Genomic DNA, 115343 nt, shown 5'->3' on the forward strand with positions numbered 1-115343 from the left:
ATCCAACGTTAAATTTGGGCCACATCCACGGCGGTGACGCCGCCAACCGAATCTGCGCCTGCTGCGAATTGCATATGGATATTCGCCCGCTACCGGGTATGACGCTAAACGATCTCAATGGGTTACTTAACGAAGCGCTGGCCCCTGTCAGCGAACGTTGGCCGGGTCGCCTGACCGTATCGGAACTGCATCCGCCGATTCCCGGCTATGAGTGCCCACCTGACCATCAACTGGTAGAGGTGGTTGAGAAACTGCTGGGCGCACAGACTGAAGTGGTGAACTATTGCACCGAAGCGCCGTTTATCCAGACGCTTTGCCCAACGCTGGTATTGGGTCCAGGCTCCATTAATCAGGCGCATCAGCCGGATGAGTATCTGGAAACGCGCTTTATTAAGCCAACCCGCGAATTAATCACCCAGGTTGTGCACCATTTCTGCTGGCATTAACTGCTTGTCACCCCGCTAATCCTTTAGTGTTAAGCGGGGCGATTTTTTAACATTTCCATAAGCAACGCTTATTTGATTGGATGTGAATTAAATAACGTAAATTCACGGCATTTATTCGTTTGCTGAACCGATTTCGCAGCAATTGACGTCACGTGTTTTACGTGGCTTTATAAAAGACGGCTAAAAAGTTAAGTCCGCAAGATTTTGCGTGATAGTCAGGCGCGAAAGATACAGGACATATTCAAAATAGATGGGGTGTCTGGGTTAATATGAACGAACAATATTCCGCGTTGCGTAGTAATGTCAGTATGCTCGGCAAAGTGCTGGGAGAGACCATCAAGGATGCGTTGGGAGAGAACATTCTTGATCGCGTAGAAACAATTCGAAAGCTGTCCAAATCATCTCGCGCTGGCAATGAAATTAATCGCCAGGAATTGCTCACCACACTGCAAAATCTGTCTAACGACGAGCTGCTGCCGGTTGCCCGCGCATTTAGCCAGTTCCTGAACCTGGCCAACACCGCCGAGCAGCACCACAGCATTTCGCCAAAAGGCGAAGCAGCCAGCAACCCGGAAGTGATTGCTCGCACTCTGCGTAAACTGAAAGAGCAGCCCAACCTCAATGACGCCACCATCAAGAAAGCCGTAGAATCACTCTCTCTGGAGCTGGTACTCACCGCCCACCCGACCGAGATCACTCGTCGTACGCTGATCCATAAAATGGGTGAAGTGAACGCCTGCCTCAAGCAGCTTGATAACAAAGACCTCGTCGATTATGAACGCAACCAACTGATGCGCCGTCTGCGTCAGCTCATTGCTCAGTCCTGGCATACGGATGAAATCCGCAAACTGCGCCCAAGCCCGGTTGATGAAGCCAAATGGGGATTCGCGGTTGTTGAAAACAGCCTGTGGGAAGGTGTGCCGAACTACCTGCGCGAGCTGAATGAACAACTGGAAGAGCATCTTGGATATAAGCTGCCGGTTGATTTTGTCCCGGTTCGATTTACCTCCTGGATGGGCGGCGACCGTGACGGCAACCCGAACGTAACGGCGGATATCACCCGTCACGTGCTATTGCTCAGCCGCTGGAAAGCGACAGACCTGTTCCTGAAAGACATCCAGTTTCTGATTTCTGAGCTGTCGATGGTGGATGCTACACCGGAGCTGATGGCGCTGGTAGGTGAAGAAGGCGCAGCTGAACCATACCGCTATCTGATGAAAACCCTGCGTTCACGTCTGATGGCGACCCAGGCCTGGCTTGAAGCTCGTCTGAAAGGCGAGAAATTGCCGAAACCTGCGGGACTTCTCACCCAAAACGAACAGCTCTGGGACCCGCTTTACGCGTGCTACCAGTCTCTACAGGCCTGTGGTATGGGCATCATCGCCAATGGCGAATTGCTCGACACCCTGCGCCGCGTGAAGTGTTTCGGCGTACCGCTGGTGCGTATTGATATTCGTCAGGAAAGCACCCGTCATACTGAAGCCTTGGGCGAACTGACTCGTTATCTGGGCATTGGCGACTACGAAAACTGGTCGGAAGCAGATAAACAGGCTTTCCTGATCCGCGAACTGAATTCCAAGCGTCCGCTCCTGCCGCGTAACTGGGAGCCGAGCAATGACACCCGTGAAGTGCTCGACACCTGTCAGGTCATTGCCGAAGCCCCGTATGGCTCCATTGCCGCCTATGTTATCTCGATGGCGAAAACGCCGTCGGATGTGCTGGCCGTGCATCTGCTGCTGAAAGAAGCCGGAATTGGTTTTGCTATGCCGGTCGCTCCGCTATTTGAAACGCTGGACGACCTCAACAATGCCGATGACGTCATGTCCCAGCTTCTGAATATCGACTGGTACCGCGGCTTTATTCAGGGCAAACAGATGGTCATGATTGGCTACTCTGATTCCGCAAAAGACGCGGGCGTGATGGCAGCGTCCTGGGCGCAATACCAGGCTCAGGACGCGCTGATCAAAACCTGCGAAAAAGCCGGTATCGAACTGACGCTGTTCCACGGTCGCGGCGGATCCATTGGTCGCGGCGGCGCGCCTGCGCATGCGGCGCTGCTCTCTCAACCACCAGGCAGCCTGAAAGGCGGTCTGCGCGTGACAGAACAAGGGGAGATGATCCGCTTTAAGTACGGCCTGCCGGAAGTGACCATCAGCAGCCTGTCGCTGTATACCGGAGCAATTCTGGAGGCCAACCTGTTACCACCGCCAGAACCGAAGGATAACTGGCGTCATATCATGGATGAGCTTTCCGATATTTCCTGCGAGCTATACCGTGGATATGTTCGTGAAAACAAAGACTTCGTCCCTTATTTCCGCTCAGCTACACCGGAGCAGGAACTGGGTAAATTGCCGCTCGGTTCACGTCCGGCAAAACGCCGTCCGACCGGCGGCGTTGAGTCTCTGCGTGCTATACCGTGGATCTTTGCCTGGACGCAGAACCGTCTGATGCTCCCGGCCTGGCTTGGTGCTGGTACCGCGCTGCAAAAAGTGGTTGAAGATGGTAAGCAAAGCGAACTCGAAGCGATGTGCCGCGACTGGCCATTCTTCTCCACACGCCTTGGCATGCTGGAAATGGTTTTCGCGAAAGCAGACCTGTGGCTGGCAGAGTATTACGATCAGCGCCTGGTCAAAAAAGAGCTGTGGCCGCTGGGTGAAGAGCTACGCCAACGCCTGGCAGCAGATATCGATGTCGTACTGGCGATTGCCAACGACTCACATTTGATGGCCGACCTGCCGTGGATTGCCGAGTCCATTCAGTTAAGGAATGTTTATACTGACCCGCTGAACGTCTTACAGGCAGAATTGTTACACCGCTCACGCCAGGCCGAAGAGCAAGGCCATGAACCGGATCCACGCGTTGAACAAGCGCTGATGGTGACTATCGCTGGTGTTGCAGCCGGTATGCGCAATACAGGCTAACGCCCCCTCCCGCTGTCGCCTTCGTGCTATTGTACGAAGGCGACAGTAAAAACAGCTGTTACAACCACTTCATTTTCAATATATTCCCGCCTGAACATATTCACTACGTGAATATTACAACAGCAAAACACGATCCTGAGATCGTGATGCTTCAGTTCCTCTTAATGTTTAGTCGCTACTCTTGGCGCTACGATTAAAGACAGGCTCACATTATGCAATCCTTACAACTCCAGTCTAAACCCGCCTTTAGCTGGAAAGCCCTGGGTTGGGCGCTCCTCTATTTTTGGTTTTTTTCCTCATTACTTCAGGCCGTTATCTATTTTAGCGGCTATAGCGGATCTACCGGCCTACGCGACTCCCTGCTGTTCAGCTCGCTGTGGTTGATCCCGGTATTCTTATTTCCAAACCGTATCCGCATTATTGCTGCCGTCATTGGCGTAATTCTATGGGCGGCCTCGCTGGCAGCTCTGAGCTATTACGTCATTTACGGGCAAGAGTTCTCGCAAAGCGTTCTGTACGTAATGTTTGAAACCAATGCGAACGAAGCCAGCGAGTACCTGAGTCAATACTTCAGCCTGAAGATCGTCTTAATTGCGCTGGCATATACAGCAATGGCAATTCTGCTATGGACACGTCTGCGTCCGGTACATATTCCATCACCCTGGCGCTATCTGGTGTCGTTTGCACTGTTATACGGATTGATTCTGCATCCGATGACAGTGAACACATTTATCAAACATAAGCCGTTTGAAAAAACGTTGGATGGGCTCGCTTCACGTATGGAGCCCGCCGCGCCGTGGCAATTCATCTCCGGGTATTATCAATATCGTCAGCAGTTGACCTCGCTCAATAGCCTGCTGAATGAGAACAATGCCCTGCCGCCGCTGGCTAACTTTAAAGACAGCTCAGGTGACGCACCGCGTACATTGGTGCTGGTGATTGGCGAATCAACGCAACGTGGCCGCATGAGCCTGTATGGCTACCCGCGTGAAACGACGCCAGAACTGGATGCGCTGCATAAATCCGATCCTAACTTCACCGTATTCAATAATGTCGTGACTTCCCGTCCGTACACCATTGAAATCCTGCAGCAGGCGCTGACCTTCGCTAACGAGAAGAACCCGGATCTGTATCTGACTCAGCCGTCCCTGATGAACATGATGAAACAGGCGGGTTATAAAACCTTCTGGATCACTAATCAGCAGACGATGACCGCCCGCAACACCATGCTGACGGTGTTCTCTAAGCAGACGGATAAACAGTTCTATATGAACCAGCAGCGTACGCAAAGTGCGCGCGAATATGACAGCAACGTGCTGGCGCCATTTAAAGAAGTACTGGCCGACCCGGCACCGAAAAAGTTCATCATCGTGCATCTGCTGGGTACGCATATTAAGTACAAATTCCGCTATCCGGATGGCCAGGGTAAGTTTGACAATAATATCGACCATGTTCCCGCAGGTCTGAGTAACGATGAGTTGGAAGCCTACAACGATTACGACAGCGCGAATGTTTACAACGATCATATTATTGCCAGCCTGATCAAAGACTATAAAGCGACCGATCCGAACGGCTTCCTGCTGTACTTCTCCGATCATGGCGAAGAGGTTTACGATACGCCACCGCACAAAACGCAGGGTCGTAATGAAGACAACCCAACGCGCCATATGTACACGGTGCCGTTCCTGTTGTGGACTTCGGAAAAATGGCAGGCCGCGCACCCGCGTGACTTCTCACAGGATGTGAATCGTAAATACAGCAGCTCAGAGCTTATCCACACATGGTCTGACTTAGCGGGCTTCACCTACGATGGCTTCGATCCAACTCGCGCCATTACCAATCCGCAGTTCAAAGAGACAACCCGCTGGATTGGCAATCCGTACAAGAAAAATGCCCTGATAGATTACGATTCCCTGCCTTACGGCGATCAAATCGGTAATCAATAACCGTCTGCCGGATGCGCTACGCTTATCCGGCCTACAGCTCGCAAAGACTTGTAGGCCGGATATGGCATTAGCCGCCATCCGGCAATAATCACTTGAGGGCGATTGTTTTCAACGTTACTGTTTCCCTGTCTGCTGCCTGCAAGGGATTAACATGTATCACGACGTCAGCCATCTTCTCTCCCGCCTGATTAACGGCCCCACGCCGCTGCGGCAGATTTATTTCGCCAGCACCAATAGCACAACGCCGGAACTGGCGTATCAGGTCGATTTTCCCCGGCTGGAAATTGTGCTGGAAGGTGAATTTGCGGATTCTGGCATCGATAAGGTGCTTAACCCCGGCGATGTCTTGTTTGTTCCGGCTGGCGGCTGGAATATTCCGCAGTGGGTCACACCGGTCACGACACTCAGCATTCTGTTCGGCAAACAACAACTGGGTTTCAGCGTCGTGCAGTGGGACGGCAAGCAATATCAAAACCTTACCCACCAGCACGTCGCTCGGCGTGGGCCGCGTATTGGCTCTTTTCTGCTGCAAACGCTCCATGAGATGCAAATGCAGCCGCAGGAGCAGCAAACGGCCAGGCTAATCGTTGCGAGCTTGCTGAGCCACTGTCGCGATCTGCTCGGCAGCCAGATCCAAACCGCATCACGTAGTCAGGCGCTTTTCGACGCCATTCGCGGCTATATTGACGAACGCTACGCTTCGCCACTCACCCGTGAATCCGTCGCACAGGCGTTTTACATTTCACCTAATTACCTCTCCCACCTGTTTCAAAAAACGGGCGCTATCGGTTTTAACGAATACCTGAACCACACGCGACTGGAACACGCAAAAACGCTGTTAAAGGGTTACGAGCTGAAGATCAAAGACGTGGCGCACACCTGTGGGTTTATTGACAGCAACTACTTCTGCCGCCTGTTTCGCAAGAATACTGAACGTTCGCCGTCAGAGTATCGTCGGCAGTATCACAGCCAGTTGACGGAGAAAAAAACTGACCAGTTATAATCGCATACTGGGACAGAAAACGGAGACAAAGGTAATATTTACTGGATTTTTGTATTATCAAAAAACATATACCATCACATATCACTTACATGTGAGGTATCTCTCACTTTTATAGACATATTACATTTATCCAGCTTTTGACAGATTTGTCAGATAGCACCGCGTGACGAAACACTCTTATCCTGTGCATAGCAAAGCAACCCGGCAACGGGCAGCTAACGGAAAACGTAGAGGGTGTTTTTGTATGGAACTTTATCTTGATACCGCCAACGTCGCGGAAGTCGAACGTCTGGCCCGCATCTTCCCTATCGCGGGCGTCACCACCAACCCAAGCATTGTGGCAGCAAGCAAAGAATCCATCTGGGATGTGCTGCCACGCCTGCAGAACGCCATTGGCAAAGAGGGCATTCTGTTTGCCCAGACCATGAGCCGGGATGCGCAGGGCATGGTGGAAGAAGCTAAACGCCTGAGCAATGCGGTGCCCGGTCTGGTAGTGAAAATCCCGGTGACATCCGAAGGTCTGGCCGCGATCAAGATGCTGAAAAAAGAGGGTATCACCACGCTGGGAACCGCCGTTTACAGTGCTTCTCAGGGGCTACTGGCTGCGCTGGCAGGAGCGAAATATATCGCGCCTTACGTTAACCGTATCGACGCGCAGGGCGGCGACGGGATTCGCACAGTACAGGAACTGCAAACATTGCTGGAACTGCATGCACCGAACAGCATGGTACTGGCGGCCAGCTTTAAAACTCCACGTCAGGCGCTGGATTGCTTGCTGGCAGGATGTGAAGCAATCACCCTGCCATTAGACGTAGCGCAACAAATGCTCAATACCCCTGCGGTAGAGTCAGCAATAGAGAAGTTTGAGCAGGACTGGAACAACGCATTTGGTCACATCAACCTGTGAGGGAAATAAAGTATGGATCGCATTATTCAATCACCTGGTAAGTACATCCAGGGTGCCGATGTTATTACCCGTCTTGGCAGCTACCTCAAACCACTGGCAGAGCGCTGGCTGGTCGTTGGAGACAAGTTTGTCTTAGGCTTTGCCCAGGGGGCACTGGAAAAAAGCTTCCAGGATGCCGGACTGGCGCTGGAAATTGCACCGTTTGGCGGCGAATGTTCACAAAACGAAATCGACCGTCTGCGCGTCGTAGCGGAAAAAGCGCAGTGTGCGGCAGTACTTGGTATTGGTGGCGGTAAAACGCTGGATACCGCCAAAGCGCTGGCGCACTTTATGGGCGTGCCTGTCGCCATTGCGCCAACCATCGCCTCTACCGATGCGCCGTGCAGCGCGCTGTCCGTCATTTACACCGATGCCGGTGAATTCGATCGCTATCTGCTGCTGCCTAATAACCCGGACAGGGTCATTGTTGATACCAAAATTGTCGCGGGCGCACCGGCGCGTCTGTTAGCTGCGGGTATTGGCGATGCGCTGGCGACCTGGTTCGAAGCGCGTGCCTGTTCACGCAGCGGCGCAACCACCATGGCGGGCGGTCAGTGTACTCAGGCGGCGCTGGCGCTGGCAGAGCTGTGCTTTAATACGCTGATCGAAGAAGGTGAAAAAGCGATGCTGGCTGCAGAGCAGCACGTGGTTACACCAGCACTGGAGCGCATTATTGAAGCCAACACCTATCTGAGTGGCGTCGGTTTTGAAAGCGGTGGTCTGGCAGCGGCTCACGCCATTCATAACGGTCTGACCGCAATCCCGGATGCACATCATTATTACCACGGCGAGAAAGTGGCTTTCGGTACGCTGACGCAGTTGGTGCTGGAAAACGCGCCGGTCGATGAAATTGAAACCGTTGCCGCGCTGTGCCATTCCGTTGGCTTGCCGATTACCCTGGCGCAACTGGATATCAAACAGGATATTCAGGCGAAAATGCGCATTGTGGCTGAGGCAGCCTGTGCCGAAGGCGAAACCATCCACAACATGCCTGGCGGCGCAACGCCGGACCAGGTGTATGCCGCCCTGCTTGTGGCTGACCAGTACGGTCAACGTTACCTGCAAGAGTGGGAATAAAAGCTGTTTGCCGGATGAGTAAGATGTTTTAGCGTTGCCATCCGGCAGTTTTGTTCCTGCCGCTATGTTCTTTTATGTTCTTTTCATCGCATGTTGCCAGCATGAGATGTGTGTTTTATAGTGCGCTTTTCCTTCAAACGAAGCGTGACTATGCAATCATCAGACAGAAGAATGAGCATTTACGCCATTCTGCAGCAGGACAAGAAAGTCGTCGTTAACGAACTCGCAGAAAAATTTGGCGTCACCAAGATGACCATTCGCCGCGACCTCTCCTTCTTTGAAAAACAAGGGATTGTCAAAACAACCTACGGCGGCGCTTACCTGACCAGCGGTGCCAGCGTAGAGCCCAGCTTCCAGCTAAAATCCGTGCAAATGGTCGATGATAAGCATCTGATAGGCCAGAAAGCCGCCGAACTGGTCGAAGACGGCGACACGATTATTATAGATTGCGGCACCACGCTGCTGGCCTTTGCACAATTCCTGTTTGATAAAAAAATCATGGTGATCACCAACTCTATTCCAGTGGTTAACCTGCTTAAAGGAAGGCGGGGGATAAAACTGATTGTTGCGCCTGGCGAATATGAAGATGATACGCAGGGGATGATTTCATCCTGCACGTCTAATTTTTTCAATAATATTCATGCCGATAAGGTCTTCCTCAGCACCCAGGGCATCAACGAAGCTGGCGAGCTCACCGTTCCCAAACTGCCGGATGCTCACGTCAAACAAGCTTTGCTACGCGCCGGACGACAAAAAATTCTGCTGGCAGATAAAAGCAAGTTTGGGCAGACATTTCTTGCCGGGCATGGTCGTATTGCTGATTTTAACTACATCATCAGTCAAAGCGGTGTACCCGATACCCTTACCGCACAACTTAACGGACATGTTCAGCTACTGTTAGCTGATACCCCTTCCTGAGTTCCCCCCCTCTTAAACGCACATCTTTCTGTGCGTTTCTGTCCTCTTTAAATGTTCTTTTTATATTTTTATGTGATCAAAGGAACAAAATAGATCATAAGCAGATTGACAATCGAACACCTCAGGCGTGGAATACGAAAACCCCTTCCCACATTGAGGTCTTTATGAACGGATTACTCAGTTTTAAACCCACCAACAACGATTGCGATTTTGCCAGGATTGCGAAAAAGCAGGATCAGATGTTCCACCGTACCGCGACGTTATGCCCGGAACGCGCAGAAATCATTACCGAATCGTTTAAACGTTCAGAAGGCAAACCGATCGTTATTCGCCGGGCGTTGGCGCTGGCCGACATTCTGGCAAACATGACCATTTACATTGAGCCGGATATGTTGATCGTCGGCAACCAGGCCAGCGCCAACTTCGCTGCGCCAGTATTTCCGGAGTTCTCTTTCAACTGGGTGATTGATGAACTCGACGAATTTGACAAGCGGTCCGGCGACAGCTTCCAGGTATGTGAAGAAACCAAAGCACGTCTGCGTGTATTGCAAGACTACTGGCAGGGTAAAACCCATCAGGATGAAGTATTAACCAACCTACCGCAAATTAACCGCCTGGCGGAAAAGCAGGGCGTATTGCACCGTGGTGGTATCAGCATGTCCGGTGATGGTCACATCATTCCAAACCATGATTTCGTACTCGAAGTCGGTTACGGCGGCATGCGCGATATCGCCAAACAACATCTGGCAGAAGATCAACACCTGACCGAAGAACAGACCGATTTCTACCAGGCCGTCATCATCACCATGGACGCCGCCCTGAACTACTGCAAACGCTTCTCTTTGCTGGCCAAAGAAGAGGCGGCAAAAACCAGCGATACTAAACGTCGCGACGAGTTGCTGGCAATGAGCGATATGTTCGCCCACTTGATGGAAGGCAAAGCGCAGAGCTTTTGGGAAGCGGTAGAAACAGTCTATCTAACCCATTTACTGATGATGATCGAAAGCAACGGCCACTCGTTCTCCTTTGGCCGTTTTGACCAGTACGTCTGGTCGTTCTACGAAGCGGATATTCACTCAGGAAAAATCAGTAAAGAGAAGGCGCTGGAGATCCTGACCCACTTCTTCATCATGACCAACAGCCTCAACAAAGTACGCCCGTGGGGCCACACTCAGTATAGCGGCGGTTACCCACTTTATTCCAACCTGATGGTCGGAGGCATGAAGCCGGACGGCACTGACGGCACCAACGATCTCTCTTATTTATCGCTGGAAGCGATGGCGTTAACCGGCCTGCCAGAACCAAACTTAAGCGTACGTTTCTCTAAAGATACCCCACATTCACTGATGCAGGATTCGGCAAAACTGATCCGCAAGGGCTTTGGCATGCCGTCCATTTTCTGTGATGAAGTGGTGATCCCTGCAATGATGACGCTTGGTCTGACGGAAGAGGTCGCCCGTGAATATGCCTCAATGGGCTGCGTGGAAACCGCTATTCCTGGCCGTTGGGGCCACCGCGCTACCGGTATGACCTACGTTAACTTCGGCAAAATTCTTGAACTGGTGATGAACAACGGCTGCTGCCCGGCGACCGGCGTGCAGCTGGTAAAAGTGAACGGCAAAGAAGGCCGCGAAATTAACTATGCGTCTTATGATGAAGTGTGGGCTGCGTGGAATCAGTTGCTGGAGTTCTACTCCGACCTGGCGGTGGACTGCGATCTGGTGTGCGATCGTGCACTGAAACATCACGATGCCGACGCTTTCGCTTCCGCGACCATTAACTGCTCTCTGGAGCGCGGTAAAACGCTGAAAAACGGCGGCGCAGAGTACGACTTTGTCAGTTCCTCCAATATCGGGCCTTCGGTAGTTGGTGACAGCCTCGCTGCGGTGAAGAAGTTGGTCTTTGATGACCAGGTGCTAACACTCAAGCAACTGCGTGATGCCATGGACAGCAACTTTGAAGGCATTGAAGGCGCACGCGTACGCAAGCTATGCCGCAACGCGCCGAAGTTTGGCAACGATATCGACTACGTTGATTACATTGTCGCCGACGTGTTCGAGTCCTATCTGAAGCTGCTGCCGAAGTACAAAACCGATCGCTACGGCAAAGGACCGAAAGGCTGCGGTTACACCATGTCCACGTCCAACATCACCTCCTACGTCCCGAACGGCTTTGACGTTGGCGCAACGCCAGATGGTCGCCTGGCGACTCTGCCATTAAACGAAGGTGCATCACCGTGCCTCGGCGCGGATAAAGAAGGGCCAACGGCGGTGATCAACTCCGTGGCGAAGCTGCCAAACCAGAAAATCGCCGGTGGCCAGTTGCTGAACATGAAATTCACGCCGAGCGCACTGGAAGGCGACGATAACCTGGAGAAATTTACCCATTTCATGGAAGCCAGCCGGATGAAGAATATCTTCCACAACCAGTTCAACATCATCGATTCAAATATTCTGCGAGCAGCGAAAGCGCACCCGGAAGATTATCCGAACCTAATGGTGCGCGTGGCGGGTTATTGCGCTTTGTTTTCGACGCTGATGCCGGAAGCGCAGGACGCGATTATCGCCCGTACAGAACTGGCATGGTGAGGAGAACGTTAATATGAGAACAGGCCTGATCTCCCGCATTCAGCATTATTCCACCAAGGATGGCCCTGGAATACGCAGCACCGTCTTTATGCAGCAGTGTAATTTACGCTGTCAGTGGTGTGCGAATCCGGAAACCATCAGGCCTGGTTTCAACGTTTTCTGGTTTAAAGAGCGCTGCCGCCAGTGCGGGACCTGCGTACAAGCGGCGGCAAACAGCGCGATTACCCTCGCACAACCCGGCAACGGGGTGAATATCGACCGGAAAAAGTGCACCAATCTGCTGGATATCGTCGACATGTGCCCCTATGACGGCTACGAGAAAGTCGGCCAAGAGATGACATCTCACCAACTGGCAGACCTGCTGCTGCGCGACAAAGCGTTTTACGATGAAAGCCACGGCGGCGTCACCTTTTCCGGCGGTGAGCCGGCGCTTCAGGCTGAGTTTGTCAGGGAAACCGCCCTGCTGTTGAAGGCGGAAGGGATACATGTCTGCCTGGATACCGCCGGTTATATTCGCTGGGAAAAACTCCGCCCTCTGGTTGAAGCCGTCGATCTTGTTTCCTACGATTTTAAAGTCTTTGATGCAGAAACCCATCTCAGTTGTACAGGTGTTGATAACCGGTTGATCCTGGAGAATGCCAAAGCGATCGCGGCAATGGGCAAGCCGATCCTGGCACGCATGGTGATCGTACCAACACGTAATGATGATCCAGCCGATATCCGTAAACGCCTCGATTTTATCCGCACACTCGGTAGCGCGGTGCAGCAGGTCGATATTCTCGAGTATCACATTTATGGCATCGGTAAATATCAAAAACTAGGCATTCCTTATTTATTAAAAGACATTCCCGCTTGCCAACACGAGATGACGGAACAAATTAAACAATATGCCGAAGAGATTGGCCTGAGGGCCACCATTGGCGGTTAAAGGACGAACATGCTTAATTTTATTATTACCGAAACCTATACAGAAATGAGCATGCTGGCGGCAAAACGCGTTGCCGCGGCATTGATAAATAAACCCGACCTGGTTATGGCTATTCCAACGGGTGGAACGCCAGTAGGCATGCTGGCAGAAATGAGTCGCATGGCGAAAAATGGTGACGCTGACTTTACAAAAACATTCGCCTTCAATATCGATGAATATATTCCGCTACGTAACACAGACCCACAAAGTTATTACTATTTCCTGCAACAACACCTTTATCAGTACGCAAATATCCCCGCCGAAAATACTTTTGTTCCCGATGTTCTGGCCGCCAATTTAACCGCAGAATGCGCCCGCTATGAGCAAACTATCGTTGATCACGGCGACTTTGATATGACCATCCTCGGCATCGGTCACGACGGCCATATCGGTTTTAACGAGCCGCATGCTACTCATAGCCCAGTATGTCATGTCATTAATCTCAACGTGGATACTATCGAAGCCAACGCCCGATTCTTTGCACGACAGGAGGACGTGCCGCAGCAGGCGATTACACTCGGCATGGGAACCATTCTGAGAAGCAAAGAGATAGTCCTGATTGCTAACGGCAAATCAAAATCCTCAGTGATTAAACAGCTTCACGACTGCACCCGCATTGACCCGCAATTTCCAGCGTCGTTTCTGTTAATGCACCCAAATGTGACGGTAATTTGCGATCGCGAGGCGGCATCACAGCTTCATATTTAATTTTCCGGAGGCGCGTATGATTATTCAGAGTGAACGGGTATGGCTTTACGGGAGTTTTTTTCCAGCGCACATTACCGTTGCGAACGGAAAAATTATTGATATTAACGTCGGACTAATCGCCGACGCCGATTATGATTTTGGTCTGCGTCGAATTGTTCCTGGCTTTATTGATATGCACGCACATGGCGGATGGAACTACGACACAAACGAAGATGACGCCGCTGGCCTGCGCCGCTGGCTCTCGCATTTACCGCAGGAAGGCGTCACAGCTTTTTGCCCAACAACGGTCACTGACGATCACCCAATTCTGCTTGCAGCACTACGCAATATTGCTCATGTTATGCACCACCCATCGGCTGGCGCGGAGATCCTCGGTATTCATCTTGAAGGGCCTTTCCTGAATCCTCTGTATCGTGGCGCACAGCCCGAAAAGGCCATTCGTCAGGCCAGCCTTACCGATTTCGCCGCTTACGAACAGGCAGCAGAGGGGCAAATTATCGCTGTCACTCTGGCACCGGAGATGGACCCGGGCCACACTCTAACCCGCTACTGCAAAGAGAAGAACATCATCGTCAGTATGGGGCATTCCGATGCTTCCTTTGAACAGGCACTGGAAGCCACGGGCAACGGCGCAAGCAGCGTCACCCACGTTTACAACGGGATGGCGAAATATGTTAACCGCGAGCCAGGTTTATTGGGGGCCGCCTGGCAACTGGATGGGCTGTATGGCGAATTGATTGCCGATGGTATTTTTGTCAGCCTGGTTTCAGCGGCACATTTATTCCATGCCAAAAATGATGACTATATCATTATGATCAGCGACTCAATGAAAGCCAAAGGTGAAGCACCTGGCCGCTACATGTTTGGCGGAGAGCCGATGATTCTTGGTGAAGACGGTGCCACACGGCGAGAAAACGGCGTACTGGTCGGGAGCACACTTCAATTGAATCGCGGCCTGTATAATATGGTCGAGAGGGCGATGGTTCCCTTTAGCTCTGCGTTAAAATCCTGCACAATTAATCCCGCTCGCCTTCTCGGAATAGACGATCGTAAAGGGAAATTACAGCGCGGATACGACGCCGATATTGTCGTACTGGAAGATAATTACCAGGTCAATACCACTTTCTGTAAAGGAGAAATCACCTGGTCAATTAATTAATTGGTATTATATTTACCTATTTCTATTCAGCGGTTGTTAAATAACGACCGCCAAATTTTATTTATATTTTATAAAGGAAGCTAATTTATTATTTTAATAAAATGAGATACAAACCACATTAATCGCATTTATATTCACTTAAAAATAACGCACAAAATAATAACTATACACCCGCCACATTTACCTCCCATCGCAAACATTATTAACCATTCAGAATATATATTTCTGATCTGATGATTTCTATCTGCTTATAGGGAATGCCATGAATATTTTGGGTTATTTGCAAAAAGTGGGCCGTGCATTAATGGTGCCAGTAGCAACGTTACCAGCGGCCGCTATTTTAATGGGTATCGGATACTGGATCGATCCAACGGGTTGGGGAAGTGCCAACGCGCTGGCCGCCTTATTTATTCAATCTGGCTCCGCTATCATCGACAATATGGGAGTGCTGTTTGCTGTCGGTGTGGCGTATGGAATGTCAAAAGATAAAGATGGTGCTGCGGCGCTGGCGGGGTTTGTCGGCTTTCTTGTATTAACGACCCTCTGTTCACCCGCCGCCGTGGCGATGATCCAGCAAATCCCACTGGAGCAGGTGCCAGCGGCCTTTGCTAAGATTAAAAACCAGTTTATTGGCATCATGGTTGGCGTCATCTCTGCTGAACTGTATAACCGCTTTGGCAGCGTCGAACTGCCAAAAGCTCTTTCGTTCTTCAGCGGACGCCGTCTCGTCCCCATCATCACCTCTTTCGTGATGATTATTGTCGCTTTTATCATGATGTTTATCTGGCCTGTCGTTTTCAGCGGCCTGGTGGGTTTTGGCGAACATATTCAAAAGCTCGGTTCAGTTGGTGCGGGGATCTACGCATTCTTTAATCGATTGCTGATTCCTGTGGGCTTGCACCATGCACTAAATTCTGTGTTTTGGTTTGATGTTGCCGGGATTAACGATATCCCCAATTTTCTCGGCGGCGCACAATCAATTGAAACGGGAAAAGGCATTGTCGGCATCACGGGGCGTTATCAGGCGGGTTTCTTTCCGATCATGATGTTTGGTCTGCCGGGCGCTGCGCTGGCGATTTATCAATGCGCACGTCCTGAGAACAAAGCAAAAGTCATGGGGATCATGATGGCTGGCGCGTTCGCCTCATTTTTCACAGGCATCACTGAGCCGCTGGAATTTTCCTTCATGTTTGTCGCGCCGATGCTGTACGTCATTCACGCGTTGCTATCAGGGATTGCCGTTTTTGTCGCGGCCAGCCTGCACTGGATTGCCGGTTTTGGCTTCAGCGCTGGCCTGGTAGACATGGTGCTTTCTTCACGTAATCCGCTCGCCGTGCAATGGTATTTTCTCATACCTTTGGGACTGGTATTTTTCGTTATCTACTATCTGATGTTTCGTTTCACCATCATCAAATTTGATCTGCTCACCCCTGGGCGCGAGCTGGCCGTTGCCGGGAGTTGTGCCGATGGTCAGGACACCAATATCAGTAGCCCTAAAGATCAAAATGTGAGTGAACTGGCGCGTCAGTACATCGCGGCTATTGGTGGCTCAGAAAACCTGACCGGCATTGACGCCTGTATCACTCGCCTACGGCTGAGTGTCAACGATTCCTCACTAGTCAATGACGCCCTGGCAAAACGATTGGGTGCTACGGGGGTTATCCGTCTGAACCAAACCAGCGTGCAAATCATCGTCGGATTCGTCGCAGAAAAAATCGCCAACGCGATGAAAACTATAGGCTATGTAGAAGCAGCCAGAGCCGTTGCCGCCGCTCCCACTTCGGTTAAACCACAGATGACAAAGCATACTGCCGTCATCACTGAACTGGTCGCTCCGGTAAGCGGTAAGGTCGTCATGCTGGAACACGTGCCGGATGAAGCCTTCGCCAGTAAAGCTGTTGGGGATGGTGTTGCTATACTCCCGACAGGCAGCACGGTTGTTTCACCCGCAGCAGGCACTATCGTAAAAATCTTTAACACTAACCATGCGTTCTGCCTGACAACGAACACGGGCGCGGAGATCATCGTCCATATGGGGCTAGATACTGTTGCGCTTAACGGGCAGGGATTCTGTCGTCTGGTAGAAGAAGGGAGTGATGTTGTCGCAGGCCAACCGATACTGGAAATGGATCTCGATTTCCTGAATGCCAGCGTCCGCTCAATGTTAAGCCCGGTGGTATGCAGCAATATTGAAGATTTTACGGAGATAGAATTCAGGATGCCAGACGGTAACGTCATTGCGGGACAGACCCCGCTCTACATCATCAAGGGATAAATGACAAAATCAGCGACTGCCTTTGGCAGTCGCTGATTTATTGACTTACAGCAGGTCGAAACGATCCAGGTTCATCACTTTCACCCATGCGGCCACGAAATCTCTCACGAACTTCTCGTGGGCATCGCTGCAGGCATAAACTTCAGCCACTGCGCGCAGTACAGAGTTAGAACCAAATACCAGATCGGCGCGGGTTGCGGTGTATTTTACTTCGCCGCTCAGACGGTCACGACCTTCAAACAGTTCTTGTGACTCATCAACCGCCTTCCACTCATGGCGCATATCCAGCAGATTGACGAAGAAGTCAGTGCTGAGTACGCCTGGACGATCGGTAAAGACACCGTGCTGGCTACCATCAAAGTTGGTGCCCAGTACGCGCATACCTCCCACCAGCACGGTCATTTCCGGTGCGGTTAGCGTCAGCTGCTGTGCTTTATCGATCAGCAGCGACTCGGTGGTCGATACGTCAGGACGGGCGCGGTAGTTACGGAAGCCATCGGCGATTGGCTCAAGCAGTTCAAACATCTCAATATCCGTTTGATCCTGGCGCGCATCCACGCGGCCCGGCGCAAAAGGTACCTTAATGCTGACGCCCGCAGCGCTAGCCGCCTGCTCGATACCAACAACCCCGGCCAGCACGATAATATCGGCCAACGAGGCGGTATGGGCAGACTTATAAATCCCTTCCAGCACAGGCAGAACGCGTGCTGCGGTGGCATTCACATCCCAGCCTCGCTGTGGATCCAGCGCCAGACGCGCACCGTTAGCGCCGCCACGTTTATCCCCACCGCGGAAAGTCGATGCCGACGCCCACGCTACCGATACCAGTTCGCCCACGGACAGCCCGGAAGCGGCAATGGTCGCTTTCAGCTTCAGGATATCTTCTTCGCTTGGGTTGAAGAACGCATGCGGCAGCGGGTCTTGCCAAATCAGATCTTCTTTTGGCACTTCCGGCCCGATGTAACGCGCTTTCGGCCCCATATCACGGTGCGTCAGTTTAAACCACGCACGGGCAAACGCTTCGTTGAACGCCTGTGGATCGTTCAGGAAACGGCGGGAGATTTTCTCGAACTCAGGATCGAAACGCAGCGTCAGGTCGGTAACCAGCATTGTTGGCTTGCGTTTTTTCGACGGATCAAACGGATCGGGGATAATCTCCGGTGCGTCAACCGCTTCAAACTGAATAGCGCCTGCCGGACTGCGGGTTTGTACCCACTCGTATTTGAACAGGTTCTCGAAGAAATAGTTGCTCCATTGGGTTGGCGTCTGCGTCCAGACCACTTCCAGACCGGATGTAATGGCATCCGCGCCCGCGCCGCTGCCGTAGCTGCTCGCCCAGCCCAGGCCCTGTGCTTCAATCGGTGCGGATTCAGGATCGGCGCCTACGTGCGAAGCCGGTGCAGCGCCGTGGGTTTTGCCCAACGTATGACCACCGCCAATCAGCGCCACGGTTTCTTCGTCGTTCATACCCATATTACCGAAGGTCGCGCGAATAGCTGCTGCCGCTGAAAGCGGTTCGCCGCTATGGTCCGGCCCTTCCGGGTTCACATAGATAAGGCCCATTTCGGTTGCGCCCAACGGCGCTTTGGCCAGTTCTTCCGGGTGACGGTGAGTCAGCCAGGCTTTTTCATCACCCCAGTTTACGTCGAGATCCGGTTCCCAGACATCTTCACGACCAGCACCAAAGCCGAAGGTGCGGAAGCCGGAGTTTTCCAGCGCCACGTTACCCGCGAGGATAAACAGGTCGGCCCAGGAAATTTTCTGGCCATATTTCTGCTTGATTGGCCACAGCAGACGACGCGCTTTATCCAGGCTGACGTTGTCCGGCCAGGAGTTCAGTGGTGCAAAACGCTGCTGTCCGCGACCCGCGCCACCGCGTCCATCGATGGAGCGATAGGTCCCTGCACCGTGCCATGCCATGCGGATAAACAATCCAGCATAGGTTCCCCAGTCAGCGGGCCACCACGGTTGAGATTCGGACAGAAGGGCTCTGAGATCCCCTTTCAGGGCAGAGTAGTCGAGTTTGCTAAACTCTTTGCGGTAGTCGAAGTCCTCACCCAGCGGGTTAGAACGGTTGGAATGTTGGTTTAAAAGATCAACGCGCAGTTGATTTGGCCACCAGTCGCGGTTGTTCGTTCCTGCTCCCGCGCTCTGGTCGTGACCGCCCTGATGAAAAGGACACTTACCGGCAGTTGATGCGTTTTGGCTATCGTCGGACATGCTCATCTATATGCTCCCTTTACAGTGTTCTGACTACGATATACACCACCAGAGATAAGATATAGTCGAAATAACCCACAGATTCGATAGCTAATTCCTTTTATATTTTACGTTACAGAGATGTAGATCAAAATGATCAACAAAAAGCCCTCCGTAGAGGGCTGGGGCATCTGTTTAGTTCGGTCTTACACCCAGTGTGTGACAAATAGCGTAGCTCATCTCGGCACGATTAAGGGTATAGAAGTGAAAATCTTTCACCCCTTCGCGGCTGAGAATCTTCACCATGTCCATAGCGATATTAGCGCCCACCAGCTTGCGGGTTTCCGCGTCATCATCCAGACCATCAAACATGGTCGACATCCACGCCGGAATGCGGACGTTGGTCATGTCGGCAAATTTTTTCGCCTGCTTAAAGTTGGAGACTGGCAGGATACCCGGAATAATTTCCACGTCGATTCCCGCAGACACACAGCGATCACGAAAGCGCAGATAGCTTTCTACATCGAAGAAGAACTGGGTAATAGCACGGTTCGCACCGGCATCAACCTTACGCTTCAGGTTCAGCAGATCGGCCTGAGCGCTCTTCGCTTCCGGGTGCACTTCCGGGTAAGCCGCAACGGAGATATCAAAGTCTGCAACGTCTTTCAGTAGCGTCACCAGGTCAGAAGCATACATATCCGGTTTACCGCTTCCCAGCGGCAGGTCACCGCGCAGGGCAACAATATGACGAATACCGTTGTTCCAGTAGTCCTGAGCAATAGTCCGCAGCTCATCGCGGGTTGCATCAATACAGGTCAGGTGCGGAGCCGCTTCAAGGCCAGTGCGATCCTTAATGCCTTTAATAATGCTGTGCGTACGGTCGCGCTCACCAGAGTTTGCACCGTAAGTGACTGAAACAAACTTCGGCTTCAGGCTGCTCAGGCGATCGATGGAGTTCCACAGGGTTTGCTCCATTTCACTGGTGCGCGGCGGGAAAAACTCAAATGAAACGTTAATCTGACCGGCAACTTCTGCCAGGCTCTGATTCAGGGCTTCCCGCTGGTTGGCGTGAAAAAAGCTCATACCTTACCTCATCAATCTTTTGTCGTTATATGTTGTGTTGTGAACTGCTATACGTTTAGACGTCTAGATGTAAAAATGACGGAAAAGCATGCTGGCGTCAACACAAAAATCATCGCTAAAGGTGAGGAATACTCAGTCAACGTGAAAAAAATTCACATCAGTCTGAATTGATGAGGGATTGCGCCATGACCGTCTGCAGCCACTCTAATTTCTTTACGTTTTCAGGCAGCATCAGCAGCCCCGTGCTAATACGCAATTCGGTATCGGTAAGCGGCAGGAATATCACCCCCCGACGTTGGATAGCGGAAAAGGAGGCCGGAAGTAGGCTCAGACCTTCACCCTGCGCAATCCGCGCCAACAACACATCATGTTCCAGCGGTTCTTCAATACAGGCAGGAGAGTAACCGGCATGACTAAAAATGTGTCGGGTGTAATCAAAAAAGGCGGGGTTACGTTCACGTTTGAACCAGAACAGTGGTCGGTGGCTCAGCGACATTAACGAGAGCGAAGGCAGCGCTGCCTCTGGCCAGAGCGCGGGTAAGGCGACGATCAACGATTCTTGCCAGCCGAGCGGCGTGACGCTAAGCCCCGAAGTCTCAAGCGGTAACGCCACCAGCGCGGCATCCAGCTTTCCACGACGCACCAGACGCGCGAGTTCAGGCGAACCATGACGGACAATATGTCGCTTCTGCACATGCGTAGTCAGCTGTGACTCAAGCGCCGCAAAAACGCCCTGTTCAAACGCCGTGCTTAACCCTAAGCGCAGAGATGGCTCCCTGATTTGCGTTAATTGACTCAACGCAGCGTAGGTTTTGTCCTGGAGATCAAGCAGCGGGCGCACCATTTCAAGTACGTGCTGGCCGTCCTCCGTCAGCGTTAATCCACGGGTATGACGGACAAACAGCGTGACCCCCAGGCGATCTTCAAGCTGGCGAATGTGGCGGCTCAACGGTGGCTGCGACATAAACAAGCGCTGCGCAGCCCGGCTCATATTGTTCTCTTCCGCTACTACGGAAAAGTAGCGCAGTAGACGAATATCCAGAGAGTGTAATGGCGATGTTGTCATACCGAAAAGGTATCACGGAAACGGTATTATCCAAATCATTCTACGCCCCCTATTCTCTCGCCATACGCCACACCTACGAGGGAAAAATCATGGAATCAGAACGTTTTATTACCGGCCAGAAAATGCTGCAACAGGTAGATGGTAAAGGGGGAGAGGCCGTCGTTGAGAGCCTGAAGGATATCGCGCCGGATTTTGCCCGCTACCTGCTGGAATTTCCGTTTGGCGACATCTATGCACGTCCAGGTCTGGACCTGCGCAGCCGAGAAATTGCCACTGTCGCCGCTTTAACGGCAATGGGCAATGCCGCCCCGCAGTTGAAAGTGCATATTGGCGCGGCATTACACGTTGGTTTAACGCAGGATGAGATCGTTGAAGTGATTATGCAGATGGCCGTATATGCCGGCTTCCCTGCCGCACTCAATGGTTTGTTCGCCGCGAAAGAGGTATTTGCCTCTCACAGAGGCTAAAACAACAGGCCAGCGGATTGTCTGCTGGCCTGAGCTCACTATGGTTTCACATCTGCCACACGCATGCCTTTAAGCTGCTCATCCGTCAGCGTATTTCCCGCCTTGAAATAGTCAACGACAGCATTAGAGACATAGTAACCGCCGGAGGTATTTCGCGCTTTTCCTTCGGTAAATGCCGTAAAACCATCACCGCCGTCTGCCAGGAAGCTATTGGTGGCAATGTGATAAACCGTGGCATCCTCAATCGGTTTACCGTTTAACGTTAGTACGGTGACGCGCTGACCGACTGGTTTACTGCTGTCATACTTCATCTCCAGTCCTTTGGACACCTGCAATACACCGTTGCTTAAACCCGCGCCGTGCTCCATCAGGCTACGCAACTGTTTACCGGTGAGATCCATTGTTGCCAGCTCGTTGGGGAACGGGAAGGTGCTAATGACTGCACCCATCGTGATAGCACCTGCTGGGATTTCATTACGGATACCGCCCGAATTAGTGAGCGCTAACTGAGTATCTTTACCTGCCGCCACCAGCAACGCATCCGCCGCCAGATTGCCCAACGAAGAAGATTCACCGTAAGCACGCGTCAGCTCAACCGGAGAGTTTGCAACCGTCTGTTGTACCACCTTATCAAGCTTTTTATTCCAGCCATCAATGACCTGTTTCGTCTGCGGGTCTGGCTGCCACTCATCAGCATAAATGGTCTTCAGCTCGAAGTTCTTCACGGTAAATTGATGCGGTTTCTGCTGATAATCCAGCACCAGTTTACCCACATCAATACCGCCGCTGTCGGTAGAAAGAATCAGAGTGTTACCGACTTTAATCGGCTCCGGCGTGCCCACATGCGCATGGCCGGTAATCAGGATATCCAGCCCCTTTACCTGACCTGCGGTCTGGATGTCTTTATCCAATGCACGGCGTACATCGGTGCCACCCAGACTGGACTGACGCGCTGGCGTGCCTTCATGGATTAGCGCCACGGTGAGATCCACTTTGCCTTTAAGCTCATCGATATAGCGTTGCAACCACTTCACTTCATCGCGCGCTTCAATACCGACACGTGTCGCAGCGGAAACCGTATCATCAAAAGCAAACACGCCGTGCAGGCCAATCACACCAATCTTCACGCCATCTTTTTCAATAATGGTGTAAGGCTTATCCCAGAACATTTTGCTGCTGTTCTGATAAAAGATATTGCCCTGCACGATGGGAAATTTCGCCTGACTCAGTTGCAGTAGCGTATTGTCCCAACCGTGATCGAATTCATGATTACCCATGGTGACAGCATCAAAATTCATGGTGTTCATGATATCGATAATCGCCTTACCCTTGGTCAGACTGCTGATATACGGCCCGGTAAAATAATCACCCGCATCAAAAAACCAGGTGGCGCTATTTTTCGCTTTCTCCTGCTTCACCATCGTCGTGATATTGGCCCAACCGCCAATGTCACGCGTGCCATTAGCAATCCATGGGACTTTATAAGGTTCAACGTGGGCGTGAAGATCGTTGGTATAGATAATCGTGACATCTTTGGCACTCGCCCAAAGCGGCAACGATACCAGAACACCAACAGCAAGCATTTTTAACTTCATAATCAATCCCTTTCAGTCATATAAAGAATCGCTACGTTACGTTCTGAAAGGTTTTTTTATGTGAGAAAACTCACATCCACTGGTGATAGTCGCGGGTCAAAATCAACGACCATTAAAAATCGTTGGTAATACGATGACGTCACTGTTCACCATCAATTGCTGTAAGTCCTTCGGCTGTAAAAATCTGGGACTGGCGAGCTCACCAGATTACAGCTGGCCCGAGTATCGGTTGGGTTATGCTGCGCTGCATTGCCGGGCATGCGGCAGCTATCCCCCGCTGTTTAATGAGGAACAGTTTGGTGGATGGTTGTCAGCATATTTAACGGATTTTGCCGCCCAAAGCGGTCATTTTTGCCCACGATGTTTTCAGCGGGAAACCATCCTCTATGGGCATAATCCTCAGGGCAGCCAACGCATTCAGTGCCGGAGCTGCAAACAAGTCTGGACACCAAAGCAGCAGCCACTCACCACCATTGTTCCACCAGAACAAATAGCGACGGTTCCCTTAATCGTCCCTTTTCAGGGAGCCTGCACCGACCAGAAACTTTATGTATTACTCAGTTTTGACGCTATTCGCGGCAATATTTTGCATATTTCCAGTAATTTCACGCCCCATCTCGTAGGGGATACATTACGATACCGCTGGCGTAACAACGTTGAACCTACGGTCATTCATGACGATATCGTTGAACGAGTAAGACAGAGGGAAACCCTGTTTTTACGCCGCAGCCAGTTTGATGAAATCCAGTACGGCAGTGCCATGCTCAAACGAAATGCCAACGGCGCAGTTTTACGCCCGGTCATTACCGCGCACGGACATTTCCGCATACTGAGCCATCTCTGGCCTGAGGTAAAAACGCACATTATTGCCCACGAATGTTTTCTGCGCGGCGCGGCGATTACCGCATGGGCGCAGCAATATCGCGATCATCACGCTTCGCTTTGGTTTATTGATGAAGAGATCAATAGCGATAAGTGCACACTGCCCTGGCGATTGCTGGGTAAAACCTGGCAGGGGTGGTGGCAAAACCAGTGGCAAATTTGGCAACAAGGCGACACACGCAAAATGGTGTGTCTGTTAACGGAGGGTCAGGTTGAAAAAGGGGCGTCAATCACACTGGCGGCAGGCCACCATTTTCTCGCCTGGTTACAGCAGCAGTCGGAGTTTCGGGATAGCGCCCGTTACTCGGCTCATTCGGTGTTTCAGACGATAAGGACGCTGGCGGAGCAATACAACACCCTGATCACCCAGCGCCACCCGGCAACGCAAACTACAGCAACTGCGCTAAACGGTTGATGTCAGACTGAATCGCCCCAGCGGTAACGTCACGGCCCGCGCCCGGTCCACGGATCACCAGCGGGTTATCGCGATACCAGCGGCTCTCTATGGCGAATACGTTATCGCACGGCAACAGCGCCGCCAGCGGGTGTTCAGGGCGAACCGCTTCAACACCAACGCGAGCTTTGCCGTTAGCATCAAAACGCGCCACATAGCGCAGCACCAGCCCCATTTCACGCGCCGCTTCCAGACGCTGCACCATCTGCTCGTTCAGCTCATCGCCATTCTCAAAGAAATGGTCAATAGAGCCTTCTTCACAATGCGCAGGCACCAGCGATTCCACGCGAACCTGGTCCGGTTCGATGTCGTAACCCGCTTCACGCGCCAGAATCACCAGCTTACGCATCACATCTTTGCCGGAAAGATCTACGCGCGGATCGGGTTCAGTCAGACCCTGTTGCCATGCCTGATCCACCAGATCGGTGAATGGGACCGTGCCATCAAATTGCAGGAACAACCACGACAACGTGCCGGAGAAGATCCCGCTGATCGACAAAATGGTATCGCCACTATCAATCAGATCGCGCACGGTATGGTTGATCGGCAAACCTGCACCCACGGTGGCGTTATATAACCAGTGGCGACCCGTTTTTTCGAAAGCGTCATGAATCTGGCGGTAATTATTACTGCTGCTCGCCCCGGCCAGTTTGTTGGCGCTGATGACGTGGAAACCATGGCTGGCAAAATCCAGATACTGATCCGCCAGTTGCTCGCTCGCGGTCACATCCAGCACCACTAAATCATCATACGGGTGAGCACGCATCCACAGGAATAGAGACTCTTCATCCTGCTCTACCGCCTCGTCATCAAAGAAAGCTAACGCGCGGCTGGCATCCAGCCCTTCGTAATTCAGCAGGCTACGACGGCTATCAACCACACCCGCCAGCACAAACTCTAATCCGGTACGCGCCGAGAGCGTGCTCTGCTCGCGAGCGAACAGCTCCAGCCAGCGCGACCCAATGTTGCCTTTGCCGAACAACACCAGACCAATGCGTTTTTCAGCACGGAAGATTGACTGATGCAGACCCTGAATCAGGCTCTCCGTTGGCCCAGTACGCAGTACCGCGACCAGGCTGATGCCCTCTTCCGACTGCCAGGTGAATTCAACCGGCTGACCTTTCAACTGTTGCCAGAAACGGTGGCAGTGCAGCGGATTACGGGTGACGCCCGCCCCGACCATCGCCACCAGCGCCAGCCCCTGGCGCAGACGCAGCTCGCCAGGCAGGCCAGCTTCATCCAGAATTTTCAGCGCGCTGTCAGCGACTTCGGAGGTGTAGCAAAATTGCAATAGCTGGCGGTCAGGATGCACGCCCACTGCCAGCGGACGCACCTGGCTACGTTTTAAAACCTGGTCAATCTCTTTATAAGCCAGCTTAAAATCCTGGCCAGTCGGAACCAGAAACTCGATCAGGCAGACGTCATCATGACTGGTCACAATACGCGCCCCGGTACCGGAGGCCAGTACTCGCTCAATACGCGTTGAACCCTGCTCTGGGGTATAGCTACAACGCAACTGGAGATCGATATCGCTACCGGAAACCGGCTGTAAGGTACGGGCATGGAGAACCGGTGCCGCCAGACGCGCCAGCTCGCTGGCTTCATCCAGACGCAGCAGCGGCAGCAAACAGGCGTCTTTTACTTTACGCGGATCCGCACTGTAAACCCCAGCGACATCGCTCCAGATAGTTACTCGGGAAACGCCCGCCAGCGCACCAACCTGCGTCGCCGAGTAGTCAGAACCGTTACGCCCCAGTAGCACTGTTTCACCGGCATTGCTGCGGCTAATAAAGCCGGTAACCACCAGGCGTTTACCCGGATGCTGCGCCAACAGTTGCTGCAGTAATGGGTAAGAAAGACCTTCATCTACCTGCGGCTGGGCACCGCGTTCAGCACGTAAAAAATCGCGCGCATCCAGCCAAGCCGACTCCAGCCCCTGTTGATTAAGGACGGCAGACATCAAACGCGCGGACCATACCTCGCCATGCCCAACAACCTCAGCATAGACGGCATCGTTCACGCCGCTGTCGAGTAACCCGGCCAGACGCTCCAGATCGTGAATAAACGCGCCAATCAGTCCATCCGCCACCTCGGGAGGTAACAAACCGCTGATAAGCTCACTTTGATAGCGACGTAACGCCTGTTGAACCTGATGCGCAGAAAGGCGATCGGTCTGGCTTAATTTCAGCCAGCTAATCAACTGGTTAGTGGTACTGCCTGCGGCTGAAACAACCATCATGTCATCAGGCTGCGAGTAATCCGCCATAATGCCTGCGACACGCAGATAACATTTCACGTCTGCCAGACTACTACCACCAAATTTGTGCAGTTGACGACCCTTCGCCCCTGCCTGCGCAATCACACTCATGTTTACCCCTTGTTTGCAGCCCGGAAGCCATTTTCCAGGTCGGCAATTAAATCTTCGCCATCTTCAATACCGGTGGAGATACGCAGCAGCGTTTCGGAAATTCCGGCAGCAGCACGCGCTTCTGGTGCCATGCCCGCGTGTGTCATGGTTGCGGCGTGGGAGATCAGACTTTCAACGCCCCCTAACGATTCCGCCAGCGTAAACAATGACAACCCGCCGAGGAAACGGCGCAGCGTTTGCTCATCGCCATCCAGTTCAAAACTTAACATCGCGCCAAAGCCTTTTTGCTGACGCGCAGCAATCTCATGGCCCTGATTATCCGGCAATGACGGGTGATACAATTTTTTCACCAGCGGCTGAGTTTGCAGATAATCGACTATCGCCTGAGCATTACGTTGCGCCACCTCCATACGAGGAGACAAAGTACGCAGGCCGCGCAACAGCAGATAACTATCAAACGCGCCGCCGGTCACACCAATATTATTCGCCCACCATGCCAGTTCAGTGACCGTTTCCGGATCTTTGGCTATAACCACACCAGCCACCACGTCTGAGTGACCGTTTAAATATTTCGTGCATGAATGCAACACCAGATCGGCGCCTAATGCCAGTGGATTTTGCAGTGCCGGGCTTAAAAAAGTGTTGTCCACCACGCTGACCGCGCCAGCGTCGCGCGCCAGCCGGCAGATTTTCGCAATATCCACCACGCGCAGCAGCGGGTTGCTTGGGCTTTCTACCAGCACCAGCTTCGGTTTTTCTGCCAGCGCCGCCTGCAACGCCTGTTCATCGCCTTGATCGACAAACAGGACGCGATAACAGCCACGTTTTGCCAGACTGTCAAACAGTCGGTAGCTCCCGCCGTAGCAGTCGTGCGGTGCAACCAGCAGATCGCCAGGCTTAAGGAAGACAGTGGTCACCAAATGAATCGCCGACATGCCAGTATTGGTCAGTACAGCACCTGCACCACCTTCCAGTTCCGCCAGCGCACGCTGAACGACATCACGCGTTGGGTTGCCGCGACGCGAATAGTCATGAACACGGGGTTCATTAAATCCGGTAAAGTTATAGGTGCTGGAGAGGTGAATCGGCGGGACAACGCAACCGTACTGTTCGTCGTCATTTAACCCGCTACGCACTGCGATGGTGGCCTGTTTACGCGTCATATTGAGAAGATCCTGGCTGAGTCGGTGAAAAGTCAGGCACCAGAGTAATCATTGTTACTATAGCCGTCAATACATCTGGACATCTAAACTTCTTTGCGTATAGATTGAGCAAACTGGAAATAGCCGTTAAAATTATATGCATTAGCGTACATCTGCGTCGGCTACTTCGTGTCAGGGCCGCGCCACTACGATAAACTACGCACAATTATGGTCCGGGCTCAGGTTCTGGCCTCAATATTAATGACAAAGAGGATTAGGTATCTCATGGCTGAATGGAGCGGCGAATATATCAGCCCATACGCTGAGCACGGTAAGAAGAGTGAGCAAGTCAAAAAAATTACGGTTTCCATTCCTCTGAAGGTGTTAAAAATCCTTACCGATGAACGCACGCGTCGTCAGGTGAACAACCTGCGCCACGCCACCAACAGCGAACTGCTGTGTGAAGCGTTTCTGCATGCTTTTACCGGGCAACCATTACCCAACGATGAAGACCTGCGTAAAGAACGCAGTGATGAAATCCCGGAAGAAGCAAAGGTAATCATGCGTGAACTGGGTATCAACCCGGAAACGTGGGAATACTGAACAGTAAAGAGCGGCACGGATTTCCTAGCCGCTCTTTTTAATTATGTAACAAGGATTGTTGCACCATGATTCGAAGCCAGCTGATTTTCTGTCTGCTGTTTACTGCTCCCGCTTTTGCATGGGAGCCGCAAACCGGCGAAATCATTTTCCAGATCTCCCGCTCATCGCAAAGCAAAGCGATGCAGTTGGCAACCCATTCCAGCTATAGCCATATCGGTATGATCGTCATACGCAATCACAATCCGTATGTCTTTGAAGCGGTTGGACCGGTAGTCTATACCCCATTATCGCGCTGGATTGCGCGAGGGAAAGACGGACAGTATATCTTCAGAAGGGTCAGCGGTGGGCTTGCATCACAGCAACAGCAAAATCTGGCACAAACGGCAAAACGTTATCTTGGCAAACCTTACGACCTGGCCTTTTCATGGACGGATGAACGTCAGTACTGCTCGGAAATGGTGTGGAAGGTCTACCAAAACGCACTAGGAATACGTATCGGCAAGCGGCAAAAGCTAAAAGAGTTCGATCTTAATCAGCCAGTGGTACGCGCCAAACTCAAAGAGCGTTATGGAAAGAATATCCCATTGACTGAAACGGTCATCTCCCCACAGGCGGTATTTGACGCGCCACAGCTGGAGACGGTTGATAAAAAATTGCCATGGTTCTGGTGGTAGCAACAATGAAATATACGCTTCTCATCTGGATTTGCTTTCTGCTTTGGGGTTGTTCTACCTATCCGCAAGCAATAGCCCTCAAGACACAAACCTCACCGGCTAACGGCCTCCATGAAATTTATATCGTCAACCACGGTTGGCATACAGGAATCATTGCCCCAGCCCACAACGTGGATGCAGTTTTACCACAGCTTAAATTGCGTTTTCCTCAAGGACAGTGGTATGAAATCGGCTGGGGTGACAAAGGGTTTTATCAAGCGCAAGAGATAACAACAAAACTGACGCTACAAGCTATGTTCTGGTCATCTGGTGCAGTTATGCATGTGGTCACTTTTTCCCAAAAACCGGGTCGCTATTTCGCTGGGGAAGAGATTAACGAACTGACCCTGGATGACAACCAATTTAACAATCTAATGCGTTACATTGGACGTAGCTTCGCTTACGACGACAATGACAATCTCATCCCACTAAAACACGGTATCTACGGTGATAGCCAATTTTACGCTGCTAATGGTCGTTATGGCATTTTCAACACCTGTAATAAATGGACGGCAAAAGCATTGGTCAGCGCTGGGATGGATATAGATCCCTCGTTCAAACTCACTGCCAGTAGCGTAATGCAGGCGATCATGGATAACAGCGCTTGTTTAAACCGTGACTGCTATCTGATCAATAGCTATAGCAATACTGATACACGTCTTGCCCAGAAAAACGACAAACAAAAACCACCGTTCAGGTGAATACTAATCATTTTTCAACCTGTTAGAGGCGGGATTGCTCCCGCCGATTCTCGCTATGTTACTTACTGATACCATTAAGTTTATTCAATGTTTCTTCCATTTTGAGCGTTTCCGTACGGTTCAATGGATAGAAATAAATCAGAATGACCGCCGCCAAAAACAGGCATAGTGCCGGCAAGAGATTCGCCATCGTATAAATATTTTCCTGCACAATGCTGGTTTGCACAGCGCCACCTGTTGAAGATGATTGATAACCAATGATGGCCAACATAAAGCCGCCAATGGCTCCTGCACACGCCTGACCAACCTTGCGGGCAAAGAAGTTCACACCATAGACGGTACCATCCTCGCGATCGCCGGTGACATACTGGTGATAATCACATACATCGGTCATAAACGCCCAAATCATCAGGTTGAATAGTCCGGCCCCCAACGTCGCCAGGAACAGGAAAACCAAATAGACTTTCGCGTCTGTAATGTGGATGAAGTACATAATCAAATACATCGCTACTGCAAAGAGTAGCGCGCCGACGCTGGCCTCTTTTTTACCAAACCGCTTTGTGAGCCAGGATGCCGATGGTGCCAGCAAAACCAGGGAACCAAAGGTAAACAGCAACGCGACTGACATCGCCTCTTTATTGTGGAAATAGTCATTAAACAGGTAAGTCATATTGGTACCGGACAATCCCTGATTAATCACAATCAGCAAATCCACAACCACTAAAACAATCAGCGCCTTATTGCGTGCCAGTCCCTTCAGCAACACCGAAACGGGCATGCTCTCTTTTCTCTCCACGCGCACGCGTTCGGTCGTTAACTGACAGGTCAAGGATAAAAAGATAAAGCCCAGCACTGCGCAACCAATGGAAATCCAGAAGAAGTGTTGCCCGGAAATCACCTGGCTTCCGTCCACCAGGGTGGTGTACATCAGGATCGGAATGAAAAAGCCGGTTGCCCCACCGCCGATAGCTGACCCAACGCTGCGCCAGGTTGACAGCGAGACACGATCATCCGGATTCGAGCTAATCGCCGCAGACATAGCACCGTACGGAATACTCACGGTCGATAACAGCGAACCGTAAATGAAATAGGAGCAACAGATGTAGATAATTTTCGCCGTATAAGAAAAATCATTCACAAACGGCAGGAACAGGACAACCGCAATGATGCAAAATGGATACTTCATACGACGCACCCACGGGTTAAAACGTCCATGTACCGTCAATTTAGAGGTATCGCATAAGCGCCCTACACCAACATCAACGAACGCATCAAAGAGTTTGGTCACAAAATAGAGTGAGCCAACAATAACGCCGGAAATACCGAGGACGTTAGTGTAATAAATCATTAAAAAACTATTAACTAAGCCAAGAATAAAACAGGTTCCGAGGTCACCACATAAATAACCAATTTTATCTCGAATTCCGAAAGGTCTGACGGCAGTGGGTTCATTATTTCCGATAATAGTTCCATCATTAGACATGATGTCAACTCCTTAGACATATTATTCACACAAACTATGCTTATCGATGTAATCAGTCGATATGAAAGCTATTACCGGTTAGAAGTTATAACCAAGACCGACACGATAACGGGTCTGACGATCGTCTGTCGTTGTTGTGTTATAACCCGAGGAAACGTTACCAACCTCAACAAATGGAACCCAGGAGCCTAGTTTATACGCCACGCGGAAGTTATATTCATAATCATCTTCCCGGTTGTTATATAAATCTTCGCTATCGGCAATTTTATAAATACCATTTAACTCAAACATCCAGTCATTGACGTTATAACCAAGCCAAGCTTCCGGACGATAGACCATGCGGTCATCTTTGCCGTCAGTGTTTCTGCGCATGTACTCCTGACGATAGCGGAACGCGGTCCACCAGCTGTCGTTAATGTTGTACTGCACGCGGATATAAGGTTTATAAATCGTGATGTTATCGCCCGTTTCGATCGCAATACCTGGCTGCCAGATAAGATCCCGCCAGGTAAACTGGTAGCTTGCAGTATACTCGTTGCCATTACTTTCCATATTATTCCACGCATCATTAGATTGCGTATCTTCGGAACGTGAAATGGCTTCGACTGCGACACCAAAACCAGTCGCAAAACGGTGAGACATATAAACACGATCGTAATTACGCCCATCGTCATAATATTCATGCCGGTAATCAACATAGCCCGCTTGTGCGGCCGCAGAGAATAATGGAATCAGTAATAACGCAGATTTAAATTTCATGACAATCCCTCTTCACACTCAACAACGGAAATTCCCCATCTCGTCCCGTCCATTAATGGGAAACGATGAAGGATTAAGAATAATTTTATATTTCCACGAAAGTGTATTTTAGAAAGAAAGCAGAAACCTTTGGTATTTTGCCAACAATTGGCATGAGTGGCAGAAATCAGAAGATAAAAATGACGCAGATCACTACTAGAAACATTTTACCTAAAAAATAAAAACACTGTTTCATTTATTAAACAAAAAACACCATTCAACACATCAATATAAATTTTAGTCTTCAAGCGCAGATACAAAAAAAGCGCCATAAGGCGCTTTTTTCTGACAGCTGAACTTACTTGCTGCCTGGGATGCTGAAACGCTTGTTGAAGCGATCAACACGGCCACCGGTAGCAACATCACGCTGCTTGCCAGTATAGAACGGGTGGCACTTGCTGCACACGTCGAGGTTCAGATCGTGACCGACAGTAGAGCGGATTTTAATGACGTTACCGCAAGAGCAGTTTGCAGTAATTTCTTCGTATTTCGGGTGAATATCTTTTTTCATGGGAAAACCTCGGTTTAAGGCCGCGTCGCTCTTCCAGCCCTAACGCCAGACACCACGCGATGTTAATAGTATAGGTCAGTGATACAAATTTGTATCAAAGGCGGCGAATCATACAGAAATTAACCTGCTCATGCAAACTGATCCGCATTCTACCCTCCACTAATGTGTATACTAACCCGCCAGATTTCAAGTCAGGATGATTCAATGCCCGTTGCGCACGTTGCCTTACCTGTTCCGCTACCTCGCACCTTTGACTACCTCCTGCCGGAAGGCTTGAGCGCCAAAGCCGGGTGTCGTGTACGCGTGCCTTTTGGCAAGCAGCAGGAGCGCGTGGGTATCGTCCTGTCCGTCAGCGAGCACAGTGAACTACCGCGGAGCGAATTGAAAGCCGTTCTCGAAGTGCTGGACAGCGAACCGGTCTACTCAACCTCTGTCTGGCGTCTGCTGTTGTGGGCGGCGGATTATTATCATCATCCTATCGGTGACGTACTGTTTCACGCTCTGCCAATTTTACTGCGCCAGGGACGTCCGGCGACAAACGCGCCCATGTGGTACTGGTTTGCCACTGAAGAAGGCCAGGTTATTGACCTCAACAGCCTGAAGCGTTCTCCCAAGCAGCAACAGGCGCTGGCTGCGCTACGCCAGGGAAAAATCTGGCGCGACCAGGTGGCTGAACTGGAATTTAATGACGCCGCATTACAGGCACTGCGGAAAAAAGGGCTGTGCTCCCTGGCGAGCGAAACGCCAGGCTTTAGCGACTGGCGTACGCACTACGCGGTTTCCGGTGAGCGTCTGCGGCTGAATACCGAACAGGCCACCGCCGTCGGGGCGATCCACAGCACATCAGACAGTTTTAGCGCCTGGCTATTAGCGGGCGTGACGGGATCGGGTAAAACAGAGGTCTATTTAAGCGTACTGGAAAATGTGCTCGCCCAGGGCAAACAGGCGCTGGTAATGGTGCCGGAGATTGGCCTGACGCCGCAAACTATTGCCCGTTTTCGCGAACGCTTCAATGCGCCGGTCGAAGTCCTGCACTCGGGTTTAAATGACAGTGAACGTCTTTCGGCATGGCTGAAGGCGAAAAATGGTGAAGCGGCAATTGTTATCGGCACGCGCTCGTCGCTGTTCACGCCGTTTAAAAATCTGGGCGTGATTGTCATCGACGAAGAGCACGACAGCTCTTATAAACAGCAGGAAGGCTGGCGTTATCATGCGCGCGACCTCGCGGTTTATCGCGCCCATAGCGAACAAATTCCTATCATTCTCGGCTCAGCCACCCCAGCGTTGGAAACGCTGTGCAATGTGCGGCAGAAAAAATACCGCATGTTGCGCCTGACGCGCCGTGCCGGGAATGCACGCCCAGCCACTCAGCACGTGCTGGATCTCAAAGGTCAGCAGGTACAGGCCGGGCTCGCCCCTGCGCTTATCGCCCGTATGCGTCAGCATCTGCATGCGGATAACCAGGTGATCCTGTTTTTAAACCGCCGGGGTTTTGCGCCTGCCCTGCTGTGCCACGACTGTGGCTGGATTGCTGAATGCCCGCGCTGCGATCACTACTACACGCTGCATCAGGCGCAACACCATCTGCGCTGCCATCACTGCGACAGTCAGCGTCCGATACCGCGTCAATGCCCTTCCTGCGGCTCAACGCACATGGTTCCGGTAGGACTCGGCACCGAACAGCTTGAGCAGGCTCTGGCGCCTTTTTTCCCCGGCGTGCCAATCTCACGCATCGATCGCGACACTACCAGCCGCAAAGGCTCGCTGGAGCAGCATCTGGCAGAAGTGCATCGCGGCGGCGCGCGAATCCTGATCGGCACGCAAATGCTGGCGAAAGGCCACCATTTCCCGGACGTCACCCTGGTGGCGCTGCTGGACGTTGACGGCGCGCTGTTCTCCGCAGATTTCCGGTCGGCAGAACGCTTCGCCCAGCTCTACACGCAGGTTTCCGGGCGTGCCGGCCGCGCCGGGAAGCAGGGCGAAGTGGTACTGCAAACGCACCACCCTGAACATCCGCTGCTGCAAACCTTGCTGTATAAAGGGTATGACGCCTTTGCCGAGCAGGCGCTGGCAGAGCGACAAACGCTCCAGCTTCCCCCATGGACCAGCCATGTGATCGTGCGGGCAGAAGATCACAACAACCAGCATGCGCCGATGTTCTTACAGCAGTTACGAAATCTGATTCAGGCCAGTCCGCTGGCCGATGAAAAACTGTGGGTGTTAGGCCCAGTTCCCGCCCTGGCGCCCAAACGTGGCGGTCGCTATCGCTGGCAAATTTTGTTGCAGCACCCGTCGCGAATTCGCCTGCAGCATATCGTCAGCGGAACGCTGGCGCTGATTAATACGTTACCCGATGCACGTAAGGTTAAATGGGTGCTGGATGTCGATCCCATCGAGGGATAATCCCTCACGATGCGAGGCGGATCGTAAAATTAAATATCCATCACACTTTTTATGAAAATTCTGTAACCGCTTCCATTCACTATCTGATAAAAATGTTTCAGATGAAGGCTATTCAAGGACGAGTCTGTGCCAGCAGCTCTCTGGCGAGGAGAAAGAGTGAAACCGAATAAGCAGGTTGCCGCCGCTACGATGAAAGATGTTGCTCTGAAGGCGAAAGTCTCAACGGCAACCGTATCCCGCGCATTAATGAACCCAGACAAAGTCTCGCAGTCAACCCGTAACAAGGTTGAGCAGGCAGCGCTTGAAGTGGGATATTTACCCCAATCAATGGGGCGTAACGTTAAGCGTAATGAATCGCGTACCATTCTGGTGATTGTGCCGGATATCTGCGATCCATTTTTTAGCGAAGTGATTCGTGGCATCGAAGTCACCGCCGCAGAACAGGGATATCTGGTGCTTATCGGCGATTGCGCGCACCAGAACCAGCAGGAAAAGACCTTCCTCAACCTCATAATTACCAAGCAGATCGATGGCATGGTGCTGCTCAGCTCGCGCCTGCCGTTTGATGCCAGCGTGGAAGAGCAACGCAACTTGCCACCGATGGTTATGTCCAACGAGTTCGCGCCAGAGCTGGAACTGCCCACCGTGCACATTGATAACCTCACCGCCGCCTTCAACGCGATGAACTATCTGCTGGAACTGGGGCATAAACGCATTGGCTGTATCGCCGGGCCCGAAGATATGCCGCTGTGCCATTATCGTCTGCAAGGTTACGTTCAGGCACTACGTCGCAGCGGAATTACTGTCGATCCGCATTTCATCGCGCGCGGTGACTTTACCTATGAAGCGGGAGCCAATGCGCTTAAACAGCTCCTGGCGCTACCACAGCCGCCTACCGCGGTCTTTTGTCACAGCGATGTCATGGCGCTTGGCGCCCTCTCTTACGCCAAACGTCAGGGTCTGAAGGTGCCCGACGATTTATCGATTATCGGCTTCGATAACATTTCGCTCGCGGAATTTTGTGATCCACCCCTGACAACCGTCGCACAGCCGCGTTTCGATATCGGACGTGAAGCTATGCTGTTACTGCTCGATCAATTACAAGGACAGAACGTCAGCAGTGGCTCACGATTACTGGACTGCGAGCTTATTATTCGGGGCACTACCCGGGCACTGACGTAAAGTAAAGTGCTTTCGGACTCCCCTGTCTGGTCAAAGGCCCGCCGCTTAAGTAACATGGCGGGCTGACGAACGAATAAATACAGCGAAACGATAGTGGCACAACGAGATTATGTACGTCGCGGCCAACCGGCACCTTCGCGGCGCAAGAAGAGCACATCACGGAAAAAACAACGCAATACGCCTGCGGTATCGCCCGCAATGGTTGCTATTGCTGCAGCCGTACTCGTGACCTTTATCGGTGGTCTGTACTTCATTACGCATCACAAGAAAGAAGAGTCCGAAACGCTGCAAAACCAGAAAGTCACCGGTAATGGCATCCCGCCAAAACCGGAAGAGCGCTGGCGATACATTAAAGAGCTGGAAAGCCGTCAGCCTGGCGTACGTGCGCCTACCGAACCGTCTGCCGGCGGCGAGGTGCTGAACGCCGATCAGCTAACCAATGAGCAGCGCCAGCTATTGGCGCAAATGCAGGCTGATATGCGTCAACAGCCAACGCAGCTCAACGAAGTGCCGTGGAACGAACAAACGCCTGAACAGCGTCAGCAAACGTTGCAGCGCCAGCGTCAGGTACAGCAACAGCAATGGGCCAACACGCAGCAGCAGGCTCAACAGCCGCGCACGCAACCACGGGTAGCGGAACAGCCTTACCAGCAGCCGCAAACGCGTACGGCGCAAACCGTGCCGGTACAGCAGCCGAAAGCACAGCCAAAACCGGCGGCGCAACAGCCGTATCAGGATTTGCTGCAAACGCCTGCGCATACCACCGCCGCTCAGCCGAAAACGCAACCGGCCGCGCCAATAACGAATGAAACGCAACCGCCAAAACAGACGGCGGAGAAAAAAGATGAACGCCGTTGGATGGTTCAGTGCGGGTCATTTAAAGGCGCTGAGCAGGCAGAAACCGTGCGCGCGCAGCTGGCCTTTGAAGGGTTCAACTCGCGTATTACCACCAATAACGGCTGGAATCGCGTGGTCATTGGTCCGGTCAAAGGCAAAGAGAATGCCGACAACACCATCAGCCGCCTGAAGGTGGCTGGTCACACAAACTGCATTCGACTCGCCACTGGGGGTTGAAACCCCCAAAATCCCCCCCATCTATACTTGCATTACGCCCCGCACACTGTGCGGGGCCTGTACATTGCATTTGTAACCAAGGGGTCTGCTCGTGACAACAATAGTAAGCGTACGCCGTAACGGCCATGTGGTAATCGCCGGTGATGGTCAGGCCACACTGGGTAACACCGTAATGAAAGGCAACGTGAAGAAAGTCCGCCGTCTGTACAACGACAAAGTCATCGCGGGCTTTGCGGGCGGTACTGCGGATGCATTCACGCTGTTTGAACTGTTTGAACGCAAGCTGGAAATGCACCAGGGCCACCTGGTGAAAGCTGCCGTTGAACTGGCAAAAGACTGGCGTACAGACCGTATGCTGCGCAAACTCGAAGCGCTGCTGGCCGTCGCAGATGAAACGGCATCGCTCATCATCACCGGTAACGGCGACGTCATCCAGCCAGAAAACGATCTGATTGCCATCGGCTCCGGCGGTCCCTACGCCCAGGCTGCTGCACGCGCTCTGCTGGAAAACACCGAGCTTGGCGCACGCGAGATTGCTGAGAAAGCGTTGGATATTGCAGGGGATATCTGCATTTATACCAACCACTTCCATACCATCGAAGAATTGAACTCCAAAGCGTAAGGATCCCCCATGTCTGAAATGACCCCACGCGAAATTGTCAGCGAACTGAACAAACACATCATCGGCCAGGATAACGCTAAGCGTTCCGTGGCGATTGCCCTGCGTAACCGCTGGCGTCGTATGCAGCTCAACGAAGAGTTGCGCCATGAAGTCACGCCGAAAAACATTCTGATGATTGGCCCGACCGGCGTCGGTAAAACCGAAATCGCCCGTCGTCTGGCAAAACTGGCCAACGCGCCGTTCATCAAAGTTGAAGCAACCAAATTCACCGAAGTTGGCTATGTTGGTAAAGAAGTTGACTCGATCATCCGCGATCTGACCGATGCTGCCATTAAGATGGTCCGCGTTCAGGCAATCGAGAAAAACCGCTTCCGCGCTGAAGAGATGGCGGAAGAGCGCATTCTCGACGTGCTGATCCCACCGGCTAAAAATAACTGGGGACAGTCAGAGCAGCCGCAGGAACCTTCTGCAGCGCGTCAGGCGTTCCGTAAAAAACTGCGTGAAGGCCAACTGGATGATAAAGAGATCGAAATCGATCTCGCGGCCGCACCGATGGGCGTTGAAATTATGGCGCCTCCGGGAATGGAAGAGATGACCAGCCAGCTGCAGTCCATGTTCCAGAACCTGGGCGGTCAGAAGCAAAAACCGCGTAAGCTGAAAATCAAAGACGCGATGAAACTGCTGATTGAAGAAGAAGCGGCCAAACTGGTGAACCCGGAAGAGCTGAAACAAGAAGCTATCGACGCCGTTGAGCAGCACGGGATCGTGTTTATCGACGAAATCGACAAAATCTGTAAGCGCGGTGAATCCTCCGGCCCGGACGTGTCCCGCGAAGGCGTACAGCGCGACCTGCTGCCGCTGGTTGAAGGCTGCACGGTGTCCACCAAGCACGGCATGGTGAAAACCGATCACATCCTGTTTATCGCCTCTGGCGCATTCCAGGTGGCGAAACCGTCCGACCTGATCCCGGAACTGCAGGGTCGTCTGCCGATTCGTGTCGAGCTGCAGGCGCTGACCACCAGCGATTTTGAGCGTATCCTTACCGAACCGAATGCCTCCATCACCGTGCAGTACAAAGCGCTGATGGCGACTGAAGGTGTGGACATCAACTTCACTGAATCCGGTATTAAACGCATTGCCGAAGCGGCCTGGCAGGTTAACGAAACCACCGAAAACATCGGTGCACGTCGTCTGCATACCGTTCTGGAACGTCTGATGGAAGATATTTCCTATGATGCGAGCGATTTGAACGGCCAAAACATCACAATTGATGCCGAATATGTGAGCAAACATCTGGATGCGCTGGTCGCAGATGAAGATCTGAGCCGTTTTATCCTATAATCGCGTTCAATGCATTTTCATCACTGTTGATGGGGCTGATAAAGCCCCATTTTTATTGGCGCTAAATATGACTGAACAACAACAAATTAGCCGCTCACAAGCCTGGCTGGAAAGTTTACGACCTAAGACCTTACCGCTCGCCTTCGCGGCGATCATCGTCGGTACGGCATTAGCATGGTGGCAAGGATACTTCAATCCGCTGGTTGCTCTGCTGGCATTGATTACGGCGGGATTGCTGCAAATTCTGTCCAATCTCGCTAACGACTATGGCGATGCCGTCAAAGGCAGCGACAAGCCCGACCGCATAGGACCGCTGCGCGGTATGCAAAAAGGGGTCATCACCCAACAGCAGATGAAGCGGGCGCTGATCGTCACCGTGGTCTTGATCTGCCTGTCCGGTCTGGCCCTGGTTGCTGTGGCCTGTCACACGCTGGCAGATTTTGTCGGCTTCCTGGTGCTCGGCGGCCTGTCGATCATCGCCGCAATCACCTACACCGTAGGCAATCGCCCTTACGGATATATCGGTCTGGGCGATATTTCCGTGCTGGTGTTCTTCGGCTGGCTGAGCGTTATGGGAAGCTGGTATCTGCAGGCGCATACGTTGATTCCGGCGCTCATTCTGCCTGCTACCGCCTGCGGCCTGCTGGCAACTGCCGTGCTCAACGTCAACAATCTGCGCGATATCAACAGCGACAGAGAGAACGGCAAGAACACGCTGGTCGTGCGTTTAGGCGCTGTCAATGCCCGCCGCTACCACGCCTGTCTGCTGATGGGCACGCTGGTCTGTCTGGCCCTGTTTAACCTATTCTCACTGCAAAGCCTGTGGGGATGGCTGTTTATCCTCGCCGCTCCGCTGCTGATTAAACAGGCGCGATACGTGATGCGTGAGATGGATCCTGCGGCAATGCGCCCAATGCTGGAACGCACCGTGAAAGCGGCATTGTTAACTAACCTGCTGTTTGTCGTTGGAATTTTCTTAAGTCAGTGGTCTCTTTAACTGACAAATATCAATTAACAATTGATGATTTTGCCAACAGTACACATAGCGCGATATACTAAAAATTCTCGCAGCAACTGAACGTTGAGCCTATGAAATACGATACATCCGAGCTTTGTGACATCTATCAGGAAGATGTCAACGTCGTGGAACCACTGTTCTCTAACTTTGGAGGACGGTCGTCGTTTGGCGGACAAATCATCACGGTAAAATGTTTCGAGGACAACGGGTTGCTGTACGATCTGCTCGAACAAAACGGCCGTGGTCGCATTCTGCTGGTCGATGGCGGTGGTTCTGTCCGTCGTGCGCTGGTCGATGCCGAACTGGCTCGACTGGCCGTACAGAATGAATGGGAAGGTCTGGTCATCTACGGCTCAGTCCGTCAGGTAGACGATCTGGAAGAACTGGATATCGGCATTCAGGCGATTGCCGCGATTCCGGTCGGTGCCGCAGGGGAAGGTATTGGAGAAAGCGATGTACGCGTCAACTTTGGCGGTGTAACGTTCTTCTCTGGCGATCACCTGTACGCCGACAACACCGGTATAATCCTCTCCGAAGACCCGCTCGATATCGAGTAAAGAAAACACCGCAATTCGGTGTGATGCCAGTCGGTTAAACAACTGACTGGCTTTTTTTTTGCCACACCACCCTTCCGATTCCCCCATCCAGCGCATTGACGAAGAAAAAACTCTCTCTATACCTAATGATGAATCTCATCACTCTCATCACGAGGTCATCATGCATATCGATCTGACAGGTAAAAAAGCGCTGGTCACCGGAGCCAGTCGTGGATTAGGGCGCGCCATTGCACTGTCGCTGGCGAAAGCCGGTGCTGATGTTGTTATAACCTATGAAAAATCTGCGGAGAAAGCCCAGGCCGTTGCCGATGAAATTACAGCACTTGGCCGCCATGGTGAGGCGATTCAGGCAAACAGTGCAGACGCTCAGGCGATTCAGAATGCCGTAAACCGCACGGTACAGTCACTCGGAGGACTGGATATCCTGGTCAACAACGCAGGGATCGCACGCGGCGGCCCGCTGGAGTCGCTGTCACTGGAAGACATCGACGCATTGATTAACGTGAACATCCGTGGCGTGGTAGTTGCCATACAGGCCGCGCTACCGCATCTCCCTGAAGGTGGGCGAATCATCAATATTGGCAGTTGTCTTGCCAACCGCGTCGCCCAGCCGGGGATTGCCGTCTACGCGATGACTAAATCAGCGCTCAACTCGCTAACCCGTGGCCTGGCTCGTGATCTCGGCCCACGAGGCATTACCGTTAATCTTGTCCATCCAGGCCCAACGGACAGTGATATGAACCCGGCAGATGGCGAGCAGGCAGAATCCCAACGACAGCTTATTGCGACAGGGCATTACGGAACACCGGAGGATGTTGCAGCGGCAGTGACGTTTCTGGCAAGCCCAGCGGCTGGGCAGATTTCCGGCACCGGTCTGGACGTAGATGGGGGTTTGAATGCCTGAAATTAACGTTGTGTTGCGGTAAAACGATTGTATTGCCGGATGACGGCTTACGCCTTATCCGGCCTACACAGGAACGATTACGCAAGAGGTTTCGTGTTGTAGCAAGGCGGCAAACGAAGGTATCCCCAGGAGCGTAGTAAACTACGTGACTGGGGTAACTGAGCGCAGCCAACGCAGCTACGGCACGAAAAATGAAGCGTAATTAGACTTCTTCCATACGACCCAGCAGGGCATGCAGACGATCCTGCCAGCCATTCTGCTGTTCTTTCAGGTTGTTGTTCTCACGCTCCAGCTCTTCACGCTGCTGCTGTGCAGTCTGAACTTCCTGCGACAGTGAGTTGTTCTTTTCTTTCAGCTCTTCGATTTCCATCTGTAACAGCGTGATGGTATCAATCGCCTGCTGTACTTTTGCTTCCAGTTTCTCAAACACTTCTAATGACATCGTCATACCTCTCCTGAATTGCAAGGCGTTGATGGATAAAAATCCTCGTCCCGATAACCGGCGACGCCTTAATAAAAACGAGCGCACTCTACTTAACACCGATTGTATGAAGCCGCGTCATCCCTGTCCAGCGGCATCCCGCGCAGATTGCGGTTTGCAACACTTTTAGTCTTTCTCCTGGTGACATGACTGTCATAACTCTTAAGTGTTAACAGATTGATCAGTGAAATGATTCAGCTCACACTATTTTTGTATAACAAATACCGCACAATGGCGCGAAAACGCTCATTTTGTTGATGCAGTACACACATTTTAATTTCGATATTTCTCGTTTTTGAGCGTTAACGATAAATTAACAGTGTGCCTACCGGCTCCGGGGATGTCAGTGACCTTCTCGCACACAATAAACATTAAACTCTCTTCAGGATCCGATTATGAGTCAAACCTCAACCTTAAAAGGCCAGTGCATTGCTGAATTCCTCGGTACCGGGTTGTTGATTTTCTTCGGTGTGGGCTGTGTCGCTGCACTCAAAGTAGCTGGTGCTACTTTTGGTCAGTGGGAAATCAGTATCATCTGGGGTCTGGGGGTAGCAATGGCTATCTATCTGACCGCAGGCGTTTCTGGTGCACACCTGAATCCCGCGGTAACCATCGCACTCTGGCTGTTCGCCTGTTTTGATAAACGCAAAGTTGTCCCTTTTATTATTTCGCAAATTGCCGGCGCCTTTTGCGCAGCGGCATTGGTTTACGGGCTTTATTACAATCTTTTCATCGATTTTGAACAAACCAACCATATCGTGCGTGGCACTACCGAAAGCCTGGGTCTGGCGGGTACTTTCTCCACCTATCCGAATCCGCATATCAATTTTGTGCAGGCCTTCGCGGTTGAAATGGTCATTACCGCTATTCTAATGGGGCTGATTCTGGCTCTGACCGACGATGGTAACGGTGTACCTCGTGGTCCGCTGGCACCGCTGCTGATTGGCTTATTAATTGCCGTCATTGGTGCTTCCATGGGTCCGCTGACAGGTTTTGCGATGAACCCGGCACGTGACTTCGGACCGAAACTCTTCGCCTGGATGGCCGGATGGGGTGAGATTGCCTTCACAGGTGGTCGCGATATCCCTTACTTCCTGGTTCCGGTGTTTGGCCCAATTACCGGCGCGATTTTGGGCGCATGGGCATATCGCAAACTGATTGGTCGCCATTTACCGTGCGATGTCTGCGTGATTGAAGAAAAAGACGCGGCGGCCAACACTCAACAAAAAGCTTCGCTGTAATGTGACTACGGGACAAAAATTATGACTGAAAAAAAATATATCGTTGCGCTCGACCAGGGCACCACCAGCTCCCGCGCGGTCGTAATGGACCACGATGCGAATATCGTTGCCGTTTCACAGCGCGAATTCGAGCAAATCTACCCGAAAGCAGGTTGGGTAGAACACGACCCAATGGAAATTTGGGCAACCCAAAGCTCTACGCTGGTTGAAGTTCTGGCGAAAGCCGATATCAGTTCCGATGAAATTGCAGCGATCGGTATTACCAACCAGCGTGAAACCACCATCGTCTGGGAGCGTGAGACCGGTAAACCAATCTACAACGCCATTGTGTGGCAGTGTCGTCGTACCGCAGATATCTGCGAAAAGCTCAAGCGCGATGGCATGGAAGAATACATTCGTAACAACACCGGCCTGGTCATTGACCCTTACTTCTCTGGCACCAAGGTGAAATGGATCCTCGACCACGTTGAAGGCTCGCGTGAGCGCGCTCGTCGCGGCGAACTGCTGTTTGGTACCGTGGACACCTGGCTTATCTGGAAAATGACGCAGGGACGCGTACACGTCACGGATTACACCAACGCTTCACGTACCATGCTGTTCAACATCCACTCCCTGGACTGGGATGACACGATGCTGGATGCGCTGGATATTCCGCGCGCCATGCTGCCAGAAGTGCGTCGCTCTTCTGAAGTGTACGGTCAGACCAACATTGGTGGTAAAGGCGGCATTCGTATTCCTATCTCCGGTATCGCCGGTGACCAGCAGGCAGCTCTGTTTGGCCAGCTGTGCGTAAAGGAAGGGATGGCGAAAAACACTTACGGTACCGGCTGCTTCATGCTGATGAATACCGGTGAGAAAGCCGTTAAGTCCGAAAACGGACTGCTGACCACCATCGCCTGCGGACCGACCGGGGAAGTGAACTACGCGCTGGAAGGTGCGGTATTTATGGCTGGCGCATCCATTCAGTGGCTGCGCGATGAAATGAAACTCATCAGCGATGCATTCGACTCTGAGTATTTCGCCACCAAAGTGAAAGACACCAACGGCGTGTACGTCGTTCCGGCATTTACTGGCCTGGGTGCACCGTACTGGGACCCGTATGCACGTGGCGCCATCTTCGGCCTGACCCGTGGCGTAAACTCCAACCACATCATCCGCGCAACGCTTGAGTCTATCGCTTATCAGACGCGTGATGTTCTGGAAGCGATGCAGGCTGACTCCGGTATTCGTCTGCACGCCCTGCGCGTTGACGGCGGTGCGGTCGCCAACAACTTCCTGATGCAGTTCCAGTCTGACATTCTGGGCACCCGCGTAGAGCGTCCGGAAGTTCGCGAAGTCACCGCATTAGGTGCAGCGTACCTGGCTGGCCTGGCAGTAGGCTTCTGGCAGAATCTGGATGAGTTGCAGGAGAAAGCGGTCATCGAGCGTGAATTCCGTCCAGGCATCGAAACCACCGAGCGTAACTTCCGTTACAGCGGCTGGAAAAAAGCGGTCAAACGCGCCATGGCATGGGAAGATCACGACGAGTAATACGTCATTGCCGGATGGCTACTTTGGCTTATCCGGCAAAATCTTCGTGCGGGGGCAACCCCGCACACACATCAATAATCTCGCCCCCTCCCCTGTGCTACACTTCGCGCCATTCCTTTCAGCTACGAGTTTGCAATGAGACGAGAACTTGCCATTGAATTTTCACGCGTGACCGAAGCGGCCGCGCTGGCTGGCTATAAATGGCTGGGCCGCGGCGATAAAAATACCGCTGACGGCGCGGCGGTGAACGCCATGCGTATTATGCTCAACCAGGTCAACATCGACGGCACCATCGTGATTGGCGAGGGTGAGATTGATGAAGCGCCGATGCTGTTTATCGGTGAAAAAGTCGGGACCGGTCTTGGTGATGCGGTCGACATCGCCGTCGATCCTATTGAAGGCACACGCATGACGGCAATGGGTCAGGCAAACGCGCTGGCCGTACTGGCTGTGGGCGATAAAGGCTGCTTCCTGAATGCGCCAGATATGTACATGGAAAAGCTGATTGTCGGCCCAGGCGCAAAAGGGTCTATCGACCTGAACCTGTCGCTGGAAGCCAACCTGCATAACGTTGCCGCTGCACTCAATAAACCGCTGAGTGAGCTGACCGTAACCATTCTGGCCAAACCACGCCATGATGAAACGATCGCCGAAATGCAAAAACTGGGCGTGCGCGTCTTCGCTATTCCAGACGGCGACGTTGCGGCCTCCATTCTGACCTGCATGCCAGACAGTGAAGTTGACGTGCTGTACGGCATTGGCGGCGCACCTGAAGGTGTGGTTTCCGCAGCTGTGATCCGCGCGCTGGACGGCGACATGCAGGGCCGTTTGCTGGCGCGTCATGACGTCAAAGGCGACAGCGAAGAAAACCGTCGCATTGGCGAACAAGAACTGGCTCGTTGCACCGCCATGGGCATTGAAGCGGGCAAAGCGCTGCGCCTCGATGAAATGGCGCGTAGCGACAACGTCATTTTCTCCGCCACCGGCATCACCAAAGGCGATTTGCTGGAAGGGATTAGCCGCAAAGGTAATATCGCCACCACCGAAACGCTGCTGATCCGCGGCAAATCACGTACGATCCGTCGCATTCAGTCGATTCACTACCTCGATCGTAAAGATCCCGATGTGCAGGCGCACATCCTGTAATTGATTTGATCAATAGAGCCTTCCAGTCCATATGGGCTGGAAATCTTTCGTCCAACGAACGAAGATAAGGCAATCAAAGCAGACAGGAGAAAACCATGGCAGATTGGGTAACAGGCAAAGTCACAAAGGTGCAAAACTGGACCGATGCCTTGTTTAGTTTGACCGTGCGAGCTCCAGTTCTTCCTTTCACTGCAGGTCAGTTCACTAAGCTTGGCCTTGAGATCGACGGCGAACGCGTCCAGCGCGCCTATTCTTACGTAAATGCCCCTGATAACCCCGATTTAGAGTTTTATCTGGTGACGGTTCCCGACGGCAAACTCAGCCCTCGTCTGGCAGCACTGAAGCCTGGCGATGAAGTGCAGGTGGTGAGTGAAGCTGCTGGTTTCTTCGTGCTGGATGAAGTCCCCGATTGCGAAACGCTATGGATGCTGGCGACCGGCACGGCTATCGGCCCATATTTGTCGATTCTGCAGTTAGGCAAGGACCTGGATCGCTTTAAAAATCTGGTGCTGGTCCACGCCGCGCGCTATGCCGCCGATTTGAGCTATCTACCGTTGATGCAGGCGTTGGAAAAACGCTACGAAGGTAAATTACGCATCCAGACGGTTGTCAGCCGTGAAACAGCCGCAGATTCGCTGACCGGACGTGTACCGGCGTTGATTGAAAGCGGTGAGCTAGAAAAAGCAGTCGGGTTGCCAATGGATAAAGAAACCAGCCATGTGATGCTGTGCGGAAACCCGCAAATGGTACGCGACACGCAGCAGTTGCTGAAAGAGACCCGGCAAATGACCAAACACCTGCGCCGTCGACCGGGCCATATGACCGCAGAGCACTACTGGTAAGAACGTTTCAATGCCCGGTAAACACCCGGGCATTTTGCCGGATGGCGCTTACGCTTATCCGGCCTACGAGTCAGCTCTGTACTTTACGTCCTGCGTATCCTTACCATATTTATTCGCGTCCTGGGTGCCAATGAACGCCCCCAGATCGATAAGCATACCAACCAGAATCAACGTTGGAACAAAGCGGCCTATCGCCCATTGCCAGACGCCGGGTAAAATCGCCCAATTTCCGGCCAGCAGCATCCACGCCAGGATCATCAACAGCGCCCACGCTCCGGAGCGCCCCCGGTCATGCAGACGTTTTACCGTCACTGCCGCCGTTGGCCATAGCAGACACACCAGACAAAAAGCCGCGGTCTGAATATCGAGTAATTGTTTGCTCGCCAGCGAAAACAGAACCAGCATGCTGACGATCCAGAGGCCAATCCAAATCCAGAAATCACGGCGCCCGATGCGCCCTTTAAATGAGAATAACCACTGCTGTATGGTCATGTAAGTTCCTTTATTATTACCTTCCAGAACAGTTTACCCTTTTGACAAGCTCGACGGTTACCGTTTTAATCGTGAGCAATGAGAATGAAAGGTACGATTGATGAAGCAAGGATTTACACTGTTTTTATTATTGTTTTCAGCCTTAACCGCGAGCACTGCGGTACTGGCGGAAGAGCCGTCGACGGCAACCACGGCCCCCTATTTACTGGCGGGCGCGCCGACCTTTGACCTGTCGATTAGCCAGTTTCGTGAAAACTTTAATACGCAGAATCCGAAGCTTATTCTGAATGAGTTCCGTGCCATCGACAGCAGTCGCGATCGAGCAAATCTCACCCGCGCAGCCAGTAAAATCAATGAAAACCTGTATGCGTCTTCCGCTCTTGAACGCGGCACCCTTAAAATCAAAAGCATGCAGATAACCTGGTTACCCATTCAGGGGCCAGAACAAAAGGCAGCCAAAGCGAAAGCGCTGGAATACATGACCGCCGTCATCCGCACCGTCGCACCGCTACTGACGAAGGAACAGAGCCAGAAAAAGCTGCAAAAACTGCTCGCCGCAGGCAAAGGTAAGCGCTATTACGCTGAAACAGAAGGCGCAATTCGCTATGTTGTTGCTGACAACGGTGAAAAAGGACTGACCTTCGCTGTTGAACCGATTAAGCTGGTACTATCAGAAAGTCTTGAGAAGGCGAATTGATGACAAAAAGCAAAGCCTTTCAGGGGATGAATCTCTATACTGTTTCACAGACCATGCTGCCCTCACGGGCGGCCATATTCCTTAATTCGCTGACAAGCGTGGAGAAATGAAATGCGACATCCTTTAGTGATGGGTAACTGGAAACTGAACGGCAGCCGCCACATGGTAAACGAATTGGTTGCTAACCTGCGTAAAGAACTGGCTGGCGTTGCTGGCTGTGCAGTAGCGATTGCTCCACCGGAAATGTATATCGACCTGGCGAAACACGCCGCTGCCGGTAGCCACATCATTCTGGGCGCGCAGAACGTTGACCTGAACCTGTCTGGCGCATTCACTGGTGAAACAAGTGCTGAAATGCTGAAAGACATCGGCGCGCAGTACATCATTATCGGTCACTCTGAGCGTCGTACTTACCACAAAGAATCTGACGAGCTGATCGCTAAAAAATTCGCCGTGCTGAAAGAGCAGGGTCTGACTCCAGTTCTGTGCATCGGCGAAACCGAAGCAGAAAACGAAGCGGGCAAAACTGAAGAAGTTTGTGCACGTCAGATCGACGCGGTTCTGAAAACTCAGGGCGCGGCAGCATTCGAAGGCGTCGTTATCGCTTACGAACCAGTATGGGCTATCGGTACCGGCAAATCTGCAACTCCTGCTCAGGCTCAGGCTGTTCACAAATTTATTCGTGACCACATTGCTAAAGCTGACGCGAAAATCGCTGAGCAAGTTATCATCCAGTACGGCGGTTCTGTAAACGCAGCTAACGCGGCAGAACTGTTCGCTCAGCCGGACATCGATGGTGCGCTGGTTGGTGGTGCTTCTCTGAAAGCAGACGCCTTCGCAGTCATCGTTAAAGCAGCAGAAGCCGCTAAACAGGCTTAAGTTGTTAAGGCGGGAGGAGCCCTCCTCCCGCTGTATTAACTACCAGTATCCCAACCAGTGCCACCAGAAGGCGCCGGTCACACCCCAAATGGTCAGGTTGACCACACTCATCACCAGCCCCGTTTTCCACCACTCCGCCAACGTGACATAGCCCGAACCAAAGATAATAGGCGCAGTACCCGTGCCATAGTGCGTGAGCGACATCATCAAGGAGGAGGAGAAACCGAGCATTAAACCAAGCAGCGCTGGCGGCGCGCCGAGGCCTAAGCCTGCGGCGAAGAACGCAGCGAACATAGCCGTAATATGCGCAGTTGTGCTGGCGAAAAAGTAGTGCGAGTAGACATAAAGCAGGATTAACAGCAGCGTCGCAACACTCCAGTGCACGCCAAGATGGTCGATTGCGCTACCCACGCTGGTTGCCAGCCATCCCACCAATCCCAGTTTGCTGAGAAAATCCGCCATCATCACCAGCGCGGCAAACCAGACTATCGTATCCCATGCCCCGCGGCATTTAAGAATGTCATTCCAGCTCAATACACCCGCCATCAATAGAATCGACAATCCAATTAACGCGGCGCTAGTGGGGTTTACGCTCCAGGCACTGCCCATCAGCATTGCTGGAACACCCGCCCATAGACAGAGCAGCAAAATGAACACCCCCAGGGTGATTTTCTCTGCCAAAGAAAGTGGACCCAGCGCATCTAGTTTTTGCCGCGCAAACTGCGGCGCATTTGGCGTGCGCGTGATAGCTGGCGGATAGAGCCACCAGATTACAATCGGCATAACAACCAGTGATACCAGTGCGGGAAGAAGCGCCGCAATAGCCCACATTCCCCAGGTCATGTTCAGCACGCCATCCGTCCCCTTTGTCAAAAAACTGACGATTAACGGATTAGGTGCGGTCGCGGTGATGAACATTGCCGAGCTGATCGGGTTAATGTTGTAGTTCACCAGCGCGAGATAACGGCCCGTTGAACCATTCTCGGCATGGCCTGGCTGCGAGCCGAGGCTCTCCGCAATCGCCCGCATTACCGGGTGGATAATGCCACCACCACGCGCAGTATTGCTTGGCGTTACGGGTGCAATTAGCGTTTCCGCAAGGGTTAATGCCCACGCAATACCCAGCGTTCTTTTACCAAATAGCGCAATAAACCCGTAGCCAATACGCGCGCCCAGGCCGGTCTTTAACAGACTTTGCGACAGCATAATGGATAAACCAATCAGCCAGATTAGCTGGTTAGAAAAACCACTCAATGCATCGTTCAATGCCGCCGAGGGTTTGCCTGGGTTAGTAACGCCTGTCATCGCCACCAGCATAATCGCCACAATCGCAATTGCGCCAATGGGCATAGCTTTACCGATAATCGCGGCGATCGTACCAATAAACAGTGCCAGCAGATGCCACGCTTGTGGGGTTACGTCAGGAGGACACGGGATAACAAACCAGATGGTCAGCGTAATCACAAGCGAGATGATGGCAGGCCAGCGGCGGATGGGGGTCAAACTGTCCATGAATCAATCCTTGAGTTTCCAGTGCGCAAATCTGCGCTCAGGCATTAACCGATATTGCCGCGCATAATACAATTCACTCACTCACAAAACATAAAATTAACATTTTGATACAGCTACAGTTTTCCCAACACCGTAAACCAGGCGTAATCCAGCGGCAGAAGAATCAAATACGTTGCCGCCGCCAGTGCGATACACAGCAGCATCCCTGCCCTTGCAGGTACTTTCCCGAGCGCCATCGCCACCACGATCGGTGAAGCCTGATACGGCAACAGTGGTGTGGAATAACCCAGCACCTGGATCATAATCACCGACAGCAGCGGGAATCCCGTCGCATCGGCAAAGCTTTGCGCCAACGTGGTATACAGCGCCGGAACACCGTTCGCCGTCATAATAAAATTAAGCGCCGTGGTAATACCGGTCAGCGCGAGGAAACTGGTAAACGGCTTTTCCGCATCCAGCGGCATCACCTGTAACAGCGCTTCACCAACGGCGCTACCAATACCTGTTTGCGTGACGGTGATCGCCAGCCCCAGAATACCCGCCACATAAATACAGGTACGAATGTTGACCCCAGTGGAAAACTCGTCGCCATTGATAAAGCCAACCCGTGGGAGCAATGTGATAACTGCCGCCGCCAGCCCGGTCCACGCGGGGCCAATGCCGTGCCAGCTTTCGCTTACCCAAAGAAGCAACACCACCGCTAACATCCAGGCCAGACGTTTTTCATCTCCACTCATCGGTTCCGACGGCGTGAGATCGCGCGGCGCATGGGGCTTGCCAGGGAACAGCCAGCAGATAAGCACGATGAGAACCGCGCCTTTAAGCCAACCCAGAACCGGCGTATGCAGCAGCAAATAGGGAAGATAATTGAGGTGGATGCCGTAAGAGCCTTCCGCCGCGCCGCTCATCACCAGATTCGGTACGTTTGCGGGTAAAATCGTCGCAGAAAGCTGGAATGTCCCAAACCCAACGGCCAGTGCCAGACCATACCAGGCGCGCGTACCATCGTTAATTCCAGCCCGTTTCGCCATCGCTGCGACAATCGGCATCAGCAGCGCAATGCGGCCCATGTTGGATGGCATTACAAACGCCAGCGCGTAACTCAACAGCACCACACTCGCCACCATTAACGGCCAGGAGTCGGTCAACCGTGATGACAGCGCCCTCGCCGCCCTGTCCGCCAGCCCCGTTTTACGAATCGCGATACCCAGCACAAAGCCGCTAAACACCAACCAGAATGCGGAGGACGCAAAGCCGCCAAAGATCACATCCGGTGGCGCGATTTTGGCGACCATCGCCACGGCAAAGAACAGCAGCGCCGTTATAAACTCCGGCAGCAGCGACGTAGCCCAGAGCAGAATGGTGATGCCAACCACCAGAGAGGGGATAAACAGAGGGTGTGTAAGCCAGAGCGACATGCCTGTCTCCTGTTGTTTTTTTCAACAAGAATACGGGGACAGGCATGCGGAGTAAACGCCAGATTAGGTGGGGTTAACGCAGAATATCACATTGATGATCCTGAATTTCCTCAGCGGAGGCGAGATTCAGCGCCAGCAGATTGCGCTGAGTAGCCAGCAGAACAAAGGATTCATCGCTCTGACGCACCATCGCCAACGCATAGCTGCCCATATGCTCACGTGCATCCGGCACCTCTTCTGCCAGCATCATAAACGGGCTGCGTTGTGCCAGTTCATTTTCCGTGACGCGACGCGCCAGATATTCATGACCGCGCAGCCCACCTGGTAGAGGTAGCCAGCGGGTGCTGATTTTCGCCAGGTTGTCATCCAGCTGTTTTCTGACATCGGTTCGCAGGCAGGAGATATGAATATGCAGGTGATTTTGCGTACGCCCGCTACGTGAGTTAATGCTCAGAGAGACTGCTTTGTCAGGGATTTCCTGGCCGTATTTTTGGCTCATAAAGCTACGCGCCTGCCAGGCCAGCCAGAAAAAGTTCGGCGTGCCTGATTTTAACAGCAGTGGGCTTTCCGTACCGTTAATGCGATAAGTGGGCATCAACAAATATTGCAAAGGGCCGTTACGGTCTTTGAACACCACATATCCGGCATCCGGCTTCACTTCTGCGCATGGTGCAGGATCCTGCTGCTGCAACTGGTGCGGCAAGCATTGTTGAAGGACGATCTGACGTAATGCGTCCGGGTTGCCGGTGAATTTCCAGTACCCGATGCCTGCAGCGGCGGCAACCACAATCACCGCCAGTAAAAGATAGCCTGCTTTTTTCATTACGCGTTTCCTGTATCCCATTGAAGGGCAAGAGTAACGCAAAACCATGACAAATAAAAAACCCGGTCGCGTTAGGCCACCGGGTCGGTAAATCACAGACTTATTTAGCGTTTGCTGATCTGGTCGAACGTACCGCCATTAGAGAAGTGCTCTTTCTGCGCTTTCGTCCAGCCGCCAAACTCTTCATCGATGGTGAACAGCTTCAGCTTCGGAAATGCATTTTCGTATTTCTTCGCAACGTCTGTATCACGTGGACGATAGTAGTTTTTCGCTGCAATTTCCTGGCCTTCCGGAGAGTAGAGATACTTCAGGTAAGCTTCCGCCACCGCTTTGGTGTCTTTCTTTTCCACCACTTTATCGACCACGGAAACGGTCGGCTCCGCGAGAATAGATTCACTCGGCGTCACTATCTCGAATTTGTCTTTACCCAGCTCGTTCGTTGCCAGCAGCGCTTCGTTTTCCCAGGCGATCAGCACATCACCGATACCACGCTCAACGAAAGTATTGGTTGAACCACGCGCACCGGAATCCAGCACTTCAACGTTTTTATACAGGGCCTTGACGAAGTCCTGCGCTTTGGCCTGATCGTTGTTGTTGTGGTGCAGGGCATAGCCCCATGCCGCCAGATAGTTCCAGCGTGCGCCGCCTGAGCTTTTCGGGTTTGGTGTAATCACTGACACGCCGGGTTTGATCAAATCGTTCCAGTCATGAATTTGTTTGGGGTTGCCTTTGCGGACCAGGAACACGATGGTGGAGGTGTAAGGCGCAGAGTTATCCGGCAAGCGCTTAATCCAGTTTTTATCAATTCGACCACGTTCAGCAATGGCATCCACGTCATATGCCAGTGCCAACGTCACCACATCGGCTTCAATACCGTTGATGACAGAGGTCGCCTGTTTACCAGAGCCGCCGTGCGACTGGCGGATCACGACGTTATCGCCCGTTTCCTGCTTCCAGTGCGCGCTGAAGGCTTTATTGTACTGCTCGTACAGTTCACGTGTTGGATCGTACGATACGTTAAGTAACTGAATATCCTTTGCCAGAACGCTGGTTGATGCCAGCAATAATGTTAACCCTACGCCCCATTTGTTCATCGCCCAGCTCTCTTATGTGATGTTGTGATGAGCAAAGCGTGCCAGAAAGGCATCCAAACATTAAAGAATAAAAAAAGATTTGCTATAACTTCGGGGAATAAATGAGGAAGGTTGTGCCGGATGACGACTTACGCCTTATCCGGCCTACAAGAGTACACGCTGTAGGCCCGGTAAGCGAAGCGCCACCGGGCAACAAAAAACAATCAGTACAGTTTTTTCGCGCAGTCCAGCCAGTCACCTTTGAACGGACGCTTCATGTTCTCGATAGCATCGATGATATCGTGGTGAACCAGTTGCTCGTTCTGAATACCGACACAGCGGCCGCCATGACCTGCCAGCAGCAGTTCAATAGCATATGCGCCCATACGGGATGCCAGAATACGATCGTAAGGAACCGGGGAACCACCACGCTGAATGTGACCCAGCACGGTCGAACGCGTTTCGCGGCCCGTTTCCTTCTCGATGTAATGCGCCAGTTCGTCAACGTCACACATGTGTTCAGTGATCGCTACAATTGCGTGTTTTTTACCTTTCGCGATGCCCGCTTTGATTTCAGCAACCAAATCGTCGCGACTGAATTCCACTTCCGGAACCACTACGAACTCACAACCACCGGCAATTGCAGCCGCCAGGGTCAGATCGCCACAGTAGCGGCCCATCACTTCAACGATGGAAATACGCTGGTGAGAAGAAGAGGTATCACGCAGACGGTCAATCGCTTCTACTACAGTACCCAGAGCGGTGAAGTAACCGATGGTGTAGTCGGTGCCCTTGATATCGTTGTCGATAGTGCCCGGCAGACCGATGCATGGGAAGCCCATTTCAGTCAGGCGTTTTGCACCCATGTAAGAACCGTCACCGCCGATAACAACCAGCGCATCAATGCCACGCTTTTTCAGGTTTTCGATAGCCACCGCACGCACGTTTTCGTCGCGGAATTCCGGGAAGCGAGCTGAACCGAGGAAAGTACCGCCGCGGTTGATCATGTCGGATACGCTGTAGCGGTCAAGCTGGACCATACGGTCTTCATACAAACCCAGGTAGCCATCATGGATCCCCATGACTTCCAGCCCTTCCGTCAACGCTGCACGTACAACACCACGGATTGCTGCGTTCATGCCCGGCGCATCACCGCCGCTTGTCAACACACCGATTTTCTTAATCATGACTACCTCTGAACTTTGGAATGCAAAATGAAATCTGCTGCCGGAAGTCGATTCCGCATATCGAAACGATCCAACGAATATGCAGATAGTATAACAATCACTTCCTGCTGAATTGATTCAGGTCAGGCCAAATGGTGGTAATTTATACACAAAATGCTGGCCCGGTTCACTTTTTACAACGAATTATGAAAGCTCAAACACCTTGCCTTCCTTGGGTACGACTGAACAGGGATCCTGATGAATGATGACATCCGATCCCGGGAAACGCCGTAAAATTGCCTGCTCAACCTGTTCAGCCACTAAATGCGCCTGAACGAGCGGCAGATTATCTTCCATTTCCAAATGAATCTGAATAAAGCGGGTCGGCCCTGACTGCCGCGTGCGAAGATCGTGAGCGCCGCTGACCCCAGGCCATGACGTCACGATATCAATAATTTCCTGACGTTCCTCATCGGGTAAAGCGCGATCCAGCAAAGATTGCACTGCCTCATACCCCATGCGTAATGCGCTATATAAAATATAGATGCCAATCCCGAGCGCAAACAAGGCATCCGCACGATGCCAGCCGTACCATGCCAGCCCGAGCGCAATGAGAATCGCACCGTTCATCATAACATCAGACTGATAATGAAGCATATCTGCCCGAACGGCCTGACTTTGCGTACGCTTCACTACCCAGCGCTGAAACGAGACCAGAATGATTGTACACACTAACGCAATGATGGTGACAACCACCCCAACGCCGGGATCTTTCATCGGCGTCGGTTGGATGAGATGCTGAATCCCGGTCAGGAATAAAAACAGCGCCGAACCGGAAATAAACATGCTTTGCGCCAGCGCCGCCAGTGATTCCGCTTTTCCGTGTCCGAACGTATGTTCATCATCGGCCGGTTGCAGCGAATAGCGCACCACCAACAGGTTGGTTAACGACGCCGCGATGTCCACCAGAGAATCCACCAGTGCAGCCAGAATACTGACCGATCCGGTGTACCACCACGCGAAAATTTTGATCAAAAGTAACAGTGATGCCATTACGGTCGCCGCGATTGCCGCCCGGCTCACCAGCCGCCCATAGGTATGATTCATAAACACTCCAGCCAGAATATGCCGCTAGTATAACGGATGAAGTAAAACAGTCAGGCAATAACCGAGCGACAAATTTTGGGCAAAAAAAACCCCCACATCATGTGGGGGAAGACAGGGATGGTGTCTATGGCAAGGAAAACAGGGTTACTACTGGGAACGTGAGTTGCTACTACTCAATAAATTCAACGATGAGCTTTTTTTCCAGTGCGCTACGTCGCGCAGTTGCTCCATTCGTTGTTCATGTTTCTCATTTAAAACCGCTTGCTGCTCGGGCGTTAACAGGCGATACATCTGGTTGCGGATCCTGGCTATTTCAACCTGGCGGGCAACCTGTTCTTGCGCCATTCTTTCTGCCTGAGCGCGCACTGCGCTTTCATCAAATTTCTCTGCGGTGACAAGGCGATGCATTGTCTCCATTTCGCTAACATTAACAGGAGGCTGTTCGTGTCTTGCCTGCTGCATTAAATCTCGCATCTGTTGACGTTGATGTTCGGTTAAACTGATACCGTCAAACATGTGGCTCTGAACGCTACGTTGCGATGAGCCTTCACCCAGGTGCCAGTGATCGCCTGTGACGACTTCAGCTGCATGGCTAAATGTACTGAGTGCCAGCGTTGAGGCCATGACGGCAGCGCTAACTTTGCCCATCACTTGCTCCCAAAATCTTTTCTGTCGCGATTCAACGAGAGACAGTTTACGATTCGGGCTGCAAACATGCGTCAGGGGGTGTAAAACAACGTAAAGTCATAGATTAGCGACGCCTGATGACGTAATTTCTGCCTCGGAGGTACGTAAACAATGAATAAAATCCTGTTAGTTGATGATGACCGAGAGCTGACTTCCCTGTTAAAGGAGTTGCTCGAAATGGAAGGTTTCGATGTGCTGGTTGCCTATGATGGGGAACAGGCGCTTGAGCTTCTGGATGACAGCATCGATTTACTTTTGCTCGACGTCATGATGCCGAAGAAAAACGGCATTGATACGCTGAAAGCACTTCGTCAGACACACCAGACACCCGTAATCATGCTGACCGCTCGCGGCAGCGAATTGGATCGCGTACTTGGCCTTGAGCTGGGCGCGGACGACTATTTACCCAAACCGTTTAACGACCGTGAACTGGTCGCGCGCATCCGCGCTATTCTGCGTCGCTCACACTGGAGCGAACAGCAGCAGAACAGCGATAACGGCTCGCCGACTCTGGAAGTAGATGCGTTAAGCCTTAATCCGGGTCGCCAGGAAGCCAGCTTTGACGGGCAAATCCTGGAGTTAACCGGCACCGAATTCACCCTGCTTTATTTGCTGGCACAGCATCTCGGTCAGGTGGTTTCGCGTGAGCACCTGAGCCAGGAAGTGCTGGGTAAACGCCTGACGCCTTTCGATCGCGCTATCGATATGCATATCTCGAACCTGCGTCGTAAGCTGCCAGAGCGTAAAGACGGACACCCGTGGTTTAAAACCCTGCGTGGTCGCGGCTACCTGATGGTTTCCGCTTCATGATAGGGAGCTTAACCGCGCGCATCTTTGCCATCTTCTGGTTGACGCTGGCACTGGTGTTGATGTTGGTACTGATGTTACCCAAGCTCGACTCACGCCAGATGACCGAGCTACTGGACAGCGAGCAGCGCCAGGGGTTAATGATTGAGCAACACGTTGAAGCTGAACTGGCGAACGATCCACCCAACGATTTGATGTGGTGGCGTCGCTTGTTTCGGGCGATAGACAAGTGGGCGCCGCCAGGACAGCGGTTATTACTTGTTACGACGGAAGGACGCGTGATCGGCGCAGAACGCAATGAAATGCAGATCATTCGTAACTTTATTGGTCAGGCCGATAACGCAGACCATCCGCAAAAGAAAAAATACGGTCGCGTTGAGATGGTCGGGCCTTTCTCCGTCAGAGACGGTGAAGATAACTACCAGCTGTATCTCATTCGACCAGCCAGCAGCTCACAATCTGACTTTATCAACCTGCTGTTTGACCGACCGCTGTTATTGCTGATCGTCACCATGTTAGTCAGCTCTCCGCTATTGCTCTGGCTTGCCTGGAGTCTGGCGAAACCAGCGCGTAAGTTGAAAAACGCTGCGGATGAAGTGGCCCAGGGCAACCTGCGTCAACATCCGGAGCTGGAAGCCGGTCCGCAGGAGTTTCTGGCGGCAGGTGCCAGCTTTAACCAGATGGTGACGGCGCTGGAACGGATGATGACCACGCAGCAACGTCTGCTGTCGGACATCTCTCACGAGCTGAGAACACCGCTAACGCGTCTGCAACTGGGTACCGCTCTGCTGCGCCGTCGTAGCGGTGAGAGCAAAGAGCTGGAGCGCATTGAAACAGAAGCACACCGACTAGACAGCATGATCAACGACCTGCTGGTGATGTCACGTAATCAGCAGAAAAACGCGCTGGTCAGTGAAACGGTGAAAGCTAATCAGCTGTGGGGCGAAGTGCTGGATAACGCCGCCTTTGAAGCTGAGCAGATGGGTAAATCGCTCACGGTGAATTTCCCGCCGGGTCCGTGGCCGCTGTACGGTAACCCAAATGCGTTGGAAAGTGCGCTGGAAAACATTGTGCGCAATGCCCTGCGCTATTCACATACGAAGATTGAAGTTGGCTTCGCGGTGGATATCGACGGGATTACCATCACCGTGGACGACGATGGCCCAGGTGTAAGCCCTGAAGACAGAGAACAGATTTTCCGTCCGTTTTATCGTACCGATGAGGCGCGCGATCGCGAGTCTGGCGGAACAGGTCTGGGTCTGGCGATTGTTGAAACCGCAATCCAGCAGCATCGTGGCTGGGTGAAGGCCGAAGACAGCCCGCTGGGTGGTTTACGGCTGGTAATTTGGTTACCGTTGTATAAGCGTTCCTGAGTCTCTCTGTGTTGCCGGATGGCGGCGTAATGCCTCATCCGGCCTCCACGGACAGGGGGAATTATTTCCCCCACAAACGGCGGGAATTGTCTTCGATCTTGCCGCTTAAACGACGCTTTTGCATCGTTCTGGTCCAACTTTTTGATAACCCGGCAGCCGACAGTAAACGGTGATATTGCGAATCATCAAACGGCATATGCCAGGCGATAGCAATTGCCTCCCGCACGCTGACGTCGCTCACGCGTGACGCCAGGATCAACGGCGCGTCTGCAGATACCAGCCCTGCCGCGATGACGCTGCACAGCCAGCCCGTCTTACCTGCATCCTGCATCTGGCAGGCCATATCGCTGATGCCAAAATGGAAATTCAACTTAAAGCACGGCGAGCGCGGCTGCGTGACCTGAATCAACGCTTCTCCCCACTGGAAAATATCGCCAATATACACATTCTCTTCAGTCAGCCCCTCAGTAGAGAGGTTCTCACCAAACGCGGGCGCGACAAATAGCTCCGCCTGCTCCGGAAACGCTTGTCTCCAGTGCTGATAGTGTTCACGTGGATAGTGACACAGCGCGCGATCCGGCCCGCCATGAATTTTCGCTTCCGCCTGTTCATCTCCTGTCAGCCCCAGTTCGGTCAGCATCAGCTCACCGTCAATCTGGACTTTAGCAATCGCGCTGGGACGGCTTCCCGTGTAGTCCCGAACTTTGCCCGTAAAAACATCGACCGGATATCGCATCTGTTCCCTCTCCCGATAAATTTCCCCCATTACACCACATTTATTTTACCCCAGTCGCTCAAAATGAGAGCACGGTTCACATGAAACTTAGGGACACATGCTATCAATGTAAGCTGGTTTTGAAACATCATTTCAAATAAGGAGTCGACAACGTGACTGGTCAATCGCAATTTGCTGGCGTCTGGTGTCCTTCCATTACGCCAATGGACAATGACGGTAAGATCGATCTCAACGGTCTAAGCCAGCATCTCAAACGCCTTACCGAGGCCAAAATCGACGTGATTTTGCTGATGGGTAGCATCGGGGAATTTGCTTCCTTTACGCTCGAAGAAAGGCTGCTGCTGATCCGCGAGGCCCGCGCCATGAGCTCGCTGAAGATGGTCGCCAACGTCTCATCCACCTGCCAGAATGATGTATTGTTGATGGCGCAGGAAGCGTATCGCTCAGGTTACGATGCCGTGATGATCCTGCCGCCCTACTACTACGGACAAACGGCGAAACAGCTGCTGAGCTACTTCCGTCAGTTGGGGCAGAAACTCAGCGGCAAATGGTTTGCCTATAACTTCCCGGCACGCACCGGCTGCGATTTAACCCCCGAGCTGGTTGCCTCCCTCGCCGCTGAGTTCCCGAATTTCGCTGGTATCAAAGACACCGTCGACTGCCAGTCTCATACTCGCAGTATGATTCAGACCACCCGCGCCGTGCGGGAGGATTTTGCCGTGCTGTCCGGCTACGACGAATACTATATTCCCAACCTGTTGGCAGGTGGCGCAGGGATTATTTCAGGGTTGAACAACGTCATGCCGGAACTGTTTGTCAGCGCGCGGGAAGCGTTTAAACAGGGCGACCTGGCAGCGCTTCGCGATATTCAGGACCAGATTGGCACCTATATGTCCATCTATGCCATCGGCGAAGATTTTGTCACCACCATCAAAACCGTGGTATCGCGTAAGTTTGGCTATTGCTCCGGCGTGTCACGTAATGCCGGTGGAGAGTTGAACGAGAGTGAGTGTAGAACAATCGATGAGGTGTTTGTCGTCAAAGGGTAAATAACTAAGCCGGATGGTGCAGACCATCCGGCTTAAGAGACTTACTTCACGGTGCCACGAAGATCAATTTCTGCCGCCCTTGCTTTGGCCCTTTTCGACCAGATAGACGTGATAATCGGCACCAGAATGGAGGTCACAATCACCGACGTGGCGACCAGGGAAGTTGCTGCCGGTGCCATCGGTTTAAATGCCGGAACCATTTCAGCAATCAGCACAGGCGTAGCAACCGCTGCCCCCGCAGAACTGGAAGCCGCAATCCCCGCCGTACCATCGCCACCACCAATCAGTTTATCGGCGATAATCAATGGAATACCAGTGATGATAATCACTGCCACGCCCAGCAGAATACCCAGCACGCCGGTCTGAGCAATCACGCTCAAATCAATGGTGTTACCTAATGCGAAGGCAAAGAACGGGATCAGCGTCTGCACGGCCTTACTGAAGAATTCCCGCAGCTCAGGATCCAGATTACCCAGCGCAAAACCAATCAGGAACGGCAATACTGCGCCAACAAATACGTGCGGTTCAAACGACGCGATCCCGGCAGTTCCCAGAATCACCATGGTCATCAGCGGGCCAGACTCCAGCGACATCAGGACAAACGCCCCAGCCTCTTCTTTGGTGCCGTACTGCTGCATAATCGAGGCATACAACCCGCCGTTGGTCATATCCATGGCGGCCACCAGCGCCAGCGTAGACAACCCAGCGAAGAATCCGACCTCTACGCCATGTTCCGGCAGAATGCGTGAGGCAATCGCTGCAACCACCCACGCCACCAGAATCTTGGTTATGACTAACGTACCTGATTTACGCAGCACGGTGCCGGTGGCGCTTAGCTTGATCGACGCCCCCATGCAAAAGAACCAGACCGCCAGGATAGGTACCGTACCGGTGATCATACCGTTGGTAAAGGAGCCGAAGTATTTCCCGGCGCCGGGGGAAAAGGTGTGACACAACGCGCCCAGGAAAAGCGGCACCAGCATCATACCGCCTGGGATTTTCTCTATCGTACGTTTGATCTGCATTTCCATCACCTGTAGACATAAAAATGGGGCAATTTTTATGGGCGATTGCATCTTGCTTTGAGATGCGCCCGTCTTGATGAAAAGAAGATAGACATTCATAGAGACTATAAAAGTGATCCCACTCGCATAATAAAACCTTGTTTCAATTTAAGTGGATCATTGTTTTTATATTGAGTTTGATCACAAAAAAACCCCACAAGCATCGCTTGCAGGGCTTCGTTAAAGCGTAGAACTTATTTTTTTGCTGCGAAACGTGCGGCAGCTTCGTCCCAGTTCACGACGTTCCAGAACTCTTTGATGTAGTCTGGGCGACGGTTCTGGAATTTCAGGTAGTAAGCGTGTTCCCAAACATCCAGGCCCACGATTGGGAAACCGGAAGCGCCAGAGATAGCTTCACCCATCAGCGGGGAATCCTGGTTGGCGGTGGAAACAACAGCCAGTTTGTCACCTTTCAGCACCAGCCACGCCCAGCCGGAGCCAAAGCGGGTTGCCGCTGCTTTTTCAAATTCAGCTTTGAAGTTGTCAACGGAGCCAAAGTCACGTTCGATAGCCGCTTTCAGGTCACCCTGCAGCGTAGTACCGGTTTTCAGGCCTTTCCAGAACAGGCTGTGGTTAGCGTGACCGCCCGCGTTGTTACGCAGTACGGTTTTCTTGTCTGCTGGCAGTTGATCCAGTTTGGTGATCAGCTCTTCAGCGGACAGGCTGGCGAATTCTGGCAGGCTTTCCAGCGCAGCGTTCGCGTTGTTTACGTAAGCCTGGTGGTGTTTGGTATGGTGGATTTCCATCGTCTGCTTATCGAAGTGCGGTTCAAGGGCATCATAAGCGTACGGCAGGGATGGCAGTGTATAACTCATAATCATCTCCAGTATTGTCGGGCGGCCTGTGTTAACGCCGCGTAAGCAGTTGGGTCATTATAGTTAATTAAATGATATTGAAAATGATTATCAATGCCGTACTTTTTACAAGGTTTTAATAGCGCATGTTGATTGCTAAAGATGTGAACCGAATCACCCAGTTAACGTGATGATTGCCAACATGCGCAAAATGGCGGCAATCGTTAAAAGGTTAACACCCTGCGTAATTTTTAAACTCGTTTGGTCGGAGGGGTCATTACCGACGATAAAAAATAACGAGGATTAAGTCATGAGTAACGCGATTACGATGGGTATCTTTTGGCATTTGATAGGCGCAGCCAGTGCCGCCTGTTTCTATGCCCCGTTCAAACAAGTCAAACATTGGTCATGGGAAACGATGTGGTCGGTTGGCGGGATCGTCTCTTGGCTTATCCTGCCATGGACCATTAGCGCCATGTTGCTTCCCAATTTCTGGGCCTACTTCAGTTCTTTCAGCCTCTCTACGCTGGCGCCGGTGTTTCTGTTCGGCGCGATGTGGGGGATTGGCAATATCAACTATGGTCTGACCATGCGCTATCTCGGTATGTCGATGGGGATCGGCATTGCGATTGGGATTACGTTGATTGTCGGCACGCTGATGACCCCAATTATCAACGGCAACTTTGATGTGCTGATCAATACTTCCGGCGGACGCATGACGCTGCTTGGCGTACTGGTCGCGCTGATTGGCGTCGGTATTGTGACTCGGGCCGGTCAGTTAAAAGAACGCAAAATGGGCATCAAAGCGGAAGAGTTCAACCTGAAAAAAGGGCTGGTTCTGGCGGTCATGTGCGGCATTTTCTCCGCCGGGATGTCATTTGCGATGAACGCCGCTAAACCAATGCACGATGCCGCCGCCGCGCTGGGTGTCGATCCATTGTATGTCGCCCTGCCCAGCTACGTGGTTATCATGGGCGGCGGCGCGTTAGTCAACCTGGGCTTTTGCTTCATTCGTCTGGCAAAAGTGAAAAACTTGTCGATAAAAGCCGACTTCTCGTTAGCCAAGCCACTGATTATCACCAACGTGCTGCTGTCTGCGCTTGGTGGCCTGATGTGGTATTTGCAATTCTTCTTCTACGCCTGGGGCCACGCGCGTATTCCGGCTCAATATGATTATGTAAGCTGGATGCTGCACATGAGCTTCTATGTTCTGTGCGGCGGGATTGTCGGGCTGGTGCTGAAAGAGTGGAAAAACGCGGGTCGCCGTCCGGTCAGTGTGCTAAGCCTTGGCTGCGTGGTGATCATTGTCGCGGCAAACATTGTGGGTCTGGGAATGGCCAGTTAATCATGTTGGTTGCTGAGATGACGCCACTGGCTGGGCGTCATCCCGGTTTCCCGCGTGAACACCACCGAAAAGTAGTTACTGTCCTCAAAGCCGCAGCGCATGGAAATCTCACTAATCATCAACCGACTATGTTTGAGCAGATACTGCGCATGGCAAACCCGTACCTGGCGGAGATACTGGTTGATGGTCATGCCGGTCTGGCTGCGAAACTGCTGGCGCAAAACGCGCTCGCTGCACCGTTCGCGCTCGCAAAACTTATTCAGTTCGAACGCATGCTCATGGCTACCGGCTAACGCGGTGATCAGTTTATCCAGCAGCGTTTCGCTCGACGTTGCCGGGAGCGTATCCGTGGCATAACGATGCCGCTTAAGGTGGGTCACCAGTTGCCCGAACAGCAGCTCAGCCATGGTAAAAGCCTGCGCATCACGTTGATTACTTTCATGCTCAAGCTGGCTTATCACCTGTCTGACCTGGCTCATGCCAACGCTACCGAGTCGCCAGTGCGGGTGCCTCGGCGCACCATCAAATCCGGGGATCGCCCCTTGCCAGTCAACATTCAGCGTCAACCGCTCCGGGCAGTAGATGATATTTTGTAGCACAAGGTCGTTAACGGAAGTGTAGGAGTGTTTATCTTCGGCGCGAATGTAAAACAGATCGCCACGGGTTATCCGGTACGGGCGATCGTTAAGGACATGCAGGCCATTACCGCGCCAGACCAGAACCAGCTCGCAAAACTCATGGGTATGCTCAGCAAAGACATCCTGCGGATAACGATCGGCTACGGCGACAGCCTGCTGTTCATGCGCAAAAAAGTCTGATTTCAGAAGGACCAGATGGTTCGCCATCACAATATTCCCTGCCGGGTGGCCGCTACGTGTCACGTAATCTGTAGGCCGGATAAGGCGTAGCCGCCATCCGGCGTTAAGGAACATGATTATCTGAGATTCGGCGATAAAAAACGTTGATAGCTTTCGCGTTACTGGAGGCTGCTTGCCACAACGAGATCGCGCCCCTGGCGAATATCGCGTGGCGACCACTTGAACTCACGGCGAAAAAGCGTCGAAAAGTGGTTACTGTCGCCGAATCCGCAGAGATAAGCGATGTCTGTCACGCTATCATCACTGTGACGAAGCAGATGCCGAGCCTTGATCAGCCGCAAGCGGTTAAGGTAGCGCTGCGGCGTCAATCCGGTTTGCTGTTTGAGCTGGCGATGCAGAGTACGCAAAGAGAGGGAAAACTTCTCGGCCAGCGCCTCCCAACATACCTCGTCGGCAAAGTTATCTTCCAGCCACGCCATCAGGAGGTTAAGCCGCGCGTCGTTATCGGTCGCTGCTTCCATCAGGCTGCTTTTACGCAGCAGCACCAGCAACTGCATAAACAGGATCTCGCGATTTGCCGCCGTTGGTGTATCCATCCCCTCACCGAGCGCTTCCATCTGCCCCACCAGTTGTCGAACCTGCTGCAACACACCCTGATTCACCCGCCAGTGCGAAGGATACTGCCCATTCTGTTCCTGAGGTAAAAGCTGATTCAGCCCAGCCAGAAATTGAAACGCATCCGGGGAGCGATACAACACATTGGTCAGGCACAGATTGTCAGTATGTTCATATAAATGCCGGTCATGATCGCGAACGAAACACACCGTACCGCCGCTGATGGTGTAAGGCTGTCCGTTGAACACATGGATCCCCGTTCCATGTTCGACCACCACAATTTCATGAAAATCATGATGATGTTCTGGAAACGCAGGTTGAGGAAGCCGCGGTTCAATAGCCACTGGCGCTTTACCTGTCGGAAAAAAATCCACGCAATGCAATATCGTCATGATGACATCCTTCCCGATCAAATGAACATGGCTGAATAGTAATTAAGGGTTATCACCCTCACCTTAAATTTTTGACGCCAAAGTGCGTAAACACGGTCAATTCTTCAAGAAATGGCGGGAAAGATCGGGAATTGCGGAAGACGTCACATCCGCTAAAACCGACCCTATTAATAGAAATTGTGAACAGCATCACGTTCACCTTTGCCATGTTGCCAGCCGCTAATTGTGGCTGTCACTGTCAAGAAGGTACGCGTTATCTGGGGTTCTTAGACTGAGTGCAATAAAACTCAGAAGGACCTCGCTATGACTTTTCGCCATTGTGTCGCAGTCGATCTCGGCGCATCCAGTGGGCGCGTAATGCTGGCGCGTTACGACAGTGAACACCGCACCCTGACGCTGCGTGAAATCCACCGCTTCGTGAACTGCCTGCAAAAAACAGACGGTTTTGACACCTGGGACATCGACAGCCTGGAAAACGATATTCGTCTTGGCCTGAAAAAAGTCTGCGATGAAGGCATTCGGATAGACAGCATCGGCATTGATACCTGGGGCGTGGATTACGTGCTGATCGATAACGTCGGTCAACGTGTCGGTCTGCCGGTCTCTTACCGTGATAGCCGCACGACCGGCATTATGGCGCAAGCGATGGCGCTGCCGGGTAAAGGTGAAATTTACCGCCGTAGCGGCATTCAGTTTCTGCCCTTTAACACCCTGTATCAGTTGCGTGCGCTGGTTGAACAACAGCCAGAACTGCTCCCGCAGGTGGCCCATGCCCTGCTGATCCCCGACTACTTCAGCTTTCGCCTGACCGGCAAAATGAACTGGGAATACACCAATGCCACCACCACCCAGTTAGTCAATATCAATACCGACGACTGGGATGACACTCTGCTGGCGTGGACCGGAGCAGACAAAGCCTGGTTTGGTCGTCCGACACATCCGGGGAACGTAATTGGTCACTGGATTTGCCCGCAGAAAAATCAAATTCCGGTCGTAGCCGTCGCCAGTCACGACACGGCCAGCGCGGTCATTGCTTCTCCGCTGGCCGACAAAAACAGCGCCTATCTCTCTTCCGGGACCTGGTCGCTGATGGGCTTTGAGAGCAGAACGCCGTATACCAACGATGCGGCACTGGCGGCGAATATCACCAACGAAGGCGGCGCGGAAGGGCGCTACCGTGTCCTGAAAAATATTATGGGGCTGTGGCTGCTCCAGCGCGTATTAAAAGAGCGCCAGATTTCCGATCTGCCAACGCTTATCAGCCAAACGCAAGCACTGCCGGCCTGCCAGTTCCTGATAAACCCGAACGACGATCGCTTTATCAACCCCGACGATATGAGTGCAGAAATTCAGGCAGCATGCCGTGAATCAGGCCAACCCGTACCCCTGCAAAACGCCGAACTGGCGCGCTGTATCTTCGACAGCCTGGCGTTGCTGTACGCCGACATCCTGCAAGAGCTGGCACAACTGCGTGGTGCAGCATTTAGCCAACTGCACATTGTCGGTGGCGGCTGCCAGAACACCTTACTGAACCAGTTGTGCGCGGATGCCTGCGGTATTCGCGTGATGTCCGGGCCAATTGAGGCCTCCACGCTCGGCAATATTGGCATCCAGCTGATGACGCTGGACGAGCTGAACAACGTTGATGAGTTCCGTCAGGTGGTGCGCGCTAACTACGAACTGACCACCTTCATTCCCAATCCTGAAAGTGAAATTGCCCGCTACCAGGCGCAGTTTCAATCACTACGACAGACAAAGGAGCTTTGCGCATGACCACTCAACTTGAACAAGCCTGGGAACTGGCAAAACTGCGTTTCGCCGCGGTAGGCATTGATGTCGAGGCGGCCTTACGCCAGCTCGATCGTCTGCCGATCTCCATGCACTGCTGGCAGGGCGATGATGTCGCCGGTTTCGAAAATCCGGAAGGTTCGCTCACTGGCGGTATTCAGGCTACCGGTAACTATCCGGGTAAAGCGCGTAACGCCACCGAACTGCGGGCCGATCTGGAGCAGGCGCTGAGCCTGATTCCGGGTCCAAAACGTCTGAATTTGCACGCGATCTATCTGGAATCTGATACGCCGGTTGCCCGCGATCAAATCAAACCTGAGCACTTTAAAAACTGGGTGGAGTGGGCGAAAGCGAACCAGTTAGGACTGGATTTCAACCCATCCTGCTTCTCACACCCGCTGAGCGCCGACGGTTTCACGCTGGCCCACGCCGATGACACCATTCGCCAGTTCTGGATCGATCACTGCAAAGCCAGCCGTCGCGTCTCGGCGTATTTTGGCGAGGAGTTGGGTACGCCATCAGTGATGAACATCTGGATCCCGGATGGCATGAAAGACATCACCGTTGATCGTTTAGCGCCGCGCCAGCGTCTGCTGGACGCGTTGGACGAAGTGATCAGCGAGAAACTCGACCCGGCGCACCATATCGATGCCGTCGAAAGCAAGCTGTTTGGCATCGGTGCGGAAAGCTACACCGTGGGCTCTAACGAGTTCTACATGGGTTACGCCACCAGTCGCCAGACGGCGCTGTGTCTGGATGCGGGTCACTTCCATCCGACCGAAGTGATTTCCGACAAAATCTCCGCCGCCATGCTGTACGTGCCGCGCCTGCTGCTGCATGTCAGCCGTCCGGTGCGTTGGGACAGCGATCACGTGGTGCTGCTGGATGATGAAACGCAGGCGATTGCCAGCGAGATCGTGCGCCACAACCTGTTTGACCGCGTACACATCGGCCTCGACTTCTTCGACGCCTCCATTAACCGCATCGCCGCGTGGGTGATCGGTACCCGCAATATGAAAAAAGCCCTGCTGCGCGCGCTGTTAGAACCGACCGAGCAACTGCGCCAGCTCGAAGCCAGCGGCGACTACACCGCACGCCTGGCCCTGCTGGAAGAGCAAAAATCGCTGCCGTGGCAGGCCGTCTGGGAGATGTATTGCCAGCGTCACGACACGCCAGCGGGCAGCCAGTGGCTGGACAGCGTGCGCACTTATGAAAAAGAGATTTTGAGCAAACGTAGCTAACCGTGACACCAGGCTTGTAGGCCGGATAAGACGCCCCGCGTCGCCATCCGGCAATGAATGAAACACGATTGCCGGATGGTGCTTCGCTTATCCGGCCTACGTAAGACCCGATAACGTTCGGGCAATAAACAGGAACACCGAACATGCAAAACATTACTACTTCCTGGTTCGTCCAGGGGATGATCAAAGCCACTTCTGATGCGTGGCTGAAAGGCTGGGACGAGCGTAACGGCGGTAACCTGACGCTGCGTCTTGATGAAGCAGATATCGCGCCATTTAGCGCCGATTTCCACGAAAAACCACGCTATATCGCGCTGAGTCAGCCGATGCCGCTACTGGCGAATACGCCGTTTATCGTCACCGGTTCGGGGAAATTTTTCCGCAACGTCCAGCTCGATCCAGCAGCCAATTTGGGCGTGGTGAAAATCGACAGCGACGGTGCGGGCTACCACATCCTCTGGGGCCTGAATCACGAGGCTGTACCGACCTCTGAACTGCCGGCTCACTTCCTCTCTCACTGCGAACGCATTAAAGCGACGAACGGTAAAGACCGCGTGATCATGCACTGCCATGCCACCAACCTGATCGCTCTGACCTACGTGCTGGAAAACAACACCGCGCTGATTACCCGCAAGCTGTGGGAAGGCAGCACCGAGTGCCTGGTGGTGTTCCCGGATGGCGTTGGCATTCTGCCGTGGATGGTGCCAGGTACAGATGAAATTGGTCAGGCGACCGCCGAGGAAATGCAGAAACACTCGCTGGTACTGTGGCCATTCCACGGCGTGTTCGGCAGTGGACCCACCCTCGACGAAGCGTTCGGTTTGATCGATACCGCAGAGAAATCCGCTGAGGTTCTGGTCAAGATTTACTCGATGGGCGGTATGAAGCAGACCATTACGCGTGAAGAGCTGATCGCACTTGGCAAACGCTTCGGCGTGACGCCGCTGGCCAGCGCCATAGAGCTGTACTGATACCTCCCCACTCAACGCCGGATGCAGCTTCGCCTTATCCGGCCTACATGACGGTGCGCATTTCACCGTAGGCCCGATAAGTGTAGCGCCATCGGGCACCAGGGAATTTTTTTAAGGAGAATAGTGATGAGCTTTATGTTGGCACTGCCAAAAATTAGCCTGCATGGCGCCGGCGCGATTGCCGATATGGCGAACCTCGTGGCGAATAAACAATGGGGCAAAGCGCTGATCGTCACCGATGGTCAACTGGTAAAGCTGGGCCTGCTGGATAGCCTGTTTGCCGCGCTGGATGAACATCAGATGTCTTACCACCTGTTTGATGAGGTGTTTCCAAACCCGACGGAAGAGCTGGTGCAGAAAGGTTTCGCGGCGTATCAGGACGCCAAATGTGACTACATTATTGCCTTCGGTGGCGGTAGCCCGATCGATACCGCTAAAGCGGTGAAGATCCTGACCGCCAACCCCGGCCCTTCTACCGCTTACTCCGGCGTAGGCAAAGTGAAAAATGCAGGTGTACCGCTGGTCGCCATCAATACCACCGCCGGAACGGCAGCAGAGATGACCAGCAACGCGGTCATTATCGACTCTGCCCGTAAGGTCAAAGAGGTGATCATCGACCCGAATATCATCCCGGATATCGCCGTGGATGACGCCAGCGTCATGCTGGACATCCCGGCATCCGTCACCGCCGCAACCGGTATGGACGCCTTAACCCACGCGGTGGAAGCCTATGTTTCCGTTGGTGCGCATCCGCTCACCGACGCTAACGCGCTGGAAGCGATTCGCCTGATCAACCTGTGGCTACCAAAAGCGGTCGACGACGGTCATAATCTCGACGCTCGTGAGCAAATGGCGTTTGGTCAGTATCTGGCGGGGATGGCCTTTAACAGCGCTGGTCTCGGTCTGGTGCATGCGCTGGCGCACCAGCCGGGCGCAACCCATAATCTGCCACACGGCGTCTGCAACGCCATCCTGCTGCCGGTAATCGAAAACTTTAACCGTCCAAACGCCGTGGCGCGCTTTGCCCGCGTGGCGCAGGCGATGGGCGTCGATACCCGTGACATGAGCGATGAAGCGGCAAGTATGGAGGCCATCAACGCGATTCGTGCACTCAGCAAGCGTGTCGGTATTCCTGCGGGCTTTAGTTCACTTGGCGTGACGAAAGAGGATATTGAGGGCTGGCTGGATAAAGCGTTGGCCGATCCGTGTGCGCCGTGCAACCCGCGCACCGCCAGCCGCGACGAGGTCCGCGAGCTGTATCTGGAGGCGTTATGATTCGCAAGGCCTTTATAATGCAGGTGAATGCCGACGCGCACGTTGAGTACCAGCGTCGTCATAACCCCATCTGGCCAGAACTGGAAACAGTGCTGAAAGCACACGGCGCCCATCACTACGCGATTTATCTCGATCAGACGCGCAATCTGCTGTTCGCCACCGTTGAGATTGAGTCCGAAGAACGCTGGAATGCCGTTGCCAGCACCGACGTTTGCCAACGTTGGTGGAAGCATATGCGCGACGTAATGCCGACCAACCCAGACAACAGTCCGGTCAGCGCAGAGCTAAAAGAAGTGTTTTATTTGCAGTAGTCTTGTAGGCCGGATATGGCGCAAACGCGCCGCATCCGGCACAACGCAACATAACAGCTAGTTCTGCTCAGAAACCAGAATCGCCTGGGTGTCAGGCTCCAGCGCTTTAAAGATATGCGCCTGGTCAGCGGGGTAACAAATATAGTCGCCCTCGCCTAACTCCTCCGGTGCTTCCGTCAATCCCACCATCGCCTTACCCTGCGTCACGATGATGTGTTCAACCGATCCCGGCGGATGCGGCTGTGAAATCCGATCCGCACCCGGCTGCGTCAGCAGCAGATAGATATCCCGCCGTGCCCCCGGTGGGCAGGCGGCCAGTAAAATGGCCTGATAGTGGGCCTGCTCAGCCACAACTTTTGTTCCTTCGCCGCGGCGAATCACCTGCGTTTTTTGTTCCTGCGGCTCCAGCAGGCGCGCAAAGGGAATATCCAACGCCACACACAGCGACCAGAGCGTTTCCAGGCTAGGATTGCCATTGCCCGCTTCCAATTGCGAGAGTGTCGATTTTGCAATCCCTGCGCGACGGGCAATCTCTGCCAATGACAAGCCGGTGCGCTGACGTTCACGCACCAGGCTTTTCGCGATCATACTGATGGGCTGGGTCATTCACGACTCCGTGTTCTTTATATCGAACGAATCGTTCGACTTGTAATATTAACTGGTCGCGTTCATTATAATGGAAATTCGTTCGATATGGCTAAAATGGTATGAAACATTATTTTTCCAGTCTCAAAGGCGACACAATAAAAGCAATATTTTTAGTCTGTCTGGCTGTCGGCGTAGTCGGCATGTCATACGGCTCGCTGGCAATGGCCTACGGCTTCCCGCTGTGGGTACCGTTTGTGCTCTCTATTACCGTGCTGGCGGGTGCATCCGAGTTTATGTTTATCGGCATCGTCGCCAGCGGCGGTAACCCACTGGCGGCTGCGGCTGCCGGTTTACTGGTCAACGCACGACACGTCCCGTTTGGCGTCACGGTGCGCGATCTTGTGGGCTCCCGGGCTGCGAGTTTCCTCGGCTGTCATATCATGAACGACGAAAGCGTAGTATTCGGCCTGTCGCAAAAAACACCCGAACAACGTAAAGCAGCCTATTGGCTGTGCGGTCTGGGCGTCGCTATTTTCTGGCCTGTTGGCACATTGATCGGCGCGGGCGTCGGCAAACTGCTCCCCGCCCCGGAAACCATCGGTCTGGATGCCGTCTTCCCTGCAATTTTATTGGCCTTAGTGGTTCCGGCCTTTAAAAACCGCACCACGCTGATTCGCGCCTGCAGCGGTGCCGGGTTGTCGCTTGCCGCCATCCCCTTTGCGCCGGTCGGTTTACCGGTTTTGCTCTCACTGTTTGGCTTACTGACGAGGAAAAAATAATGGGCAACATGACGCTGTTTATCGTCGGTATCGCCATCTTATCTCTGGGAACCTATTTAATGCGTTTAGGCGGAGCGAAGCTTGGGGGTCGTTTAGCGTTCTCGGAACGCTCGCAGGCGCTGCTTTCCGACGCCGCAACGGTATTACTGTTCTCCGTTGCGCTGGCGACCACCTTTTACGAAGGCGAACACTTTGCCGGTATGGCGCGGGTTCTTGGGGTTGGCTTCGCGGTATTTCTCGCCTGGCGCAAGCTGCCGCTAATCGTGGTGATCGTTGCCGCCGCGGTGGTGACCGCATTGTTAAGGATGGCGGGAATACACTAAAAAAATAATTACCCTGGCGAAATATTCATCAGGGTAATCGCCTGTAGCGTTGTGTGTTTTACCCCACAAAACCACGCGCTAACTCGGCCCCAAATTGTCATTCCACGCTGACATATTGCCGCTCATCTCTTCGCCATCTCGCCGTTAGAATCAAATCAAATAGTTTTAACAGAGCCCCCCACATGACAACCCTTACAGTTAACTGCATTGACCTGAATATTCAGGGGAATAGCGTGTATGCCATCCTCAAGCAACTGGCAGATATGGCGTTTCAGAATGGCTATGTCTCCGATCGCAGCATTTTCCTGCAAACGCTATTGCTGCGCGAAAAGCTGCATTCCACCGGCTTTGGCTCGGGTATTGCCGTCCCGCACGGTAAGAGCGCCTGCATCAGGCAGCCCTTTGTGTTGTTCGCGCGCAAGTCAGAAAACGTGGACTGGAAAGCCAGCGACGGCGAGGACGTCAACTGCTGGATCTGCCTCGGCGTGCCGCAAACCGGCGAGGACGATCAGGTCAAAATCATCGGCACCCTGTGCCGCAAAATCATTCATCAGGATTTCATCGATCAACTGAAGCAAGGTGACGCCAGCCAGGTGCTCGCCCTGCTTAATCAGACCTTAACCTCATAAGGACGCGGCTATGGAGTCATCCTTACGTTTAGTGGCGATCACCAACTGTCCGGCGGGGATCGCCCACACTTATATGGTGGCAGAGGCGCTGGAGCAAAAAGCGTGCTCGCTCGGCCACACGATTAAAGTCGAAACCCAGGGCTCAAGCGGCGTCGAAAACCGCCTGAGCAATGAAGAGATTGCCGCTGCCGATTATGTCATTCTGGCCACCGGTCGCGGTCTGAGCGGCGAAGACCGGGCACGTTTTGCCGGGAAAAAAGTCTATGAAATCGCCATTTCCCAGGCGCTAAAAAATATCGACCTGATTTTTACGCAGTTACCGACGCATTCCCAACTTTTCGCCGCCGATAGCAGCGTGAAACTGGGAAAACAGGAGGTCCAGCACGGTAGCGTAATGAGCCACCTGATGGCGGGCGTTTCCGCCGCGCTGCCGTTTGTTATCGGCGGCGGTGTTCTGGTCGCCATCGCCAATATGCTGGTGCAGTTCGGTTTGCCCTACACCGATATGTCGAAAGGCGCGCCGTCGTTCACCTGGATTGTTGAATCGATCGGCTATCTGGGCTTTACCTTTATGATCCCGATTATGGGGGCATATATTGCCTGGTCGATTGCCGATAAACCCGCTTTTGCCCCAGCATTTCTGGTGTGTTATCTGGCGAACGATAAAGGCCTGCTGGGTACGCAGTCCGGCGCAGGATTTCTCGGCGCGGTCGTACTCGGGCTGGCAATTGGCTACTTTGTCCTTTGGTTTCGCAAGGTTCGCCTCGGCAAAGCGCTACAGCCACTGCTTGGTTCTATGCTGATCCCGTTTGTCACTTTACTGGTGTTCGGCGTACTGACTTACTACGTCATCGGCCCGGTGATGTCCGACATTATGGGCGGTCTTCTGCACTTCCTGAATACCATTCCGCCGTCTATGAAAATGGGCGCGGCTTTCCTCGTTGGCGCGATGCTGGCGTTTGATATGGGCGGGCCAATCAACAAAACCGCCTGGTTCTTTTGCTTCTCGCTGCTGGAGAAGCATATCTATGACTGGTACGCCATCGTCGGGGTGGTAGCCCTGATGCCGCCCGTCGCGGCGGGCATTGCCACCTATATCGCACCAAAACTGTTTACCCAACAGGAAAAAGCCGCCGCCAGCAGTGCGATTGTCGTCGGCGCCACCGTCGCCACCGAGCCGGCCATCCCCTACGCACTGGCCGCGCCGCTGCCGATGATTACCGCCAATACGCTCTCCGGTGGCGTTACCGGCATGCTGGTTATCGCCTTTGGAATCAAACGCCTCGCGCCGGGTTTAGGTATCTTTGATCCGCTGATTGGCCTGATGTCTCCGGCGGGATCATTTTACCTGGTGCTGGCTATCGGTCTGGCACTGAACATTTCGTTAATTATTATCCTGAAAGGGTTGTGGCTGAAACGTAAAGCCGCGCAGCAGGAGCTTGCCCATGAACATTGAGTTACTTCAGCAGTTATGCGAAGCCAGCGCCGTCAGCGGCGATGAACAGGAAGTTCGTACTCTTCTCATTAACGCGTTGGAATCCAGCGTCGATGAAATCACCTTCGACGGCCTCGGTAGCTTTGTCGCCCGCAAAGGCAACCGCGGGCCGAAGGTGGCGGTTGTCGGCCATATGGATGAAGTCGGCTTTATGGTCACGCATATCGACGAGAGCGGATTTTTGCGCTTCACCACCATTGGTGGTTGGTGGAGCCAGTCGATGCTGAACCACCGGGTCACCATTCGCACACGCAAGGGATTTAAAATCCCTGGTATTATCGGCTCCGTCGCTCCGCACGCGTTGACGGAAAAGCAGAAACAGCAGCCGCTGACCTTTGACGAGATGTTTATCGATATTGGCGCTAACAGCCACGAAGAAGTAGAAAAATACGGGATTGCGATCGGTGACTTCATTAGCCCGGAAGCCAATTTCGCTCGCTGGGGCGAAGATAAGATCGTCGGTAAAGCGTTGGATAACCGCGTCGGCTGCGCGCTGATGGCTGAGCTGTTACAAACCGTCGATAACCCTGACATTACCCTGTACGGCGTGGGCAGCGTGGAAGAAGAGGTCGGGCTACGCGGAGCGCAAACCTCGGCCGAGCATATCAAGCCCGACGTGGTGATAGTGCTGGATACCGCAGTTGCGGGCGATGTGCCCGGAATCGACGCCATCAAATACCCGCTCAAGCTTGGCGATGGCCCTGGCCTGATGCTGTTCGATAAGCGCTATTTTCCCAATCAACAGCTGGTCGCCGCGTTAAAAGCGTGTGCCAAAAACAGCGATGCGCCTTTGCAGTTCTGCACCATGAAAACCGGGGCGACGGACGGCGGACGCTATAACGTTATGGGAGGGGGTCGTCCGGTGGCGGCACTCTGCCTGCCGACACGCTATCTCCACGCCAACAGCGGCATGATTTCCGCAGCAGATTACGACGCGCTGTTTACGCTGGTGCGCGAGCTGCTGAGCTCGCTGACGGCAGAAAAAGTGAAATCCTTCACCGACTTTCTCCAGGTGAATTAATGTTATCGGAACGCCAGTTAAAAATTGTGGATATTCTTGAACAGCAGCCGTGTCCGTTGGGCGAGCTGGCGCGACAAACTGGCGTTTCGAGTCGAACCATCCTGCGCGATATTGATTACCTCAATTTTACCCTCAGCGGTAAGGCTCGTATTCAGCCTGGCGGCAACGCGGGTTATCAACTGGATATCGTCGACAGACGCGGTTATTTTCAGCTTCTGCAACGCCATGATAATGATGACCGGTTGCTGGCCTTTCTTCTGCTTAATACCTTTACACCCCGCGTACAGCTGGCTTCAGCACTCAATTTACCTGAAACCTGGGTGGCAGAACGTCTCCCGCGTTTGAAACAGCGCTATGAGCGCGCCTTTTGTCTTGCCAGCCGCCCGGGCGTCGGTCATTTCATTGATGAACCAGAAGAAAAACGCATAATCCTGCTGGCAAATCTGCTTAAAAAAGATCCACTCTTAATTCCACTGCCAGGTATTACCCGAGACAACATCGACAGGCTCAACACTGCATGTGAAAAACTTGATGAATTCCCGTTCATCTCGGGAGAGTACCTGGCAAGTCTGGTGCTGGCAGTCTACGCCCTGCGTAATCAGCTCACCGGATCGTGGCCGGAGTGTCGGTATATATCACTGAAAAATGCGGTGGAACAAGGAGGAGTCTACCTGGGCGAAAACGCTTTCAGAACCCTGATCGGTCTTCTGGAAATCAGGCAACGTCAGGCAATGACCATCTCGGCCGATGCGGTGACCTGCTTGTTAAAAAGCGTTCCCGGCATTGCCGCGTTGAACGTTATCGATGCCCAACTGGTTGAAAATATTACTGGCCACCTGTTGAGATGCGTCTCTGCCCCGGTTTGGGTACCGGAGCATCGCCAGAGCAGTATGCATAACCTGAAGTCTACCTGGCCTGCCGCTTTCGATTTGAGTTTGCGTTTTATCGCCCTGTTGCGCGAAAAACTGGATATCCCGTTGTTCGATAGCGATCTCATCGGGCTTTACTTCGCCTGTGCGCTGGAGCGGCATCAAAACGAGCGTCAGCCGGTCATTTTATTATCCGACCAGAATGCTATCGCCACCATCAACCAACAGGCTATTGAGCGGGATGTCCTGAATTGTCGGGTGATCATTGCGCGAAATACAAGTGAAGTCAGCGCCATCAGCGAAGAAGTCACCCCGCTGTTAATCGTCAACAATAGTCACTATCTGCTTGATGAATCTCTAAAAAACACCTTAACCATCAAGAATATTATCACCGCAGCGGGTACCGAGCAGATCAAACACTTCCTTGCGACGGCCTTTATCCGCCAGCAGCCCGAACGTTTCTTTTTACAGCAGGGCTGCTTCCATTACGCCAATATGAAGGCCGAAAGCTGGCAGAGCATCATCGGTCGGATCTGCGGCCAGCTTGTGGCCCAGGGCCATATCACTGAGGACGAAGCGCTACGCATTTGCGCCCGGGAGCATGAAGGTGAAAACTTGATAGTGAACCGCCTGGCGATTCCTCATTGCTGGAGCGAACAGGAGCGTCGTTTCCGCGGTTTCTTTATCACCCTCGCACAGCCCATTTTGGTGAATAACGAACCCGTCAGTCATGTCCTGATCGCCTGTGCCGCCGCCGAGGCGCGGCATGAACTAAAAATCTTCAGTTATTTATCCAGCGTACTGAGCAGCCATCAGGCTGATACTATTGCGGGATTGACCGGATATGAAGCGTTTATTGCATTGCTCAGGCAGTAAATATCCGAAATGAAAAAAGCGCCTCAAGGGCGCTCTTTCGACAGTACTGAGGTATCTTATTTCAGCAGTTCAGCAGTCATGTGCACGCGGTTACCGGTGTAAGCCTGAGTGATTTTATAATCGCTGGCGCCTGCACGTTCAGCCTGGGCGGCAATTTTTGCTTCAGCACTTTCCAGCGTAGAACCGGTTGCAGTAACTGTCTGAGCAGCGAAAGAACCGAAAGAAGTAGCCAGAGCGATAACTGCGACAAAAGTTTTGATGCTTTTCATGATATAAACCCTTTAACTTAGTTGTTTGAGTAAGGCACCGTGCCTTGATGTGATAAATAATAGCCCTCACATCGCACAACTAAAAGCGGAAGGATTTGCCAGTCTTATTCAAATTATTTGAGAGATAAAGTGTCACGTAATCAGGAATCACAATGGCTTGCTGGCAGCCGTAGAAAAACGCAACCGGCAGGTAGTTGGTTACTTCGTCAAGGTGAACCACAAAGTAAAATTCATCTTTTGCATCATGGTGTTGCTCGTGCGGTTTATCACGCGGACAACGGCATTGAAAGGGTTAAAGAATTCTACTTTGCCGGAGAATACTGCTTTCTGTACCTGAACTGGCTAACTAACACGCCTGCCGATTACAGTCTGCAAATGATCGCCGCTGGAGAAACCACTGAAATCCCCTTGGCGTTGCTGAATGCACCGGAAAATCAGGAGATTAAGACCCAGCTACTGGTCCAGCAATTGATCTACAAAGAGAAAAAAGAGCAAATGCTGCTGCTCAATACCCCAGAGCAACGCTACCAGTACGTACAAACACACTTCCCGGACTGGGAGTCGCAGCTCACTCAGCGCGATCTCGCCAACTATATCGGCATTACCCCCGTTAGCCTGTCCCGTATTCGCCAGCGTCTTAACAAAGGTTAACGCCTTACGTTGATGCGTCGATTATTGTCCCGTCACTCTTTAATCGATGGCGACCACAATGAACGCATTTCTTCTCTCTCAGATGCTGGCTGGCATCAGCTTCTTACTGGATATTTCCGCTTTTCATTTTCAACGCCGGGCTATCACTTTAACGCTGCTCACCGGCTCTACTTCCCTGTTAGCTATCCATTTCTATCTTTTGGATCAACACGCTGCGGCTGGGCTAATGATCATTGCCGCTTGCCGCTATGCGACGGCCATCATCACGTTTCACCGCTGGGTGATGTGGGGATATATGCTGGGATCGCTGCTGTGTAGCATTGATCTTTGGCAAAATCTGTCGAGTATTTTGTCGCTGATGGGAAGCCTGTTGATGACTTTTGCGTCGTTTCAAAAACGCAGCGGAAAATTACGGGGATACACATTGTGCGGAAGCCTGTGTTGGCTACTGAACAATGTGATTGTTGGCTCGCCGGTTGCCGTAATCATGGAACTAGCATTTTCAGGCAGTATTCTGGCCGCCTGGTGGCGTCACCGCGCGACCAGACGCTGTGGATGCGTATAAATCGTCGCCCTGCCCGGTTTGCAAAAACCCACCAGCGTCAGGTTACAGCGCTCGGCAACTTCTACCGCCAGCGTTGTCGCCGCAGACACAGCAAACAGAATCTCCACGCCGCACATCGCCGACTTCTGCACCATCTCGTAGCTGGCGCGGCTGGAGACTAATACCGCGCCCTGTTGCCAGGTTTCCCCTTCGATTGCGCGTCGCCCCAGCAGTTTATCCAGCGCAACATGACGCCCAACATCTTCATGCCCGCCCGCCAGATGACCTGACGGCTGTACCCAGGCAGCCGCGTGTGTGCAGCCTGTCAGTTGCCCCACGGGTTGAAAATTATTGAGATGGCGTAAAGCGTGATCGAGATTCGCCAGATCGAATGTCTGGGTAAACGGCAGCGGCTGGACTGGCTTGCCAATGTCATTGAGCTGCTCCACGCCACAAACGCCGCAACCGGTGCGACCGGCCAGCGCGCGACGACGCTCCTTCAGCCCCATAAATCGACGACTGGACAGCTCAACCTGCACTTCTAATCCGTTACAGGAAGGAACCACTTCCATTGCGTAGATATCCTGTGGGCGCTCAATAATGCCTTCAGAAAGTGAAAAGCCCATCGCAAAGTGCTCAAGATCTTTCGGTGACGCCATCATTACCACGTGCGAAATCCCGTTGTAAACCAGCGCAACCGGTACTTCTTCAGCGACGACATCCGGCTGAGGATGTTGCAAATCCTCGCGTTTCCAGAGGGTCAACTGGCGCGATCCTGTCAAAGTCGTCACATTTTTGATGTTTTCTCGAATAATCTTATTCACTTTCTTTTAACCATATTGGAACACGCATACCAACATTGTGGTATTCTTTACAAACCCCTCCTGGACGGAGGGAAATTCACCCAATTCTGGACCTTTGCGGTCCCGTCCGCAAAGAAAAATAACAACCACTTCCCTCACGCTCGAGTAACGGAAAAGTGAAGGGAACGTGACAATGTCGAAAAAGGAGCAAACCATGCAGGTCAGCAGAAGGCAGTTCTTTAAGATCTGCGCTGGCGGTATGGCAGGCACCACGGCAGCGGCACTGGGTTTTGCACCCGGCGTAGCGCTCGCGGAAACACGGCAATATAAACTGCTGCGTACCCGCGAAACCCGTAACACCTGCACTTACTGTTCCGTTGGCTGTGGACTGTTAATGTACAGTCTCGGTGACGGAGCAAAAAACGCCAAAGCATCCATCTTCCATATCGAAGGGGACCCGGATCACCCGGTGAACCGTGGCGCGTTGTGCCCGAAAGGGGCAGGACTTGTGGACTTCATCCACTCCGAAAGTCGCCTGAAATTCCCGGAATACCGCGCACCAGGCTCTGATAAGTGGCAACAGATTAGCTGGGATGAGGCATTTGACCGCATCGCTAAGCTGATGAAAGAAGACCGCGACGCAAACTACGTTGCACAAAACGCCGAAGGCGTAACCGTTAACCGTTGGCTTTCCACTGGGATGCTGTGTGCTTCCGCTTCCAGTAACGAAACCGGCTATTTAACGCAAAAATTCTCCCGCGCGCTCGGTATGCTCGCGGTCGACAACCAGGCACGCGTCTGACACGGACCAACGGTAGCAAGTCTTGCTCCAACATTTGGTCGCGGTGCGATGACCAACCACTGGGTCGACATTAAAAACGCCAACCTCGTTGTGGTGATGGGCGGTAACGCCGCTGAAGCCCACCCGGTCGGATTCCGCTGGGCGATGGAAGCTAAAATTCACAACGGCGCGAAGCTGATTGTGATCGATCCGCGCTTTACGCGAACCGCAGCGGTGGCTGATTTCTATGCGCCGATTCGTTCCGGTACTGACATTGCTTTCCTGTCAGGCGTCTTGCTGTACCTGCTGAACAACGAAAAATTCAACCGCGAATACACTGAAGCCTATACCAACGCCAGCCTTATCGTGCGTGAGGATTACGGTTTCGAAGATGGCCTGTTCACTGGCTACGACGCGGACAAACGCAAGTATGACAAAACCAGCTGGAACTACGAGCTGGATGAACAAGGCTTCGCCAAACGCGATGTCACCCTGCAACACCCGCGCTGCGTGTGGAACCTGCTGAAACAGCACGTCTCCCGCTATACGCCGGACGTTGTAGAAAATATCTGCGGTACGCCAAAGGCTGACTTCCTGAAGGTCTGTGAGTACATCGCAGAAACCAGTGCCAAAGATAAAACCGCGTCGTTCCTGTACGCCCTTGGCTGGACACAACACTCCGTAGGTGCGCAGAACATCCGTACCATGGCGATGATCCAGTTGCTGCTTGGCAACATGGGGATGGCCGGCGGCGGTGTTAACGCCCTGCGCGGCCACTCCAACATTCAGGGTCTGACCGACTTAGGCCTGCTGTCACAAAGCCTGCCTGGCTATATGACGCTGCCGAGCGAAAAACAGACTGACCTGCAAACCTACCTTGCCGCCAACACGCCAAAACCGTTGCTGGAAGGTCAGGTGAACTACTGGGGTAACTACCCGAAATTCTTCGTTTCGATGATGAAAGCCTTCTTTGGCGATAAAGCGACAGCGGAAAACAGCTGGGGCTTCGACTTGCTGCCGAAGTGGGATAAAGGGTACGACGTGCTGCAGTACTTCGAGATGATGAACCAGGGCAAAGTGAATGGCTATATCTGCCAGGGCTTTAACCCGGTCGCGTCATTCCCGAATAAAAACAAGGTCGTGGCTTCACTGTCCAAACTGAAATTCCTGGTCACCATTGACCCACTCAACACCGAAACGTCTACCTTCTGGCAGAACCACGGTGAGTCGAACGATGTTGACCCGTCGAAAATCCAGACCGAAGTATTCCGTCTGCCGTCCACCTGCTTCGCCGAAGAGAACGGTTCTATCGTTAACTCCGGTCGCTGGCTGCAGTGGCACTGGAAAGGCGCGGATGCCCCGGGGATTGCCGTTACCGATGGTGAAATCCTCGCCGGTATCTTCCTGCGCATGCGCAAGATGTATGCCGAGCAGGGTGGCGCGAACCCGGAACAGGTGCTGAGCATGACCTGGAACTACTCCACACCACACGAACCGGCTTCGGAAGAAGTGGCGATGGAGAGCAACGGTAAAGCGCTGGCCGACATTACCGACCCGGCAACAGGTGCAGTCATCGTCAAGAAAGGCCAACAGCTTAGCTCGTTCGCCCAACTGCGTGACGATGGCACCACTTCCAGCGGCTGCTGGATTTTTGCCGGTAGCTGGACGCCGGAAGGCAACCAGATGGCACGTCGTGATAACGCCGACCCATCAGGCCTTGGCAACACGCTGGGCTGGGCATGGGCGTGGCCGCTTAACCGACGCATTCTGTATAACCGCGCTTCCGCTGATCCGCAGGGGAATCCGTGGGATCCAAAACGTCAGATCCTGAAATGGGATGGAGCGAAATGGAGCGGGATGGATATTCCGGACTACAGCGCCGCCGCACCTGGCAGCAACGTTGGGCCGTTCATCATGCAGCCGGAAGGGATGGGACGCCTGTTTGCTATCGATAAGATGGCGGAAGGTCCGTTCCCGGAACACTACGAGCCGTTTGAAACGCCGCTGGGGACTAACCCGCTGCACCCGAACGTCATCTCTAACCCTGCCGCGCGCATCTTTAAAGGTGACGCGGAAGCACTGGGTAAAGCAGATAAATTCCCGTACGTCGGTACGACCTATCGTCTGACCGAGCACTTCCACTACTGGACCAAGCATGCGCTGCTCAATGCCATCGCACAGCCGGAACAGTTTGTGGAAATTGGCGAGAAGCTGGCGAATAAGCTCGGTATCTCTCATGGCGATACCGTCAAAGTCTCCTCTAACCGCGGCTACATTAAAGCCAAAGCAGTGGTGACTAAACGTATTCGCACGCTGAAGGCCAACGGTCAGGATATCGACACCATCGGTATTCCGATTCACTGGGGCTACGAAGGTGTGGCGAAAAAAGGCTTTATCGCTAACACGTTAACGCCATTCGTCGGTGATGCGAACACGCAGACGCCGGAATTTAAGTCCTTCCTCGTGAACGTGGAAAAGGTGTAACGGAGACGACCTATGGCTTATCAATCGCAAGACATCATTCGTCGTTCCGCCACTAACGGTTTCACCCCCGCGCCTCAGGCGCGGGACCATCAGGAAGAGGTGGCGAAGCTTATCGACGTCACCACCTGTATCGGCTGTAAAGCGTGTCAGGTGGCGTGTTCTGAATGGAACGACATCCGTGATGAAGTGGGCAACAACGTTGGGGTGTACGACAACCCAGCTGATTTGACTGCTAAATCCTGGACGGTAATGCGCTTCTCGGAAGTGGAACAGAACGACAAACTGGAGTGGCTTATCCGCAAGGATGGCTGTATGCACTGTGCCGATCCGGGCTGCCTGAAGGCGTGTCCGGCTGAAGGTGCAATCATTCAGTATGCCAACGGTATCGTCGACTTCCAGTCCGAGCAGTGTATCGGCTGTGGCTACTGTATCGCAGGCTGTCCGTTCGACGTGCCGCGCCTCAACCCGGAAGACAACCGCGTCTACAAATGTACGCTGTGCGTTGACCGTGTCGTAGTCGGTCAAGAACCGGCCTGCGTGAAAACCTGCCCAACCGGCGCGATTCATTTCGGTACTAAAGAGTCGATGAAAACGCTGGCAGGCGAGCGTGTGGCGGAGCTGAAAACGCGTGGTTACGAAAACGCGGGTCTGTACGATCCGGCAGGCGTTGGCGGTACGCACGTCATGTACGTATTGCACCATGCTGACAAGCCGAATCTGTATCACGGCCTGCCGGAGAACCCGGAAATCAGCGCCACCGTGAAATTCTGGAAAGGCATCTGGAAACCTCTCGCAGCCGTCGGCTTTGCAGCGACATTTGCGGCCAGTATCTTCCACTACGTCGGTGTAGGCCCGAACCGCGCGGAAGAGGAAGAAGACAACCTGCATGAAGAAAAAGACGAGGTGCGCAAATGAAACGACGTGACACCATCGTGCGCTACACGGCGCCGGAACGCATCAACCACTGGATCACTGCCTTCTGCTTCATTCTGGCGGCAGTGAGCGGGATGGGCTTTCTCTTCCCGTCTTTTAACTGGCTGATGCACATCATGGGCACTCCGCAACTGGCGCGAATTGTGCACCCGTTTGTCGGCGTGATCATGTTTGCCTCGTTTATCATCATGTTTTTCCGTTACTGGCACCACAATCTAATCAATCGGGATGATATCTTTTGGGCGAAGAATATTCGTAAGATTGTCGTCAACGAGGAAGTAGGTGACACGGGACGTTATAACTTCGGCCAGAAATGCGTATTCTGGGCGGCGATTATCTTCCTGGTCCTGTTGCTGGTGAGCGGAGTGGTCATCTGGCGTCCGTATTTTGCACCTGCTTTCTCAATCCCGGTGATCCGATTCGCGTTAATGCTGCATTCATTTGCCGCAGTAGCGCTAATTGTGGTTATCATGGTGCACATTTACGCCGCCCTTTGGGTGAAAGGCACCATTACCGCGATGGTGGAAGGATGGGTTACCAGCTCATGGGCGAAGAAACATCACCCGCGCTGGTACCGTGAAGTCCGCCAGAAACAGGAAAAGTCATCTGAATGAGTATTCGCATAATCCCGCAAGATGAGCTGGAGAAGAGCGAGAAACGCACGGCGGATATGATTCCGCCGTTATTATTCCCCAGACTCAAAAATTTGTATAACCGCCGTGCTGAGCGCCTGCGCGAGTTGGCCGAGAACAACCCGCTGGGCGACTACCTGCGCTTTGCCGCGCTGATCGCCCACGCGCAGGAAGTGGTGCTGTACGACCATCCGCTGCAGATGGATCTGACCGCGCGCATCAAAGAAGCGAACGATCAGGGCAAACCGCCGCTGGATATCCACGTCCTGCCACGCGACAAGCACTGGCAAAAGCTGCTGCAGTCGTTGATTGCTGAGCTGAAGCCAGAGATGAGCGGTCCCGCGTTAGCGGTGATCGAGAATCTGGAAAAAGCCTCAGAGCAAGAACTGGAGCTAATGGCCAGCGCGCTGTTTGCCTCTGATTTTGCCTCCGTCAGCAGCGACAAAGCACCGTTCATTTGGGCTGCCCTGTCGCTCTACTGGGCGCAGATGGCAAGCCTGATCCCCGGCAAAGCCCGTGCGGAATACGGTGAACAGCGTCAGTACTGCCCGGTGTGTGGTTCAATGCCGGTCTCCAGCATGGTGCAAATCGGTACCACCCAGGGTCTGCGTTATCTGCACTGTAACCTGTGCGAAACCGAGTGGCACGTGGTGCGCGTGAAGTGCAGCAACTGCGAGCAGAGCCGTGATTTGAACTACTGGTCACTGGATAACGAACAGGCGGCAATCAAAGCTGAAAGCTGCGGCGACTGCGGGACATACCTGAAGATTCTCTATCAGGAAAAAGACCCGAAAGTCGAAGCCGTGGCCGACGATCTCGCCTCACTGATGCTGGACGCGCACATGGAGCAAGAGGGCTTTGCCCGCAGCTCCATCAACCCGTTCCTGTTCCCGGGTGAAGGGGAGTAAGTTCTTCGCACTACCGGGCGGCGTAAGTCGCCCGGGTTATAATGTATACGGTGTGACCACACCGGATAGGCCTGCAAAATCCTTAGTATTTCGCGTAACCAGCGTAAGACGATGAATCTGTGCTGTTGCCAAAATAATGGCATCCGGCAATTTCATCCCATATTCCTGTCTGATACTCACGCTTCGTTCAGCAATATCCTGTGAAACGCCGATCACGTTAAAAGCACCTAGCGCAACACGAGTACGGGCTTCCTGATGGTATTTTTTTGCACCCACCATCACCTCCATCCATGTAATGAGGCTGATTGCATTCTGCGGCGGCCATGTTTCTATCGCTAGTTTTGCTTCATTTCTCCCACTAAACAGATCGATGAGGATGTTGGTATCAAAAAGCGCGGATCCTTTGACCATTACCATTCCTCACGGAGTTTACGCTGGTATTCAACACCATCTTCCTCACAGCCTTGCCACAGCCCAAGAGCACGTGAAATTGTGGTTTCAGCCTGATCCTGTCTCTCAAGATACTGTTCAACGGCCTCCCGTAAAAGTTCTGCTCGCGGCAGGTTGCGCTGCACCTTGAGATCATCAAGACGTTTAATCACTTCATCTGATAAATCGAGTAAAATTCTGCCCATATCCATCCCAGCCATCATACTCATATATACCTCCAGTATATCATCAGCGATTAATTTCCACACAACATACACCTGAAAAAAGCGAGAAAATAGCCTCCACGCGAACGATTTTTACTTTTGCGAGCCGCTTTCCAGATTCATTCCCACCCCTATTTTTCCCATTTTCATTCTTAGTAATCCAGGTTATAAACCTGTATATCCATACAGATAAGAGTATTTAAAAATGGCACTGGAAAGCGGGATTGCGCAGTTAGTTGAGGCATTTATCGCGGCGGGACGCCCTTCTTCCCGTGAGCAAAATATTGATGACCGGAGAGCGGCCTATATTGCCAGTACGGCGCTGGCCGGAGAAACTGAAACCCGCGTACAGGCTGAAGATATTGAACTCGATGCCATGGCATTTCGCGTTATTTCGCCGCGGGGCAGCACGGGAAATCTCCCCTGCGTTATCTATTATCACGGCGGCTGCTTTGTCAGCGGTGGATTTGCCACACATGATAACCAGCTAAGGCAACTCGCCAGGTACAGCGGCTGTCGGGTCATTGCGGTGCAGTATCGCCTCGCACCAGAGCATACCTTCCCGGCAGCACATAACGATGCTGAAACCGGGGCCAATATCATCTGGAAGTATGCCCAGAAACTGGGAGTAGACCGGGACAACATTACGCTTGCTGGCGACAGCGCAGGTGGACACCTGGCGCTGGTCACCGCACTACGCCTGAAAGCGGCCAGGCAATGGCAACCTGCACAGCTTATGCTGATCTACCCGATGCTGGACGCAACCGCCAGCTTTGCGAGCTATGACCATAATGGACGGGATTACATTATCACTCGCGATACACTGCTTTCGGGCTACGAAATGTATATGCCGAAAACCGATCCATTACATCCCGAAGTCAGCCCACTCTGGCGCAAAGACTTCAACGGTTTACCGCCCACGCACATCATTACTGCCGAATTCGACCCACTGCGAGATGAGGGTGAAGCCCTGTATCAACGGTTCCTGGAGCAAGGCGTGGAGTGCTCTTGCCAACGCTATCTCGGCGTCATCCACGGTTTTTTCCAGTTGGCAGGGGTGAGCCCGGCGGCACGAAATGTGATGCGAGATGTGGCCTGGCGGCTTGGCCAATAAGGATGTTCATGAGTTCTGAAATTAAGGAAGATACCCGTCAATACAATCATCGACAGCATGCGATTTTTATCAAAATGCGGATTATGGCATTTTCATAATCCGCATTTTACATCAGCAAATGAACCCAACATTACATTTTAGCCAGAGGACCTACTCTTCCTCGTTACCGCCTTCTTCATATGCGCCAAACGGTTTCGCAGGTAGCACAATGTAAGTACCTTCAAACACGACGCCCGGTGTGTCATCGCCAAACACCCCGACCTGCATCTGAACGCGCGCCTTGCGACCTCTTGCCAGGCGGTCGAGGTCACCGCTCAACGACCCCAGATCGGCAATAGCAGTTGGTTTCCCGGTGATCGGCCTGCTGTATCGGATATGCGCGTCGGCCAGGATTATTGTCCCACCCAGATGACGCTCGCGCAGCATCAGCCAGATAAGTCCCCAGCCCGTTAGCGTAGCCAGTGAAAACAGGCTACCGGCAAACAGGGTATGGTGCGGATTCTGATTGCCTGTCTCGGGCATCGTGGTGATAAATTTCTGCCCAGTGTACTGCTGAATGCGTACGCCCATTTTCTCACTCAATGGAATATGTTCGTACCAGGCTTGTTGTAGCTGTCCGCACCAGTCCCCGCGATGGAGAATATCGTCCAGCGTCGCAATGGGCTTAATCATCAAAAAGTGGCGCACCGGCGTGGTTTGCGGCGTGGTGATTTCTCCCTGGCTCACAAAACCGAGCTTGGCGAAAAATTCGACCGCATCTTCACGGGCACTACAGGTTACGCGTTTGACCCCTTCCTGACGCGCCACAGACTCCAGAGTCATCGCCATCAGCGTGCCCAACCCTTTCTCTTGCACGGAGGGGTCTACGGCCATAAAGCGTATGGAAGCTTCGTTATCCGCATTGATATACAGACGCCCTACCGCAACCAGATTCCCCTCTTCGTCCACCACCATCTGGTGATGCGCCATCGCGTCCCAGGCATCCCGTTCGGAGCCTTTTGGCTGGTGCAATGGTTTACGCAGCATCTCCCAGCGAAACTGGTAGTAGCGCTCCAATTCTTCTTCTGTTTGCGGTACTCGAAGGTGATACATAGTCGTATTCTCTCTTGTTGTCCGCGGCCATACCGGTAGCTGGTTCATACTTGTAACCAGAACGTCACCGGGCCATCATTAACCAGTGAAACCTGCATATCCGCAGCGAATCGACCAGTTTGCGTATTCATTTCCTGTTGGCGGCAACGCTCAACAAAGTACTCATACAGCGCTTCTGCACGCTCGGGCGCTGCGCCTTTCGAAAACCCCGGGCGCATGCCACGCTCGGTATCTGCCGCCAGCGTAAACTGTGAAACCACCAGCACGCTGCCGCCTGACTGCTGCACGTTGAGGTTCATTTTACCTTCGGCATCGCTAAAGATTCGATAACCGAGTACACGCTCGCACAGGCGATTCGCTTTCTGTTCGTCATCATCCCTTTCGACACCTAACAGGACCAAAAGTCCTGGGCCAATTTCACCCGTCACCTCGCCCTCCACGGTGACGCTGGCACGGGTTACGCGCTGAATTAATGCAATCATGGTTGCTCTGCTTCTTCTTCTTTTGCGGCTTGTTTAAGTTTGCGGTATTCCCCGAGAGTGACAGTTATTTCCGCGCCTAGCAAGACGATACACCAGGTCCAGTATACCCAGACAAATAAAATGGGGATCACCGCCAGAACACCGTAAATGAGCTGATAAGACGGGAACATCGTGATATAGAGCGCAAATCCTTTCTTTCCGGCTTCGAACAACACAGCAGCCACAAAGGCACCAATAACCGCATCACGGTTGGGTACACGCGTAGTCGGTACGATGCTGTAAAGCAGCCAGAACGAGAGCCAGGAAAGTACCAGCGGGAAAATACGCAGGACGTTATCAATCACCGTGTTGAGATCGCTGGCCCAGCGCAATGACAACAGATAAGAGCTGATCGCCAGACTGGCCCCCGCCAACAGCGGCCCCAGCGTTAAAATCATCCAGTAGACGGCGAAAGAGTAAACTTTAGGGCGAGTACGCTTACTGCGCCAGATAGTATTCAACGCATTATCAATGGCATACATCAACAATAACGCTGTGACAATCAGCCCGCATGCCCCGACTGCCGTCATTTTGTTCGAGTTGGCGACAAACTGTTCGATATAACGTTGAATGACGTCTCCCGTCGCCGGGATAAAGTTTGCGAAAATAAAATGACGTAACTGGACACTGACGTCGGAAAACATCGGAAATGCGGCGAAAAGCGCAAATACGACGGCAATAAGCGGCACTAATGAGAGCAATGAAACGTAGGCAAGATTCCCTGCCAGCGTCGTCATGTTGTCCTCATCAATCCGCTGCCATAATAGCTTCAGCCAGTCTCGTACGGGACGCGTATGATGCCTGGCTTGCTGCTGAACATTTTTTAGCATAACAACGTCGCGAAATAGTCAGGAATGGTCTTTTTATCGACGACCTGGATACTGGTGATCCCTAACCGGTTAGCCCCTTCAATATTATCGGCGTTATCGTCAAAAAAGACCGCATCGTGCGCAGAAAAACCTTCAGACTGCAGGACGTGCTGGTAAATCCGCGCTTCCGGTTTACGCATACCCAGGTCCTGGGAAAGGTAAATATGGTCAGCAGCCTGACGGATCTCGGGATATTCATCCGGCCAAAACGTGGTGTGCAGGCGGTTAGTATTCGACAAGACGACCACCCGATGCCCCTGCTCACGCAGCTTTTGCATGATGTCGATGACCTCAGGGCGCAAGGCGACAAAAACGGCCTGCCAGCCGTGAGAGAACTGCTCGTAACTTAGCGGCAGCGCCATCTCATGACATAGCGCCTCGGCAAAGGCTTCATCCGTTATTTCGCCTCGCTCGTGCTGGTGAAAAGCCTCCCCCATGGTGAAACTTTGCTTTAGCGAAGCCAGCGGTACACGACTTAGATCGCTCCATGTGCCCAACACGCGGTTGAAGTCGATATCGACAATCACATTACCCAAATCAAAGATATAGAGCATGCCCTTCTCCTTATTCGCCGTGGATGAATAACTGTAGCGGGAAAGGAGAAGTTTGACTATGCGAGAGTGATGGCTGCGAAGTTATCGGGCCATCATTGGGAAGAATTACACGGCCAGAGCATCATCCTGTGAAGGACTCACCTGCACAATTTCAACCTGCTGTGACTGGAGTAAATTGTGCAATGCCGGACCTGGGTATTCATCAGTAAACAGCGCAGTCACCTGAGACACGTTACCAATTTCTACCGCGGCAGAAGCCGTATATTTCGTATGATCCGCTGCCAGCAGAATGTGTCTTGAATGGGACATCATCGTTTTCACTACGCTGGCTTCATTGACATCAAACTCCAGCAGCGCGCCATCATGTTCGATCGCGCCAACGCTGGTAACCAGGTAGTCGGCCCGAAAATCAGCCACAAATGCTGAAGCAGAAGGGCCAATGATGCCGCTGTTGTGCGGGCGTAACGTTCCACCTGGTACCATAACTTCAAAACGTGGGTTGTTATACAGAATGTGCGCCACGCGTAGGCTGTTGGTAATAATGCGCAAATGATTATGGTTTAACAGCGCGCGGGCCACCTGCTCAACGGTGGTGCCAATGGTAATAAACACCGTTGATCCATCGGGAATGTAGTCAGCCACCGCTTCCGCGATGGCCTTCTTCTCTTCCGTCCAGGAAACTTCACGCTGCTCAAACGCCGTATTCACCACGCTGGAGGCTCTGCCCGCGCCACCATGATGACGCGTAATTAATCCCTGCTCGCTGAGTTTACGAATATCACGACGCACAGTTTGCGTGGACACGTCCAGCAGGCTCGCCAGCTCGTCGATATTCATATAACCGCGCTCGCTAATCAGCATAAGCAGTTGATCGTGTCGCGGATTACCGGTCAGTTCGGTAAGACTCATGAAATTTCCTCGAAAAACCATTGCCCTGGCATTTTATACAAAAAGTGACAGAAAAGATCGGGTTTGATCACAGTCAGGGATTCCGGACCTTCCTCCCGGGCGAGTGCATTTTAACGCAGCAACCCCACTGGCAAACCTGACGGCCTCTTCTGGAGCATCGCCGTCAGCCAGGCTGAATGCGAGCGCACCGTGGAAAACATCCCCAGCTCCCGTAGTATCCACAACATCGACTTTAAATCCAGATTGATGCTGCAACGTATTATTTTTTATCCAGTCACAGCCTTCGCTCCCTCGTGTCACATAGACATGACCATTTGTGAGCGTTTTTGCTTGTTTAAGTCCAGCTTCAGAATCATTTATCCCGGTTAAACGCGCCAGACCCGGTTCAGAGAACGCCGCATGATCGCTCAACGCCACCAGCTCACTGATATCTTGTGGCGTGACGTCACCATCCAGTACCGTCATCACTCCCGCCCGACGCGCCAGCGTGAACGCCTGCCTGGCGCCTTCGTGCCAGCGAACATCCGCCAACACCACATCCCACTGGGAAAAATCGATCTCATTCAGCCAGGCAGCATCCGGCAGTAAATCCGGGCTGGGATAGTTAACGATAATCCGTTCTCCTTGCGCATCAACCATAATTGCCGATTGCGAAGACTTTGCCCCCGCATAGCGCCGGGTGTAACGGGTGTTTACCCCCAGGGATTCCAGCTCCGCCAGCAGGCTATTTCCGGTGTCGTCATCGCCCACACGGCCAACAAAGTCCACCTGCGCGCCCAGCTTCGCTGCAGCCACTGCGGCCGTTGCAGCAGGCCCGCCGCCCACTTCCGTATAACGCTTCGCCACATACTTACCTCCTTCGGTCGGTAAACCTTCCACGTAATAGATGCGATCCATCACGGCAATACCTACACAAGCAATACGAATCATGGTCATTCCTTAGGCGTTTCAAGATGGGATCATTTTAATTTCACAAAATGTTTAAAAAGTGACGGCTGTCAATTTTTTGACCATAAATTACAAATACGATCAAAAACAGACAAAAACAAACGACCTTAAATGACAAAAAATGACATCCACGTCTCAGGAGAACGTTATGGCAGTTATAGCATTTATCGGATTAGGTCAGATGGGTTCACCCATGGCGAGCAACTTGCTGAAGCAGGGTCATCAACTCAGCGTCTTTGACGTTAACCCGGATGCCGTTCAGCGCCTGGTGGAAAAAGGAGCTCAACCTGCCAGTAGCCCGGCTCAGGCAGTAAAAGGGGCAGAATTTGTCATCACAATGCTGCCAAACGGCGATCTGGTGCGCAGCGTACTGTTCGGCGAGCAGGGTATCTGTGAAAGCCTTTCCCCACAGGCATTAGTGATTGATATGTCGACTATTCACCCACTGCAAACCGACAAACTGATCGCCGGTATGCGTGACAAAGGCTTCGACATGATGGATTGCCCGGTTGGACGTACCTCCGATCACGCTATCGCAGGAACGCTGTTGCTGCTGGCAGGTGGAACGGCACAGCAGGTAGAACGCGCCACACCGGTTCTGATGGCGATGGGTAATGAATTGATCAACGCAGGCGGCCCCGGTATGGGCATTCGCGTCAAGCTCATCAACAACTACATGAGCATCGCGTTAAACGCCTTGTCTGCTGAAGCCGCCGTGTTGTGCGAAGCGCTCGGCCTCTCCTTCGATGTGGCCTTGCAAGTCATGAGCGGCACTCCCGCCGGGAAAGGCCACTTCACTACCTCCTGGCCGAACAAAGTGCTGAAAGGCGATCTTTCCCCGGCCTTCATGATCGATTTAGCTCACAAGGATCTTGGCATCGCGCTGGACGTTGCCAACCAACTACATGTGCCGATGCCGCTCGGTGCCGCCTCCCGCGAAGTCTATAACCAGGCACGTGCCGCTGGCCGTGGCCGGGAAGACTGGACGGCCATTCTTGAACAGGTTCGCGCATCCGCCGGGCTAAATAAACACACAGATAAGTAAGGACTGAACAATGACGAAGTACACCCTGAAAGATATCACCCGAGCTTCCGGCGGTTTTGCCATGCTGGCGGTCGATCAGCGCGAAGCCATGCGCTTAATGTTTGCCGCTGCGGGTGCAAAATCCCCGGTCAATGACAGCGTGCTGACCGATTTCAAAGTCAATGCGGCAAAGATCCTGTCCCCCTATGCCTCCGCCATTCTGGTCGATCAGCAGTTCTGCTACCGCCAGGTTGTAGAGCAAAACGCGGTAGCCAAAAGCTGCGCCATGATTGTGGCCGCTGATGAGTTTATTCCGGGTAACGGAATTCCGGTCGATAGCGTAGTGATTGATAAAAAAATCAACCCGCAGGCTGTGAAGCAAGATGGCGCCAAGGCTCTCAAATTGCTGGTGCTGTGGCGTAGCGATGAAGATGCCCAACAGCGTCTGGACATGGTGAAAGAATTCAATGAGCTATGCCATTCCAATGGGCTGCTGAGCATCATCGAGCCGGTTGTTCGCCCACCGCGTCGTGGCGATAAGTTCTGCCGTGAACAGGCCATCATCGATGCCGCGAAAGAGCTGGGCGACAGCGGTGCCGATCTCTACAAGGTCGAAATGCCGCTGTACGGCAAAGGAACCCAACAGGAATTGCTTAGCGCCTCTCAGCGCCTGAATGAAAACATCAACATGCCGTGGGTCATTCTCTCCTCTGGTGTGGATGAAAAACTGTTCCCACGCGCGGTCAGCGTAGCAATGACCGCAGGCGCATCCGGCTTCCTGGCCGGGCGTGCGGTCTGGTCATCCGTCGTGGGTCTGCCGGATACCGAACTGATGCTGCGTGATGTTTCCGCACCGAAGTTGCAGCGTCTGGGCGATATCGTCGACGAAATGATGGCCCGCCGCTAATAGAGGATCAAAGCATGAAATGGTTTAACACCTTAAGCCACAACCGCTGGCTGGAACAAGAAACCGATCGCATCTTTAACTTTGGTAAGAACGCGGCGGTGCCCACCGGGTTTGGTTGGTTAGGAAACAGTGGTCAGGTCAGAGCGGATATGGGAACGCATCTGTGGATCACCGCCCGCATGCTGCACGTCTATTCCGTTGCCGCCTCCATGGGTCGCCCAGGTGCATATCAACTCGTAGACCACGGCATTAAGGCGCTGAACGGCGCGCTACGCGACACACGCTACGGCGGTTGGTACGCCTGCGTCAATGACGAAGGCGTGATGGATGCCTCCAAGCAGGGTTATCAGCATTTCTTCGTTTTACTTGGCGCGGCAAGCGCGGTCACTACCGGTCATCCACAGGCCAGAAAATTGCTGGATGACGCCATCGAGGTGATTGAGAAGTACTTCTGGAGCGAAGACGAACAAATGTGCCTGGAGTCCTGGGACGAAGCCTTCAGCCAGACAGAAGATTATCGCGGCGGCAACGCTAACATGCACGCGGTCGAGGCTTTCCTGATCGTGTATGACGTTACTCATGACCGTAAATGGCTCGATCGCGCACTGCGTATCGCTTCGGTGATTATTCACGACGTGGCCCGTAGCGGGGAGTACCGCGTCAATGAACACTTCGATTCACAGTGGAACCCAATCCGCGATTACAACAAGGACAACCCAGCTCACCGTTTCCGCGCCTACGGTGGCACGCCGGGTCACTGGATCGAGTGGGGCCGCCTGATGCTGCATCTGCATGCTGCGCTGGAAGCTCGCTTTGAAACGCCTCCTGCCTGGCTGCTGGAAGATGCAAAAGGACTTTTCCACGCCACTATCCGCGACGCCTGGGCACCGGACGGCGCAGACGGTTTTGTCTATTCGGTGGATTGGGACGGCAAACCGATCGTTCGCGAAAGAGTGCGCTGGCCGATAGTCGAAGCGATGGGTACCGCCTACGCCCTGTACACCCTCACAGGCGACAGCCAGTACGAAGCCTGGTACCAGAAATGGTGGGATTACTGCATCACCTACCTGATGGATTACGAGACCGGTTCATGGTGGCAGGAGCTAGACACCGATAACAAGGTGACCACCAAAGTCTGGGACGGCAAGCAGGATATTTATCACCTGCTGCACTGCCTGGTGATCCCACGTCTGCCGCTGGCTCCTGGCCTTGCTCCGGCTGTTGCCGCCGGTCTGCTGGATATCAACGCTAAATAAGTAACAAGGTGGGCTGCCATGCATAGCGGTGGAAAAACCATTCATCTTCAGGCCGGACACTACCAGGCGAAAATCGTCACGGTTGGCGCTGGGCTAGCAGAATTGACGCACCGTGGGCGTCATATCGTTATTCCCCACAAACCGGAAGAAATGCCGCTGGCACACTTGGGGAAAGTGTTAATCCCCTGGCCAAACCGCGTTGTAGACGGCAGCTATCACTATAACGGCAAGGATTACCAGCTTGCCGTTAACGACTCAGTGTCACATACCGCCATTCATGGGTTACTGGCCTGGCGGGACTGGCAGATTAACCAGCAGTCGGCATCGGAAGTGTCGCTGACGATTTTTCTGCCGCCTTCTTATGGTTATCCCTTCGCGCTGGTTTCAGAGGTGATTTACCGACTGGAGGCAACCCGTGGACTGCACGTTTTTATCCGCACACAGAATGTGGGTGACGAAATCGCGCCGTATGGCGCGGGAGCACATCCCTATTTGACCTGCAATCTGCAACCCATTGATGACTGTGAATTAACACTCCCGGTGAGTGAAGAAACATGTGATGAACGATATTTCACCAAGCCGCAACGCATTGCGCAGACCGCTATCGATCATACGTTCAGGACTATGCCACCTGACGCTGAGTGGGAAGTCAGGATGACCAGCCCATCGCAAAACATGTCCACTTTTTTACGCAGCCACCAGCCCTGGTTGCAAGTGTATACCGGCGAAAAATTAGCACGGCGTGGCCTGGCGGTTGAACCGATGACCTGCCCGCCTGACGCCTTTAACTCCGGAATTAGCCTGATTCATCTCGCGCCCGGAGAACAACATCAGATGCATTTTTTAATCGGCAGTGAATAACAGATTTCCGACAAATTACCGAATTACCCTATTTTTACGGAGACGACAATGAATTCGCTACAACAACGGTCAACCGCCTTAGAACTCAAATCATTACCTGATGGATTTGCTTTAACGTACCACCAACGCCTGATTTTACGCCACAGCACAGAAACGCCCTGCCTGTGGGTCGGCGCTGGCGTTGCCGACATTGACATGTTTCGCGGCAACTTCAGCATTAAAGACAGGCTCAATGAGAAGATTGCTCTAACTGGCGCCACGGTAAGCGAGTCCCCAGACGGCTGGCGGGTGCATTTCAGCCGCGGTGATACCATCAACGCCACGCTGCATATTTCCACCGATGAACAGGGTCGCCTGAAGCTGGATCTGCACAACGGCGATCTCAACCATAACCGCATCTGGCTGCGTCTGGCCGCCAGGGCGGACGATCATATTTACGGCTGCGGCGAACAGTTCTCTTATTTCGACTTACGCGGTAAGCCGTTCCCGCTGTGGACCAGCGAACAGGGCGTGGGCCGAAACAAAAACAGCTATGTCACCTGGCAAGCCGACTGTAAAGAGAATGCCGGTGGCGACTACTACTGGACTTTCTTCCCACAGCCGACCTTCGTCAGCACGCAGAAGTACTACTGCCACGTTGATAACAGTTGCTATATGAATTTCGACTTCAGCGCGCCGGAGTATCACGAACTGGCGCTGTGGGAGGACAAAACCACCCTGCGCTTTGAGTGCGCTGATACCTACATCTCTCTGCTGGAAAAACTGACTGCGCTGTTAGGACGCCAGCCGGAGCTGCCGGACTGGATCTACGATGGCGTCACGCTCGGTATTCAGGGCGGTACTGAGGTTTGCCAGAGCAAACTGGACACCATGCGTAACGCAGGCGTGAAAGTAAACGGCATCTGGGCGCAGGACTGGTCCGGGATCCGCATGACCTCCTTTGGCAAGCGCGTGATGTGGAACTGGAAGTGGAACAGCGACAATTATCCGCAGTTGGATAGCCGTATTAAGCAATGGAAAGAAGAAGGCGTGCAGTTCCTCTCCTACATCAACCCGTATGTTGCCAGCGATAAAGATCTCTGTGCCGAAGCGGCCAAACACGGTTATCTGGCGAAAGATGCCTCCGGCGGCGATTACCTCGTAGAGTTTGGCGAGTTTTACGGCGGCGTGGTCGATCTGACCAACCCGGAAGCCTACGACTGGTTCAAAGAGGTCATCAAGAAAAACATGATCGAACTGGGCTGCGGCGGCTGGATGGCAGATTTTGGCGAATACCTGCCGACAGATACGTATCTGCACAACGGCGTCAGCGCCGAGATCATGCACAACGCCTGGCCCGCACTGTGGGCGAAATGTAACTACGAAGCGCTACAGGAGACCGGCAAACTCGGCGAGATCCTGTTCTTTATGCGTGCGGGTTACACCGGCAGCCAGAAATACTCCACCATGATGTGGGCGGGCGATCAGAACGTGGACTGGAGCCTTGACGACGGTCTGGCTTCCGTCGTTCCTGCAGCGCTGTCGCTGGCGATGACCGGTCACGGTCTGCACCACAGCGATATCGGCGGCTACACCACCCTGTTTGACATGAAACGCAGCAAAGAACTGCTGCTGCGCTGGTGTGACTTCAGCGCCTTCACGCCGATGATGCGTACCCACGAGGGTAACCGCCCAGGCGATAACTGGCAGTTTGATGGTGATGCTGAAACCATCGCCCACTTTGCACGAATGACCACCCTGTTTACCACCCTGAAACCGTATCTCAAACAGGCCGTCGCGCAAAACAGCGCTACCGGTCTGCCGGTGATGCGCCCGCTGTTCCTGCATTACGAAGACGATGCACGGACCTATACCCTGAAATATCAGTATCTGCTGGGACAAGATCTTTTGGTCGCGCCGGTTCACGAGCAAGGCAAGTCCGACTGGACCCTGTATCTGCCGGAAGATAGCTGGATAAATGTCTGGACCGGGGAAACCTATCAGGGCGGTGAAATTACCGTGGATGCGCCTATTGGCAAGCCTCCGGTGTTTTATCGCGCGAAGAGTGAATGGGCGTCACTGTTTGCCACTTTACGCAACATCTAATACGGCTCGCCCGTGGGGAGACTCACGGGCACATGGAGAATAATAATGAGTCAGACCTCTTCTAATCCGGCAACCCTACGCTTGCCGTTCAAAGAAAAACTCGCCTATGGGATGGGTGATTTAGGTTCCAATATCCTGCTGGACATAGGTACGCTCTATTTACTCAAGTTTTATACCGATGTTCTTGGTTTACCTGGAACTTATGGCGGTATCATTTTCCTTATCGCCAAGTTTTTTACCGCGTTTACCGATATGGGGACTGGGATTATGCTCGACTCGCGCCGCAAAATCGGCCCGAAAGGCAAATTCCGCCCGTTCGTTCTGTATGCCGCATTTCCAGTGACGCTGCTGGCGATTGCGAACTTTGTCGGTACACCATTTGAAGTCACCGGTAAAACGGTGATGGCAACGGTACTGTTTATGCTGTACGGACTGTTCTTCAGTATGATGAACTGCTCTTACGGTGCGATGGTCCCCGCGATCACCAAAAACCCGGACGAACGCGCCTCGCTGGCTGCCTGGCGACAGGGCGGAGCCACTCTTGGCCTGCTGCTGTGCACCGTCGGTTTTGTGCCAGTAATGAACCTGATCGAAGGCAACTCACAGTTGGGCTATATCTTCGCCGCCACCTTATTCTCTCTGTTCGGCTTGCTGTTTATGTGGCTGTGCTATGCCGGGGTTAAAGAACGCTACGTGGAAGTGAAACCCGTTGATGCCGCGCAAAAACCGGGATTGCTGCAATCCTTCCGCGCCATCGCAGGTAACCGCCCGCTGTTTATTCTGTGCGTTGCCAACCTTTGCACACTTGGCGCGTTTAACGTCAAGCTGGCGATTCAGGTCTATTACACCCAGTACGTACTGAACGACCCGATTCTCCTTTCCTGGATGGGCTTTTTCAGCATGGGCTGTATCTTCATCGGTGTCTTCTTGATGCCGGGAATGGTCAGACGTTTCGGCAAGAAAAAGGTCTACATCGGCGGTTTGTTGATTTGGGTCGCGGGCGATCTGCTTAACTACTTCTTTGGCGGCGGTTCCGTCAGCTTTGTCGCTTTCTCGTGCCTGGCGTTCTTCGGCTCAGCATTCGTCAACAGCCTGAACTGGGCACTGGTCTCTGACACGGTAGAATATGGCGAATGGCGTACCGGCGTTCGTTCGGAAGGCACGGTATACACAGGCTTCACCTTCTTTCGTAAAGTGTCACAAGCGCTGGCAGGATTCTTCCCCGGCTGGATGCTGACGCAAATCGGCTATGTCCCCAACGTGGTGCAATCTGCCAGTACGGTCGAAGGGTTGCGTCAGCTGATCTTTATTTATCCCTGCGCGTTGGCGGTGATCACCATTGTAGCTATGGGCTGTTTCTACAACCTTAACGAGAAGATGTATGTCCGCATCGTTGAAGAGATAGAAGCGCGTAAACAAACCGTTTGATAATAATAATGAATAGCGCTCTACGGGGCGCTATTGAGGAGCGATTATGTCTTTTCATGATCCGCTAACGCTAAAACTGAGCCTGCGTGAAAAATTCGCCTACGGAGTGGGTGACTTCGGCTCAAATTTGATGCTGTGTATCGGCACACTGTATCTGCTTAAATTTTATACCGATGAACTAGGGATGCCGGCCTGGTACGGTGGGATTATCTTTTTGGTGGCGAAGTTCTTCACCGCCTTCACCGATATTCTGACCGGCGTGTTGCTGGACTCAAGGCGTAATATTGGCGCAAAGGGGAAATTCAGACCCTTTATTTTGTATGCGTCATTTCCTGTCGCCGTCGTCGCCAGCGCGCAATTTTTAGCGACAGGCTTTACGCTAACGGTGAAAACGGGGCTGGCAACGGTGTTGTTCATGCTGTTCGGCCTGTTCTATAGCCTGATGAACTGTTCCTACGGCGCGATGGTGCCTGCAATTACTAAAAATCCACATGAACGCGCTCAGCTCGCCGCCTGGCGTCAGGGCGGCGCTACCGTAGGCCTGTTACTGTGTACCGTTGGCTTTATGCCGATTCAGGCGCTATTTGTCAGTTCGCCTTCGCTGGGGTATCTGATTGCCGCACTGCTCTTCTCTGTCTGCGGATTGTTCAGTATGTGGTGGTGCTTTAGCGGTGTGAAGGAACGCTATATCGAAATCGTGCCGGATCACCATAAACCCAGTATTCTCAAATCGTTCTGCGCCATTTTCCGTAACCCTCCACTACTGGTGCTATGTGTTGCCAACTTGTGCACGCTGGCGGCATTCAACATTAAGCTGGCAATTCAGGTGTATTACACCCAGTACGTGCTGAACGATATACATCTGCTGTCGTGGATGGGTTTCTTCAGCATGGGATGCATTCTGGTTGGGGTACTGCTGGTTCCCACAGCTGTAAAACGCTTCGGTAAAAAACAGGTTTACCTCGGCGGTCTGGCGCTATGGGCAATCGGCGATGTGCTGAACTTTTTCTGGGGCAGCACGTCATTTTTATTCGTGATGTTTTCTTGCATGGCCTTCTTCGGAACCGCTTTTGTTAACAGCCTGAACTGGGCGCTGGTTCCGGATACGGTCGATTATGGCGAATGGAAGACGGGGATCCGTGCGGAAGGCTCGGTATATACGGGTTATACCTTTTCGCGCAAAATTTCCGCGGCGCTCGCAGGCTTCCTGCCTGGGATTATGCTGACACAAATCGGTTATATCCCTAACATAGCCCAGAGCGATGCTACCCTGCTCGGTTTGCGTCAACTCATCTTTCTCTGGCCTTGCGGACTTGCAATTATTGCAGCACTCACAATGGGCTTCTTTTATAAACTCAACGAAACACGTTTTGCTTTTATTATTGAGGAAATCAGCCAACGGAAGAAAAACAACATCCAACCGGACCCTATTACCAATAAAAAGAATACCTCTGCTGTAAACGTATAAAAATAATAGCCGCCTATTCCATCCAAATGGATGGCGGCCTCCCTACGCTTAAAAAATGGATTTATCATGAAAAAATTAACGACAATAATTTTCTTATCCTCTGTGGTATCAACTTCTGCTTTCGCTGGAGCCTATGTAGAAAACCGGGAAGCATATAACCTGGCGTCCGATCAAATAGAGATCATGATGCGCGTCGGCTATAACTCTGATATGGGTGCGGGTATCATGCTCACCAACACCTACACGATGCAACGCAAGGATGAGCTAAAACACGGCTATAACGAAATAGAGGGCTGGTATCCGTTATTTAAACCGACAGATAAATTAACAATCCAACCTGGCGGGCTAATAAACGATAAGAGTATTGGTTCTGGCGGTGCTGTTTATCTGGATGTTAACTATAAATTTACACCATGGTTTAATCTTACCGTGCGTAATCGATATAATCATAATAACTACAGTTCAACCGACCTGAACGGTGACCTGGATAATAATGATACCTATGAAATAGGTAACTACTGGAACTTTGCCATTACCGATAAATTTTCCTATACCTTTGAACCGCACTATTTTATGCGAGTCAATGACTTCAATAGCAGCAACGGAAAAGATCATCACTGGGAAATTACCAATACCTTTAAATATCGGATCAATGAACACTGGTTGCCCTACCTGGAATTACGCTGGTTAGATCGCAATGTTGAACCCTATCATCGCGAACAAAACCAGATTCGTGTTGGGGCAAAGTATTTCTTCTGATACTGCTGATGATAAAAAAAGCCGCTGATAATCAGCGGCTTTTTTATGCTTACCTGAGAAAGAGCGTTAATTACTCTTCTTTCGCGCCACGCATTGCACGGCGACGATCGTTTTCAGTCAGGTGACGCTTACGAATACGGATAGAGGTTGGAGTAACTTCTACCAGTTCGTCGTCATCGATGAATTCCAGAGCCTGCTCCAGAGTCATCTTAACCGGCGGAACCAGAACCGTTGCTTCGTCAGTACCGGACGCACGCATGTTGGTCAGTTTCTTACCGGTCAGGCAGTTTACAGTCAGGTCGTTAGAGCGGCTGTGAATACCGATGATCTGGCCTTCGTAAACTTCAGCACCGTGACCCAGGAACAGCTTACCGCGGTCCTGCAGGCTGAACAGTGCAAACGCAACTGCTTTACCCTGGCCGTTGGAGATCAGTACGCCGTTCTGACGCTGACCCACATCACCCGCACGAACATCGTCGTAGTGGCTGAAGGTGGAGTACAGCAGACCGGTACCGGAAGTCATGGTCATGAATTCTGAACGGAAGCCGATCAGACCACGGCTTGGGATCACGTAGTCAAGACGTACGCGGCCTTTGCCATCTGGATTCATGTTTTTCAGGTCGCCTTTACGCTCACCCAGAGCCTGCATGACAGAACCCTGATGCTGCTCTTCGACGTCCAGCGTTACGTTTTCGAACGGCTCTTGTTTACGGCCATCGATTTCGCGGAAGATAACTTTCGGACGGGAAACCGCCATTTCGAAACCTTCACGACGCATGTTTTCAATCAGAACAGACAGGTGCAGCTCACCACGACCGGATACACGGAACGCATCCGCATCTTCGGTTTCTTCAACGCGCAGCGCAACGTTGTGCACCAGCTCTTTGTTCAGGCGGTCAAGGATCTGACGAGAGGTAACATATTTACCTTCTTTACCACAGAACGGAGAGGTGTTTACGCAGAAGAACATGGTTACGGTCGGTTCATCAACGGACAGAGCCGGCAGCGCTTCGACGTTCTGCGGATCGCAGATGGTGTCGGAGATGTTCAGTTCGCCCAGACCGGTGATTGCGATGATATCGCCGGCTTCGGCAATATCGCTCTCGATACGTTCCAGACCCAGATGAGTCAGAACTTTACCGACTTTACCGTTACGGGTTTTGCCTTCGCTATCAATGATAGTGATCTGCTGGTTCGGTTTAACTTTACCGCGTTTAATGCGGCCGATGCCGATTACGCCAACGTAGTTGTTGTAGTCCAGCTGAGAGATTTGCATCTGCAGCGGGCCATCAAGGTCTACGTTCGGAGCCGGTACACGATCAACGATGGTCTGATACAGCGGAGTCATGTCTTCAGCCATATCTTCGTGATCCAGACCTGCGATACCGTTCAGCGCGGAAGCGTAAACGATCGGGAAGTCCAGCTGTTCGTCGGTAGCGTCGAGGTTAACGAACAGGTCGAATACCTGATCAACAACCCAGTCAGGACGAGCGCCAGGACGGTCAACTTTGTTGATAACAACAATTGGCTTAAGGCCATGGGCAAAGGCTTTTTTGGTCACGAAGCGCGTCTGCGGCATCGGACCATCCATTGCATCCACCACCAGCAGCACGGAGTCGACCATGGACATTACACGTTCAACTTCACCACCGAAGTCGGCGTGCCCCGGGGTATCAACGATGTTGATGCGGTAGTCATTCCATTTGATAGCGGTGTTTTTAGCGAGGATGGTAATCCCACGCTCTTTCTCCAAATCGTTGGAGTCCATCACGCGCTCTTGGGTTTCAGCACGTGCATCGAACGTACCGGATTGTTGGAGCAGCTTGTCTACCAGGGTCGTTTTACCATGGTCTACGTGCGCGATGATGGCGATGTTACGCAAATTTTCGATCACAACTTTGCCTCAGGCATTTTAGAAATAGCGCGTTATTGTACACGGATTAATCGCAGTACAAAACAGGATCACAAACATCCTCCGCAAACAAGTATTGCAGAGTTTCTTTGTGATCACATTCACGGAGCGTTAAAAGGGGTAATCTGACATGCTTTGCACCAATATGGTGCTTAATGTTCACATTAAAGCACTATAATGGTGCAATACAACCTTCATGGTGCAGCCCCTTTGCACGATAGTGCGCATGATAACGCCTTTTAGGGGCAATTTAAAAGTTGGCACAGATTTCGCTTTATATTTTTTACGGCGACACGGCCAATTTTTTGCAGAATTGAAGACTTCGTTACCACGACGACCATGACCAATCCGGGAGAGTAAGTATGTCCGCTGAACACGTTTTGACGATGCTGAACGAACACGAAGTGAAGTTTGTTGATTTGCGCTTCACTGATACCAAAGGTAAAGAACAGCACGTCACTATTCCTGCTCATCAGGTAAATGCCGAATTCTTTGAAGAAGGCAAAATGTTTGACGGCTCCTCAATCGGTGGCTGGAAAGGCATTAACGAATCAGACATGGTTCTGATGCCAGATGCGTCTACTGCACTCATCGACCCGTTCTATGAAGAGTCCACCCTGATCATCCGTTGCGATATCCTGGAACCTGGTACACTGCAGGGCTATGACCGCGACCCGCGCTCCATCGCAAAACGCGCTGAAGAGTATCTGCGTTCTACCGGCATCGCAGACACCGTTCTGTTCGGGCCAGAGCCAGAATTCTTCCTGTTTGACGACATCCGTTTCGGCGCGTCTATTTCCGGTTCCCACGTGGCAATCGATGACATCGAAGGCGCATGGAACTCCTCCACCAAATACGAAGGTGGTAACAAAGGTCACCGTCCTGGTGTGAAAGGCGGTTACTTCCCGGTTCCTCCGGTAGATTCTTCTCAGGACATCCGTTCTACCATGTGTCTGATCATGGAAGAGATGGGCCTGGTTGTTGAAGCGCATCACCACGAAGTGGCGACCGCTGGCCAGAACGAAATCGCGACCCGCTTTAACACCATGACCAAAAAAGCGGACGAAATTCAGATCTACAAATACGTCGTGCACAACGTTGCGCACCGTTTCGGTAAAACCGCGACCTTTATGCCAAAACCGATGTTCGGTGATAACGGTTCCGGTATGCACTGCCACATGTCCCTGTCCAAGAACGGCGTAAACCTGTTCTCTGGCGACAAATATGCGGGTCTGTCTGAGCAGGCGCTGTTCTACATCGGCGGTGTAATCAAGCACGCTAAAGCGATCAACGCCCTGGCTAACCCGACCACCAACTCCTATAAGCGTCTGGTCCCAGGCTACGAAGCGCCGGTAATGCTGGCTTACTCTGCCCGTAACCGTTCTGCTTCTATCCGTATTCCGGTTGTTGCTTCTCCGAAAGCGCGTCGTATTGAAGTGCGTTTCCCGGACCCGGCTGCTAACCCATACCTGTGCTTCGCAGCACTGCTGATGGCTGGTCTTGACGGTATCAAGAACAAGATCCACCCGGGCGAAGCCATGGACAAAAACCTGTACGACCTGCCGCCGGAAGAAGCGAAAGAGATCCCACAGGTTGCTGGTTCTCTGGAAGAAGCACTGAAAGAACTGGATCTGGACCGTGAGTTCCTGACTGCAGGCGGCGTGTTCACCAATGAAGCGATCGATGCGTACATTACGCTGCGTCGCGAAGAAGATGACCGTGTGCGTATGACTCCGCACCCGGTAGAGTTTGAGCTGTACTACAGCGTTTAATCGTTTGAGTTGCCGTGGAACTTTTAGCCTGCTCAGGCAGGCTTGAGATCGATGGCGAATGATAGGACGCCTGATGGCGCAAGCTTATCAGGCCTACCGGTAACATCACCTTGTAGGCCGGATAAAGCAAAGCCGCCATCCGGCATCTGCGTTTGCCAGTCATCTGTAGCCCATCCCAGGATGGGCTTTTTTCTCCACTAACAACCTGCTTTCTCGCGCTTTTTTGATGTAAAAAGCTATAATGCACTAAATTGGTGCAACACTTTTCAGGAGACTGCTGAATGGCAACCGGCACGCTGCCCGATGCTGGGCAGATCCTCAATTCTTTAATCAACAGCATTTTGCTCGTCGACGATGAGCTGGCGGTACATTACGCCAACCCGGCGGCACAGCAGCTGCTCGCCCAAAGCTCCCGCAAACTGTTTGGTACACCGCTTCCCGATCTGTTGAGTTATTTCTCCTTAAACATCGGGCTGATGCGAGAGAGCCTGGAAGCAGGCCAGGGCTTTACGGATAACGAAGTGACGCTGGTGATAGACAGCCACTCACATATCCTCTCAGTGACCGCTCAGAGGCTGCCTGATGGCCTTATCCTGCTGGAGATGGCGCCAATGGATAACCAGCGCCGTCTGAGTCAGGAGCAGCTCCAGCACGCCCAGCAGATTGCCGCCCGCGATCTGGTGCGCGGTCTGGCGCACGAAATCAAGAACCCTTTAGGTGGATTACGCGGCGCAGCGCAGCTACTCAGCAAAGCGCTTCCGGACCCGGCGCTGACCGAATATACCAAAGTCATTATTGAGCAGGCCGACCGCCTGCGTAATCTGGTCGACCGTCTGCTGGGACCACAACAGCCTGGCATGCATGTCACGGAAAGTATTCATAAGGTGGCGGAGCGCGTGGTGGCGCTGGTCTCAATGGAGCTCCCGGAAAACGTCACGCTGATTCGTGATTACGACCCGAGTCTGCCCGAATTACTGCACGACCCGGACCAGATCGAGCAGGTTCTGTTAAACATCGTGCGCAATGCTTTGCAGGCGCTGGGAGCGGAAGGCGGTGAGATCATTCTGCGTACCCGCACCGCGTTTCAGCTCACGCTGCACGGCGTACGTTATCGCCTGGCGGCACGGATTGATGTTGAGGACAACGGTCCGGGTATTCCCTCGCATTTGCAGGACACGCTGTTCTACCCAATGGTCAGCGGTCGCGAAGGCGGTACTGGGCTTGGATTATCCATCGCCCGCAATTTAATTGATCAACATTCCGGCAAAATTGAATTTACCAGTTGGCCGGGTCATACCGAGTTCTCGGTTTACCTGCCTATCAGGAAATAAGGTGACGTTTATGCAACGAGGAATAGTCTGGGTCGTTGATGACGATAGTTCCATCCGTTGGGTGCTTGAACGTGCGCTCGCAGGGGCAGGGCTAAGCTGTACCACATTTGAAAGTGGTAAAGAGGTGCTGGACGCGCTGGCCAGCAAAACGCCTGACGTACTGTTGTCGGATATTCGCATGCCGGGCATGGACGGTCTGACGCTGTTAAAACAAATTAAACAGCGGCATCCGATGCTTCCGGTCATCATAATGACCGCGCACTCCGATCTGGATGCTGCCGTCAGCGCCTATCAGCAAGGGGCATTTGATTATCTGCCCAAACCTTTTGATATTGATGAAGCCGTGGCGCTGGTCGAACGTGCCATCAGCCATTATCAGGAACAGCAGCAGCCGCGCAATGTTCAGATCAACGGCCCAACAACCGACATCATCGGCGAAGCGCCGGCAATGCAGGACGTCTTTCGCATTATTGGCCGCCTGTCCCGATCGTCAATCAGCGTATTGATTAACGGGGAGTCCGGGACCGGTAAAGAGCTGGTCGCCCATGCACTGCACCGTCATAGCCCGCGCGTCAAAGCGCCGTTTATCGCCCTGAACATGGCGGCAATCCCAAAAGATTTGATCGAATCTGAGCTGTTTGGTCACGAGAAAGGCGCGTTTACCGGGGCGAATACCATTCGTCAGGGGCGCTTTGAACAGGCTGACGGCGGTACGCTGTTCCTCGATGAAATTGGCGATATGCCGCTGGACGTGCAAACGCGTTTATTGCGCGTATTAGCCGATGGACAGTTTTACCGCGTTGGCGGCTATGCGCCCGTGAAGGTGGACGTACGTATTATCGCCGCCACGCACCAGAATCTGGAACTACGCGTACAGGAAGGCAAATTCCGCGAGGACTTATTCCATCGTCTGAACGTCATCCGCGTGCATTTGCCGCCGCTGCGTGAACGTCGGGAAGATATCCCACGTCTGGCGCGCCATTTCCTGCAGGAGGCCGCGCACGAACTGGGGGTTGAAGCCAAACAATTACACCCGGAGACCGAGGCGGCGCTGACCCGTCTGGCCTGGCCGGGTAACGTGCGTCAGCTTGAGAACACCTGCCGCTGGTTAACCGTCATGGCCGCCGGCCAGGAAGTACTGATTCAGGACTTACCAGCCGAGCTGTTTGAAACCACCGTGCCCGACGCACCGTCCCATATGCAGCCAGACAGCTGGGCAACCCTGTTGGCACAGTGGGCAGACCGGGCCTTACGTTCCGGTCATCAAAACCTGCTTTCTGAGGCTCAACCGGAAATGGAGCGCACGCTGTTGACCACCGCGCTACGTCATACCCAGGGGCACAAACAGGAAGCCGCACGCCTGCTTGGTTGGGGCCGTAATACCTTGACGCGTAAGTTAAAAGAACTCGGAATGGAGTGACGATTCGTCACTGTGTAAAGATTGATAATTGAGCGCAAATTGCTGCTATTTTGCGCTTTACTGTTCCGATGAGTTAAGTATGATCGTGCCCGGCAAACGGGGGAAGTCATCATGCTGGAATCAATGATTAATCTGCTGTCGAGCGGTGCGGTCGAGAGCCATACGCCACAAACTGCGGTTGCCGCAGTGCTGTGCGCGGCGCTGGTTGGGCTGTTCAGCTAAGCAGTTTGCCCGGTGGCGCTGACGCTACCGGGCAAAACGTTAAATCACCCGTGAGAACTGCTGCATGCGTGCTTTCTGCCGCAGATAGGCATCAAAGCACATGCAAATATTACGGATCAACAGGCGCCCCTTCGGCGTAACCTGAATCCCCTTCTCATCCACATCCACCAGCCCATCTTTCGCCAGCGGTGCCAGCAGTTTCAGGTCTTCGGCAAAATAGTCAGCGAAGTTCAGAGCCCATTGCTGTTCCACAGCGGCATAGTCGAGGCGGAAGTTACAGATCAGGAGCTTAATAACATCACGACGAATGCAGTCATCGCGGGTCAGGGCAATTCCGCGCCACAGTGCGTTCCCCTGCTCGTCAACCTGCTGATAATAGCGCTTCAGCTCTTTCTGGTTCTGCGCATAGTTGTCACCAATCATACTAATGGCTGACACGCCCATTCCCAGCAGATCGGTATCACCCTGGGTGGTATAACCCTGGAAATTACGATGCAGCACACCCTTGCGTTGAGCAATCGCCAGCTCATCATCCGGCCGAGCAAAGTGATCCATACCAATGAACTGATAACCGGTTTCGGTCAGTGAAGAAATGGTTTCCTGCAGGATATCCAGCTTCTGCTGCGCGCTGGGCAGGTCGGCGTCTTTAATCTTGCGCTGAGCGGCAAACAGCGTCGGCAGGTGCGCGTAGTTGAAGACGCTCAGTCGGTCTGGATTCAGCTCAGCAACGCGTTTCAGGGTAAAGGCGAAACTTTCCGGCGTCTGTTTTGGCAAACCATAAATCAGATCGATATTCGTTGAGGTAAAGCCAATCTCACGCGCATGATTCAGCAGCGCAAAGATAAACTCCTCATCCTGCTCACGGTTCACCAGGCGCTGAACTTCTTTATTGAAGTCCTGCACCCCCATGCTCAGGCGGTTAAAACCTTCAGCGCGTAAATGATCGAGCACATCCAGCTCAATTTCACGCGGATCCACTTCGATCGAGATTTCGGCGTCGTCGTTAAAGTTAAAGTTGCCACGCAGCAGCGACATCAAACGGCTGATTTGCGCTTTATTCAGATACGTTGGCGTGCCGCCGCCCCAGTGCAGCTGACTGACATGACGTCCGGCAAACAGCGGTGCGCGATGAATAATTTCTTGTTCTAAGACATCGAGGTATTGATCGGCTTTATGCTGCTGGCGAGTCACGACCTTGTTACAGCCACAGAAATAACACAGCTTGTGGCAGAACGGGATGTGAACGTACAGCGAGAGAGGACGCTCAGGATAACGCGCCACGGCCTTTAGAAATGCTTCAGTGCCGTAGTCTTCAGAAAACTCCAGCGCGGTCGGGTACGAGGTATATCGTGGCCCGGAATAGTTATATTTCTGGATCAGGGCCAGGTCCCAGTCTATTAACTGCTCTGACATGCTCACTCCTTCCGATGGCGTCTCTGGCGGGTACGGCGTACCGACTTAACCCCAGTACGGGTGATAAGTCGGTTGCGCAGCCACTTCTGTCGCCGCGACAACCGCTGTAGTTTAACGAATAACCACACCAGATAACATATAACCGGAAGGGTTATAAGCAGGACGGGAAGACCCACGGTGTAAAACCGTTAGTTGCCGCCTTTCAGCAGGCGCATCATGTCTTCCTGCTTTTCTTCTTCTTCTTCCTCTTCTTCCTCGTCATCGTAAGAAAGACCCAGCTTTTGCATCAGCTCATCAATGCGGTCCAGCTTGGCATCAACCCAGGACTGATCTTCCGCGCTCAGGGTCTCTCCTGCTTCAAGACGCTCCAGCAGCGCATCCAGGCGCTCATCCGTTTCCAGTAAATCCAACTCAGCCTGTGGTGAAAGCATAGGTTTCTCACTCTTCGGTTTGTGCTGTTTGGTGACTTTTTCGGTCACGCCCAATGGAATGGGGGTTTTGCTGCCAATACGAGGATCTTTTTGCTTATTTTGGTTTCCGCCACCAGATGCGCCTTCGCTACCGGACGCACGGCTACCTGCCGCATGACCACGGTGTTTTTTCTGGCGCTTACGGTCGCGAGCTTCCTGGTTAATTTCTTCGCGTGTTTTACGACGCGCTTTTGCAGGGCCTTTACCGCGTGGTGTAGAAGTTGGTTTCATCATGATTCGTCTTTGGCTGTTTTATTCAGTATATAATTGCGCCGGAATCTAGCAGAAATAAAGAAAAAAGGCGACAGAGTAATCTGTCGCCTTTTTTCCTGACTCTCAACCCTTACGGGCTCTACAATCCCTGTTGGCTATCAACACACCCTGTTTTTCCCTTAGCCTCTAACATTCCGTGTTGTTTCCATTTCCTTTTACTAACGTCTCCGGACGTTTGTCTTCCTGACAATCCTGTGTCTTCGCCTCCTGGCGCTCCTGACCCTCATCCTGAGTCGTCTATCCTGTCAGCTTCCTCGCTATGGATGCTACTTTACCGTTTTGGTTTAAACGTACAAGTAACCTGGGTAACAATTTCTGATTTTAAGAATAGCGCCCAAATGTAACTCTATGATTTATTTTATTTCTGTCATTTTTTACTCTGTCATCTCGTATAGAAACTGTCGGCAATGTCTCACAAAGCGCGTGGTTTTTACTCACACAGCCCACTCGTCGAAAAACCAGCCTTTTGCTGGGGTTCAGGTATAATCGCTGCAAAGCCCTGATTGATGGAGAGGACTGCTTTGACTAACTTGAATTATCAACAGACGCACTTTGTGATGAGTGCGCCTGATATTCGCCACTTACCTTCCGACACCGGTATAGAAGTGGCTTTTGCTGGCCGTTCCAACGCAGGCAAATCCAGTGCGCTAAATACCCTGACGAATCAAAAGGGTCTGGCACGTACATCTAAAACGCCAGGTCGTACTCAGCTCATCAACCTGTTTGAAGTCGTTGACGGCAAACGCCTGGTCGATTTGCCAGGATACGGTTATGCCGAAGTTCCAGAAGAGATGAAGCGTAAATGGCAGCGCGCGCTGGCTGAATATCTGGAAAAACGTCAGAGCCTGCAGGGTCTGGTGGTACTGATGGATATTCGTCACCCGTTAAAAGATCTCGATCAACAGATGATCCTGTGGGCGGTTGAGAGCAACGTTCAGGTTCTGGTACTGCTGACTAAAGCAGATAAGCTGGCCAGCGGTGCACGCAAAGCGCAACTGAATATGGTACGCGAAGCCGTACTGGCATTTAACGGTGATGTGCAAGTAGAAGCATTTTCATCGCTGAAAAAGCTGGGTGTGGACAAACTGCGGCAAAAACTGGATAGCTGGTTTAGTGAACTGGCACCGGTTGAAGAGATGCAGGACGGGGAATAACCCACCGTATTGCCGGATGGCGCCGCTGCGCGTCTTGTCCGGCCTACAGCATGTACAAAACTTTTCTTTCGCACAATAAAAAACGCCCCAGTCATTACTGACTGGGGCGGCTAAAATATTCAGCCAAATCCGATTACGTGAAGTAAAAGGTCTGAAAGATAGAACATCTTACCTCTGTACCCTACGAGAATAACTTTACTCTTTTTTGAGCAGCTCAGAAAGCACTTTTTGTAATTTTTTTTCATTCCTTATATAGGGAATTCTAATGGACATCACAAAAAGTTCTCTCTTATGTTGCTTAGTTACGAAAAAGAGCCGTTATTCAGTAAACCCTTAGTGCGCCTGATCCCAGTTTTCGCCACTACCGACTTCCACCAGCAACGGCACGTCAATCTGGGTCTCGTTTTCCATCAGTTGGTGGATCTTTTTAGAGACGCTTTCGAGGTCATTTTTATGCACTTCAAACACCAGTTCATCGTGTACCTGCATGATCATACGCACACGCGGTTGCTCGGTTTGCAGCCATCTGTCCACCGCAATCATCGCTCGTTTGATAATGTCTGCGGCAGTACCCTGCATCGGGGCGTTAATTGCCGCGCGTTCTGCACCTGCACGACGAGCACCATTACTGGATTTAATATCCGGTAAATAGAGACGGCGACCTTCCAGCGTTTCTACATAACCCTGCTCTTTCGCCTGCGCGCGGGTACGTTCCATATATTCCAACACGCCTGGGTAGCGTTCGAAGTAGAGATCCATGTACTTCTGCGCTTCTTTACGCGGAATATTCAACTGGCGCGCCAGACCAAAGGCGCTCATCCCGTAGATCAAACCGAAGTTGATGGCTTTCGCGCTGCGGCGTTGCTCGCTGGTCACAGAATCAAGCGGTAAACCAAAGACTTCTGCCGCCGTTGCGCGGTGAATATCTTTCCCTTCGGCAAACGCGGTAAGCAGACCTTTATCACGTGAAAGGTGCGCCATGATACGCAGTTCAATCTGTGAGTAGTCCGCAGAGACAATCACGTAGTCTTCTGGCGCAATGAACGCCTGACGAATACGACGACCTTCGTCATTACGTACCGGGATGTTTTGCAGGTTCGGATCCGTTGAAGACAAGCGACCCGTTGCGGTAACTGCCTGATGATAGGAAGTGTGCACGCGCCCGGTCTTCTTGTTAATCATCAACGGAAGCTTATCCGTATAGGTCGACTTCAGTTTTGCTAACCCACGATATTCCAGGATAACTTTCGGCAACGGATAATCCAGCGCGAGCTCTTCCAGCACCTCTTCTGACGTTGATGGTGCGCCGCCAGGGGTTTTCTTCAGCGGCTTAATACCCTGCTTTTCAAACAGGATGGTTTGCAGTTGCTTGGTGGAAGAGAGGTTAAACGCTTCTCCGGCGATCTCGTGCGCTTTTTGCTCCAGCTCGTTCAAACGCAGCGTCAGTTCTTCTGAATGCTTGTGCAGAACAGCCGGATCGATTTTCACACCGTTGCGCTCAACACGAGACAAAACTGGCACCAGCGGCATATCGATATTTTCAAAGACGTTCAGTGGCCCTTTATGTTGCTGTAATTCTGGCCACATTTTCAGATGCAGCTGTAGCGTAACGTCGGCGTCTTCCGCAGCGTAACGCCCGGCTTCTTCCAATGCTATCTGGTTAAAGGTCAGCTGGTTTTTGCCTTTTCCAGCGATCTCTTCAAAGGTGATAGTTTTATGTTTAAGCCAGCGGTCCGACAGGCTGTCCATATCGTGTCGGCCAGCGACGCTGTTAAGAATGTAGGATTCAAGCATGGTGTCAAAGGTGATGCCGCGCAGCTCGATGCCATAGTTCGCCAGGATACCACGATCGTACTTCAGGTTCTGCCCGACTTTGTGCGCGTTCTCATCTTCCAGCAGCGGCTTCAGCAGCTGCAGCGCGCGATCGCGAGCTATTTGATCGGGGGCATCCAGGTAATCGTGGGCAACAGGAACATATGCCGCCACACCCGGTTCAATGGCAAAAGACAGGCCAACCAGATTCGCGGAAATATTGTCCAGGCTGTCAGTTTCAGTATCGAAGGCAAAGACAGGTGCTTTTTTCAGCTTCGCGATCCACTCTTCCAGCGTCGCTTCGTCCAGAATCGTCACATAGTTATCATACGAAAGAACCGTAGCCGGCTCCTCAGGCGTTTCATCGACGACAATAGTTTCTTGCGGTTTTGCCGCCGGCTTCGTCCCTTTCGCCTGTAGCCATTTACCCGCTTCAACGTCAGTAACCCAACGTTTGAATTCATACTGTTTAAACAGGCCAAGCAGTTCTTCCGCCGCCGGTTGACGGACTTCCAGCTGCTCGCAGGTCAACTCCAGCTCAACATCCGTTTTGATAGTAGCCAATTGATAAGAGAGGTACGCCACCTCTTTATTCTGCTCAAGTTTGCCCGCCATGGTTTTCGCACCACGGAATGTCAGCCCTGCAATTTTGTCTGATTCAGCATAGAGAGTATCCAGCCCACCCAGCCCCTGCAGCAGAGCCTGCGCAGTTTTTTCACCTACGCCTGGAACGCCAGG

Annotated in this window: 104 protein-coding genes and 2 pseudogenes (2 of these 106 only partly in view); 66 read left to right on the forward strand and 40 right to left on the reverse strand. The window is 52.7% G+C overall.

Features of this window, described 5'->3' with window-relative positions; genetic code table 11:
- The 12 genes from argE to nagE all read left to right on the forward strand — a co-directional run.
- Positions 1-446, forward strand: partial view of an acetylornithine deacetylase gene (gene argE / locus SK34_RS22095; RefSeq protein WP_003028848.1) — the 3' end only. 706 nt of this gene lie to the left of the window's left edge; only the last 446 of its 1152 coding nucleotides appear in the window; the start codon falls outside the window, past its left edge; the stop codon is at positions 444-446.
- Between the two features lie 269 nt (positions 447-715).
- The gene (gene ppc / locus SK34_RS22100) at positions 716-3367 is read left to right on the forward strand and encodes a phosphoenolpyruvate carboxylase (protein ID WP_003840542.1); all 2652 of its coding nucleotides are present in this window, start codon (positions 716-718) and stop codon (positions 3365-3367) included.
- Between the two features lie 212 nt (positions 3368-3579).
- A complete protein-coding gene (locus SK34_RS22105) occupies positions 3580-5313 on the forward strand; it encodes a phosphoethanolamine transferase CptA (protein WP_048216979.1) in 1734 nt (577 codons plus the stop codon).
- Between the two features lie 151 nt (positions 5314-5464).
- Entirely contained in the window at positions 5465-6316 is an 852-nt protein-coding gene (locus SK34_RS22110; RefSeq protein WP_048234191.1) for an AraC family transcriptional regulator, read from the forward strand.
- A 244-nt stretch (positions 6317-6560) separates the two neighbouring features.
- A complete protein-coding gene (gene fsa / locus SK34_RS22115) occupies positions 6561-7223 on the forward strand; it encodes a fructose-6-phosphate aldolase (RefSeq protein WP_016151282.1) in 663 nt (220 codons plus the stop codon).
- 12 nt (positions 7224-7235) lie between these two features.
- Positions 7236-8339 carry a bifunctional L-1,2-propanediol dehydrogenase/glycerol dehydrogenase gene (gldA, locus tag SK34_RS22120; RefSeq protein WP_016151281.1) on the forward strand — a complete coding sequence of 368 codons (1104 nt, stop codon included), beginning with the start codon at positions 7236-7238 and terminating at the stop codon, positions 8337-8339.
- A 171-nt stretch (positions 8340-8510) separates the two neighbouring features.
- Positions 8511-9257 (forward strand): DeoR/GlpR family DNA-binding transcription regulator, encoded by a 747-nt coding sequence (locus SK34_RS22125; protein WP_048234192.1) that lies wholly within the window; start codon positions 8511-8513, stop codon positions 9255-9257.
- Positions 9258-9421: 164 nt separating this feature from the next.
- A complete protein-coding gene (locus SK34_RS22130) occupies positions 9422-11845 on the forward strand; it encodes a glycyl radical protein (protein WP_048234193.1) in 2424 nt (807 codons plus the stop codon).
- Between the two features lie 13 nt (positions 11846-11858).
- Positions 11859-12773: a glycyl-radical enzyme activating protein gene (locus SK34_RS22135; protein WP_048234194.1), complete on the forward strand. Its 915-nt coding sequence runs from the start codon at positions 11859-11861 to the stop codon at positions 12771-12773.
- Between the two features lie 9 nt (positions 12774-12782).
- Positions 12783-13520, forward strand: coding sequence for a glucosamine-6-phosphate deaminase (nagB, locus tag SK34_RS22140; protein ID WP_048234195.1), 738 nt, complete (start codon positions 12783-12785; stop codon positions 13518-13520).
- 16 nt (positions 13521-13536) lie between these two features.
- Entirely contained in the window at positions 13537-14679 is a 1143-nt protein-coding gene (gene nagA / locus SK34_RS22145) for an N-acetylglucosamine-6-phosphate deacetylase (protein ID WP_048234196.1), read from the forward strand.
- Positions 14680-14941: 262 nt separating this feature from the next.
- The gene (gene nagE / locus SK34_RS22150) at positions 14942-16954 is read left to right on the forward strand and encodes an N-acetylglucosamine-specific PTS transporter subunit IIBC (protein WP_048234197.1); all 2013 of its coding nucleotides are present in this window, start codon (positions 14942-14944) and stop codon (positions 16952-16954) included.
- Positions 16955-16999: 45 nt separating this feature from the next.
- Here nagE and katG read toward each other — a convergent pair whose 3' ends face one another.
- From katG to SK34_RS22165, 3 genes are all read right to left on the reverse strand, one after another.
- Positions 17000-19180: a catalase/peroxidase HPI gene (gene katG, locus SK34_RS22155; protein ID WP_048234198.1), complete on the reverse strand. Its 2181-nt coding sequence runs from the start codon at positions 19178-19180 to the stop codon at positions 17000-17002.
- 168 nt (positions 19181-19348) lie between these two features.
- Positions 19349-20236, reverse strand: coding sequence for a methylenetetrahydrofolate reductase (gene metF / locus SK34_RS22160; protein ID WP_048234199.1), 888 nt, complete (start codon positions 20234-20236; stop codon positions 19349-19351).
- A 157-nt stretch (positions 20237-20393) separates the two neighbouring features.
- Complete coding sequence (locus SK34_RS22165; protein WP_032950723.1) at positions 20394-21302, reverse strand: LysR family transcriptional regulator; 909 nt, start codon at positions 21300-21302, stop codon at positions 20394-20396.
- Between the two features lie 89 nt (positions 21303-21391).
- On the opposite strand from SK34_RS22165, the gene SK34_RS22170 reads away from it, so the two are divergent.
- On the forward strand, positions 21392-21769 hold the full coding sequence (locus tag SK34_RS22170; protein WP_003028825.1) for a carboxymuconolactone decarboxylase family protein: 378 nt from the start codon (positions 21392-21394) through the stop codon (positions 21767-21769).
- A 38-nt stretch (positions 21770-21807) separates the two neighbouring features.
- Here the strand turns inward: SK34_RS22170 and SK34_RS22175 are convergent, their stop codons facing one another.
- Positions 21808-23364 (reverse strand): bifunctional metallophosphatase/5'-nucleotidase, encoded by a 1557-nt coding sequence (locus SK34_RS22175; protein WP_048234200.1) that lies wholly within the window; start codon positions 23362-23364, stop codon positions 21808-21810.
- A 133-nt stretch (positions 23365-23497) separates the two neighbouring features.
- Between SK34_RS22175 and SK34_RS22180 the strand changes: the two genes are divergently transcribed.
- Positions 23498-24661, forward strand: a complete 1164-nt coding sequence (locus SK34_RS22180) for a hypothetical protein (RefSeq protein ID WP_048234201.1) — start codon at positions 23498-23500, stop codon at positions 24659-24661.
- Here the strand turns inward: SK34_RS22180 and metL are convergent.
- Together metL and metB are read right to left on the reverse strand one after the other, a co-directional pair.
- Positions 24636-27068 (reverse strand): bifunctional aspartate kinase/homoserine dehydrogenase II, encoded by a 2433-nt coding sequence (gene metL / locus SK34_RS22185; protein WP_003028820.1) that lies wholly within the window; start codon positions 27066-27068, stop codon positions 24636-24638. The two genes, SK34_RS22180 and metL, sit on opposite strands and share 26 nt — an antisense overlap.
- 2 nt (positions 27069-27070) lie before the next feature.
- Positions 27071-28231 (reverse strand): cystathionine gamma-synthase, encoded by a 1161-nt coding sequence (gene metB / locus SK34_RS22190; RefSeq protein ID WP_048216986.1) that lies wholly within the window; start codon positions 28229-28231, stop codon positions 27071-27073.
- 264 nt (positions 28232-28495) lie between these two features.
- Between metB and metJ the strand changes: the two genes are divergently transcribed.
- From metJ to SK34_RS22205, 3 genes and pseudogenes are all read left to right on the forward strand, one after another.
- The gene (metJ, locus tag SK34_RS22195) at positions 28496-28813 is read left to right on the forward strand and encodes a met regulon transcriptional regulator MetJ (RefSeq protein ID WP_003028816.1); all 318 of its coding nucleotides are present in this window, start codon (positions 28496-28498) and stop codon (positions 28811-28813) included.
- Positions 28814-28878: 65 nt separating this feature from the next.
- Positions 28879-29487 carry a YiiX family permuted papain-like enzyme gene (locus SK34_RS22200; RefSeq protein WP_048234202.1) on the forward strand — a complete coding sequence of 203 codons (609 nt, stop codon included), beginning with the start codon at positions 28879-28881 and terminating at the stop codon, positions 29485-29487.
- A 5-nt stretch (positions 29488-29492) separates the two neighbouring features.
- Positions 29493-30152 (forward strand): annotated as a pseudogene (locus tag SK34_RS22205) (TIGR02117 family protein); the annotation flags it as partial.
- A gap of 133 nt (positions 30153-30285) precedes the next feature.
- On the opposite strand, the gene SK34_RS22210 reads toward SK34_RS22205, so the two are convergent.
- The 3 genes from SK34_RS22210 to rpmE all read right to left on the reverse strand — a co-directional run bounded on the left by SK34_RS22210 (position 30286) and on the right by rpmE (position 33019).
- Positions 30286-31710 carry an MFS transporter gene (locus tag SK34_RS22210; protein WP_003840517.1) on the reverse strand — a complete coding sequence of 475 codons (1425 nt, stop codon included), beginning with the start codon at positions 31708-31710 and terminating at the stop codon, positions 30286-30288.
- 78 nt (positions 31711-31788) lie between these two features.
- On the reverse strand, positions 31789-32469 hold the full coding sequence (locus SK34_RS22215; protein ID WP_046671340.1) for an oligogalacturonate-specific porin KdgM family protein: 681 nt from the start codon (positions 32467-32469) through the stop codon (positions 31789-31791).
- A gap of 337 nt (positions 32470-32806) precedes the next feature.
- The gene (gene rpmE, locus SK34_RS22220) at positions 32807-33019 is read right to left on the reverse strand and encodes a 50S ribosomal protein L31 (RefSeq protein WP_003028810.1); all 213 of its coding nucleotides are present in this window, start codon (positions 33017-33019) and stop codon (positions 32807-32809) included.
- Positions 33020-33223: 204 nt separating this feature from the next.
- On the opposite strand from rpmE, the gene priA reads away from it, so the two are divergent.
- The 8 genes from priA (at position 33224) to SK34_RS22260 (ending at position 42120) form a co-directional block, all read left to right on the forward strand.
- Entirely contained in the window at positions 33224-35422 is a 2199-nt protein-coding gene (priA, locus tag SK34_RS22225; RefSeq protein WP_046671341.1) for a primosomal protein N', read from the forward strand.
- Between the two features lie 156 nt (positions 35423-35578).
- Complete coding sequence (gene cytR, locus SK34_RS22230; protein WP_003028807.1) at positions 35579-36604, forward strand: DNA-binding transcriptional regulator CytR; 1026 nt, start codon at positions 35579-35581, stop codon at positions 36602-36604.
- 93 nt (positions 36605-36697) lie between these two features.
- Positions 36698-37678, forward strand: coding sequence for a cell division protein FtsN (ftsN, locus tag SK34_RS22235; protein ID WP_071684741.1), 981 nt, complete (start codon positions 36698-36700; stop codon positions 37676-37678).
- Positions 37679-37769: 91 nt separating this feature from the next.
- Positions 37770-38300, forward strand: a complete 531-nt coding sequence (hslV, locus tag SK34_RS22240) for an ATP-dependent protease subunit HslV (protein ID WP_003028805.1) — start codon at positions 37770-37772, stop codon at positions 38298-38300.
- A 9-nt stretch (positions 38301-38309) separates the two neighbouring features.
- Entirely contained in the window at positions 38310-39641 is a 1332-nt protein-coding gene (gene hslU, locus SK34_RS22245; RefSeq protein WP_048234203.1) for an ATP-dependent protease ATPase subunit HslU, read from the forward strand.
- 67 nt (positions 39642-39708) lie between these two features.
- On the forward strand, positions 39709-40638 hold the full coding sequence (gene menA, locus SK34_RS22250) for a 1,4-dihydroxy-2-naphthoate polyprenyltransferase (protein ID WP_003028801.1): 930 nt from the start codon (positions 39709-39711) through the stop codon (positions 40636-40638).
- Between the two features lie 92 nt (positions 40639-40730).
- The gene (rraA, locus tag SK34_RS22255) at positions 40731-41216 is read left to right on the forward strand and encodes a ribonuclease E activity regulator RraA (protein WP_003028798.1); all 486 of its coding nucleotides are present in this window, start codon (positions 40731-40733) and stop codon (positions 41214-41216) included.
- A gap of 160 nt (positions 41217-41376) precedes the next feature.
- Entirely contained in the window at positions 41377-42120 is a 744-nt protein-coding gene (locus SK34_RS22260) for an SDR family NAD(P)-dependent oxidoreductase (RefSeq protein ID WP_003840511.1), read from the forward strand.
- 202 nt (positions 42121-42322) lie between these two features.
- Here the strand turns inward: SK34_RS22260 and zapB are convergent, their stop codons facing one another.
- Positions 42323-42568, reverse strand: a complete 246-nt coding sequence (zapB, locus tag SK34_RS22265; protein WP_088732415.1) for a septal ring assembly protein ZapB — start codon at positions 42566-42568, stop codon at positions 42323-42325.
- Between the two features lie 428 nt (positions 42569-42996).
- Between zapB and SK34_RS22270 the strand changes: the two genes are divergently transcribed.
- The 4 genes from SK34_RS22270 (at position 42997) to fpr (ending at position 47360) form a co-directional block, all read left to right on the forward strand.
- Positions 42997-43842, forward strand: a complete 846-nt coding sequence (locus SK34_RS22270; protein ID WP_003028793.1) for an MIP/aquaporin family protein — start codon at positions 42997-42999, stop codon at positions 43840-43842.
- Between the two features lie 21 nt (positions 43843-43863).
- A complete protein-coding gene (gene glpK / locus SK34_RS22275; protein ID WP_003028792.1) occupies positions 43864-45372 on the forward strand; it encodes a glycerol kinase GlpK in 1509 nt (502 codons plus the stop codon).
- A 135-nt stretch (positions 45373-45507) separates the two neighbouring features.
- The gene (gene glpX / locus SK34_RS22280) at positions 45508-46518 is read left to right on the forward strand and encodes a class II fructose-bisphosphatase (RefSeq protein ID WP_003847859.1); all 1011 of its coding nucleotides are present in this window, start codon (positions 45508-45510) and stop codon (positions 46516-46518) included.
- A gap of 95 nt (positions 46519-46613) precedes the next feature.
- Complete coding sequence (fpr, locus tag SK34_RS22285; RefSeq protein WP_003840504.1) at positions 46614-47360, forward strand: ferredoxin--NADP(+) reductase; 747 nt, start codon at positions 46614-46616, stop codon at positions 47358-47360.
- A gap of 63 nt (positions 47361-47423) precedes the next feature.
- Here the strand turns inward: fpr and SK34_RS22290 are convergent, their stop codons facing one another.
- Positions 47424-47852 carry a DUF805 domain-containing protein gene (locus tag SK34_RS22290; protein WP_048220107.1) on the reverse strand — a complete coding sequence of 143 codons (429 nt, stop codon included), beginning with the start codon at positions 47850-47852 and terminating at the stop codon, positions 47424-47426.
- A 100-nt stretch (positions 47853-47952) separates the two neighbouring features.
- Between SK34_RS22290 and SK34_RS22295 the strand changes: the two genes are divergently transcribed.
- Together SK34_RS22295 and tpiA are read left to right on the forward strand one after the other, a co-directional pair.
- On the forward strand, positions 47953-48549 hold the full coding sequence (locus SK34_RS22295) for a YiiQ family protein (RefSeq protein WP_003028785.1): 597 nt from the start codon (positions 47953-47955) through the stop codon (positions 48547-48549).
- Positions 48550-48660: 111 nt separating this feature from the next.
- Positions 48661-49428 (forward strand): triose-phosphate isomerase, encoded by a 768-nt coding sequence (tpiA, locus tag SK34_RS22300; protein WP_003028783.1) that lies wholly within the window; start codon positions 48661-48663, stop codon positions 49426-49428.
- 39 nt (positions 49429-49467) lie between these two features.
- Here the strand turns inward: tpiA and SK34_RS22305 are convergent, their stop codons facing one another.
- The 7 genes from SK34_RS22305 to cpxP all read right to left on the reverse strand — a co-directional run bounded on the left by SK34_RS22305 (position 49468) and on the right by cpxP (position 57175).
- A complete protein-coding gene (locus SK34_RS22305) occupies positions 49468-50940 on the reverse strand; it encodes a DASS family sodium-coupled anion symporter (protein WP_048234204.1) in 1473 nt (490 codons plus the stop codon).
- A gap of 113 nt (positions 50941-51053) precedes the next feature.
- On the reverse strand, positions 51054-52358 hold the full coding sequence (locus tag SK34_RS22310) for an SLC13 family permease (protein ID WP_003840496.1): 1305 nt from the start codon (positions 52356-52358) through the stop codon (positions 51054-51056).
- Between the two features lie 73 nt (positions 52359-52431).
- The gene (locus tag SK34_RS22315) at positions 52432-53181 is read right to left on the reverse strand and encodes a CDP-diacylglycerol diphosphatase (RefSeq protein WP_003028780.1); all 750 of its coding nucleotides are present in this window, start codon (positions 53179-53181) and stop codon (positions 52432-52434) included.
- A 104-nt stretch (positions 53182-53285) separates the two neighbouring features.
- Positions 53286-54275: a sulfate/thiosulfate ABC transporter substrate-binding protein Sbp gene (gene sbp / locus SK34_RS22320; protein WP_003840489.1), complete on the reverse strand. Its 990-nt coding sequence runs from the start codon at positions 54273-54275 to the stop codon at positions 53286-53288.
- Between the two features lie 203 nt (positions 54276-54478).
- Complete coding sequence (pfkA, locus tag SK34_RS22325) at positions 54479-55441, reverse strand: 6-phosphofructokinase (RefSeq protein ID WP_003028778.1); 963 nt, start codon at positions 55439-55441, stop codon at positions 54479-54481.
- 183 nt (positions 55442-55624) lie between these two features.
- On the reverse strand, positions 55625-56527 hold the full coding sequence (gene fieF / locus SK34_RS22330; protein ID WP_003028775.1) for a CDF family cation-efflux transporter FieF: 903 nt from the start codon (positions 56525-56527) through the stop codon (positions 55625-55627).
- A gap of 147 nt (positions 56528-56674) precedes the next feature.
- The gene (cpxP, locus tag SK34_RS22335) at positions 56675-57175 is read right to left on the reverse strand and encodes a cell-envelope stress modulator CpxP (protein WP_003028767.1); all 501 of its coding nucleotides are present in this window, start codon (positions 57173-57175) and stop codon (positions 56675-56677) included.
- Between the two features lie 150 nt (positions 57176-57325).
- On the opposite strand from cpxP, the gene cpxR reads away from it, so the two are divergent.
- Positions 57326-58024 carry an envelope stress response regulator transcription factor CpxR gene (gene cpxR / locus SK34_RS22340; protein WP_003028763.1) on the forward strand — a complete coding sequence of 233 codons (699 nt, stop codon included), beginning with the start codon at positions 57326-57328 and terminating at the stop codon, positions 58022-58024.
- The gene (gene cpxA, locus SK34_RS22345; protein ID WP_003840485.1) at positions 58021-59394 is read left to right on the forward strand and encodes an envelope stress sensor histidine kinase CpxA; all 1374 of its coding nucleotides are present in this window, start codon (positions 58021-58023) and stop codon (positions 59392-59394) included. The genes cpxR and cpxA overlap by 4 nt, the downstream gene beginning before the upstream one ends.
- A gap of 61 nt (positions 59395-59455) precedes the next feature.
- On the opposite strand, the gene yiiM is transcribed toward cpxA, so the two are convergent.
- On the reverse strand, positions 59456-60130 hold the full coding sequence (gene yiiM / locus SK34_RS22350) for a 6-hydroxyaminopurine reductase (protein WP_046671344.1): 675 nt from the start codon (positions 60128-60130) through the stop codon (positions 59456-59458).
- 152 nt (positions 60131-60282) lie between these two features.
- Between yiiM and SK34_RS22355 the strand changes: the two genes are divergently transcribed.
- Positions 60283-61179, forward strand: a complete 897-nt coding sequence (locus SK34_RS22355) for a dihydrodipicolinate synthase family protein (RefSeq protein ID WP_048234205.1) — start codon at positions 60283-60285, stop codon at positions 61177-61179.
- Positions 61180-61220: 41 nt separating this feature from the next.
- On the opposite strand, the gene kdgT is transcribed toward SK34_RS22355, so the two are convergent.
- Positions 61221-62204, reverse strand: a complete 984-nt coding sequence (gene kdgT, locus SK34_RS22360) for a 2-keto-3-deoxygluconate transporter (RefSeq protein WP_003028743.1) — start codon at positions 62202-62204, stop codon at positions 61221-61223.
- 233 nt (positions 62205-62437) lie between these two features.
- Positions 62438-63058 (reverse strand): superoxide dismutase [Mn], encoded by a 621-nt coding sequence (sodA, locus tag SK34_RS22365; protein WP_003840480.1) that lies wholly within the window; start codon positions 63056-63058, stop codon positions 62438-62440.
- Between the two features lie 289 nt (positions 63059-63347).
- Here sodA and rhaT point away from each other — a divergent pair, with 289 nt between their 5' ends.
- Complete coding sequence (gene rhaT, locus SK34_RS22370; RefSeq protein WP_003840477.1) at positions 63348-64382, forward strand: L-rhamnose/proton symporter RhaT; 1035 nt, start codon at positions 63348-63350, stop codon at positions 64380-64382.
- On the opposite strand, the gene rhaR is transcribed toward rhaT, so the two are convergent.
- Both rhaR and rhaS read right to left on the reverse strand, forming a co-directional pair.
- Positions 64379-65227 (reverse strand): HTH-type transcriptional activator RhaR, encoded by an 849-nt coding sequence (gene rhaR / locus SK34_RS22375; protein WP_003847872.1) that lies wholly within the window; start codon positions 65225-65227, stop codon positions 64379-64381. The two genes, rhaT and rhaR, sit on opposite strands and share 4 nt — an antisense overlap.
- A 131-nt stretch (positions 65228-65358) precedes the next feature.
- The gene (gene rhaS / locus SK34_RS22380; protein ID WP_003840473.1) at positions 65359-66207 is read right to left on the reverse strand and encodes an HTH-type transcriptional activator RhaS; all 849 of its coding nucleotides are present in this window, start codon (positions 66205-66207) and stop codon (positions 65359-65361) included.
- Between the two features lie 303 nt (positions 66208-66510).
- Here rhaS and rhaB point away from each other — a divergent pair, with 303 nt between their 5' ends.
- From rhaB to rhaM, 5 genes are all read left to right on the forward strand, one after another.
- The gene (rhaB, locus tag SK34_RS22385) at positions 66511-67980 is read left to right on the forward strand and encodes a rhamnulokinase (protein ID WP_048234206.1); all 1470 of its coding nucleotides are present in this window, start codon (positions 66511-66513) and stop codon (positions 67978-67980) included.
- On the forward strand, positions 67977-69236 hold the full coding sequence (rhaA, locus tag SK34_RS22390; RefSeq protein WP_048234207.1) for an L-rhamnose isomerase: 1260 nt from the start codon (positions 67977-67979) through the stop codon (positions 69234-69236). The genes rhaB and rhaA overlap by 4 nt, the downstream gene beginning before the upstream one ends.
- A 143-nt stretch (positions 69237-69379) precedes the next feature.
- Entirely contained in the window at positions 69380-70207 is an 828-nt protein-coding gene (gene rhaD / locus SK34_RS22395; RefSeq protein WP_044701834.1) for a rhamnulose-1-phosphate aldolase, read from the forward strand.
- Between the two features lie 126 nt (positions 70208-70333).
- A complete protein-coding gene (fucO, locus tag SK34_RS22400) occupies positions 70334-71482 on the forward strand; it encodes a lactaldehyde reductase (protein WP_003847880.1) in 1149 nt (382 codons plus the stop codon).
- Positions 71479-71793, forward strand: a complete 315-nt coding sequence (gene rhaM / locus SK34_RS22405) for an L-rhamnose mutarotase (RefSeq protein ID WP_048234209.1) — start codon at positions 71479-71481, stop codon at positions 71791-71793. The genes fucO and rhaM overlap by 4 nt, the downstream gene beginning before the upstream one ends.
- 57 nt (positions 71794-71850) lie before the next feature.
- On the opposite strand, the gene SK34_RS22410 is transcribed toward rhaM, so the two are convergent.
- Positions 71851-72399 carry a helix-turn-helix domain-containing protein gene (locus SK34_RS22410; protein WP_003028726.1) on the reverse strand — a complete coding sequence of 183 codons (549 nt, stop codon included), beginning with the start codon at positions 72397-72399 and terminating at the stop codon, positions 71851-71853.
- A gap of 101 nt (positions 72400-72500) precedes the next feature.
- Here SK34_RS22410 and SK34_RS22415 point away from each other — a divergent pair, with 101 nt between their 5' ends.
- The 6 genes from SK34_RS22415 to SK34_RS22440 all read left to right on the forward strand — a co-directional run bounded on the left by SK34_RS22415 (position 72501) and on the right by SK34_RS22440 (position 78373).
- Positions 72501-73160 carry an AzlC family ABC transporter permease gene (locus SK34_RS22415; protein WP_016151262.1) on the forward strand — a complete coding sequence of 220 codons (660 nt, stop codon included), beginning with the start codon at positions 72501-72503 and terminating at the stop codon, positions 73158-73160.
- Positions 73160-73483, forward strand: a complete 324-nt coding sequence (locus SK34_RS22420; protein ID WP_048234211.1) for an AzlD domain-containing protein — start codon at positions 73160-73162, stop codon at positions 73481-73483. The genes SK34_RS22415 and SK34_RS22420 overlap by 1 nt, the downstream gene beginning before the upstream one ends.
- A 182-nt stretch (positions 73484-73665) precedes the next feature.
- The gene (locus tag SK34_RS22425; RefSeq protein WP_048234213.1) at positions 73666-74112 is read left to right on the forward strand and encodes a PTS fructose transporter subunit IIA; all 447 of its coding nucleotides are present in this window, start codon (positions 73666-73668) and stop codon (positions 74110-74112) included.
- A gap of 10 nt (positions 74113-74122) precedes the next feature.
- Positions 74123-75568 (forward strand): PTS fructose-like transporter subunit IIBC, encoded by a 1446-nt coding sequence (locus tag SK34_RS22430; protein ID WP_048234214.1) that lies wholly within the window; start codon positions 74123-74125, stop codon positions 75566-75568.
- Positions 75558-76628 carry an aminopeptidase gene (locus SK34_RS22435; RefSeq protein ID WP_003847889.1) on the forward strand — a complete coding sequence of 357 codons (1071 nt, stop codon included), beginning with the start codon at positions 75558-75560 and terminating at the stop codon, positions 76626-76628. Before SK34_RS22430 ends, SK34_RS22435 begins: the two co-directional genes overlap by 11 nt.
- Entirely contained in the window at positions 76628-78373 is a 1746-nt protein-coding gene (locus SK34_RS22440; RefSeq protein WP_048234215.1) for a putative frv operon regulatory protein, read from the forward strand. The genes SK34_RS22435 and SK34_RS22440 overlap by 1 nt, the downstream gene beginning before the upstream one ends.
- Before the next feature lie 56 nt (positions 78374-78429).
- Here SK34_RS22440 and SK34_RS22445 read toward each other — a convergent pair whose 3' ends face one another.
- The gene (locus SK34_RS22445; protein ID WP_003825262.1) at positions 78430-78642 is read right to left on the reverse strand and encodes a YdgH/BhsA/McbA family protein; all 213 of its coding nucleotides are present in this window, start codon (positions 78640-78642) and stop codon (positions 78430-78432) included.
- 129 nt (positions 78643-78771) lie between these two features.
- On the opposite strand from SK34_RS22445, the gene SK34_RS22450 reads away from it, so the two are divergent.
- Positions 78772-79293, forward strand: coding sequence for a Crp/Fnr family transcriptional regulator (locus SK34_RS22450; protein WP_048234217.1), 522 nt, complete (start codon positions 78772-78774; stop codon positions 79291-79293).
- 58 nt (positions 79294-79351) lie between these two features.
- Positions 79352-79858: a YgjV family protein gene (locus SK34_RS22455; protein ID WP_048234220.1), complete on the forward strand. Its 507-nt coding sequence runs from the start codon at positions 79352-79354 to the stop codon at positions 79856-79858.
- Here the strand turns inward: SK34_RS22455 and fdhD are convergent.
- Positions 79825-80661: a formate dehydrogenase accessory sulfurtransferase FdhD gene (fdhD, locus tag SK34_RS22460; RefSeq protein WP_075262656.1), complete on the reverse strand. Its 837-nt coding sequence runs from the start codon at positions 80659-80661 to the stop codon at positions 79825-79827. The genes SK34_RS22455 and fdhD overlap by 34 nt on opposite strands.
- Positions 80662-80854: 193 nt before the next feature.
- On the opposite strand from fdhD, the gene fdnG reads away from it, so the two are divergent.
- Genes fdnG through fdhE form a run of 4 tightly spaced genes read left to right on the forward strand, consistent with a single transcriptional unit; the run spans position 80855 to position 86378 of the window.
- Positions 80855-83905, forward strand: a complete 3051-nt coding sequence (gene fdnG / locus SK34_RS22470) for a formate dehydrogenase-N subunit alpha (protein WP_101739994.1) — start codon at positions 80855-80857, stop codon at positions 83903-83905.
- 12 nt (positions 83906-83917) lie between these two features.
- Complete coding sequence (gene fdoH / locus SK34_RS22475) at positions 83918-84820, forward strand: formate dehydrogenase O subunit beta (RefSeq protein ID WP_003028691.1); 903 nt, start codon at positions 83918-83920, stop codon at positions 84818-84820.
- On the forward strand, positions 84817-85452 hold the full coding sequence (fdoI, locus tag SK34_RS22480; RefSeq protein ID WP_003028686.1) for a formate dehydrogenase cytochrome b556 subunit: 636 nt from the start codon (positions 84817-84819) through the stop codon (positions 85450-85452). Before fdoH ends, fdoI begins: the two co-directional genes overlap by 4 nt.
- A complete protein-coding gene (gene fdhE, locus SK34_RS22485; protein ID WP_003028685.1) occupies positions 85449-86378 on the forward strand; it encodes a formate dehydrogenase accessory protein FdhE in 930 nt (309 codons plus the stop codon). The genes fdoI and fdhE overlap by 4 nt, the downstream gene beginning before the upstream one ends.
- A gap of 36 nt (positions 86379-86414) precedes the next feature.
- On the opposite strand, the gene SK34_RS22490 is transcribed toward fdhE, so the two are convergent.
- Both SK34_RS22490 and SK34_RS22495 read right to left on the reverse strand, forming a co-directional pair.
- Complete coding sequence (locus SK34_RS22490; RefSeq protein ID WP_003028682.1) at positions 86415-86789, reverse strand: type II toxin-antitoxin system VapC family toxin; 375 nt, start codon at positions 86787-86789, stop codon at positions 86415-86417.
- Entirely contained in the window at positions 86789-87031 is a 243-nt protein-coding gene (locus tag SK34_RS22495) for a ribbon-helix-helix domain-containing protein (RefSeq protein ID WP_043018956.1), read from the reverse strand. Before SK34_RS22495 ends, SK34_RS22490 begins: the two co-directional genes overlap by 1 nt.
- Positions 87032-87236: 205 nt before the next feature.
- Between SK34_RS22495 and SK34_RS22500 the strand changes: the two genes are divergently transcribed.
- The gene (locus SK34_RS22500) at positions 87237-88145 is read left to right on the forward strand and encodes an alpha/beta hydrolase (RefSeq protein ID WP_048234226.1); all 909 of its coding nucleotides are present in this window, start codon (positions 87237-87239) and stop codon (positions 88143-88145) included.
- Between the two features lie 150 nt (positions 88146-88295).
- Here SK34_RS22500 and fabY read toward each other — a convergent pair whose 3' ends face one another.
- From fabY to SK34_RS22530, 6 genes are all read right to left on the reverse strand, one after another.
- A complete protein-coding gene (gene fabY, locus SK34_RS22505) occupies positions 88296-89237 on the reverse strand; it encodes a fatty acid biosynthesis protein FabY (protein ID WP_003825286.1) in 942 nt (313 codons plus the stop codon).
- A 44-nt stretch (positions 89238-89281) separates the two neighbouring features.
- Complete coding sequence (gene dtd / locus SK34_RS22510; protein WP_003028671.1) at positions 89282-89719, reverse strand: D-aminoacyl-tRNA deacylase; 438 nt, start codon at positions 89717-89719, stop codon at positions 89282-89284.
- Positions 89716-90588, reverse strand: a complete 873-nt coding sequence (locus tag SK34_RS22515) for a virulence factor BrkB family protein (protein ID WP_003028669.1) — start codon at positions 90586-90588, stop codon at positions 89716-89718. The genes dtd and SK34_RS22515 overlap by 4 nt, the downstream gene beginning before the upstream one ends.
- The gene (gene yihX / locus SK34_RS22520; RefSeq protein ID WP_016151258.1) at positions 90582-91181 is read right to left on the reverse strand and encodes a glucose-1-phosphatase; all 600 of its coding nucleotides are present in this window, start codon (positions 91179-91181) and stop codon (positions 90582-90584) included. The genes SK34_RS22515 and yihX overlap by 7 nt, the downstream gene beginning before the upstream one ends.
- A 105-nt stretch (positions 91182-91286) precedes the next feature.
- On the reverse strand, positions 91287-92090 hold the full coding sequence (locus SK34_RS22525) for a DeoR/GlpR family DNA-binding transcription regulator (RefSeq protein ID WP_048234228.1): 804 nt from the start codon (positions 92088-92090) through the stop codon (positions 91287-91289).
- 33 nt (positions 92091-92123) lie between these two features.
- Positions 92124-93020, reverse strand: coding sequence for a sugar kinase (locus SK34_RS22530; protein WP_048234230.1), 897 nt, complete (start codon positions 93018-93020; stop codon positions 92124-92126).
- A 166-nt stretch (positions 93021-93186) separates the two neighbouring features.
- Here SK34_RS22530 and yihU point away from each other — a divergent pair, with 166 nt between their 5' ends.
- From yihU to ompL, 8 genes are all read left to right on the forward strand, one after another.
- Positions 93187-94083, forward strand: coding sequence for a sulfolactaldehyde 3-reductase (gene yihU, locus SK34_RS22535; protein ID WP_048234232.1), 897 nt, complete (start codon positions 93187-93189; stop codon positions 94081-94083).
- 10 nt (positions 94084-94093) lie between these two features.
- The gene (gene yihT / locus SK34_RS22540) at positions 94094-94969 is read left to right on the forward strand and encodes a sulfofructosephosphate aldolase (RefSeq protein ID WP_003028656.1); all 876 of its coding nucleotides are present in this window, start codon (positions 94094-94096) and stop codon (positions 94967-94969) included.
- A 14-nt stretch (positions 94970-94983) separates the two neighbouring features.
- Positions 94984-96225: a sulfoquinovose isomerase gene (yihS, locus tag SK34_RS22545; RefSeq protein WP_003028654.1), complete on the forward strand. Its 1242-nt coding sequence runs from the start codon at positions 94984-94986 to the stop codon at positions 96223-96225.
- An 18-nt stretch (positions 96226-96243) separates the two neighbouring features.
- Complete coding sequence (locus tag SK34_RS22550; protein WP_048234234.1) at positions 96244-97086, forward strand: aldose-1-epimerase; 843 nt, start codon at positions 96244-96246, stop codon at positions 97084-97086.
- 48 nt (positions 97087-97134) lie between these two features.
- Entirely contained in the window at positions 97135-99171 is a 2037-nt protein-coding gene (locus tag SK34_RS22555) for an alpha-glucosidase (protein WP_048234235.1), read from the forward strand.
- A gap of 45 nt (positions 99172-99216) precedes the next feature.
- Positions 99217-100599 carry an MFS transporter gene (locus SK34_RS22560; RefSeq protein WP_003028647.1) on the forward strand — a complete coding sequence of 461 codons (1383 nt, stop codon included), beginning with the start codon at positions 99217-99219 and terminating at the stop codon, positions 100597-100599.
- 46 nt (positions 100600-100645) lie between these two features.
- On the forward strand, positions 100646-102067 hold the full coding sequence (locus tag SK34_RS22565) for an MFS transporter (protein WP_003028645.1): 1422 nt from the start codon (positions 100646-100648) through the stop codon (positions 102065-102067).
- 66 nt (positions 102068-102133) lie between these two features.
- The gene (gene ompL, locus SK34_RS22570; RefSeq protein ID WP_048234237.1) at positions 102134-102826 is read left to right on the forward strand and encodes a porin OmpL; all 693 of its coding nucleotides are present in this window, start codon (positions 102134-102136) and stop codon (positions 102824-102826) included.
- Between the two features lie 70 nt (positions 102827-102896).
- Here ompL and typA read toward each other — a convergent pair whose 3' ends face one another.
- Positions 102897-104720 carry a ribosome-dependent GTPase TypA gene (gene typA / locus SK34_RS22575; RefSeq protein ID WP_003028641.1) on the reverse strand — a complete coding sequence of 608 codons (1824 nt, stop codon included), beginning with the start codon at positions 104718-104720 and terminating at the stop codon, positions 102897-102899.
- 380 nt (positions 104721-105100) lie between these two features.
- On the opposite strand from typA, the gene glnA reads away from it, so the two are divergent.
- The 4 genes from glnA to SK34_RS24765 all read left to right on the forward strand — a co-directional run bounded on the left by glnA (position 105101) and on the right by SK34_RS24765 (position 109483).
- On the forward strand, positions 105101-106510 hold the full coding sequence (gene glnA / locus SK34_RS22580) for a glutamate--ammonia ligase (RefSeq protein WP_003028638.1): 1410 nt from the start codon (positions 105101-105103) through the stop codon (positions 106508-106510).
- A gap of 281 nt (positions 106511-106791) precedes the next feature.
- Complete coding sequence (gene glnL / locus SK34_RS22585) at positions 106792-107841, forward strand: nitrogen regulation protein NR(II) (RefSeq protein ID WP_003028636.1); 1050 nt, start codon at positions 106792-106794, stop codon at positions 107839-107841.
- Positions 107842-107851: 10 nt separating this feature from the next.
- Positions 107852-109261 carry a nitrogen regulation protein NR(I) gene (gene glnG, locus SK34_RS22590; RefSeq protein ID WP_003028633.1) on the forward strand — a complete coding sequence of 470 codons (1410 nt, stop codon included), beginning with the start codon at positions 107852-107854 and terminating at the stop codon, positions 109259-109261.
- Positions 109262-109372: 111 nt separating this feature from the next.
- Positions 109373-109483 carry a YshB family small membrane protein gene (locus tag SK34_RS24765; protein ID WP_003028631.1) on the forward strand — a complete coding sequence of 37 codons (111 nt, stop codon included), beginning with the start codon at positions 109373-109375 and terminating at the stop codon, positions 109481-109483.
- Between the two features lie 39 nt (positions 109484-109522).
- Here the strand turns inward: SK34_RS24765 and hemN are convergent, their stop codons facing one another.
- The 3 genes and pseudogenes from hemN to SK34_RS25055 form a co-directional block, all read right to left on the reverse strand.
- Complete coding sequence (hemN, locus tag SK34_RS22595) at positions 109523-110896, reverse strand: oxygen-independent coproporphyrinogen III oxidase (protein ID WP_032938390.1); 1374 nt, start codon at positions 110894-110896, stop codon at positions 109523-109525.
- A gap of 188 nt (positions 110897-111084) precedes the next feature.
- Complete coding sequence (gene yihI / locus SK34_RS22600; RefSeq protein ID WP_016151253.1) at positions 111085-111600, reverse strand: Der GTPase-activating protein YihI; 516 nt, start codon at positions 111598-111600, stop codon at positions 111085-111087.
- A 165-nt stretch (positions 111601-111765) separates the two neighbouring features.
- Positions 111766-111951 (reverse strand): annotated as a pseudogene (locus SK34_RS25055) (hypothetical protein).
- A 209-nt stretch (positions 111952-112160) separates the two neighbouring features.
- Between SK34_RS25055 and yihA the strand changes: the two are divergent.
- Positions 112161-112793, forward strand: a complete 633-nt coding sequence (gene yihA / locus SK34_RS22605; protein WP_003847926.1) for a ribosome biogenesis GTP-binding protein YihA/YsxC — start codon at positions 112161-112163, stop codon at positions 112791-112793.
- A gap of 119 nt (positions 112794-112912) precedes the next feature.
- Here the strand turns inward: yihA and SK34_RS25235 are convergent, their stop codons facing one another.
- On the reverse strand, positions 112913-112960 hold the full coding sequence (locus SK34_RS25235; RefSeq protein WP_071892919.1) for a small protein SpfP: 48 nt from the start codon (positions 112958-112960) through the stop codon (positions 112913-112915).
- A gap of 166 nt (positions 112961-113126) precedes the next feature.
- Positions 113127-115343, reverse strand: partial view of a DNA polymerase I gene (gene polA, locus SK34_RS22610; RefSeq protein WP_048234238.1) — the 3' portion only. Its footprint extends 570 nt past the window's final position; 2217 of the gene's 2787 nt are visible here — the last part of the coding sequence; its start codon lies off the right edge, out of view; it ends in the stop codon at positions 113127-113129.

This window comes from Citrobacter sp. MGH104 (assembly GCF_001034485.1).
GTDB classification, from domain to species: domain Bacteria; phylum Pseudomonadota; class Gammaproteobacteria; order Enterobacterales; family Enterobacteriaceae; genus Citrobacter; species Citrobacter freundii.

What these genes read in the sequence shown, in the direction of transcription:
- SK34_RS22315 (WP_003028780.1), bottom strand. Translation starts at nt 53,181, where the DNA reads ATGAAAAAAGCAGGCTATCTTTTACTGGCGGTGATTGTGGTTGCCGCC.
- SK34_RS22455 (WP_048234220.1), top strand. Translation starts at nt 79,352, where the DNA reads ATGAACGCATTTCTTCTCTCTCAGATGCTGGCTGGCATCAGCTTCTTA.
- fdoI (WP_003028686.1), top strand. Translation starts at nt 84,817, where the DNA reads ATGAAACGACGTGACACCATCGTGCGCTACACGGCGCCGGAACGCATC.
- SK34_RS22110 (WP_048234191.1), top strand. Translation starts at nt 5,465, where the DNA reads ATGTATCACGACGTCAGCCATCTTCTCTCCCGCCTGATTAACGGCCCC.
- fieF (WP_003028775.1), bottom strand. Translation starts at nt 56,527, where the DNA reads ATGAATCATACCTATGGGCGGCTGGTGAGCCGGGCGGCAATCGCGGCG.
- SK34_RS22130 (WP_048234193.1), top strand. Translation starts at nt 9,422, where the DNA reads ATGAACGGATTACTCAGTTTTAAACCCACCAACAACGATTGCGATTTT.
- fucO (WP_003847880.1), top strand. Translation starts at nt 70,334, where the DNA reads ATGAGCTTTATGTTGGCACTGCCAAAAATTAGCCTGCATGGCGCCGGC.
- fsa (WP_016151282.1), top strand. Translation starts at nt 6,561, where the DNA reads ATGGAACTTTATCTTGATACCGCCAACGTCGCGGAAGTCGAACGTCTG.
- SK34_RS22290 (WP_048220107.1), bottom strand. Translation starts at nt 47,852, where the DNA reads ATGACCATACAGCAGTGGTTATTCTCATTTAAAGGGCGCATCGGGCGC.
- yihT (WP_003028656.1), top strand. Translation starts at nt 94,094, where the DNA reads ATGACGAAGTACACCCTGAAAGATATCACCCGAGCTTCCGGCGGTTTT.
- SK34_RS22515 (WP_003028669.1), bottom strand. Translation starts at nt 90,588, where the DNA reads ATGCTAAAAAATGTTCAGCAGCAAGCCAGGCATCATACGCGTCCCGTA.
- fdoH (WP_003028691.1), top strand. Translation starts at nt 83,918, where the DNA reads ATGGCTTATCAATCGCAAGACATCATTCGTCGTTCCGCCACTAACGGT.
- metF (WP_048234199.1), bottom strand. Translation starts at nt 20,236, where the DNA reads ATGAGCTTTTTTCACGCCAACCAGCGGGAAGCCCTGAATCAGAGCCTG.
- SK34_RS22435 (WP_003847889.1), top strand. Translation starts at nt 75,558, where the DNA reads ATGAACATTGAGTTACTTCAGCAGTTATGCGAAGCCAGCGCCGTCAGC.
- SK34_RS22180 (WP_048234201.1), top strand. Translation starts at nt 23,498, where the DNA reads ATGACGTCACTGTTCACCATCAATTGCTGTAAGTCCTTCGGCTGTAAA.
- SK34_RS22410 (WP_003028726.1), bottom strand. Translation starts at nt 72,399, where the DNA reads ATGACCCAGCCCATCAGTATGATCGCGAAAAGCCTGGTGCGTGAACGT.
- yihS (WP_003028654.1), top strand. Translation starts at nt 94,984, where the DNA reads ATGAAATGGTTTAACACCTTAAGCCACAACCGCTGGCTGGAACAAGAA.
- glpK (WP_003028792.1), top strand. Translation starts at nt 43,864, where the DNA reads ATGACTGAAAAAAAATATATCGTTGCGCTCGACCAGGGCACCACCAGC.
- SK34_RS22525 (WP_048234228.1), bottom strand. Translation starts at nt 92,090, where the DNA reads ATGAGTCTTACCGAACTGACCGGTAATCCGCGACACGATCAACTGCTT.
- hemN (WP_032938390.1), bottom strand. Translation starts at nt 110,896, where the DNA reads ATGTCAGAGCAGTTAATAGACTGGGACCTGGCCCTGATCCAGAAATAT.
- gldA (WP_016151281.1), top strand. Translation starts at nt 7,236, where the DNA reads ATGGATCGCATTATTCAATCACCTGGTAAGTACATCCAGGGTGCCGAT.
- SK34_RS22565 (WP_003028645.1), top strand. Translation starts at nt 100,646, where the DNA reads ATGTCTTTTCATGATCCGCTAACGCTAAAACTGAGCCTGCGTGAAAAA.
- fpr (WP_003840504.1), top strand. Translation starts at nt 46,614, where the DNA reads ATGGCAGATTGGGTAACAGGCAAAGTCACAAAGGTGCAAAACTGGACC.
- glnL (WP_003028636.1), top strand. Translation starts at nt 106,792, where the DNA reads ATGGCAACCGGCACGCTGCCCGATGCTGGGCAGATCCTCAATTCTTTA.
- SK34_RS22295 (WP_003028785.1), top strand. Translation starts at nt 47,953, where the DNA reads ATGAAGCAAGGATTTACACTGTTTTTATTATTGTTTTCAGCCTTAACC.
- SK34_RS22560 (WP_003028647.1), top strand. Translation starts at nt 99,217, where the DNA reads ATGAGTCAGACCTCTTCTAATCCGGCAACCCTACGCTTGCCGTTCAAA.
- nagB (WP_048234195.1), top strand. Translation starts at nt 12,783, where the DNA reads ATGCTTAATTTTATTATTACCGAAACCTATACAGAAATGAGCATGCTG.
- SK34_RS22550 (WP_048234234.1), top strand. Translation starts at nt 96,244, where the DNA reads ATGCATAGCGGTGGAAAAACCATTCATCTTCAGGCCGGACACTACCAG.
- SK34_RS22420 (WP_048234211.1), top strand. Translation starts at nt 73,160, where the DNA reads ATGGGCAACATGACGCTGTTTATCGTCGGTATCGCCATCTTATCTCTG.
- SK34_RS22445 (WP_003825262.1), bottom strand. Translation starts at nt 78,642, where the DNA reads ATGAAAAGCATCAAAACTTTTGTCGCAGTTATCGCTCTGGCTACTTCT.
- nagE (WP_048234197.1), top strand. Translation starts at nt 14,942, where the DNA reads ATGAATATTTTGGGTTATTTGCAAAAAGTGGGCCGTGCATTAATGGTG.
- yiiM (WP_046671344.1), bottom strand. Translation starts at nt 60,130, where the DNA reads ATGCGATATCCGGTCGATGTTTTTACGGGCAAAGTTCGGGACTACACG.
- SK34_RS22310 (WP_003840496.1), bottom strand. Translation starts at nt 52,358, where the DNA reads ATGTCGCTCTGGCTTACACACCCTCTGTTTATCCCCTCTCTGGTGGTT.
- rhaB (WP_048234206.1), top strand. Translation starts at nt 66,511, where the DNA reads ATGACTTTTCGCCATTGTGTCGCAGTCGATCTCGGCGCATCCAGTGGG.
- cpxR (WP_003028763.1), top strand. Translation starts at nt 57,326, where the DNA reads ATGAATAAAATCCTGTTAGTTGATGATGACCGAGAGCTGACTTCCCTG.
- SK34_RS22530 (WP_048234230.1), bottom strand. Translation starts at nt 93,020, where the DNA reads ATGATTCGTATTGCTTGTGTAGGTATTGCCGTGATGGATCGCATCTAT.
- rhaD (WP_044701834.1), top strand. Translation starts at nt 69,380, where the DNA reads ATGCAAAACATTACTACTTCCTGGTTCGTCCAGGGGATGATCAAAGCC.
- katG (WP_048234198.1), bottom strand. Translation starts at nt 19,180, where the DNA reads ATGAGCATGTCCGACGATAGCCAAAACGCATCAACTGCCGGTAAGTGT.
- nagA (WP_048234196.1), top strand. Translation starts at nt 13,537, where the DNA reads ATGATTATTCAGAGTGAACGGGTATGGCTTTACGGGAGTTTTTTTCCA.
- SK34_RS22270 (WP_003028793.1), top strand. Translation starts at nt 42,997, where the DNA reads ATGAGTCAAACCTCAACCTTAAAAGGCCAGTGCATTGCTGAATTCCTC.
- SK34_RS22125 (WP_048234192.1), top strand. Translation starts at nt 8,511, where the DNA reads ATGAGCATTTACGCCATTCTGCAGCAGGACAAGAAAGTCGTCGTTAAC.
- SK34_RS22500 (WP_048234226.1), top strand. Translation starts at nt 87,237, where the DNA reads ATGGCACTGGAAAGCGGGATTGCGCAGTTAGTTGAGGCATTTATCGCG.
- SK34_RS22170 (WP_003028825.1), top strand. Translation starts at nt 21,392, where the DNA reads ATGGAATCAGAACGTTTTATTACCGGCCAGAAAATGCTGCAACAGGTA.
- SK34_RS22200 (WP_048234202.1), top strand. Translation starts at nt 28,879, where the DNA reads ATGATTCGAAGCCAGCTGATTTTCTGTCTGCTGTTTACTGCTCCCGCT.
- metJ (WP_003028816.1), top strand. Translation starts at nt 28,496, where the DNA reads ATGGCTGAATGGAGCGGCGAATATATCAGCCCATACGCTGAGCACGGT.
- rraA (WP_003028798.1), top strand. Translation starts at nt 40,731, where the DNA reads ATGAAATACGATACATCCGAGCTTTGTGACATCTATCAGGAAGATGTC.
- rhaR (WP_003847872.1), bottom strand. Translation starts at nt 65,227, where the DNA reads ATGGCGAACCATCTGGTCCTTCTGAAATCAGACTTTTTTGCGCATGAA.
- pfkA (WP_003028778.1), bottom strand. Translation starts at nt 55,441, where the DNA reads ATGATTAAGAAAATCGGTGTGTTGACAAGCGGCGGTGATGCGCCGGGC.
- rhaT (WP_003840477.1), top strand. Translation starts at nt 63,348, where the DNA reads ATGAGTAACGCGATTACGATGGGTATCTTTTGGCATTTGATAGGCGCA.
- zapB (WP_088732415.1), bottom strand. Translation starts at nt 42,568, where the DNA reads ATGACGATGTCATTAGAAGTGTTTGAGAAACTGGAAGCAAAAGTACAG.
- SK34_RS22425 (WP_048234213.1), top strand. Translation starts at nt 73,666, where the DNA reads ATGACAACCCTTACAGTTAACTGCATTGACCTGAATATTCAGGGGAAT.
- priA (WP_046671341.1), top strand. Translation starts at nt 33,224, where the DNA reads ATGCCCGTTGCGCACGTTGCCTTACCTGTTCCGCTACCTCGCACCTTT.
- SK34_RS22105 (WP_048216979.1), top strand. Translation starts at nt 3,580, where the DNA reads ATGCAATCCTTACAACTCCAGTCTAAACCCGCCTTTAGCTGGAAAGCC.
- glpX (WP_003847859.1), top strand. Translation starts at nt 45,508, where the DNA reads ATGAGACGAGAACTTGCCATTGAATTTTCACGCGTGACCGAAGCGGCC.
- metB (WP_048216986.1), bottom strand. Translation starts at nt 28,231, where the DNA reads ATGACGCGTAAACAGGCCACCATCGCAGTGCGTAGCGGGTTAAATGAC.
- glnA (WP_003028638.1), top strand. Translation starts at nt 105,101, where the DNA reads ATGTCCGCTGAACACGTTTTGACGATGCTGAACGAACACGAAGTGAAG.
- SK34_RS22135 (WP_048234194.1), top strand. Translation starts at nt 11,859, where the DNA reads ATGAGAACAGGCCTGATCTCCCGCATTCAGCATTATTCCACCAAGGAT.
- SK34_RS22260 (WP_003840511.1), top strand. Translation starts at nt 41,377, where the DNA reads ATGCATATCGATCTGACAGGTAAAAAAGCGCTGGTCACCGGAGCCAGT.
- SK34_RS22175 (WP_048234200.1), bottom strand. Translation starts at nt 23,364, where the DNA reads ATGAAGTTAAAAATGCTTGCTGTTGGTGTTCTGGTATCGTTGCCGCTT.
- SK34_RS24765 (WP_003028631.1), top strand. Translation starts at nt 109,373, where the DNA reads ATGCTGGAATCAATGATTAATCTGCTGTCGAGCGGTGCGGTCGAGAGC.
- SK34_RS22415 (WP_016151262.1), top strand. Translation starts at nt 72,501, where the DNA reads ATGAAACATTATTTTTCCAGTCTCAAAGGCGACACAATAAAAGCAATA.
- SK34_RS22430 (WP_048234214.1), top strand. Translation starts at nt 74,123, where the DNA reads ATGGAGTCATCCTTACGTTTAGTGGCGATCACCAACTGTCCGGCGGGG.
- fabY (WP_003825286.1), bottom strand. Translation starts at nt 89,237, where the DNA reads ATGTATCACCTTCGAGTACCGCAAACAGAAGAAGAATTGGAGCGCTAC.
- SK34_RS22215 (WP_046671340.1), bottom strand. Translation starts at nt 32,469, where the DNA reads ATGAAATTTAAATCTGCGTTATTACTGATTCCATTATTCTCTGCGGCC.
- SK34_RS22165 (WP_032950723.1), bottom strand. Translation starts at nt 21,302, where the DNA reads ATGACAACATCGCCATTACACTCTCTGGATATTCGTCTACTGCGCTAC.
- menA (WP_003028801.1), top strand. Translation starts at nt 39,709, where the DNA reads ATGACTGAACAACAACAAATTAGCCGCTCACAAGCCTGGCTGGAAAGT.
- SK34_RS22305 (WP_048234204.1), bottom strand. Translation starts at nt 50,940, where the DNA reads ATGGACAGTTTGACCCCCATCCGCCGCTGGCCTGCCATCATCTCGCTT.
- ompL (WP_048234237.1), top strand. Translation starts at nt 102,134, where the DNA reads ATGAAAAAATTAACGACAATAATTTTCTTATCCTCTGTGGTATCAACT.
- fdhE (WP_003028685.1), top strand. Translation starts at nt 85,449, where the DNA reads ATGAGTATTCGCATAATCCCGCAAGATGAGCTGGAGAAGAGCGAGAAA.
- hslU (WP_048234203.1), top strand. Translation starts at nt 38,310, where the DNA reads ATGTCTGAAATGACCCCACGCGAAATTGTCAGCGAACTGAACAAACAC.
- cpxA (WP_003840485.1), top strand. Translation starts at nt 58,021, where the DNA reads ATGATAGGGAGCTTAACCGCGCGCATCTTTGCCATCTTCTGGTTGACG.
- yihU (WP_048234232.1), top strand. Translation starts at nt 93,187, where the DNA reads ATGGCAGTTATAGCATTTATCGGATTAGGTCAGATGGGTTCACCCATG.
- yihI (WP_016151253.1), bottom strand. Translation starts at nt 111,600, where the DNA reads ATGATGAAACCAACTTCTACACCACGCGGTAAAGGCCCTGCAAAAGCG.
- dtd (WP_003028671.1), bottom strand. Translation starts at nt 89,719, where the DNA reads ATGATTGCATTAATTCAGCGCGTAACCCGTGCCAGCGTCACCGTGGAG.
- glnG (WP_003028633.1), top strand. Translation starts at nt 107,852, where the DNA reads ATGCAACGAGGAATAGTCTGGGTCGTTGATGACGATAGTTCCATCCGT.
- SK34_RS22440 (WP_048234215.1), top strand. Translation starts at nt 76,628, where the DNA reads ATGTTATCGGAACGCCAGTTAAAAATTGTGGATATTCTTGAACAGCAG.
- SK34_RS22555 (WP_048234235.1), top strand. Translation starts at nt 97,135, where the DNA reads ATGAATTCGCTACAACAACGGTCAACCGCCTTAGAACTCAAATCATTA.
- yihX (WP_016151258.1), bottom strand. Translation starts at nt 91,181, where the DNA reads ATGCTCTATATCTTTGATTTGGGTAATGTGATTGTCGATATCGACTTC.
- sbp (WP_003840489.1), bottom strand. Translation starts at nt 54,275, where the DNA reads ATGAACAAATGGGGCGTAGGGTTAACATTATTGCTGGCATCAACCAGC.
- rhaA (WP_048234207.1), top strand. Translation starts at nt 67,977, where the DNA reads ATGACCACTCAACTTGAACAAGCCTGGGAACTGGCAAAACTGCGTTTC.
- SK34_RS22210 (WP_003840517.1), bottom strand. Translation starts at nt 31,710, where the DNA reads ATGTCTAATGATGGAACTATTATCGGAAATAATGAACCCACTGCCGTC.
- sodA (WP_003840480.1), bottom strand. Translation starts at nt 63,058, where the DNA reads ATGAGTTATACACTGCCATCCCTGCCGTACGCTTATGATGCCCTTGAA.
- rhaM (WP_048234209.1), top strand. Translation starts at nt 71,479, where the DNA reads ATGATTCGCAAGGCCTTTATAATGCAGGTGAATGCCGACGCGCACGTT.
- cpxP (WP_003028767.1), bottom strand. Translation starts at nt 57,175, where the DNA reads ATGGGCAAAGTTAGCGCTGCCGTCATGGCCTCAACGCTGGCACTCAGT.
- rhaS (WP_003840473.1), bottom strand. Translation starts at nt 66,207, where the DNA reads ATGACGATATTGCATTGCGTGGATTTTTTTCCGACAGGTAAAGCGCCA.
- rpmE (WP_003028810.1), bottom strand. Translation starts at nt 33,019, where the DNA reads ATGAAAAAAGATATTCACCCGAAATACGAAGAAATTACTGCAAACTGC.
- kdgT (WP_003028743.1), bottom strand. Translation starts at nt 62,204, where the DNA reads ATGCAGATCAAACGTACGATAGAGAAAATCCCAGGCGGTATGATGCTG.
- metL (WP_003028820.1), bottom strand. Translation starts at nt 27,068, where the DNA reads ATGAGTGTGATTGCGCAGGCAGGGGCGAAGGGTCGTCAACTGCACAAA.
- ppc (WP_003840542.1), top strand. Translation starts at nt 716, where the DNA reads ATGAACGAACAATATTCCGCGTTGCGTAGTAATGTCAGTATGCTCGGC.
- SK34_RS22495 (WP_043018956.1), bottom strand. Translation starts at nt 87,031, where the DNA reads ATGATGGCTGGGATGGATATGGGCAGAATTTTACTCGATTTATCAGAT.
- SK34_RS22490 (WP_003028682.1), bottom strand. Translation starts at nt 86,789, where the DNA reads ATGGTCAAAGGATCCGCGCTTTTTGATACCAACATCCTCATCGATCTG.
- tpiA (WP_003028783.1), top strand. Translation starts at nt 48,661, where the DNA reads ATGCGACATCCTTTAGTGATGGGTAACTGGAAACTGAACGGCAGCCGC.